This is a genomic window from Pseudomonas sp. MF6751, assembly GCF_016613265.1.
Classification (GTDB): Bacteria; Pseudomonadota; Gammaproteobacteria; order Pseudomonadales; family Pseudomonadaceae; genus Aquipseudomonas; species Aquipseudomonas fluorescens_BV.
Genome location: NZ_JAENSV010000006.1, coordinates 1 through 115343, shown reverse-complemented (window position 1 = coordinate 115343; position 115343 = coordinate 1). Strand labels below are relative to the sequence as shown.

The 115343-nt window shown below is 60.0% G+C and carries 97 protein-coding genes, 1 tRNA gene and 2 pseudogenes; 43 read left to right on the top strand and 57 right to left on the bottom strand.

The genetic code is table 11. The features are described 5' to 3' along the window. Positions 1 to 52 precede the first annotated feature (52 nt). The 6 genes from JJD66_RS07735 to etfB all read left to right on the top strand — a co-directional run bounded on the left by JJD66_RS07735 (position 53) and on the right by etfB (position 7834). Positions 53 to 1030, top strand: coding sequence for a dipeptidase (locus tag JJD66_RS07735; RefSeq protein WP_032879065.1), 978 nt, complete (start codon positions 53 to 55; stop codon positions 1028 to 1030). A 78-nt stretch (positions 1031 to 1108) separates the two neighbouring features. Continuing rightward, positions 1109 to 1639: a DUF5943 domain-containing protein gene (locus tag JJD66_RS07730; RefSeq protein ID WP_008033249.1), complete on the top strand. Its 531-nt coding sequence runs from the start codon at positions 1109 to 1111 to the stop codon at positions 1637 to 1639. A 15-nt stretch (positions 1640 to 1654) separates the two neighbouring features. After that, complete coding sequence (gene dgcA / locus JJD66_RS07725; RefSeq protein WP_003194876.1) at positions 1655 to 3715, top strand: dimethylglycine demethylation protein DgcA; 2061 nt, start codon at positions 1655 to 1657, stop codon at positions 3713 to 3715. Between the two features lie 174 nt (positions 3716 to 3889). Continuing rightward, on the top strand, positions 3890 to 5833 hold the full coding sequence (dgcB, locus tag JJD66_RS07720; RefSeq protein ID WP_200647906.1) for a dimethylglycine demethylation protein DgcB: 1944 nt from the start codon (positions 3890 to 3892) through the stop codon (positions 5831 to 5833). After that, on the top strand, positions 5833 to 7053 hold the full coding sequence (etfA, locus tag JJD66_RS07715) for an electron transfer flavoprotein subunit alpha (RefSeq protein WP_200647905.1): 1221 nt from the start codon (positions 5833 to 5835) through the stop codon (positions 7051 to 7053). The genes dgcB and etfA overlap by 1 nt, the downstream gene beginning before the upstream one ends. A gap of 4 nt (positions 7054 to 7057) precedes the next feature. Further along, positions 7058 to 7834, top strand: a complete 777-nt coding sequence (gene etfB, locus JJD66_RS07710) for an electron transfer flavoprotein subunit beta (protein WP_371920435.1) — start codon at positions 7058 to 7060, stop codon at positions 7832 to 7834. An 847-nt stretch (positions 7835 to 8681) separates the two neighbouring features. Here etfB and gbcA read toward each other — a convergent pair. After that, the gene (gene gbcA, locus JJD66_RS07705) at positions 8682 to 9977 is read right to left on the bottom strand and encodes a glycine-betaine demethylase subunit GbcA (RefSeq protein ID WP_032894948.1); all 1296 of its coding nucleotides are present in this window, start codon (positions 9975 to 9977) and stop codon (positions 8682 to 8684) included. A 282-nt stretch (positions 9978 to 10259) separates the two neighbouring features. Between gbcA and gbcB the strand changes: the two genes are divergently transcribed. Beyond that, positions 10260 to 11360 (top strand): glycine-betaine demethylase subunit GbcB, encoded by a 1101-nt coding sequence (gene gbcB, locus JJD66_RS07700; RefSeq protein WP_014720237.1) that lies wholly within the window; start codon positions 10260 to 10262, stop codon positions 11358 to 11360. Positions 11361 to 11363: 3 nt separating this feature from the next. On the opposite strand, the gene JJD66_RS07695 is transcribed toward gbcB, so the two are convergent. Both JJD66_RS07695 and JJD66_RS07690 read right to left on the bottom strand, forming a co-directional pair. Then, the gene (locus JJD66_RS07695; RefSeq protein WP_200647904.1) at positions 11364 to 12179 is read right to left on the bottom strand and encodes a nitrilase-related carbon-nitrogen hydrolase; all 816 of its coding nucleotides are present in this window, start codon (positions 12177 to 12179) and stop codon (positions 11364 to 11366) included. Beyond that, positions 12176 to 13618 carry a purine-cytosine permease family protein gene (locus JJD66_RS07690; RefSeq protein ID WP_105228789.1) on the bottom strand — a complete coding sequence of 481 codons (1443 nt, stop codon included), beginning with the start codon at positions 13616 to 13618 and terminating at the stop codon, positions 12176 to 12178. Before JJD66_RS07690 ends, JJD66_RS07695 begins: the two co-directional genes overlap by 4 nt. A gap of 277 nt (positions 13619 to 13895) precedes the next feature. Here JJD66_RS07690 and JJD66_RS07685 point away from each other — a divergent pair, with 277 nt between their 5' ends. Further along, positions 13896 to 15713 carry a flavin monoamine oxidase family protein gene (locus JJD66_RS07685; protein WP_105228788.1) on the top strand — a complete coding sequence of 606 codons (1818 nt, stop codon included), beginning with the start codon at positions 13896 to 13898 and terminating at the stop codon, positions 15711 to 15713. A gap of 73 nt (positions 15714 to 15786) precedes the next feature. Here JJD66_RS07685 and JJD66_RS07680 read toward each other — a convergent pair whose 3' ends face one another. Then, positions 15787 to 15987, bottom strand: coding sequence for a hypothetical protein (locus JJD66_RS07680; RefSeq protein WP_034129068.1), 201 nt, complete (start codon positions 15985 to 15987; stop codon positions 15787 to 15789). A gap of 193 nt (positions 15988 to 16180) precedes the next feature. Beyond that, positions 16181 to 17221: a threonine aldolase family protein gene (locus JJD66_RS07675; protein ID WP_003194862.1), complete on the bottom strand. Its 1041-nt coding sequence runs from the start codon at positions 17219 to 17221 to the stop codon at positions 16181 to 16183. A 90-nt stretch (positions 17222 to 17311) separates the two neighbouring features. Between JJD66_RS07675 and JJD66_RS07670 the strand changes: the two genes are divergently transcribed. From JJD66_RS07670 to fdhA, 8 genes are all read left to right on the top strand, one after another. Further along, positions 17312 to 18040: a TraX family protein gene (locus JJD66_RS07670; RefSeq protein WP_200647903.1), complete on the top strand. Its 729-nt coding sequence runs from the start codon at positions 17312 to 17314 to the stop codon at positions 18038 to 18040. Positions 18041 to 18298: 258 nt separating this feature from the next. Continuing rightward, positions 18299 to 19552: a serine hydroxymethyltransferase gene (locus tag JJD66_RS07665; protein WP_200647902.1), complete on the top strand. Its 1254-nt coding sequence runs from the start codon at positions 18299 to 18301 to the stop codon at positions 19550 to 19552. Positions 19553 to 19574: 22 nt separating this feature from the next. Further along, positions 19575 to 20825 carry a sarcosine oxidase subunit beta gene (locus JJD66_RS07660; protein ID WP_003176546.1) on the top strand — a complete coding sequence of 417 codons (1251 nt, stop codon included), beginning with the start codon at positions 19575 to 19577 and terminating at the stop codon, positions 20823 to 20825. A 15-nt stretch (positions 20826 to 20840) separates the two neighbouring features. Beyond that, positions 20841 to 21143, top strand: coding sequence for a sarcosine oxidase subunit delta (locus JJD66_RS07655; protein WP_003194855.1), 303 nt, complete (start codon positions 20841 to 20843; stop codon positions 21141 to 21143). Continuing rightward, positions 21140 to 24157, top strand: coding sequence for a sarcosine oxidase subunit alpha (locus JJD66_RS07650; RefSeq protein WP_200647901.1), 3018 nt, complete (start codon positions 21140 to 21142; stop codon positions 24155 to 24157). The genes JJD66_RS07655 and JJD66_RS07650 overlap by 4 nt, the downstream gene beginning before the upstream one ends. A gap of 123 nt (positions 24158 to 24280) precedes the next feature. After that, positions 24281 to 24913 carry a sarcosine oxidase subunit gamma gene (locus JJD66_RS07645; protein WP_003194852.1) on the top strand — a complete coding sequence of 211 codons (633 nt, stop codon included), beginning with the start codon at positions 24281 to 24283 and terminating at the stop codon, positions 24911 to 24913. A 10-nt stretch (positions 24914 to 24923) separates the two neighbouring features. Beyond that, positions 24924 to 25781, top strand: coding sequence for a formyltetrahydrofolate deformylase (gene purU, locus JJD66_RS07640; protein WP_005792124.1), 858 nt, complete (start codon positions 24924 to 24926; stop codon positions 25779 to 25781). A 181-nt stretch (positions 25782 to 25962) separates the two neighbouring features. Further along, positions 25963 to 27162, top strand: a complete 1200-nt coding sequence (fdhA, locus tag JJD66_RS07635) for a formaldehyde dehydrogenase, glutathione-independent (RefSeq protein WP_014720230.1) — start codon at positions 25963 to 25965, stop codon at positions 27160 to 27162. Positions 27163 to 27220: 58 nt separating this feature from the next. On the opposite strand, the gene JJD66_RS07630 is transcribed toward fdhA, so the two are convergent. From JJD66_RS07630 to JJD66_RS07600, 7 genes are all read right to left on the bottom strand, one after another. Continuing rightward, positions 27221 to 28441 (bottom strand): efflux RND transporter periplasmic adaptor subunit, encoded by a 1221-nt coding sequence (locus JJD66_RS07630; RefSeq protein WP_198714420.1) that lies wholly within the window; start codon positions 28439 to 28441, stop codon positions 27221 to 27223. A 37-nt stretch (positions 28442 to 28478) separates the two neighbouring features. Further along, the gene (locus tag JJD66_RS07625; RefSeq protein ID WP_236264077.1) at positions 28479 to 29885 is read right to left on the bottom strand and encodes a TolC family protein; all 1407 of its coding nucleotides are present in this window, start codon (positions 29883 to 29885) and stop codon (positions 28479 to 28481) included. A gap of 7 nt (positions 29886 to 29892) precedes the next feature. Then, on the bottom strand, positions 29893 to 31092 hold the full coding sequence (locus JJD66_RS07620; RefSeq protein ID WP_200647950.1) for an ABC transporter permease: 1200 nt from the start codon (positions 31090 to 31092) through the stop codon (positions 29893 to 29895). After that, the gene (locus JJD66_RS07615) at positions 31092 to 31802 is read right to left on the bottom strand and encodes an ABC transporter ATP-binding protein (RefSeq protein ID WP_198714419.1); all 711 of its coding nucleotides are present in this window, start codon (positions 31800 to 31802) and stop codon (positions 31092 to 31094) included. The genes JJD66_RS07620 and JJD66_RS07615 overlap by 1 nt, the downstream gene beginning before the upstream one ends. A gap of 163 nt (positions 31803 to 31965) precedes the next feature. Continuing rightward, a complete protein-coding gene (locus tag JJD66_RS07610; RefSeq protein ID WP_198714418.1) occupies positions 31966 to 32445 on the bottom strand; it encodes a hypothetical protein in 480 nt (159 codons plus the stop codon). 229 nt (positions 32446 to 32674) lie between these two features. Beyond that, entirely contained in the window at positions 32675 to 33037 is a 363-nt protein-coding gene (locus tag JJD66_RS07605; RefSeq protein ID WP_034128871.1) for a hypothetical protein, read from the bottom strand. A gap of 325 nt (positions 33038 to 33362) precedes the next feature. Then, positions 33363 to 33821 carry an anti-sigma factor domain-containing protein gene (locus JJD66_RS07600; RefSeq protein ID WP_034128870.1) on the bottom strand — a complete coding sequence of 153 codons (459 nt, stop codon included), beginning with the start codon at positions 33819 to 33821 and terminating at the stop codon, positions 33363 to 33365. Positions 33822 to 33957: 136 nt separating this feature from the next. On the opposite strand from JJD66_RS07600, the gene JJD66_RS07595 reads away from it, so the two are divergent. Next, positions 33958 to 34530 (top strand): DUF2780 domain-containing protein, encoded by a 573-nt coding sequence (locus JJD66_RS07595; protein WP_054920759.1) that lies wholly within the window; start codon positions 33958 to 33960, stop codon positions 34528 to 34530. On the opposite strand, the gene JJD66_RS07590 is transcribed toward JJD66_RS07595, so the two are convergent. After that, complete coding sequence (locus tag JJD66_RS07590) at positions 34527 to 35411, bottom strand: acyltransferase (RefSeq protein ID WP_105228780.1); 885 nt, start codon at positions 35409 to 35411, stop codon at positions 34527 to 34529. The genes JJD66_RS07595 and JJD66_RS07590 overlap by 4 nt on opposite strands. A gap of 171 nt (positions 35412 to 35582) precedes the next feature. Between JJD66_RS07590 and rloA2 the strand changes: the two genes are divergently transcribed. The 4 genes from rloA2 to creD are packed head-to-tail and all read left to right on the top strand — an operon-like array spanning position 35583 to position 39600. Beyond that, entirely contained in the window at positions 35583 to 36083 is a 501-nt protein-coding gene (rloA2, locus tag JJD66_RS07585; protein ID WP_014720226.1) for a retropepsin-like aspartic peptidase RloA2, read from the top strand. 8 nt (positions 36084 to 36091) lie between these two features. Continuing rightward, positions 36092 to 36760 (top strand): two-component system response regulator CreB, encoded by a 669-nt coding sequence (gene creB, locus JJD66_RS07580; RefSeq protein WP_200647900.1) that lies wholly within the window; start codon positions 36092 to 36094, stop codon positions 36758 to 36760. Further along, on the top strand, positions 36760 to 38199 hold the full coding sequence (gene creC, locus JJD66_RS07575) for a two-component system sensor histidine kinase CreC (protein WP_105228778.1): 1440 nt from the start codon (positions 36760 to 36762) through the stop codon (positions 38197 to 38199). Before creB ends, creC begins: the two co-directional genes overlap by 1 nt. Before the next feature lie 51 nt (positions 38200 to 38250). Continuing rightward, complete coding sequence (gene creD, locus JJD66_RS07570; protein WP_200647899.1) at positions 38251 to 39600, top strand: cell envelope integrity protein CreD; 1350 nt, start codon at positions 38251 to 38253, stop codon at positions 39598 to 39600. A 207-nt stretch (positions 39601 to 39807) separates the two neighbouring features. Here creD and JJD66_RS07565 read toward each other — a convergent pair whose 3' ends face one another. The 8 genes from JJD66_RS07565 to JJD66_RS07530 all read right to left on the bottom strand — a co-directional run bounded on the left by JJD66_RS07565 (position 39808) and on the right by JJD66_RS07530 (position 48838). Continuing rightward, entirely contained in the window at positions 39808 to 40437 is a 630-nt protein-coding gene (locus JJD66_RS07565; RefSeq protein ID WP_200647898.1) for a glutathione S-transferase family protein, read from the bottom strand. 162 nt (positions 40438 to 40599) lie between these two features. Continuing rightward, on the bottom strand, positions 40600 to 40782 hold the full coding sequence (locus tag JJD66_RS07560) for a hypothetical protein (protein WP_105228775.1): 183 nt from the start codon (positions 40780 to 40782) through the stop codon (positions 40600 to 40602). After that, positions 40779 to 41882 (bottom strand): PepSY-associated TM helix domain-containing protein, encoded by a 1104-nt coding sequence (locus JJD66_RS07555; protein ID WP_198714414.1) that lies wholly within the window; start codon positions 41880 to 41882, stop codon positions 40779 to 40781. Before JJD66_RS07555 ends, JJD66_RS07560 begins: the two co-directional genes overlap by 4 nt. A gap of 62 nt (positions 41883 to 41944) precedes the next feature. After that, positions 41945 to 44374, bottom strand: a complete 2430-nt coding sequence (locus JJD66_RS07550) for a TonB-dependent siderophore receptor (protein WP_200647897.1) — start codon at positions 44372 to 44374, stop codon at positions 41945 to 41947. A 206-nt stretch (positions 44375 to 44580) separates the two neighbouring features. Further along, the gene (locus JJD66_RS07545; protein ID WP_054920742.1) at positions 44581 to 45549 is read right to left on the bottom strand and encodes a FecR domain-containing protein; all 969 of its coding nucleotides are present in this window, start codon (positions 45547 to 45549) and stop codon (positions 44581 to 44583) included. Next, on the bottom strand, positions 45546 to 46064 hold the full coding sequence (locus tag JJD66_RS07540) for an RNA polymerase sigma factor (RefSeq protein WP_200647896.1): 519 nt from the start codon (positions 46062 to 46064) through the stop codon (positions 45546 to 45548). Before JJD66_RS07540 ends, JJD66_RS07545 begins: the two co-directional genes overlap by 4 nt. Positions 46065 to 46211: 147 nt before the next feature. Beyond that, positions 46212 to 46919: a 3'-5' exonuclease gene (locus JJD66_RS07535; RefSeq protein ID WP_200647895.1), complete on the bottom strand. Its 708-nt coding sequence runs from the start codon at positions 46917 to 46919 to the stop codon at positions 46212 to 46214. Next, on the bottom strand, positions 46916 to 48838 hold the full coding sequence (locus tag JJD66_RS07530; RefSeq protein WP_200647949.1) for a putative nucleotidyltransferase substrate binding domain-containing protein: 1923 nt from the start codon (positions 48836 to 48838) through the stop codon (positions 46916 to 46918). Before JJD66_RS07530 ends, JJD66_RS07535 begins: the two co-directional genes overlap by 4 nt. 247 nt (positions 48839 to 49085) lie before the next feature. Between JJD66_RS07530 and JJD66_RS07525 the strand changes: the two genes are divergently transcribed. Then, the gene (locus JJD66_RS07525; protein WP_019817416.1) at positions 49086 to 49532 is read left to right on the top strand and encodes a response regulator; all 447 of its coding nucleotides are present in this window, start codon (positions 49086 to 49088) and stop codon (positions 49530 to 49532) included. Between the two features lie 155 nt (positions 49533 to 49687). Here the strand turns inward: JJD66_RS07525 and JJD66_RS07520 are convergent, their stop codons facing one another. Continuing rightward, the gene (locus JJD66_RS07520; protein ID WP_200647894.1) at positions 49688 to 51865 is read right to left on the bottom strand and encodes a malate synthase G; all 2178 of its coding nucleotides are present in this window, start codon (positions 51863 to 51865) and stop codon (positions 49688 to 49690) included. A 320-nt stretch (positions 51866 to 52185) separates the two neighbouring features. On the opposite strand from JJD66_RS07520, the gene JJD66_RS07515 reads away from it, so the two are divergent. Further along, a complete protein-coding gene (locus JJD66_RS07515) occupies positions 52186 to 52698 on the top strand; it encodes a glycine cleavage system protein R (RefSeq protein ID WP_003194815.1) in 513 nt (170 codons plus the stop codon). A gap of 222 nt (positions 52699 to 52920) precedes the next feature. Here the strand turns inward: JJD66_RS07515 and rarD are convergent, their stop codons facing one another. The 5 genes from rarD to JJD66_RS07490 form a co-directional block, all read right to left on the bottom strand. Beyond that, positions 52921 to 53805, bottom strand: coding sequence for an EamA family transporter RarD (gene rarD, locus JJD66_RS07510; protein WP_034128856.1), 885 nt, complete (start codon positions 53803 to 53805; stop codon positions 52921 to 52923). Positions 53806 to 53966: 161 nt separating this feature from the next. After that, on the bottom strand, positions 53967 to 54941 hold the full coding sequence (locus tag JJD66_RS07505) for a serine/threonine protein kinase (protein ID WP_034128855.1): 975 nt from the start codon (positions 54939 to 54941) through the stop codon (positions 53967 to 53969). Between the two features lie 161 nt (positions 54942 to 55102). After that, the gene (locus JJD66_RS07500; RefSeq protein ID WP_105228767.1) at positions 55103 to 57001 is read right to left on the bottom strand and encodes a PhoX family protein; all 1899 of its coding nucleotides are present in this window, start codon (positions 56999 to 57001) and stop codon (positions 55103 to 55105) included. Positions 57002 to 57080: 79 nt separating this feature from the next. After that, a complete protein-coding gene (locus tag JJD66_RS07495) occupies positions 57081 to 57845 on the bottom strand; it encodes a TOBE domain-containing protein (RefSeq protein WP_198862356.1) in 765 nt (254 codons plus the stop codon). A 58-nt stretch (positions 57846 to 57903) separates the two neighbouring features. Beyond that, positions 57904 to 58641 (bottom strand): ComF family protein, encoded by a 738-nt coding sequence (locus tag JJD66_RS07490; protein WP_200647893.1) that lies wholly within the window; start codon positions 58639 to 58641, stop codon positions 57904 to 57906. A 92-nt stretch (positions 58642 to 58733) separates the two neighbouring features. Here JJD66_RS07490 and bioB point away from each other — a divergent pair, with 92 nt between their 5' ends. From bioB to JJD66_RS07440, 10 genes are all read left to right on the top strand, one after another. Next, positions 58734 to 59789 carry a biotin synthase BioB gene (gene bioB / locus JJD66_RS07485; RefSeq protein ID WP_014720209.1) on the top strand — a complete coding sequence of 352 codons (1056 nt, stop codon included), beginning with the start codon at positions 58734 to 58736 and terminating at the stop codon, positions 59787 to 59789. Between the two features lie 146 nt (positions 59790 to 59935). Then, on the top strand, positions 59936 to 61117 hold the full coding sequence (bioF, locus tag JJD66_RS07480; RefSeq protein ID WP_200647892.1) for an 8-amino-7-oxononanoate synthase: 1182 nt from the start codon (positions 59936 to 59938) through the stop codon (positions 61115 to 61117). Next, positions 61110 to 61841: an alpha/beta fold hydrolase gene (locus JJD66_RS07475; protein ID WP_014720207.1), complete on the top strand. Its 732-nt coding sequence runs from the start codon at positions 61110 to 61112 to the stop codon at positions 61839 to 61841. Before bioF ends, JJD66_RS07475 begins: the two co-directional genes overlap by 8 nt. Beyond that, positions 61834 to 62646 (top strand): malonyl-ACP O-methyltransferase BioC, encoded by an 813-nt coding sequence (bioC, locus tag JJD66_RS07470; protein WP_198714404.1) that lies wholly within the window; start codon positions 61834 to 61836, stop codon positions 62644 to 62646. The genes JJD66_RS07475 and bioC overlap by 8 nt, the downstream gene beginning before the upstream one ends. Further along, complete coding sequence (bioD, locus tag JJD66_RS07465; protein WP_034128848.1) at positions 62643 to 63323, top strand: dethiobiotin synthase; 681 nt, start codon at positions 62643 to 62645, stop codon at positions 63321 to 63323. Before bioC ends, bioD begins: the two co-directional genes overlap by 4 nt. A gap of 106 nt (positions 63324 to 63429) precedes the next feature. Further along, complete coding sequence (locus JJD66_RS07460) at positions 63430 to 63711, top strand: hypothetical protein (protein WP_054896780.1); 282 nt, start codon at positions 63430 to 63432, stop codon at positions 63709 to 63711. Positions 63712 to 64033: 322 nt separating this feature from the next. Then, the gene (locus JJD66_RS07455; protein ID WP_034128845.1) at positions 64034 to 65839 is read left to right on the top strand and encodes a phenylacyl-CoA dehydrogenase; all 1806 of its coding nucleotides are present in this window, start codon (positions 64034 to 64036) and stop codon (positions 65837 to 65839) included. A gap of 219 nt (positions 65840 to 66058) precedes the next feature. Then, positions 66059 to 67348: a GGDEF domain-containing protein gene (locus JJD66_RS07450; protein ID WP_198714402.1), complete on the top strand. Its 1290-nt coding sequence runs from the start codon at positions 66059 to 66061 to the stop codon at positions 67346 to 67348. A gap of 90 nt (positions 67349 to 67438) precedes the next feature. Continuing rightward, positions 67439 to 69208 carry an acyl-CoA dehydrogenase C-terminal domain-containing protein gene (locus JJD66_RS07445; protein ID WP_200647891.1) on the top strand — a complete coding sequence of 590 codons (1770 nt, stop codon included), beginning with the start codon at positions 67439 to 67441 and terminating at the stop codon, positions 69206 to 69208. A gap of 247 nt (positions 69209 to 69455) precedes the next feature. After that, on the top strand, positions 69456 to 71234 hold the full coding sequence (locus JJD66_RS07440; RefSeq protein ID WP_057976569.1) for an acyl-CoA dehydrogenase C-terminal domain-containing protein: 1779 nt from the start codon (positions 69456 to 69458) through the stop codon (positions 71232 to 71234). A 226-nt stretch (positions 71235 to 71460) separates the two neighbouring features. On the opposite strand, the gene JJD66_RS07435 is transcribed toward JJD66_RS07440, so the two are convergent. Continuing rightward, positions 71461 to 72360, bottom strand: a complete 900-nt coding sequence (locus JJD66_RS07435; protein WP_034128841.1) for a LysR family transcriptional regulator — start codon at positions 72358 to 72360, stop codon at positions 71461 to 71463. Between the two features lie 209 nt (positions 72361 to 72569). On the opposite strand from JJD66_RS07435, the gene JJD66_RS07430 reads away from it, so the two are divergent. The 4 genes from JJD66_RS07430 to JJD66_RS07415 all read left to right on the top strand — a co-directional run bounded on the left by JJD66_RS07430 (position 72570) and on the right by JJD66_RS07415 (position 74976). Further along, positions 72570 to 73832, top strand: coding sequence for an aspartate aminotransferase family protein (locus JJD66_RS07430; RefSeq protein ID WP_200647890.1), 1263 nt, complete (start codon positions 72570 to 72572; stop codon positions 73830 to 73832). A 225-nt stretch (positions 73833 to 74057) separates the two neighbouring features. Then, the gene (locus JJD66_RS07425; RefSeq protein ID WP_198714399.1) at positions 74058 to 74423 is read left to right on the top strand and encodes a type II toxin-antitoxin system RelE/ParE family toxin; all 366 of its coding nucleotides are present in this window, start codon (positions 74058 to 74060) and stop codon (positions 74421 to 74423) included. After that, positions 74407 to 74724 carry a helix-turn-helix domain-containing protein gene (locus JJD66_RS07420; protein WP_198714398.1) on the top strand — a complete coding sequence of 106 codons (318 nt, stop codon included), beginning with the start codon at positions 74407 to 74409 and terminating at the stop codon, positions 74722 to 74724. The genes JJD66_RS07425 and JJD66_RS07420 overlap by 17 nt, the downstream gene beginning before the upstream one ends. Positions 74725 to 74817: 93 nt before the next feature. Further along, complete coding sequence (locus tag JJD66_RS07415) at positions 74818 to 74976, top strand: YqaE/Pmp3 family membrane protein (protein WP_003194776.1); 159 nt, start codon at positions 74818 to 74820, stop codon at positions 74974 to 74976. A gap of 5 nt (positions 74977 to 74981) precedes the next feature. Here the strand turns inward: JJD66_RS07415 and pqqE are convergent, their stop codons facing one another. The 14 genes from pqqE to rpsU all read right to left on the bottom strand — a co-directional run bounded on the left by pqqE (position 74982) and on the right by rpsU (position 92515). Further along, positions 74982 to 76112 carry a pyrroloquinoline quinone biosynthesis protein PqqE gene (gene pqqE, locus JJD66_RS07410; RefSeq protein ID WP_052200001.1) on the bottom strand — a complete coding sequence of 377 codons (1131 nt, stop codon included), beginning with the start codon at positions 76110 to 76112 and terminating at the stop codon, positions 74982 to 74984. Next, the gene (gene pqqD / locus JJD66_RS07405) at positions 76105 to 76380 is read right to left on the bottom strand and encodes a pyrroloquinoline quinone biosynthesis peptide chaperone PqqD (RefSeq protein ID WP_003194772.1); all 276 of its coding nucleotides are present in this window, start codon (positions 76378 to 76380) and stop codon (positions 76105 to 76107) included. The genes pqqE and pqqD overlap by 8 nt, the downstream gene beginning before the upstream one ends. After that, positions 76377 to 77129 (bottom strand): pyrroloquinoline-quinone synthase PqqC, encoded by a 753-nt coding sequence (gene pqqC / locus JJD66_RS07400; RefSeq protein ID WP_003194770.1) that lies wholly within the window; start codon positions 77127 to 77129, stop codon positions 76377 to 76379. The genes pqqD and pqqC overlap by 4 nt, the downstream gene beginning before the upstream one ends. An 11-nt stretch (positions 77130 to 77140) precedes the next feature. Then, positions 77141 to 78052, bottom strand: a complete 912-nt coding sequence (pqqB, locus tag JJD66_RS07395; RefSeq protein WP_200647889.1) for a pyrroloquinoline quinone biosynthesis protein PqqB — start codon at positions 78050 to 78052, stop codon at positions 77141 to 77143. A gap of 71 nt (positions 78053 to 78123) precedes the next feature. Continuing rightward, complete coding sequence (gene pqqA / locus JJD66_RS07390; protein ID WP_003194766.1) at positions 78124 to 78198, bottom strand: pyrroloquinoline quinone precursor peptide PqqA; 75 nt, start codon at positions 78196 to 78198, stop codon at positions 78124 to 78126. Positions 78199 to 78356: 158 nt separating this feature from the next. Further along, positions 78357 to 80738, bottom strand: coding sequence for a pyrroloquinoline quinone biosynthesis protein PqqF (gene pqqF, locus JJD66_RS07385; protein ID WP_200647888.1), 2382 nt, complete (start codon positions 80736 to 80738; stop codon positions 78357 to 78359). A 48-nt stretch (positions 80739 to 80786) separates the two neighbouring features. Next, positions 80787 to 81581 (bottom strand): carbon-nitrogen hydrolase family protein, encoded by a 795-nt coding sequence (locus tag JJD66_RS07380; RefSeq protein WP_200647887.1) that lies wholly within the window; start codon positions 81579 to 81581, stop codon positions 80787 to 80789. 10 nt (positions 81582 to 81591) lie between these two features. Then, positions 81592 to 83295 carry a flavin monoamine oxidase family protein gene (locus JJD66_RS07375; protein ID WP_198714396.1) on the bottom strand — a complete coding sequence of 568 codons (1704 nt, stop codon included), beginning with the start codon at positions 83293 to 83295 and terminating at the stop codon, positions 81592 to 81594. 147 nt (positions 83296 to 83442) lie between these two features. Beyond that, the gene (locus JJD66_RS07370; RefSeq protein WP_003194755.1) at positions 83443 to 83889 is read right to left on the bottom strand and encodes an Lrp/AsnC family transcriptional regulator; all 447 of its coding nucleotides are present in this window, start codon (positions 83887 to 83889) and stop codon (positions 83443 to 83445) included. A 112-nt stretch (positions 83890 to 84001) separates the two neighbouring features. Beyond that, positions 84002 to 84078 (bottom strand) — tRNA-Ile (locus tag JJD66_RS07365). A 15-nt stretch (positions 84079 to 84093) separates the two neighbouring features. Further along, positions 84094 to 87837, bottom strand: a complete 3744-nt coding sequence (locus JJD66_RS07360; protein WP_200647886.1) for a bifunctional diguanylate cyclase/phosphodiesterase — start codon at positions 87835 to 87837, stop codon at positions 84094 to 84096. A 134-nt stretch (positions 87838 to 87971) separates the two neighbouring features. Next, on the bottom strand, positions 87972 to 89819 hold the full coding sequence (rpoD, locus tag JJD66_RS07355; protein ID WP_105228752.1) for an RNA polymerase sigma factor RpoD: 1848 nt from the start codon (positions 89817 to 89819) through the stop codon (positions 87972 to 87974). A gap of 67 nt (positions 89820 to 89886) precedes the next feature. Next, positions 89887 to 91857, bottom strand: coding sequence for a DNA primase (gene dnaG, locus JJD66_RS07350; RefSeq protein ID WP_105228751.1), 1971 nt, complete (start codon positions 91855 to 91857; stop codon positions 89887 to 89889). A gap of 442 nt (positions 91858 to 92299) precedes the next feature. Then, positions 92300 to 92515: a 30S ribosomal protein S21 gene (gene rpsU / locus JJD66_RS07345; RefSeq protein WP_002551877.1), complete on the bottom strand. Its 216-nt coding sequence runs from the start codon at positions 92513 to 92515 to the stop codon at positions 92300 to 92302. 203 nt (positions 92516 to 92718) lie between these two features. On the opposite strand from rpsU, the gene tsaD reads away from it, so the two are divergent. After that, positions 92719 to 93744 (top strand): tRNA (adenosine(37)-N6)-threonylcarbamoyltransferase complex transferase subunit TsaD, encoded by a 1026-nt coding sequence (gene tsaD / locus JJD66_RS07340; RefSeq protein WP_003194748.1) that lies wholly within the window; start codon positions 92719 to 92721, stop codon positions 93742 to 93744. 31 nt (positions 93745 to 93775) lie between these two features. On the opposite strand, the gene plsY is transcribed toward tsaD, so the two are convergent. Continuing rightward, complete coding sequence (gene plsY, locus JJD66_RS07335; RefSeq protein WP_105228750.1) at positions 93776 to 94345, bottom strand: glycerol-3-phosphate 1-O-acyltransferase PlsY; 570 nt, start codon at positions 94343 to 94345, stop codon at positions 93776 to 93778. A gap of 74 nt (positions 94346 to 94419) precedes the next feature. On the opposite strand from plsY, the gene folB reads away from it, so the two are divergent. After that, a complete protein-coding gene (gene folB / locus JJD66_RS07330; RefSeq protein ID WP_032895029.1) occupies positions 94420 to 94773 on the top strand; it encodes a dihydroneopterin aldolase in 354 nt (117 codons plus the stop codon). Further along, on the top strand, positions 94764 to 95282 hold the full coding sequence (folK, locus tag JJD66_RS07325) for a 2-amino-4-hydroxy-6-hydroxymethyldihydropteridine diphosphokinase (RefSeq protein WP_198714394.1): 519 nt from the start codon (positions 94764 to 94766) through the stop codon (positions 95280 to 95282). Before folB ends, folK begins: the two co-directional genes overlap by 10 nt. Before the next feature lie 134 nt (positions 95283 to 95416). Here the strand turns inward: folK and JJD66_RS07320 are convergent, their stop codons facing one another. The 13 genes from JJD66_RS07320 to JJD66_RS07260 all read right to left on the bottom strand — a co-directional run bounded on the left by JJD66_RS07320 (position 95417) and on the right by JJD66_RS07260 (position 112401). Next, on the bottom strand, positions 95417 to 96646 hold the full coding sequence (locus JJD66_RS07320; protein ID WP_200647885.1) for a multifunctional CCA addition/repair protein: 1230 nt from the start codon (positions 96644 to 96646) through the stop codon (positions 95417 to 95419). A gap of 63 nt (positions 96647 to 96709) precedes the next feature. Then, entirely contained in the window at positions 96710 to 98275 is a 1566-nt protein-coding gene (locus tag JJD66_RS07315; RefSeq protein WP_003194736.1) for a SpoVR family protein, read from the bottom strand. Beyond that, complete coding sequence (locus tag JJD66_RS07310) at positions 98272 to 99543, bottom strand: YeaH/YhbH family protein (RefSeq protein WP_200647884.1); 1272 nt, start codon at positions 99541 to 99543, stop codon at positions 98272 to 98274. The genes JJD66_RS07315 and JJD66_RS07310 overlap by 4 nt, the downstream gene beginning before the upstream one ends. 113 nt (positions 99544 to 99656) lie before the next feature. After that, positions 99657 to 101579 carry a PrkA family serine protein kinase gene (locus JJD66_RS07305; RefSeq protein WP_003194732.1) on the bottom strand — a complete coding sequence of 641 codons (1923 nt, stop codon included), beginning with the start codon at positions 101577 to 101579 and terminating at the stop codon, positions 99657 to 99659. A gap of 285 nt (positions 101580 to 101864) precedes the next feature. Then, positions 101865 to 102194 (bottom strand): thiosulfate sulfurtransferase GlpE, encoded by a 330-nt coding sequence (glpE, locus tag JJD66_RS07300; protein ID WP_200647883.1) that lies wholly within the window; start codon positions 102192 to 102194, stop codon positions 101865 to 101867. Between the two features lie 9 nt (positions 102195 to 102203). Beyond that, positions 102204 to 103055: a symmetrical bis(5'-nucleosyl)-tetraphosphatase gene (locus JJD66_RS07295; RefSeq protein WP_200647881.1), complete on the bottom strand. Its 852-nt coding sequence runs from the start codon at positions 103053 to 103055 to the stop codon at positions 102204 to 102206. Next, the gene (gene apaG, locus JJD66_RS07290) at positions 103055 to 103435 is read right to left on the bottom strand and encodes a Co2+/Mg2+ efflux protein ApaG (protein WP_003194726.1); all 381 of its coding nucleotides are present in this window, start codon (positions 103433 to 103435) and stop codon (positions 103055 to 103057) included. The genes JJD66_RS07295 and apaG overlap by 1 nt, the downstream gene beginning before the upstream one ends. 232 nt (positions 103436 to 103667) lie before the next feature. Further along, complete coding sequence (rsmA, locus tag JJD66_RS07285) at positions 103668 to 104480, bottom strand: 16S rRNA (adenine(1518)-N(6)/adenine(1519)-N(6))-dimethyltransferase RsmA (protein ID WP_105228743.1); 813 nt, start codon at positions 104478 to 104480, stop codon at positions 103668 to 103670. After that, positions 104477 to 105466 (bottom strand): 4-hydroxythreonine-4-phosphate dehydrogenase PdxA, encoded by a 990-nt coding sequence (gene pdxA, locus JJD66_RS07280; RefSeq protein ID WP_096144471.1) that lies wholly within the window; start codon positions 105464 to 105466, stop codon positions 104477 to 104479. The genes rsmA and pdxA overlap by 4 nt, the downstream gene beginning before the upstream one ends. Beyond that, complete coding sequence (locus JJD66_RS07275) at positions 105463 to 106797, bottom strand: peptidylprolyl isomerase (protein WP_136624693.1); 1335 nt, start codon at positions 106795 to 106797, stop codon at positions 105463 to 105465. Before JJD66_RS07275 ends, pdxA begins: the two co-directional genes overlap by 4 nt. Beyond that, the gene (locus JJD66_RS07270) at positions 106778 to 109552 is read right to left on the bottom strand and encodes an LPS-assembly protein LptD (protein ID WP_200647880.1); all 2775 of its coding nucleotides are present in this window, start codon (positions 109550 to 109552) and stop codon (positions 106778 to 106780) included. The genes JJD66_RS07275 and JJD66_RS07270 overlap by 20 nt, the downstream gene beginning before the upstream one ends. Positions 109553 to 109703: 151 nt before the next feature. Then, entirely contained in the window at positions 109704 to 111404 is a 1701-nt protein-coding gene (gene ltrA / locus JJD66_RS07265) for a group II intron reverse transcriptase/maturase (protein ID WP_193689893.1), read from the bottom strand. Between the two features lie 838 nt (positions 111405 to 112242). Further along, the gene (locus JJD66_RS07260; protein WP_193689892.1) at positions 112243 to 112401 is read right to left on the bottom strand and encodes a hypothetical protein; all 159 of its coding nucleotides are present in this window, start codon (positions 112399 to 112401) and stop codon (positions 112243 to 112245) included. A gap of 307 nt (positions 112402 to 112708) precedes the next feature. Between JJD66_RS07260 and JJD66_RS07255 the strand changes: the two are divergent. Further along, positions 112709 to 113422, top strand: a pseudogene (locus JJD66_RS07255) (aminoglycoside phosphotransferase family protein); the annotation flags it as partial. Between the two features lie 33 nt (positions 113423 to 113455). On the opposite strand, the pseudogene JJD66_RS28445 reads toward JJD66_RS07255, so the two are convergent. Further along, a pseudogene (locus JJD66_RS28445) lies at positions 113456 to 113548 on the bottom strand (hypothetical protein); the annotation flags it as partial. Between the two features lie 182 nt (positions 113549 to 113730). Between JJD66_RS28445 and murU the strand changes: the two are divergent. Together murU and JJD66_RS07245 are read left to right on the top strand one after the other, a co-directional pair. Then, the gene (gene murU / locus JJD66_RS07250) at positions 113731 to 114405 is read left to right on the top strand and encodes an N-acetylmuramate alpha-1-phosphate uridylyltransferase MurU (protein ID WP_200647879.1); all 675 of its coding nucleotides are present in this window, start codon (positions 113731 to 113733) and stop codon (positions 114403 to 114405) included. A gap of 1 nt (position 114406) precedes the next feature. After that, a complete protein-coding gene (locus JJD66_RS07245; protein ID WP_200647878.1) occupies positions 114407 to 115174 on the top strand; it encodes a TerB family tellurite resistance protein in 768 nt (255 codons plus the stop codon). The last annotated feature ends 169 nt before the right edge of the window (positions 115175 to 115343 follow it).

Below are 115343 nucleotides of genomic sequence, written 5' to 3'. Positions count from 1 at the left end.
CAAAGCGCCGGCAGACGATTCGGCGCATGAATCGCCAATAAGGGGACGCCTGATGAGCCCAGCCGAGTTGCACGCCGACAGCATCGTTATCGACGGTCTGATTATTGCCAAGTGGAACCGCGACCTGTTCGAAGACATGCGCAAAGGTGGCCTCACCGCCGCCAACTGCACGGTGTCGGTGTGGGAAGGCTTCCAGGCCACGATCAATAACATTGTCGCCAGCCAGACCCTGATCCGTGAGAACAGCGACCTGGTGATCCCGGTGAAAACCACCGCCGACATCCGTCGCGCCAAGGAGCAGGGCAAGACCGGCATCATCTTCGGCTTCCAGAATGCCCATGCCTTTGAGGACCAGCTCGGCTATGTCGAGATCTTCAAGCAGCTCGGCGTGGGGGTGGTGCAGATGTGCTACAACACCCAGAACCTGGTGGGCACCGGTTGCTACGAGCGTGATGGCGGCCTGTCGGGTTTCGGTCGCGAGATCGTCGCCGAGATGAACCGCGTCGGCATCATGTGCGACCTGTCCCACGTGGGCTCCAAGACCAGCGAAGAGGTCATCCTCGAATCGAAAAAGCCGGTGTGCTACTCCCACTGCCTGCCGTCCGGGCTTAAAGAGCACCCGCGCAACAAGTCTGATGAGGAGCTGAAGTTCATCGCCGACCACGGTGGGTTTGTCGGCGTGACCATGTTTGCGCCGTTCCTGGCCAAGGGCATCGACTCGACCATCGACGACTACGCCGAAGCCATCGAATACACCATGAACATCGTCGGCGAAGACGCGATCGGCATTGGCACCGACTTCACCCAGGGCCATGGCCAGGATTTCTTCGAAATGCTCACCCATGACAAGGGCTACGCCCGCCGCCTGACCAGCTTCGGCAAGATCATCAACCCGCTGGGCATCCGCACCGTGGGTGAGTTCCCCAACCTCACCGAGACCCTGCTCAAGCGCGGCCACAGCGAGCGCGTGGTGCGCAAGATCATGGGCGAGAACTGGGTCAACGTGCTCAAGGACGTCTGGGGCGAATAAGCCACTGCTCGCTTAATCCTTCACCCGCCGCCATCCGCGTGGCGGGCATCAAAACGAATTTTCTGGAGTTAAGTTTCCATGGCCAAGATCGCCCCGCAATTGCCAATTGAAGTCGACAGCGAAACCGGTGTCTGGACCTCCGACGCCCTGCCGATGCTGTACGTGCCACGCCATTTCTTCGTCAACAACCACATGGGTATCGAAGAAGTGCTGGGGGCCGACGCCTACGCCGAGATCCTCTACAAGGCTGGCTACAAGTCCGCCTGGCACTGGTGTGAAAAAGAAGCTGAATGCCACGGCCTGGAAGGCGTCGCGGTGTTCGAGCACTACATGAAGCGCCTGTCGCAACGCGGCTGGGGCCTGTTCAAGATCCAGGACATCGACCTGGACAAAGGCACCGCCAGCGTCAAGCTGGAACACTCGGCGTTCGTCTACGTGTACGGCAAGGTCGGCCGCAAGGTGGACTACATGTTCACCGGCTGGTTTGCCGGCGCCATGGACCAGATCCTTCAAGCGCGTGGCAGCAAGATTCGCACTGTCGCCGAACAAGTCTACGGAGGCTCCGAAGAGGGCCACGATGATGGTTTGTTCACCGTCAAACCGTTGTAAGCCGAGGACCGTGCCATGGCTTTCGAAGCAATGTTCCAGCCGATCCAGATCGGCAAACTGACCATCCGCAACCGGGTGCTCAGCACTGCGCATGCCGAGGTGTATGCCACCGACGGCGGCATGACCACCGACCGCTATGTGAAGTACTACGAAGAGAAAGCCAAGGGCGGTATTGGCCTGGCGATCTGCGGTGGCTCCTCCGTGGTGGCCATCGACAGCCCGCAGGAATGGTGGGCGTCGGTGAACCTGTCCACCGACCGCATCATCCCGCACTTCCAGAATCTGGCCGATGCCATGCACAAGCATGGCGCCAAGATCATGATCCAGATTACCCACATGGGCCGGCGCTCGCGTTGGGACGGCTTTAACTGGCCGACCCTGATGTCGCCGTCCGGCGTGCGTGAGCCGGTGCACCGTGCCACCTGCAAGACCATCGAGCCAGAAGAAATCTGGCGCGTGATCGGCAACTACGCCCAGGCTGCGCGTCGGGCCAAGGCCGGTGGCCTGGACGGGGTGGAATTGTCGGCCGTGCACCAGCACATGATCGACCAGTTCTGGAGCCCGCGGGTCAACAAGCGTACCGACGAGTGGGGCGGCAGCTTCGAGGGCCGCATGAAGTTCGGCCTGGAAGTGTTGAAGGCCGTGCGTGCCGAAGTGGGGGATGACTTCTGTGTGGGCATGCGCCTGTGCGGTGACGAGTTCCACCCGGACGGCTTGTCCCACGAGGACATGAAGCAAATCGCCAAGTACTACGATGACACCGGCATGCTCGATTTCATCGGCGTGGTGGGCTCGGGTTGCGACACCCACAACACCCTGGCCAACGTCATCCCGAACATGAGCTACCCACCGGAGCCGTTCCTGCACCTGGCGGCCGGCATCAAGGAAGTGGTCAAGGTTCCGGTGCTGCACGCGCAGAACATCAAGGACCCGAACCAGGCCACGCGTATTCTGGAAGGCGGCTATGTGGACATGGTCGGCATGACCCGTGCGCACATCGCCGACCCGCACCTTATCGCCAAGATCAAGATGGGCCAGATCGACCAGATCAAGCAGTGCGTGGGCGCCAACTACTGCATCGACCGCCAGTACCAAGGCCTGGATGTGCTGTGCATCCAGAACGCCGCGACCTCCCGTGAATACATGGGCGTGCCGCACATCATCGAGAAGTCCACCGGGCCCAAGCGCAAGGTGGTTGTAGTGGGGGCCGGCCCGGCCGGGATGGAAGCCGCGCGCGTGGCGGCTGAACGTGGCCACGACGTGACGCTGTTCGAGAAAAAAGAGTTTATCGGCGGGCAAATCACCACGGCATCGAAAGCGCCGCAGCGTGACCAGATCGCCGGTATCACCCGTTGGTATCAACTGGAACTGGCGCGTTTGAAAGTCGACCTGCGCCTGGGTGTTGCAGCCGATGCCGAGACCATCCTGGACGTGCGTCCGGACGTGGTGGTGCTGGCGGTGGGCGGGCATCCGTTCATCGAGCAGAACGAACACTGGGGCGCCGCCGAAGGCTTGGTGGTGAGCAGTTGGGACGTGCTCGACGGCAAGGTGCTGCCTGGCAAGAACGTGCTGGTGTACGACACCATCTGTGAATTCACCGGCATGTCGGTGGCCGACTTCCTGGCCGACAAAGGCAGCCAGGTGGAGATCGTCACCGACGACATCAAGCCGGGCGTGGCAATCGGCGGTACGTCGTTCCCCACGTACTACCGCAGCATGTACCCCAAGGAAGTGATCATGACCGGCGACATGATGCTGGAAAAGGTCTACCGCGAGGGCGACAAGCTGGTGGCCGTGCTGGAGAACGAATACACCGGCGCCAAAGAGGAGCGGGTGGTCGACCAGGTCGTGGTGGAGAACGGCGTGCGTCCGGACGAGGCGATTTACTACGGGCTCAAGGAAGGTTCGCGCAACAAGGGCCAGATCGACGTTGAAGCGCTGTTTGCGATCAAGCCGCAGCCATGCCTGAGCGAGGCGGGCGAGGGGTACTTGCTGTTCCGCATTGGTGACTGTGTGGCCCAGCGCAATACCCACGCTGCCATCTATGACGCCCTGCGCTTGTGCAAGGATTTCTAAGCCGAAAGTGGACCCGGTCTGAATGTGGGAGCTGACCAATGTGGGAGCCGGGCTTGCCCGCGATGCAGGCGACTCGGTCTTGAGTGAGACCGAGTCGATGCCATCGCAGGCAAGCCAGCTCCCACATTGATCCGGCCCCCATGCAAGACCTGTGTGGTCTGTGGGAGCTTCACCATGTTGAATACCTTGCTGCCTATTCTCTTGTTTGCCGCCCTGGGCCTCGCCGTCCTCGGCGCCTTGCGCCGGGTGAACATGTGGCGTCGTGGCCGCTCATCCAAAGTCGACCTGCTGGGTGGCCTCTTGGCCATGCCCAAGCGTTACATGGTCGACCTGCACCACGTAGTCGCCCGTGACAAATACATCGCCAATACCCACGTAGCGACGGCGCTGGGCTTTGTGCTGTCGGCGCTGCTGGCGATTGTGGTGCACGGTTTCGGCCTGCAGAGCCGCATTCTTGGTTATGCCCTGCTGCTGGCGTCGACATTGATGTTTGTCGGCGCGATCTTCATGTACCTGCGCCGCCGCAATCCGCCTGCCCGCCTGTCCAAAGGCCCGTGGATGCGCCTGCCGAAAAGCCTGATGGCCTTCTCGGTGAGCTTCTTCCTGGTGACCTTGCCGGTGGCCGGGATTCTGCCCGCCGATTTCGGCGGCTGGCTGCTTGCGGCATTGCTGAGCGTGGTCGTGTTGTGGGGCGTGTCCGAGATGTTCTTCGGCATGACTTGGGGCGGGCCGATGAAACACGCGTTTGCCGGAGCCCTGCACCTGGCCTGGCACCGTCGCGCCGAACGCTTTGGCGGCGGCCGCTCCACCGGTTTGAAACCCTTGGACCTGAGCGATAAAACCGCGCCGCTGGGCGTGGAAAAACCCAAGGACTTCACCTGGAACCAACTGCTCGGCTTCGACGCCTGCGTGCAGTGCGGCAAGTGCGAAGCGGCGTGCCCGGCGTTTGCCGCGGGCCAGCCACTGAACCCGAAAAAACTCATTCAGGACATGGTGGTCGGTTTGGCCGGTGGCACCGATGCCAAGTTTGCCGGCAGCCCGTACCCCGGCAAACCGGTGGGCGAACACGGCGGCAACCCGCACCAGCCGATCGTCAACGGCCTGGTGGACGCCGAGACCCTGTGGTCGTGCACCACCTGCCGCGCCTGCGTGGAAGAGTGCCCGATGATGATCGAGCACGTGGACGCCATTGTCGACATGCGTCGCCACCTCACCCTGGAGAAAGGCGCCACGCCGAACAAGGGCGCTGAAGTCCTGGAAAACCTGATCGCTACCGACAACCCCGGCGGGTTTGCCCCTGGTGGTCGTCTGAACTGGGCGGCAGACCTGAACCTGCCGTTGCTCAGCGACAAAGGCAGTTGCGATGTGCTGTTCTGGGTCGGCGATGGCGCCTTCGACATGCGTAACCAGCGTACCCTGCGCGCTTTCGTCAAAGTGCTCAAGGCCGCCAAGGTCGATTTCGCCGTGCTCGGCCTGGAAGAACGCGACAGCGGTGACGTGGCGCGGCGCCTCGGTGACGAAGCGACATTCCAGTTGCTGGCCACGCGCAATATCCAGACCCTGGCCAAGTACAGCTTCAAGCGCATAGTCACCTGCGATCCGCACAGCTTCCATGTGCTGAAAAACGAATACGGCGCCTTCAACGGCAACTACCGCGTGCAGCACCACAGCACCTTCATGGCCGAGCTGATCGGCGAGGGCGCGCTGAATCTGGGCCAGCACAAAGGCAACAGCGTGACCTACCATGACCCTTGCTACCTGGGCCGCTACAACGGTGAATACGAGGCGCCGCGCCAAGTGCTAAAGGCGTTGGGTATCGAGGTCAAGGAAATGCAACGCTCGGGCTTCCGTTCACGCTGCTGCGGTGGCGGTGGCGGTGCGCCGATCACCGACATCCCCGGCAAGCAACGTATCCCCGATATGCGCATGGACGACATCCGCGAGACCGGCGCCGAACTGGTGGCCGTGGGTTGCCCACAATGCACGGCGATGCTTGAAGGCGTGGTCGAACCGCGCCCGTTGATCAAGGACATCGCCGAACTGGTAGCCGACGCGTTGCTTGAAGACGCCGCGCCGGCCAAAGCCCCCGTCAAGCGTGAACCTGCGGAGGTGCACTAATGAGCGATATTATCCGCCGCGACCCCCGGGCCGAATGGATCGCCCGTAACCGCCTGCACCCGTTGCACGCGGCGATGCAGCCGGTGCAACACAGCTGGATGGGGCCCAACGGCATCATTCGCAAAAACGTGCATGGTGTCGGTTTTATCGGGCCCAACGGCATCAAGCGTATCGACCGCAGCGGTGCCCAGCAGGGCGGCGCGGCCAAGCGCACCGCGGCAGTGGAAGTGCAATTGCCGCTGCATCAAGTGCCGACCCCGGCGTTCTACATCAACGTGGTGCCGGACATGGTCGGTGGCCGCCTGAGCAGCCACGACCGTGACCTGCTTGGCCTGGCGCGCCAACTGGCCGGCGATGACGGCGCGGTGTTGGCGGTGGTATTCGGTGAACACAAGGAAAGCGCGTTTGCCACGGCCGGCGTCGACCGTCTGCTGGTGCTGGAGGGGCATGAGTTCGAGGGTTATGCACCGGAGCAACGCGTGCAGGGCCTGCGCGCTGTGGATAACCAATTCAGCCCGCGCCACTGGTTGCTGCCAGACAGCCGCAGCGGTGGTGGTGAGCTGGGGCGACGCTTTGCCGCCAGCCTCAAGGAACGCCCGGCGACGCGGGTGTGGCAGATCAAGGGCGAGGAATGCATCGGCCGTGCCGGTGCCGGCCAGGAAGACCTGGCGCGGCCGTTGCCCCGTCTGATCCTCGCTGCCGCCGAATGTGCCGATCCGGTCAGCGAGACCCGCCACGAAGTCTTGCCCGTGGAGTTATCCACAAGCCTGGCGCGCAGTTTGCCTCGTATCGAAGACCTCGGCGCGGTGGCGGTCGACCCGGCAGCGATTCCGATGGCCGAGGCAGAGTTCATTTTCTCCGGTGGCAACGGCGTGAAGGATTGGGCGCTGTTCCACCAGACCGCCGCGGCCCTGGGCGCTACCGAAGGCGCCTCGCGGGTGGCAGTGGATGATGGCTTCATGGCGCGTGATCGCCAGGTCGGCGCCAGCGGAACCTGGGTCACTGCGCGGGTGTACGTGGCGGTGGGCATTTCCGGGGCGATCCAGCACCTGCAAGGCATCGGTGCCTGCGACAAGGTGGTGGCGATCAACCTCGACCCAGGGTGCGACATGATCAAGCGTGCCGACCTGTCGGTGATCGGCGAAAGCGCCGCGATACTGCACGCCTTGATCGCGGCGGTCGAAACCTACCGCAACGGCGCCAAGCGCGATGCAGCCTGAGGATATGACCATGACGAACACTGTATTCAGCCTGGTGTCCATCGGCGCTCACCCCACTTCCGGACGACCCCGCCGCGCCGAGCAGGACGCGCGCGCGGTTGAGCTGGGGCTGCAACTGGCTGGGGATAAGTTGCAGGTGCTGCACGCTGGTGATGTCAGCGAGCCGACCCTGCGCAGCTACCTGGGCATGGGCCTGCCGCAACTGCAGGTATTGGAGCAGCCGGCCGGCTCCGATGCCTTGCCGGTGCTCTGTGAGTATCTGCGCGACGCCGGTGCTCAAGTGGTACTGACCGGGAGCCAGGCAGAAACCGGCGAAGGCTCGGGAATGCTGCCGTTCCTCTTGGCCGAGCAACTGGGCTGGCCGCTGATTGTGGGGCTGGCCCAGGTGGAGTCCATCGACGCCGGCGTAGCCCTGGTGCTGCAGGCGCTGCCTCGCGGCCAGCGACGGCGCTTGAAGGTGCGCCTGCCGTTTCTCGCCACTGTGGATAACGCCGCGCCCAAGCCTCGGCAAAGCGCGTACGGCCCGGCGCAACGGGGTGAGCTGGCAGCCCATGACGTCGAGATTGAACACGACGAGTTATTCACAGGCGCACTGCTGCAGCCGGCCAAGCCACGGCCAAAGCGCCTCAAGGTGATCAAGGCCAAGAGTGGTGCTGACCGTATGAAAGCCGCAACGGCCAAGGCCAGTGGCGGCGGTGGGCAGGTGCTCAAGGGCGTGAGCGCTGAAGAGGGCGCGCAAGCGATTCTCAAGCTTCTGGTAGAAGAGGGCGTCGTACGCTGAACCCTGACCACCACCAAACCTTTTGGGAGCTGGCTTGCCTGCGATAGCGGTGGGTCAGCAACCCATGCAGCCGTTGACGTATTGCAATCGCGGGCAAGCCCGCTCCCACATTTCCCTGCTTTATGTTGGGCTTACCCACAATGCCTGTTGATCCGCCTGTGGATAACCTGTTCGCGGGTGTCCACAAGCCCGGCATATCAAGCTCTGCAGCCCTCTGTACGAAAAACAACCAACCTAACTTGCGGTTTTTGCTCGGGTTTTAACCGGGTTAAGGCCTCGACTTGCCCCCAAAGTCTGTTGGCGCTTTTGTGGATAAGATGTTCGCTATCCGCTACAGGCCTTGTAAAGCGTGGTCTTCGAGGGATTGGTCAATAATTGATCAGATCTCACTTATTCGCCGTTTAAACGGCTGGATATCCCCGATTCATGAGGGTTTAAAGGGCTTTTCCACAACCCGGAAAAAGTTGCCCCCAAAGTCTGTTGGTGCATCTGTGGATAAGGTGTTCGCTTACCGCTGCAAGCCACGCTAATCAAGGCTCTTGGAGGATTGATCAATAAATGAGCTGCTCAAGATAAAACCTGCAAGTTTGAATAAGTCACGGATTTTCTTGATTTAATTTGCGTGTGCGGCCACTTGCCCACAATTGCTGTGGGTGGCTTTGTGGATAAGTTGTTGGGGAAAGGCTGGAGGGCAGGGTGGTAAAGGGCTGTATCGGAGCTGATCGAATTTTGAACAGTTAATCTGTCCAAATGTGGGAGCTGGCTTGCCTGCGATAGCGGTCTATCAGCCCATACAGACTTTGACAGACACCATGCCATCGCGGGCAAGCCCGTTCCTACACAAGCGTTATTCGTGAGCAGCTACGCCTTTGAGATAAGGCGCTGGCGCCGCACCCAGGTTGCTCAACATCCGCTCGCTGTACCAATCAACAAAATTCACCACGCCAAACTCATAGGTCTTGGAGTAAGGGCCTGGCTGGTAGGCGGTGGAGTTGATGCCGCGCTGGTTTTCTTCGGCCAGGCGGCGGTCCTGGTCGTTGGTGGCATCCCACACCTGGCGCATGCGCTCCACGTCGTAGTCCACGCCTTCCACGGCGTCCTTGTGCACGATCCACTTGGTGGTGACCATGGTTTCCTGGGCGCTGATGGGCCACACGGTGAACACAATGATGTGGTCGCCCATGCAGTGGTTCCAGGAGTGCGGCAGGTGCAGGATGCGCATCGAGCCCAGGTCCGGGTTCTTGATGCGGCCCATCAGTTTGGCGCAGCCCTGCTTGCCGTCCAGGGTCATCGACACAGTGCCCTTGAGCAGTGGCATGCGCACGATGCGGTTACGCAGGCCGAAGCTGGCGTGGGCGTAAGGGATCTTCTCGGCGTCCCAGGCGGCAGCAGAAGCAGCCACGTGATCCTTGAACGCCTGGTCGGCGCGCGGGTCGGTAACGTCGTCCCATTCCAGCAGGGTTTTCAGCAGTTCCGGGTGCGAGGCGTTGCAGTGGTAGCACTCGCGGTTGTTTTCCAGCACCAGCTTCCAGTTGGCTTTTTCGAACAAGGTGGTCTGGATCGCCACCTTGGTGTTCTCCATGTCGTAGGGCTCCATGTAATGGCTGAGCGTCGACAGGAAGTCATCAATGGCCGGTGGGTTTTCGGCCAGGCTGATAAAGATGTAGCCGCCAGCAGTCTTCACGTTCACCGGCTTGAGGCCGTACTGCTTCATGTCGAAATCGGCGCCCATCTCGGTGCCGGCGAACAGCAGGCGGCCGTCCAGCTCATAGGTCCACTGGTGGTAGTGGCATACCAATTTGGCGACCTTGCCCTTGTCGCTGGTGCACAAGCGCGAGCCACGGTGGCGGCAGACGTTGTGGAACGCATGCACCACGCCGTCGGCACCCCGGATTACGATGATTGGGTTCTTGCCCACTTGCAGGGTCAGGTAGTTGCCCTTGGTGGGGATTTCGCAGGTCATGCCGGCGATCAACCACTCTTTCTGGAAGATCTCCTGCATGTCGATATCAAACAACCGCTCATCAGAGTAGAACGGCTGCGGCAGCGAAAAAGTGCGCTCGCGCTCTTGCAGCATTTGCGCGGTGGCCTTGCGTGCGGGTTCCAGCGGATCGCCCAAGCTTAAGGTTGCGGTGACGTCCATCGTGTGTGTCCTCATGGCCATTCTGTGTGGCCGGCGAATAGTGGCTACGGTTGGTGCTGTGCAAGGCGTAAAGAACGCGTCTTTGTTGGGAGCGAGTGTGGGCCCGGCGTAACGTCGAACCTTATCCATGGGCGACATGGCCCAATCTGATCCCGACGCGCAAGCCCCTGTCTTTGGGGGCTGGTCGCCGTAAGTATGTGAATGTCGCAGATAGGTAAATGGGTGGTTCTCGCGTTACGCAGAATCGCCACCATAAGGCCGACGTCGGCGGTGGAGAACAACATGTCCAATAATTTCCTGAATCCGGTAACCACCCAGACCTGGGCCAATGGTCGGCACATCGTCCGCTGCGTCAAAGTCATCCAGGAAACCTGGGATGTGCGCACCTTCTGCTTCATGGCCGACCAGCCGATCCTGTTCTTTTTCAAGCCGGGGCAATTCGTCACCTTAGAGCTGGAAATCGAAGGCCAGCCGATCATGCGCTCGTACACGATTTCCAGCTCACCGTCAGTGCCTTACAGCTTTTCGGTGACCATCAAGCGTGTGCCGGGCGGCCGGGTTTCCAATTGGCTGCACGACACTTTGCACGAAGGCCAGGAGCTGGCGGTGCACGGGCCGGTCGGGCTGTTCAATGCCATCGACTTCCCGAGCCCGAAAGTGCTTTACCTCAGCGGCGGCGTTGGGATCACGCCGGTGATGTCCATGGCGCGCTGGTTCTACGACACCAACGCGAACGTCGACATGACCTTTATCCACAGCGCCCGCTCGCCCAAGGACATCATCTATCACCGCGAGCTGGAGCACATGGCGTCGCGGATCGACAACTTCAGCCTGCACCTGATTTGCGAAAAACACGGCCTGGGCGAGCCTTGGGCAGGGTATCGCGGCTATCTGAACCACAAGATGCTGGAACTGATGGTGCCGGACTTCCTGGAGCGCGAAGTGTTCTGCTGCGGCCCTACGCCGTACATGAATGCGGTTAAGCGTTTGCTGGAAGTTGCCGGTTTCGACATGACGCGTTATCACGAAGAATCCTTTGGCGCGACACCGCCCGAAGCCCGTGCCGATGCGGTGGAGCAGGCCGAGCAAGCGGCGGATGCGCCGGAGATCGACCTGGCAGACCTGCATCAAGTGGAGTTTATCGCGTCCGGCAAGAGCATCCGCGTGGCGCCGGGGGAAACGGTGCACGCCGCGGCCGCCAAGCTCGGCCTGCTGATCCCCAAGGCCTGCGGCATGGGCATCTGCGGTACGTGCAAGGTCATGAAGCTGGGCGGCGAAGTGGAGATGGAGCACAACGGCGGGATTACCGAAGAGGACGAAGCCGAAGGCTATATCCTGTCGTGCTGCAGTGTGCCGAAGGGTGATGTGCGGATTGAGTTCTGAGGGTCAGTACAAGTCCGGTCGGCGGTCCTGGTGAACGTGATTGTAGTCGCTGATAGACTTGTGCCTGGCCTGGGCCACTGGCAGGTCAGCGACTAACTGCTGTTCCTGCGGGTGGTAGGCTGCTCCGGCCAGCGGGTAGCCATCGGCATCGACGATGACTGAACCGCCTACCCAATTGACGCCACGTTCTTCGCCATAGCGGTCGCACGCAGCGATGAACATGCGGTTGACTGCGGCGTTCGCCTGGACTCGTACGATCTCTGCCGGCCGCTCACCTACGGGACGCGGGCCGTCGGGCCAGTTCACCGGCGCGCAGAGCAGGTCGGCCTGCGCCAGCGCTGCCAGGCGAACCCACTCGGGCAACTCCAGGTCGTAGCAGACCATCACGCCGATGCGCCCGACGGTAGTGTCGACCACTGGAGGTGGCGCCTCACCGGGGGTGAATATCAATTTTTCGCGGTCCCACAGGTGGGCCTTGCGATACACCGTCATCCGCCCCGAAGGCTCGATCAGTGCGGCACTGTTGGCAACCCGGCCCGCGCTCAGACGCTCGCAGAAGCCTGCGACGATAATGATCCCCAGCTCACGTCCCAGGTTTTTCCACAGGGCCAAGGTCGGGCCGTCGAGAGTCTCGGAGACGCTGTGGGCTTCCTCCCGGTCCGTGAACGTATAGCCGCTCTGGACCAGTTCCGGCAGCACGATTACCTGGGCGTCTCGGTCGGCTGCGGCGCGAATCGCGTGCTCGGTCAGCGCCCTGTTATAGCGGGTATCGCCGATACGCGGCGCCAATTGATGACAAACGACGCGTAGCGGTGTCATGGCAAGGCCTCTTCCAACGCTCGTTCACTGGCTTGTACGGCGCGCGCTTCGGTGGCGTGGTCGAGGTGGCGACTCATTGTGCAGTACACCCCCGCCGCAATCGCCAGGCCGACGATGAACGCAATATCGGCGCCGCCCAGTATCACGCTGATCGGCCCCTGATAGAAACCCAGCGACATGAACGGAACCATCGCCGCCAGGCCGAGGAAATATGCAATAAGCCCTGCGCTCGACCAGCGACCATAGATTCCGGCCGGGTTGAAAATGTCGCTGATTGCGTAGCGCCCTTTTCGTACCGCGTAGAAATCCGCCAGGTTCACTGCTGTCCAAGGCACAAGGAAATACAGCATCAAGAGGACGAAGGTGTTGAAGCTGCTCAGGTAACTTTCGGGGATGCTCAGGGCGATCACAAAAATGACTGCGGCCACCAGGCTTATCCCGACGATTCGGCTCTTGATCCGTGGTTTGATCGGCACAAAGCCGTCAATGGCACTGATCCCGGTGAGCATCGCGCCATAGCAGTTGACCGCCATGATACCCACCAGCGCGGGGACTGCGATCAACACGGTAAAGGTGCCAAACCCCGGAAGCAGTTGGTTGCCCACCGCCTGCACGCTACTGATGGCATCCGGCGAGGGTAGTGCAGAGGCGAGAAAGGCGCCCAGCGACATCAGCCACAGCGCCGAGCCGGCAGCGCCCAGGTAGGTCCAGGCAATGACACTGCGTGACGGCGTGTTATGGGGCAGGTAGCGCGAGTAGTCCGAAACGTAGACGGCGTAGCTGATCTGGTAACCGGCAGCGGCCGAAAGCTGGATCAGGAAGGCCGACCAGGAAAAATGTGCGTCGGCCACCGCCGTGTCGGCCTGCAGGGTCATTACGGCAGCGACCGTGAGGACCGCGAACACGCTGATCATCAGGTAGGTCAGCCAGCGTTGCACGGTGTGCAACAGGTCATGGCCGATCACCGCGATCACCACTGCCAGGATAATCATCAAGGCATACCACGGTGCCCGGTTGCCGGGCAGCACGGTATTGATGGCGTCGGTCGCCAGAATCACGTTGAACACGTTAAAACCGATGTACACGAAGACCACCGCGATAAAGGGGACGATGGCTCCGCGCAGGCCGAATTGCGCCCGCGACTGGATCATCTGTGGCAAGCCCATGCGCGGTCCCTGGTTGGCGTGGAAGGCCATGGCGAACGTGCCAAGGCATACGCCGATAACAATCGCCAGGACTGCGTATACCAGGCTCAGCCCCAATGCGGCGCCGGTAAAACCGGTAACCATGGTGGTGAGTACGAAGTTGCCGGTGAACCAGAACGGCGCCTGATGCCAGACCTTGCCGTGGCGTTCGTTGCGCGGCACATAGTCGATGGAACGGGTTTCTATTTTCAGCGCGGGACGGGGAGCTGCCGCTTGGTCGCAAGGCAAGTTCATAGGCTTCACGGTCTGTTTATTATTGAGTGATCGCTGAAGAGTCTTACAAGCAAACGTACGATTGAATCTGTAATTGCAAATAATCACTTCAGGAATCTCTGAACTGACTGTGCAAAACCTTGCGGAGGTGAGGTTTGACTGACAATAGGCTTTGTTATTTCCAAGTGGTATAGAGCCAATTCCTACAATCTTCTACGCTGATGGTCGAACGCGTCGTTGTCGCCCTTCGTAATAGAGCAGTAGGTGGACGTCCTTTTTTCAGCCAAGGATGCTCGACATGTCTGCTATACCTTCCCGTACCAAAAGCGCTGCGCGCTTACTGAGCAATGATGTCACCGCGCTTATCCCCGATTTCCCTTTTCACTACGCCCGTTTCCTCAACCAGGCGGCCAGCAACGGGACGGCACTGGCGCAGGTTTCCAGCAGTGCCCACGGCAGTAAGGTATTGATCGTGGGGGCTGGCGTCGCCGGCCTTGTCGCGGCTTATGAAGCCCTGCGCATGGGTTTGCATCCCGTGGTTGTGGAGGCCAGTCATCGCATGGGTGGGCGACTCTATTCCCAGGTGGTGGGCGACCCACAAGACCCGGCCAACAGTGTCATCTGTGAAATGGGGGCCATGCGTTTCCCCGTTTCCGGCAAGGCGCTGATGCACTATTTCGACAAGGTCGGCATGACCGCCAACTCGGCGGACTTTCCCAACCCTGGCTCGGCTGCAACCCCCAGTACGGTAGTCGACTATCAACAAAAACAGGTCTATTACGAAGGCAAGAATTTGCCCGATGAATATCTGGAAATCGAGCGTAAGTTGTTTGAGGTTTTTCTGGAGCAGGCCCCGATCCATTTCACTGAGATGGAAGCTGCAATGTCCGAGGGCAGCCTTGACCAGGCGAAGATCAAGACGTTGTGGAATGCGATACTGGATGCCGGTTGGGACAATCTCAGCTTTTTTGCCGCCATGGTGGAGCAGGCCGGTTGGAGTCGTGAGGACATTGATTTGTTTGGCCAGATCGGTTTTGGTACAGGAGGGTGGAATACCGACTATCCAAACTGCTTTCTAGAGGTGTTACGGGTGCTGTACACCGGCCTGGATACCAACCATAAGTTGATGTACGACGGCTCCACTGAACTGCCTCGTCGGCTATGGGCGCGTAGCCCGGATGCGATGGGCGACAGCGTGGCCCACTGGCCTTCGGGTACGACCGTCGAAAGCTTGAGCGCTCAAGTCATTCCCCAGGTTTTCGGGCAGGAAGTGCGGCAGATCATAAGACGGCAAGACGGCGAATTCGACGTGTACATCTTTGATCATAACCAGGGGAGCGAATACCAATACACCTTTCCTGCCGTGATCTACACGCCCCACAAGCGGATTCTGGACAAGTTTCGCTATATGAGCGGCGACGATCATTTCAACGCCATGAATAGCCTGCTGTCTGTCAAAGAATGGGAGGCGGTGATGTACACCCATTACATGCAGTCGGCCAAGATTTTTGCCCGGACTAAGCGGCCTTTCTGGACTGATGTCGGGGTGGACTATCAATACAAGATGAGTGTGACCTTATCGGACCGGATTACCCGTGGCACTTATCTGTTGGATTACGCTGCGAGTCAAGGCGCCTACAAGGGCAGCGGAATGTTTTTGTCTTATACCTGGAACGACGACAGCCTCAAGTTTCTGGGGGATCGGGCTGCGCCTTTGCCTTCCCATGTTGCGCTATGTTCGACCTTGTTGGACTCGGTGTATGCCCACCATCAGTTGGACCTTGCGGCGGAGTTCGGCATGACCGATCCCTTTGTCGAAATCAACTGGGAAGAACAGCCGTTTTTTCTCGGAGCTTTCAAGATGAACTTGCCTGGGCAGTACGAATACCAGCGCCTATTGTTTTCGCAGTTCATGAACGGTGTGTCTGCTAAAACACCCGATGGGTTCATTCTGGCGGGGGACGATGTGTCCTTTACTGGCGGCTGGGCGGAAGGCGCAGTGACCACTGCCTTGAATGCAGTTAATAAGCTGGCGGTGATATTTGATGGCGGCACCTTTGACGGTAACAGTGGCCCCATTGATGAATGGATGGAGCTCCAGCCGAAGGCTTTGTAGGTAACAGGTAACCCAGCTTTTTCGGACCGCGCCGCAGGTCATGAGGCTGCGGCGCGGCCTGCGGTGTTAACAGTTATTGGGCATAGATATGGACAACGAAGTGCTGGCCTGAGTTTGTCAATTCGTAGGCTTTGTCGTAGATGGTCAGCGTCCTTGATGACTCCTGAATGGTGTCCCCGACCTTGGCGTGTTTCCTGAACTCATCCCAGTCAATGACCGTGGTGCTAGTGCTGCCGCCGCTTTGCAGTGTGTTGCCATTGCTTTGATATTCCATGATAAAGCTCTCCATTGATGTGCCTTTGCTGCCGATTATTCGGCTGGCGGTGAAACCCGAAAGGTGGCAGTTACCGCTGCGTTTTCCTTGCGGGTAACGAGAGGCTAGACAATGAAAACGAGCTGCGTGGCCCTCAGAAATATCAAAAAACAGTCTCGGCAATCGGCCAGTACCAACTGGCCGAATTCGTACGTTAAGCGTTCATCACTTCCCGAATATCGGCAGCCAATTCCCTTACACGCTCTTCCTCGGTATCCCACGCACACATGAAGCGCGCACCGCCTTTGCCGATGAAGGTGTAGAAACGCCAGCCCTTGGCAGTCAGCGCTGCAATCGCGGGCTCGGAGAGTTGCAGGAACACGCCGTTGGCCTGTACCGGGAACATCAATTCCACGCCGGGAATATCCGCCACCAAGCTGCTTAGCAATTGCGCGCAATGGTTGGCGTGGCGTGCATGCTTGAGCCAGGCGTCATTTTCCAGCAGGCCCACCCATGGCGCAGAAAGAAAGCGCATTTTCGACGCCAACTGACCGGCCTGTTTGCAGCGATAGTCGAAGTCTTCAGCCAGTTTGTGATTGAAGAACAGGATGGCTTCACCTACCGCCATGCCGTTTTTGGTGCCGCCAAAGCACAGCACGTCGACGCCGGCTTTCCAGGTCAGGTCGGCCGGTGAGCAACCCAGGAATGCACAGGCATTGGCGAAGCGTGCGCCGTCCATGTGCAGGTTCAGGCCCAGTTCCTTGCAGGTGGCGCTGATGGCGCGGATTTCTTCCGGGGTGTACACGCTGCCGACTTCGGTGGCTTGGGTCAGGGTGACTACGCGGGGTTTGGGGTAGTGAATGTCCTGGCGCTTGAGGGCGATCTCACGGATCGACTCCGGGGTCAGCTTGCCGTTTTCGGTGCGGGCAACCAACAATTTGGAGCCGTTGGAGAAAAACTCCGGCGCGCCGCATTCGTCGGTCTCGACGTGGGCAGTTTCCGAGCAAATCACGCTATGGTAGCTCTGGCACAACGATGACAGCGCCAGGGAGTTGGCAGCTGTACCGTTGAAGGCGAAGAACACCTCGCAGTCGGTCTCGAACAGATTGCGGAAACCGTCGGCGGCGCGGTGGGTCCATTCATCATCGCCGTAGGCACGTTGATGGCCCTGGTTGGCTTGTTCCATGGCGGCCCAGGCTTCCGGGCAGATGCCGGAATAGTTGTCGCTGGCAAATTGTTGGCTCTTGTCGGTCATGGCCCGTTCCTGTGGTCGATGTTGGTGCGCACTTTACCCAAGATTGCCGGGGGCACGCACGCACTGTAAATGCAAAGTCGTTGGGGAATTATGCACGGTACTGAAACCTTGCCTGTCGGACCTGTCCGAGATGGCGCTTTGGATCTGCTCAAGTGGCTGGCGCTGTTGAGTATGGTGCTCGATCATTTGCGCTATGTGGGGCTGAGCCTGGATGGGCTATATGTGCCGGGGCGCCTGGCGTTTCCATGGTTTTGCCTGGCGATTGCGGCCAATTTGCACCGTGTCCGTTACGCCCCAGTGACGGGCCATTGGCGCTACCTGGGTTGGTTGCTGCTGTTCAGCGTGATCAGCGAAGTGCCTTATCGGATGTTCATCGAAGATGCCGATACCTTGAACGTGTTGCCGACCCTGGCGCTGGGCATGCTGGTTGCCCGAGGTTGGCAGCAAAAGGCGTTGGTTGATCGAGGATTGGCGCTGATCGCCGTCACAATGGCGGCCGTGTTTTCACACCAGTTGATGTTCGGTTTCTTTGGTGTATTGCTGCCACTGGCGTTATTGCTGGTGTTTCGCCGGCCCTGGTATTTCAGCGTGCTGCCGGGTTTAGTCTGCGTCGCCGCCAATCAGTGGCAGATTCTGCTCAATAGCGGCACGCTTGTGGCGCTGTTGGGTTTGGCTGCATGTCTGATTGCGCCGCTGGCAGGATTGGTCTTATTGCGACATGGCAAAAACGCCAAACCCCCCGCCATGCGCCGCTGGGCCTATGCCCTGTATCCCATGCATTTTCTTCTGTTGCTACTCGTTCGCAAGCTCATTGCCTAGCCCTTGTAGGAGCGAGCTTGCTCGCGAAAAACGTCAACAATAACGCGGGCTGCCTGATTGAACGCGGCGCCCTCAGGTTTTTCGCGAGCAAGCTCGCTCCTACAGTTTGTAGGCACCCAGTTAGCATTTGCTCAGGCCATGTCGTAAACGCACCTTTGCGTGGCGTGCGCAGGCATTTGGCCCGCACGCGCCAGCCCTACCATCGCATCAAAGGGCCCTGCGAGGGCCTCAACAATACGAAAGGCTGGGAGAGACGCGATGTTCAGCAAACAAGACCAGATCCAGGGATATGACGACGCACTGCTGGCGGCGATGAATGCCGAGGAGCAGCGCCAGGAAGATCATATCGAGCTGATCGCGTCGGAGAACTACACCAGCAAGCGCGTAATGGAAGCTCAAGGCAGTGGCCTTACCAACAAATACGCCGAAGGCTACCCGGGTAAGCGCTACTACGGCGGCTGCGAGCATGTGGACAAGGTCGAAGCCCTGGCCATCGAGCGCGCCAAGCGGCTGTTCGGTGCCGATTACGCCAACGTGCAACCGCACTCCGGTTCCTCCGCCAACGGCGCCGTGTACCTGGCGCTGATCAATGCCGGCGACACCATTCTGGGCATGAGCCTGGCCCACGGCGGTCACCTGACCCACGGCGCCAAAGTGTCGTCCTCGGGCAAGCTGTATAACGCGGTGCAGTACGGCATCAACACCGACACCGGCCTGATCGACTACGACGAAGTCGAGCGCCTGGCAGTCGAGCACAAGCCGAAGATGGTGGTGGCAGGTTTCTCGGCCTACTCCAAGACTCTGGATTTTCCACGCTTTCGTCAGATCGCCGACAAGGTAGGCGCGCTGCTGTTCGTCGACATGGCCCACGTCGCCGGCCTGGTTGCCGCCGGCCTGTACCCGAACCCGCTGCCTTACGCCGACGTGGTCACCACCACCACCCACAAGACCCTGCGCGGTCCACGGGGCGGTTTGATCCTGGCCAAGGCCAACGAAGAAATCGAAAAGAAACTCAACGCTGCGGTATTTCCCGGCGCCCAGGGCGGCCCACTGATGCACGTGATCGCCGGCAAGGCCGTGTGTTTCAAGGAAGCGCTGGAGCCTGGCTTCAAGGCTTACCAGCAACAAGTGATCGATAACGCCCAGGCCATGGCCGAAGTGTTCATCAAGCGTGGCTACGATGTGGTCTCCGGCGGCACCGACAACCACCTGTTCCTGGTCAGCCTGATCCGCCAGGGCCTCACCGGCAAAGAGGCGGACGCCGCCTTGGGTCGCGCCCACATCACCGTCAACAAGAACGCGGTGCCGAATGACCCGCAGTCGCCGTTCGTGACCTCGGGCCTGCGCATCGGTACCCCGGCGGTGACCACCCGTGGCTTCAAAGTGCCGCAGTGCGTCGAGCTGGCCGGCTGGATCTGCGACATCCTCGACAACCTCGGCGACGCCGACGTCGAGGCCAACGTGGCCAAGCACGTGTCTGCCCTGTGCGCTGATTTCCCGGTTTATCGCTGAGCGCGGTTTTGGAGTAATGACTATGCAACGCTACTCAGGCTTCGGCCTCTTCAAGCACTCCCTCAGCCATCACGAAAACTGGCAGAAGATGTGGCGCACGCCGACCCCTAAAAAGGTCTACGACGTGGTCATCGTCGGCGGCGGCGGGCATGGTCTGGCGACCGCCTACTACCTGGCCAAGGAACACGGCATCACCAACGTGGCGGTGGTCGAGAAAGGCTGGCTGGGCGGCGGTAACACCGCGCGCAACACCACCATCGTGCGTTCCAACTACCTGTGGGACGAGTCGGCGCACCTGTACGAACACGCCATGAAACTCTGGGAAGGTTTGTCCCAGGACCTGAACTACAACGTGATGTTCTCCCAGCGTGGCGTGTACAACCTGTGCCACACCCTGCAGGACATCCGTGATTCCGAGCGCCGAGTGAGCGCCAACCGCCTCAACGGTGTGGACGGCGAGCTGCTGAATGCCCAGCAAGTGGCCGACGAGATTCCGTATCTGGATTGCTCCAAGAACACCCGCTACCCGGTGCTCGGCGCCACCGTGCAACGCCGCGGCGGCGTAGCCCGTCACGATGCCGTGGCCTGGGGCTTTGCCCGTGCTGCCGATGCCTTGGGCGTGGACCTGATCCAGCAGACCGAAGTGATCGGGTTCCGCAAGGAAAACGGCGTATGCATCGGTGTGGAAACCAACAAGGGCTTTATCGGCGCCAAGCGCGTCGGTGTGGTGACTGCCGGTAACTCCGGGCACATGGCTTCGCTGGCGGGCTTCCGCCTGCCGATCGAATCCCACCCGCTGCAAGCCCTGGTGTCGGAGCCGATCAAGCCGATTATCGACAGCGTGATCATGTCCAACGCCGTGCACGGTTACATCAGCCAATCCGACAAGGGCGACCTGGTGATCGGCGCCGGTATCGACGGCTACAACGGTTACGGCCAGCGCGGTTCGTACCCGGTGATCGAGCACACCATCCAGGCTATCGTCGAGATGTTCCCGGTGCTGTCGCGGGTGCGCATGAACCGCCAGTGGGGCGGCATCGTCGACACCACGCCGGATGCCTGCCCGATCATCTCTAAGACCCCGGTACCGAACATGTTCTTCAACTGCGGTTGGGGTACGGGCGGCTTCAAGGCCACCCCAGGCTCAGGCAACGTATTTGCCGCCAGCCTGGCCAAGGGTGAAATGCACCCGCTGGCCGCACCTTTTTCCATCGACCGTTTCCACAACGGTGCGCTGATCGACGAACACGGCGCTGCGGCCGTCGCCCACTAACAGGAGAAATTCCCTATGTTGCATATCTTCTGTCCTCACTGTGGCGAACTGCGCTCCGAAGAGGAATTCCACGCGTCCGGCCAAGCGCACATCCCGCGCCCGCTGGACCCGAATGCCTGCACCGACGAGCAGTGGGGCGACTACATGTTCTTTCGCGATAACCCGCGCGGCCTGCACCACGAACTGTGGATCCACGCCGCCGGTTGCCGTCAGTATTTCAACGCCACCCGCGACACTGTGACCTACGAAATTCTTGAAACCTACAAGATCGGTGAGAAGCCTCAGTTCACCGCCAAGGCCTCTGGAGAGAAGGTATGAGCCAGATCAATCGCCTGTCCAACGGTGGCCGCATCGACCGTAATAAGGTCCTGACGTTTACGTTCAACGGTCAGAGCTACAAAGGCTTTGAAGGCGACACCCTGGCCGCAGCCCTGCTGGCCAACGGCGTCGACATCATTGGTCGCAGCTTCAAATATTCGCGCCCACGGGGCATCTTCGCCGCGGGCGCCGAAGAGCCGAACGCGGTGCTGCAGATCGGCGCCACCGAAGCCACGCAGATCCCCAACGTGCGCGCCACCCAACAGGCGCTGTACCAAGGCTTGGTTGCTACCAGCACCAACGGCTGGCCGAGCGTGAACAACGACATGATGGGGATTCTCGGCAAGGTCGGCGGCAAGCTGATGCCGCCGGGTTTCTACTACAAAACCTTCATGTACCCGCAATCGTTCTGGATGACCTACGAGAAGTACATCCGCAAGGCGGCGGGCCTTGGCCGTTCGCCCACCGAGAACGACCCGGACACCTACGACAACTTCAACCGTCATTGCGACGTGCTGGTCGTGGGCGCGGGCCCCGCTGGTCTCGCCGCAGCATTGGCCGCTGCGCGCAGCGGTGCTCGGGTGATCATCGCCGACGAGCAGGAAGAATTTGGTGGTTCGCTGCTCGATTCCCGTGAAAGCCTCGATGGCAAGCCGGCCACTGAATGGGTTGCCAGCGTCATTGCCGAATTGAAAGCCCTGCCAGACGTGGTGCTGCTGCCCCGCGCCACCGTCAACGGTTACCACGACCATAACTTTCTGACCATTCACGAGCGTCTCACCGACCATCTCGGTGACCGTGCGCCGATTGGCGTGGTGCGTCAGCGCATCCACCGCGTACGTGCCAAGCGTGTGGTGTTGGCCACCGGTGCGTGCGAGCGTCCGCTGGTGTATGGGAACAACGATGTGCCGGGCAATATGCTCGCGGGTGCGGTGTCTACCTACGTGCGTCGCTACGGCGTGGCACCGGGTAAAAAGCTGCTGCTGTCGACCAACAACGATCATGCCTACCGCGTTGCGCTGGATTGGTTCGATGCGGGCCTCACCGTTGTTGCGGTGGCCGATGCGCGCCACAACCCACGCGGGGCTCTGGTTGAAGAAGCTCGCGCCAAAGGTATTCGCATCCTCACCGGCAGCGCCGTGATCGAGGCCCGTGGCAGTAAGCACGTAACCGGCGCCCGCGTGGCTGCCATCGACGTCAAGGCGCATAAAGTGACCAGCCCCGGCGAATGGCTGGACTGCGACCTGGTCGCCAGCTCCGGCGGTTACAGCCCGGTGGTGCACCTGGCTTCGCACCTGGGCGGCAAGCCGACCTGGCGTGAAGATATTCTCGGGTTTGTACCCGGTGAAGCACCGCAAAAACGCGTGTGCGTGGGCGGTATCAACGGTGTCTACGGCCTTGGCGATTCCCTCGCTGATGGCTTTGAAGGCGGCGTGCGTGCGGCCAGCGAAGCCGGTTTTGCCCCGGTTGAAGGCACGCTGCCAAAAGCCTTGAGCCGTCTTGAAGAACCCACCCTGGCGCTGTTCCAGGTGCCCCACGAAAAAGCTACCGCACGGGCGCCAAAGCAGTTTGTCGACCTGCAAAACGACGTGACCGCCGCCGCCATCGAACTGGCCACCCGCGAAGGTTTCGAGTCGGTGGAGCACGTCAAACGCTACACCGCGCTGGGCTTCGGCACTGACCAGGGCAAGCTGGGTAACGTCAACGGCCTGGCCATCGCCGCCCGTTCGTTGAACGTGACCATCCCGCAGATGGGCACCACCATGTTCCGTCCCAACTACACGCCGGTGACGTTCGGCGCCGTAGCGGGCCGTCACTGTGGGCATATCTTCGAGCCGGTACGCTACACCGCGCTGCAGGCCTGGCACGTGAAGAACGGCGCCGAGTTTGAAGACGTCGGCCAGTGGAAACGCCCGTGGTATTTCCCGCGTAACGGTGAAGACCTGCACGCCGCAGTGAAGCGCGAATGCCTGGCCGTGCGTGATAGCGTCGGCCTGCTGGACGCGTCCACCCTCGGCAAGATCGACATTCAGGGCCCGGATGCCCGCGAGTTCCTCAACCGCATCTACACCAACGCCTGGACCAAGCTCGACGTGGGCAAGGCGCGCTACGGCCTGATGTGCAAGGAAGATGGCATGGTCTTCGACGACGGCGTGACGGCCTGTCTGGCCGACAACCACTTCCTGATGACCACCACCACCGGCGGCGCCGCCCGCGTGCTGCAATGGCTGGAAATCTATCAGCAGACCGAATGGCCGGACCTCAAGGTGTACTTCACCTCGGTCACCGACCATTGGGCAACCATGACCCTGTCGGGCCCCAACAGCCGCAAGCTGCTCAGTGAAGTCACCGACATCGACCTGGACAAGGACGGTTTCCCGTTCATGACCTGGAAGGAAGGCCTGGTGGGCGGCGTGCCGGCGCGGGTGTTCCGTATCTCGTTTACCGGTGAGCTGTCGTACGAAGTCAACGTGCAGGCCGACTACGCCATGGGCGTGCTGGAAAAGATCGTCGAGGCCGGCAAAAAGTACAACCTGACCCCGTACGGCACCGAGACCATGCACGTACTGCGGGCCGAGAAGGGCTTCATCATCGTCGGGCAAGACACCGACGGCTCTATGACCCCGGACGACCTGAACATGGGCTGGTGCGTTGGCCGTACCAAGCCGTTCTCGTGGATCGGCTGGCGCGGGATGAACCGTGAAGACTGCGTGCGTGAAGAGCGCAAGCAGTTGGTGGGGCTCAAGCCGATCGACCCGAACGTGTGGCTGCCGGAAGGCGCGCAGTTGGTGTTCGATCCGAAGCAGACGATTCCGATGAAGATGGTGGGTCACGTTACCTCAAGTTATGCGCATAACTCCCTGGGCTATTCGTTTGCCATGGGTGTGGTGAAGGGCGGCTTGAAGCGCATCTGTCAGCGGGTGTTCTCGCCGCAAGCGGATGGCAGCGTGATCGAGGCCGAGATTGTGTCTTCGGTGTTCTTTGATCCCAAAGGTGATCGGCAGAACATCTGATAGACCGAGGCGCCTGCATCGCAGGCAAGCCAGCTCCCACACGTGGAATGCATTCCCCTGTGGGAGTCGGGCTTGCCCGCGATGAGGCCAGAACAGTCACCACAGAATTGAGACAGGTGCTCTATGACAGCAGCCAATGTTTACCAACAACGCCCCACCACCGGCGCCAAGGCCGAGTCGTCGCTGCACCATGCCGACCTTGCCAGCCTGGTCGGCAAGGGCCGCAAGAATGCCGGCGTGACCGTGCGTGAAAAGAAACTCCTCGGCCACCTCACTATCCGTGGCGATGGCCACGACGCCGCCTTCGCCGCCGGCGTACACAAGGCCGTCGGTATCGAACTGCCCGGCCCGCTGAGTGTGGTCTTCAAAGGTGAAACCAGCCTTCAGTGGCTCGGCCCGGATGAGTGGCTGTTGATCGTGCCGAGCGGTGAAGAGTTTGCCGCCGAGCAAAACCTGCGCGCCGCCTTGGGCGACTTGCATATCCAGATCGTCAACGTCAGCGGCGGCCAGCAGATTCTTGAACTGAGCGGCCCGAATGTGCGCGATGTGCTGATGAAGTCCACCAGCTACGACGTACACCCCAACAACTTTCCGGTCGGCAAAGCCGTGGGTACGGTGTTCGCCAAGTCGCAACTGGTGATCCGTCATACGGCTGAAGACACCTGGGAACTGCTGATCCGTCGCAGCTTCTCGGATTACTGGTGGTTGTGGTTGCAGGATGCCTCGGCCGAATTCGGTTTGAGCGTTCAAGCCTGAGGAATCGCCCATGAGCCGCGCACCCGATACATGGATTTTGACCGCCGACTGCCCCAGCGTGCTCGGCACGGTGGACGCGGTCACCCGCTACCTGTTTGAGCAAGGCTGCTACGTCACCGAGCACCATTCGTTTGATGACCGCCTCTCGGGACGGTTTTTCATTCGTGTTGAGTTCCGTCAGCCTGACGGCTTTGACGAGCAGGCGTTCCGCGATGGCTTGGCCACCCGTGGTGAAGCCTTTGGCATGATCTTCGAACTGACGGCGCCGAACTACCGGCCCAAAGTGGTGATCATGGTCTCCAAGGCCGATCACTGCCTCAACGACCTGCTGTATCGCCAGCGCATCGGCCAGTTGTCGATGGATGTAGTCGCGGTGGTTTCCAACCATCCCGATCTGAAACCCTTGGCCGACTGGCACCAGATTCCCTACTACCATTTCCCGCTCGACCCCAACGACAAACCGTCCCAGGAGCGCCAGGTGTGGCAAGTGGTGGAAGACACCGGCGCCGAACTGGTGATCCTTGCGCGCTACATGCAGGTGCTGTCACCGGAGCTGTGTCGCAAGCTCGATGGCAAGGCCATCAATATTCATCACTCGTTGCTGCCGGGGTTTAAAGGCGCCAAGCCGTATCACCAGGCGTACAACAAGGGCGTGAAACTGGTGGGCGCCACGGCGCATTACATCAACAACGATCTGGATGAAGGGCCGATCATCGCCCAGGGCGTGGAAGTGGTGGATCACAGCCACTATCCCGAAGATTTGATTGCCAAGGGGCGGGATATCGAAGGGCTCACATTGGCGCGGGCGGTGGGGTATCACATCGAGCGGCGGGTGTTCTTGAACGCCAATCGCACCGTCGTTCTTTAGATCACTATCGCAGGCAAGCCAGCTCCCATTCCTGGATGTGTGAACCCGATCCACTGTGGGAGCTGGCTTGCCTGCGATGAGGCCCTTACAAGCAACACAAGAAACAGCATCTGTACCCGAGCACTTAACGCGCTGCCCCAAGGGCAACGCAGTTCCATAAAAACAACAGCGAGGTGAAAGCATGTCTGGTAATCGTGGTGTCGTGTATCTCGGCAACGGCAAGGTCGAAGTACAGAAAATCGACTATCCCAAAATGCAGGACCCCCGTGGCAGGAAGATTGAGCACGGCGTCATCCTGCGCGTGGTCTCCACCAACATCTGCGGCTCCGACCAACACATGGTGCGCGGCCGTACCACGGCCCAGACCGGCCTGGTGCTGGGGCATGAAATCACCGGTGAAGTGATCGAGAAGGGCAGCGACGTCGAGAACCTGAAAATCGGCGACCTGGTGTCCGTGCCCTTCAACGTCGCCTGTGGCCGCTGCCGCTCGTGCAAAGAGCAACACACCGGCGTATGCCTGACCGTCAACCCTGCCCGTGCCGGCGGCGCCTACGGCTACGTGGACATGGGCGACTGGACTGGCGGCCAGGCCGAGTACGTGTTGGTGCCGTATGCCGACTTCAACCTGCTGAAACTGCCGGACCGTGACAAGGCCATGGAGAAGATCCGTGACCTGACCTGCCTTTCCGACATCCTGCCCACTGGCTACCACGGCGCTGTTACTGCCGGCGTCGGCCCAGGCAGCACTGTCTACATCGCCGGTGCCGGCCCGGTGGGTCTGGCGGCTGCCGCCTCCGCTCGCTTGCTGGGTGCCGCGGTGGTGATCATCGGCGACGTCAACTCGATCCGTCTGGCCCACGCCAAGGCCCAGGGTTTTGAAGTGGTCGACCTGTCCACCGACACCCCGCTGCACGAACAGATCGCCGCGCTATTGGGCGAGCCCGAAGTGGACTGCGCCGTTGACTGCGTGGGCTTCGAAGCACGCGGCCACGGCCACGACGGCGTCAAGGCCGAAGCCCCGGCCACCGTGCTCAACTCGCTGATGGGCGTGGTACGTGTGGCAGGCAAGATCGGTATCCCAGGCCTGTATGTGACCGAAGATCCAGGTGCTGTCGATGCCGCCGCGAAAATGGGCAGCCTGAGCATTCGTTTTGGTCTGGGCTGGGCCAAATCCCACAGCTTCCACACCGGGCAGACGCCAGTGATGAAGTACAACCGCCAACTGATGCAGGCGATCATGTGGGACCGTATCAACATCGCTGAGATCGTCGGCGTGCAGGTGATCAGCCTGGATGATGCGCCACGTGGCTATGGCGAGTTCGATGCGGGTGTGCCGAAGAAGTTTGTGATTGACCCGCATAAGTTGTTCAGTGCGGCGTAAAGGCAAAGCAAACAAAAGGGCGACCCGCGGGTCGCCCTTTGTTTAACAAAGACGCGCATCATTTTCGCGATGAGCTGCCAAGGCTCACCTGTCCGGGTGCAAGACCAAAAACTTCTACGCCCTCGGCGTTGGCATGGCCCACCTCTACGATCCGGCGTTCAATCGGCTGGCCCTCGCCTTTACGGTAAATCACGACCATTTCACTGCCTTCCTGGCTTATCGCTTCGGGCGCCACGATGATGGCCTGTTCATTGTGGTAGGTCGTGATGTTCAGGCGTGCGCTCATACCGGGACGGATACGCTTGGCCTGTCCAGGCGTCAATGCCGCCACGCTCAGTGTGACGGGAAACAGTGCACTGTCGCCGGGGTCATCGCTGGGCAAGGCCAGGTTGCCGACCGCTTGCACATGGCCAAGCAGCGGCTCGCCGAGAAATCCATCACCCAGGATTTCAACGCGCTGTCCCGGTTGCAGCTGGTTGATATCCAGCTCGGATGCCGTAGTGACGATCTTCAGTGTTTCGGTATTGGCCAAACCCAGCAGAGCCTGATTCTGACTGACCCTTGAGCCGGTCTGTACGAGAGGCGTTACTCCGGCCCCTTGTGCGGCATTTACAGGAACAATAACGCCGGTGAACGGTGCTACCACGACTTGTTTGGCAATCAACTGTTGCAGCTGTTCGTACCTCACCGTGGCATTGGTCAGCTCCATTTCGGCAATCTGCCGAGCCTGGCCTTTCCCTTCGTCTAATAACGCGTTCAGCTCGTTTTGAGCGCTGCTGCGTTCAAGTCGTTGCAACTTCGTTTGCTGCTCCAGTTCGTCAAGTTCGTTGCGCGCAATAATGCCGCGTTCGAACAGATGGCGGTTTTCTCGTAGCCTGCCTTCCAGGTTGCTCAGTGAGATGTCGGCGGTGCGTAACGCACGACGCGCTCGTGTGACTTGAGTGCCGTTTTCCCAATTGTTCAACTCGTGCACGGTTCGTTGGGCTTTGAGTTGCCCGGACAGGGCTTCGCGTAACTGCAGCTCGATCAGCGTAGGGTCCATGCTCAGAAGCGCTTGGCCTTTCTGTACCCACTGGCCCTGTTCGGCTTCGAGGGACTGGATAACGCCTTCGAATGGTGCGTTGAGCACGATGGTTTGGATAGGCTCGAATTTTCCGACCAGGCCGATATGTTGCGTCATTGGCTTGGTTTGCACGCCCACCCATTGCGGTGCGGGGGGCGGCGCAATCGCAACTTTTTTCACGATCAATGCAGCGCCAATCAACGCTATCAGCGTCATCGAACCTATGCGCCAATAGTGCGAGTGACAGGCCTTTTCAGTGTGGGCCTTCAAGTGCAATCTCCCATTTTTCCAAAGTCATGCCGAGGGTTTCGTCCAATTGCGTCTGGGCGTTCAGATAAGCGATGAGTGCGTTGATACGTGCATTTTCCGCATCGCGCAGATCGTTTTCGAAACTGATGATTTGAAAATTGCTGGAGCGCCCGACGCTGAGTTTTTCGCGCTCGATGTCCAGCTTGCGCGTTGACAGTTCGTTGGCACGCAGGGCGATTTCATATTGACGCCAGCGGGTGCCAAGTTCGCGCACTACGTTGCTGACGTTGCGTTCCAATTCTTGACGGGCGTCGGCGATTAGCAACTGCTGTTGTTCTACATTGATACGCGCACGTGTCTGCGCTTGGCGGGTGCTGATGTCGCCAATGGGGATTTCCAACTGAAGGCCGGTATAGCTTTCCCAGCGCCGAGCAGAGCCGGTGCCTGGGTGCTCACGCACCTGACTGGCACCCGCCACCAGAGAGAGGTCCCAGCGAGCGGCATCCTTGGCGAGGATCATGTCCAACGCGGCCTGCTGGCCATTGAGCAATGTGGAGAGGTACTGAGGTTGCTGAGCTTGCGCCAGGTGTATGGCTTGTGGCAGATCGACCTCCAGTGGAGTTGCCTGTAAGGCCTCGGTGGCCTGAATGTTCGTGGACAAATCCAGTGCCAGCAGGCGCAGCAGGGCGAGGCGTTGAATATCCAGCTGGTTTTGCGCTTCTTCGACACTCAGTTCCTGGACGGCGATGTCAGCTTCGGTCTGCACGATTTCAAATTGAGCCATGCGCCCGGCGTTGATCAGTGCTTTGTTTACCGTCAACAAGGCCCGCGCCCTTTGAAGCGACGCCTGGACGATGCCCAGTTGCTCCTGAGCCCTGATCAGCTCCCGATAGGTTGTGATGATGGTGGAGACCGTTTGAGAAATATTCGCCTTGAGGTTCAGGCGGTTGGCTTGCTCTGACAGTCTTGCGAGCCGCAGGGGGGCGGTGGTGACATCCGGGCCGGATCCGCGCAATAACGGTTGGATTATTTCCAGGTTTATCCCGTCGCTGCGCAGGTGGCCCACCTGCTCGGAATGGTTGAGCTGCTGGGTCCATCCCACGTTCAAGCGCGTGCCGTACCGTCCGAGCAACGTAGCCGTGGGGGTAAGTGCGAGTTGACGAGCTTGGTCTTCGCTGCTTCTGATGTTTGTGTATTCACTCTTGAGCAAGAGTTTTGGCTTGAACGCGTCCTCAGCCACGCGCAGGTCGAATTTTTGGCCCTCCCTTTGCAAGTAAGCGCTGCGTATTTCACGGTTGTTGCGCAGGCCAAGGTAAAGGGCATCCGCCAGACTCATGCCGATAGTCTGCTCGCTTAACAGCGAGGAGGCTTTGGCATTCTGGACACACAAGAAAAACGCTGCGGTCAGCACCAGGTATCTACTCGTCTTCACGCAGCGCTTCCACAGGTTGTAGCCGCGAGGCGGAAAGGGCGGGGTAAAGCCCAAAAAACATACCGACTACTATCGCGCTGCCAATGCCCAATGGCACCGACATTGGCGACAGCGCGAAGCTCCATCCCGATACACGGGCATAAATGAGGGCCAAGCCGACGCCCAGGATGGCTCCGGTCAGTGCTCCCAAGGTGGTCAAGGTCAGTGCTTCGATCATGAACAGGTTGCGGATATCGCGGGGACGAGCGCCCATGGCCATGCGCAAACCGATTTCTCGACGCCGTTGCGCGATGCTCATCAGCATGACGTTCATCACCCCGACACCACTGGTGATAAGCGAAATGCCAGCGAGGGCGGCTAGCAGATAGGTGAAGGTTCGATTCTGTCGGGACAGGCCGTCGATGATCTGCTGGGGGACCAGAACGTCGATGTCCTGGCCGGGAAATAGCTGTCTTAATCCGTGTTTGAAGTCGGACGCCACGCTACCAATAGGACGCGCGCCCGGAGCACGTGCGAAAACGTGGGTGACTGGCGCCCAAGCTTGTAGTCGGCTGACACCTTGCAGTGGAATAAACATGGAGGTGTTGGGGTCGAACGGAGCAATCGCCGACGCAAACCGTGGATGCAGAACGCCTATGACTTGGAACAGTGCATGTTGCACTCGTAGTGTGTCGCCTATGCGCACCGGCGTGCCAGCGCTGGAGAGTTCATCGGCGAGCTGGCGGCCTATCACTGCATGAGTGGCTTGGTCATCGAATTCGCTCAGAAAACGCCCTTCATGCACTTCCAAGCCCAACGCCTGTTTCAGTGGGGGCGTTGAGCCGATCAGTTGGATAGAAATGTCGCGCCCCTTGAACGTCACTGAGTTGCCCATCAGGGCAACGGGTGCAATGTTCACTAAATCAGGGACTTTATTGCGCAGTTGAGTAATGCCTGCGGGCAGCGGCGAGGTTTGCCTCGTATCTGCGGCATTTGAAACCTGTGCAACTAGTGTATCGACACCCATTCCCTGGAAGATTGCAGCGGCTTCTTCGGCGGCGTTGTGACCGATATTGATGAGGGCGACCACCGAGCAGCTCCCCATGACGACGCCGAGAAGGGTGAGCACTGCGCGTTTGCCCAAGGTCCGCAGGTTTGTTCTGACGTCATGTATCAGGTCGCGAAAAGTTTGGCTCCCGCCGCTCATCAGTTCTGACACGGTTCGTGCTCACGCAGGGTGCGGTCCTGAACGAAAATTTGTCTGTCCAGGCGCGCGGCGATGTCTAAATCATGGGTGACGACAATCAGCGTGACGCGGTGCTCACGATTGATTGCCAGCAACAATTCCAGAATGTCGTTTGCCGTGCGGCTGTCCAGATTGCCAGTGGGCTCGTCCGCGAGAATCAGGGAAGGCTCCCCCACGAGAGCTCGCGCAATTGCGACTCGCTGTCGTTGGCCGCCAGACAGATCGGCGGGGAGGTGATGTGCCCGGTGGCTGAGGCCGACCTGGTCGAGTCTGTGCATGGCACGCTGCAGGGCTACTCGCCGGCCAAGGCCACGGTAGGAGAGAGGCAAGGCGACGTTGTCCAGTGCGCTGAGGCGTGGCATCAGGTTGAAGTTCTGGTAGATGAAGCCTAGGTGTCGGTTGCGTAACACGGCCAGTTGATCCGGTGTCGCCTTGGATGTGTCGTGTCCGTAAAACTCATACCGCCCTTCATCAGCCCGGTCCAAGAGGCCGAGTATGTTAAGTAATGTGCTCTTACCTGAGCCCGAAGTGCCAAGCACGGCACAGTGGTCACCTGCGTTTATCTGCAAGTTTATGTTCTCAAGAATTGAGATGGGCTGTTTGGTAAGTTGATAATGCTTGCACACGCCCTGCAGCGAGAGGGCGAGCGGGGGGGCAGGGATCACGAGCATTTGAAGTTCAGGATGTTCGATAAAGGAGGCGGGATGGCGACAAGGTATTTGACTGTTCGCATGCAAACAAAAAACCGTGTGCGAGTTGTCTTTTCATTTGGCTAGGTGCCTGACGCCGGTGCTTTTGTAAATGCAAGAGCACCAGCGGCGAACAATCAGCGGCTTAGATCGAGATAAAGCATCTAGGGTCGGACCCGGACTTATCAAATATCATCTCAATTTCCGCACTTCGCAAACCGAAGTTATAGTTGGCCATTTTCAAATCATGCCATTGCCTATCCTGCTTCATGGCATCTGCTGACTTTGTCACGCGGGTTCCATTTCGGCTGACGGTCTTGATATTGACATTGGCTTTGCTTCTGTCGGTGTGCCCGTCGGTTTTCACAATTCGGTACCTGTCTACGCGCACGTAATGTATGGTACTTCCGCTACCGGCAATAACGCCTTGAACGTAGCCGACAAACTTCCCAGTGCTGCATGAATGAGAAAATGCTGATTCAGTGACAGCTTGATTTGAGAAAGAGTTTCCAATCGGATTAGTGATGTTGCCGATAACGCTCGCTAACCCGCTCGCACTTGCAACGGCCGGAAGGCCGAACAGCGCAATTGCAAGTAGTCCGGGTTTTAAGAAGGGTTTAAACATGTCGTTCTCCGAAAAATTCATTGCTGTTTTCGGCACTTCGTGAGGGGCCTGGCCCGTGGCTTGGTTGTTTTTAGAACGGGTTGGCTGCAGTCTGATAGTTTTCTATTGTTAGTTAAGTAGGACTTGTCTGAGGTTTGCTATTTCCAGCAAACCCGCTTCTACAGGTTCTTTGGAAACTGCCAGTTGATGCGCAAGCAAACAAAGGGCGACCTTCGAGTCGCCCTTTGCATCACTTAAGCGCCGTCAACCGCAAATAGGGATCGGCCACCTCACCGTTTTTTATCAAACGTTTTCCACCGTAATCACAGTGCACCTTACCGTCGCGCACGTTGATGGCTTCTGCCTGCAGTGCGTATTCCGGGTCCAGAAAATCATCGTTGGTCCCGGCGGTTTGCCCCGTCCATGTTTTGCCTTGGGTTTGGGCTGAATACTGATAGCCCTCGCCATAGGGCGGCGGCAGGTCGGGGTCTGTGTAGGGTTTTGAATGGATGTCGCTGACGGCAGGGCATTGGCCCGTGTCGACGGCCGCGTTGCGGGCTGGCAGGTTGTAGGCGGTGACTAGGGAAAAGAGATTAGGTACCCATCCGATCATCGTTATAACTCCTTGTCCACGAGGTAGTCCTCCCTGCTCTGCGTTGGGAGGCCGATCTGGGTGGGGCGTTACACGGGTTAGGTTCCTTGGAAGCTGCTACAGCAGGTTACGGGACATGCAACGGGTCGGCCGGTGAGTCTGCAAATGAGACCATCTCTGGGAGCAGGCTCGCCCGCGAAGGCGATGTGTCAGTCACTGCATTATCGCTTTCGCAGGCAAGCCAGCTCCCACATTTGATCTTTGTTGCTTTGAACATTGCGTTCGCTTGACGGGTCGGCATCAGGGCAAGCCTACTCCCACCTTTGAATCGAATGTCAGCCGGTGATTAGCGAGTGGCCAGGGCACCCTGGTAGACCGTCGGCCCTGTCGGTTGCTTGCTCACCGAGCCACCCTTGGTTTCCGAACTCACCATCAACTCTACCGGCTTGCTGATGCTTTCCTGCTGGCGCGGATTCAGGCCGATGATGCCTTTGCCATCCTCCGGCAGCAGGCCAAGGGACACCGGTGTGCCGTCTTTGGGAATCGCCCAGAGTTCAAGGCTTTGGTCCGGTGCCGGCGCCGTGGAGGCAATCGGCTGCACTTCCAGGTAATCCTTGTGGGCCATGATTTGTGCGGCTGGCTGCTGGGTCGTGGTCACCAATGTCGCCGCGGATTTGACGCTGTCCTGGGTGTAGAGCGCGCCGCCGATACCGGCAACCACTACCACGCAGGCGCCGATGAACAGGCGAGGGCGGCTCCAGAACGCAGGCTTGTGCTCAATCACTGGGGGTTGGATCGCAGTCATAAGTCTCTTCTCGACAAATTTTGTAGTCAGTTCATGGACCCGCTTATCCCCGATGGGTTCCTCAGGGGCTCCGGAACAACCGACGGGATACCCAGTCCAACGCCTGCGTTTACCCCTATACCCAGAGGTTGTTTCGATGAAGATTTCACGCGGTTTTGCCCTGTCCTGCCTGTTGACCGTGGCCGCCGGCCCGGTGTTCGCCGCAGGTTTCAGCCTTGGCGATGCAGCCAATGCCATTTCCGGCATGCAGGGTGGCAACAACAAGGCTGCTGCCGCCGCGCCTACGTCAGAGACGGCTGACTTGTTGACGGCCCTGACCTCGCAACTGAACATCACCCCCGAGCAAGCAGTGGGCGGCACGGGCGCCATGCTGGGCCTGGCCAAGAACAAACTGAGCGGCAATGACTTCTCGCAGCTGAGTAACAGTGTGCCGGGCCTCGACAAGCTGTCGGGTGATAACGCATTGGGCAGCCTCGGTGCCTTGAGCGGGATGCTCGGCCAAACCGGTGGCAGCAAGACCAGCGGCCTGGACGGCCTGTTGGGCAACGTGAAAAGCACCAATGACTTGAACACCGCCTTCAGCGCATTGGGCATGGACAGCGGCATGGTCGGCCAGTTTGCCCCGGTGATCCTGAAATACCTGGGCGGCGAGGGGGCCAGCAGTTCCGTGCTGGGCAAATTGGCTCAGGCCTGGGGTACCGGCAGCTAAGGCTCTTGGCGCAGTTGTTCGATGCGCGCATCCTTTTCCATCCAGAGCTGGTTGACCCAGTTCTGGACGGTCTGGCGAAACGCCGGATCGTTCTCGTAATCTCCTTGCCACAACGCCGGGTCCAGTTCGCGGGTACGGATATCCACGATCACCTTCGGCACTGCGCCGCTGATCAAGTCCCAGAACCCCGGAATCTTTTGCTGCGGATATACCACGGTCACGTCGAGGATCGCGTCCAGTTGTTCGCCCATCGCCGCCAGCACAAAGGCCACGCCGCCCGCCTTGGGCTTGAGCAATCGGGTAAACGGTGAAGCCTGCTGCTTGCGCTTGGCCTCGTTGAACCGCGTGCCCTCCAGGTAATTGACCACCGTGACCGGCTGGCGCTTGAACAGCTCGCAGGCCTCTTTGGTGATCTTCAAATCCTGCCCCGCCAGCTCCGGGTGCTTGGCCAGGAACGCCTTGGTGTAGCGTTTCATGAAGGGGTAATCCAGCGCCCACCAGGCCAGGCCGAGGAAGGGCACCCAGATCAGTTCTTTTTTCAGGAAGAACTTGAAGAACGGCGTGCGCCGGTTCAATGCCTGGATCAGCGCGGGAATATCGACCCAGGATTGGTGGTTGCTGATCACCAGGTAAGAGGTATCGCCGCGCAGGTCTTCGCCACCGCGAATATCCCATTGGGTGGGGATGCACGCGGCGAAGATCAGCTTGTCGATCTCGGCCCAGGTTTCGGCGATCCACATCACCGCCCATGAGGCATAGTCACGCGAGCGCCCTGGCGCCACCAGCTTGAGCAGGGCGAAGACCATCAAGGGGCCGATCAGGATCAGCGTGTTGACTAACAGCAGCAGTGTAACCAGACAGCCGGTGAGCAGGCGGCGCATAAGCAACTCTTGGAGTTCTGTGGGCGGGCCATGATAAGCAAGGTGAGTCTAGAGGCCAAATCGCAAATTGCCCGACGAATGTTTCACACTATGCGCGATATGCTCGGTCATCCAACTAAGTGCTGTGTTTGCGGTCTAGACTCCGCCCACTTCTTTCGAGGAAATCCTGCCGTGAAATTGCTCCTTGCCGCGTTCGCCCTGGTTGCTGTGCCTGTCATGGCCGCCGAACCGACCCTTTACGGTCGCTACGAATACATCCAGTTGCCGGAGATCGGCCAGACGTTCAAGGCAAAGATGGACACCGGCGCGCTGACCGCCTCGCTGTCGGCGCGCGACATCGAAACCTTTCAGCGCGACGGCGATGACTGGGTGCGCTTCCGCCTCGGCGGTGAAGACGCGGGTAATAAGGTCTATGAGCACAAGGTGTCGCGCATCAGCAAGATCAAGAGCCGCGCCGACGAAGATGATGACAAGGACGAAGCCAGTGTGGCCAAGCGCCCGGTGATCGATCTGGAGATGTGCCTGGGCGACGTCAAGCGCACCGTCGAGGTCAACCTCACCGACCGCAGCAGCTTCAACTACCCGCTGCTGATCGGCGCCAAGGCCCTGCGTGAATTTGGCGCTGCGGTAAACCCGGCACGTCGCTACACTGCCGACAAACCGGACTGCTGATTGAACCCATGCCGCACATCCTGATTGTCGAAGACGAAGCGGCGATAGCCGACACGCTGATCTTTGCCCTGCAAGGCGAAGGCTTCACCACCACCTGGCTGACGCTTGGCCAGGCGGCGCTGGAGCATCAGCGCCAGACCCCGGCCGACCTGGTCATCCTCGACATCGGCCTGCCGGACATCACCGGCTTTGAAACCTGCAAGCAATTGCGCCGCTTCAGCGAAGTGCCGGTGATGTTCCTCAGTGCCCGGGATGCGGAGATCGACCGGGTGGTAGGGCTGGAGATCGGTGCCGACGATTATGTGGTCAAGCCTTTCAGCCCGCGGGAAGTGGCGGCGAGGGTCAGGGCGATTCTCAAGCGGGTCGGCCCGGGTGTGGCACCAACCCTGTTCCAAGTGGATCTGGAACGCATGCAGATTCTTTATCGCGGCCAACCCTTGAGCCTCACGCGGCATGAGTTCCGCCTGCTGCAAAGTCTGCTGGACCAACCCGAGCGCGTGTTCAGCCGCGAGCAACTGCTGGACGCGGTGGGCGTACCCGTTGATGCCGGTTACGAGCGCAATATCGACAGCCATATCAAGAGTGTGCGCAGCAAGCTCAGGAGTGTGGCGGCGGATGCCGAGCCGATCCAGACCCATCGTGGCCTCGGTTATAGCTACAGCCCGAGCCATAGCTGATGCGCCTTGGACTGCGGATTTTCCTGGTGTATGCGCTGTTTATCGGCCTGACCGGCTACTTCGTGCTCAACACCGTGATGAAGGAAATCCGCCCCGGCGTGCGCCAGTCCACCGAAGAAACATTGGTGGACACCGCCAACCTGCTGGCTGAAATCCTGCGTGCAGACGTTAAAAACGGCACCCTCGGCCAGAGTCATTGGCCAGAGCTGCTCAAGGCCTATGGCAACCGTCAGCCGGGTGCGGTGATCTGGGGACTGCCGAAAAACCAGGTCAACCATCGCATCTACGTGACCGACGCCAAGGGCAGGGTATTGCTCGACTCCAGCGGTGAAGCGGTGGGCCAGGACTATTCGAAATGGAACGACGTGTACCTGACCCTGCGTGGCGAATACGGTGCGCGCTCCACCCGCAGCGATGCAGACGACCCCACCTCATCGGTGATGCACGTGGGGGCGCCGATTCGCGACAACGGGCAGATCATCGGCGTGGTCACCGTGGCCAAGCCCAACAGCTCGTTGCAACCCTACGTGGATCGTACCGAGCGGCGCCTGCTGTGGTACGGCGCCGGGCTGGTCACCCTGGGGCTGCTGCTGGGCGCGCTATTGTCGTGGTGGCTGACGGCGGCTCTCAGACGCCTTACCGCCTATGCCGAAGCCGTGAGCGAGGGCCGCCGCGCCGAGTTGCCGCATTATCGCGGCGGTGAGCTCAAGCAGTTATCCACCGCCGTGGAACACATGCGCACGCAGCTGGAAGGCAAGGCTTACGTAGAGCGCTACGTGCATACATTGACCCATGAATTGAAGAGCCCGCTGGCGGCGATTCGCGGTGCGGCGGAGCTGTTGCAGGGAGACATGAGCCGTGAGCAGCAGCAGCGGTTTGTCGGCAATATCGACAGCGAAAGCGCGCGCCTGCAACAGTTGATCGAACGCCTGTTGAACCTGGCCCAGGTGGAGCAGCGCCAGGGTCTGGAAGAGCAGTCGAGCATTCCTTTGGCCGCCCTGGTTGAGGATGTGCTCAAGGCTCAATGTGCACGGACCGAAGGCGCCGGCTTGCACGTCGAGCAGGCCATCGCCGCCGATGTGCGGGTGTTTGGCGAACCCTTCCTGCTACGCCAGGCCCTGGGTAACCTGCTCGACAATGCTCTGGATTTCACCCCACCCGGCGGCACGCTGAGGTTCAGCGCGCAGGTGCGGCATAACGAGGTGCAGGTCAGCCTGTTCAACCAGGCGGAGGCGATTCCCGATTACGCCTTGCCGCGCCTGAGCGAGCGTTTCTACTCGCTGCCGCGCCCGGCCAGCGGGCGCAAAAGTACGGGCCTGGGGCTCAACTTTGTCGAGGAGGTGATGAAGCTGCACGGCGGCTCGTTGCAGATCGGCAACGTACCGGGCGGCGTGCAAGCGGTGCTGCATCTCCACACAGTCTCCACATTGCCCACATAAAACCCCCATACCGACTGGGCAGACTCTCCCCATCAAAACAGGGAGAGACCCATGAACCGCAACCTGCTTTTCAAATTGGGCGCGATTGCGCTGCTGATCCTGCTGTTGCTGATTCCATTGTTGATGATCAACGGCATCATCAGCGACCGTCAGCAACTGCGCGACGGCGTACTGATGGACATTGCCCGCAGCTCAAGCTTTGCCCAGCGCCTCACCGGGCCGGTAATGGTGGTGCCGTTTCGCAAGACCGTGCGCGAGTGGAAGCTCAATGAAAAGCTCAACAAGCGCTACGAAGAAACCCGTGAAGAACGCGGCCGTCTGTATTTCCTGCCGGACCGGTTTGAGCTCGACGGCAAGGTGCAAACCGAACTGCGCTCACGGGGCATCTATCAGGCGCGGTTGTTCCACGCCGACAACCGTATCAGCGGGCGTTTCGACTTGCCTGCGCAGTTGGGGATCACCGAAGACTTCGCCGACTACCGCTTTGAACCAGCTTTTTTGGCGGTGGGCATCAGTGATATTCGGGGTATTGAAAACGCGCTGAAACTGGAGCTGGGTGACCAGCGGCTGGAGTTCTCGCCAGGCTCCCAAGTCGACTGGCTGGGTGAGGGCGTGCATGTGACGCTGCCGGCGCAGGACGGCAAGAAACCCGCCGTGCTGGAGTTCGCCTTCGACCTGCGCCTGCAAGGCACCGAGCAACTGCAAGTAGTGCCGGTGGGCAAGACCAGCCAGGTATCACTGGCGTCCAACTGGCCGCACCCGAGCTTTGTCGGCAACTTCCTGCCGGCTCAACGAGAGGTGAACGACCAGGGCTTCAGCGCCAATTGGCAGACGACATTCTTCTCCACCAACCTCGAACAAGCCCTGCAGAACTGCCTGGACGGGCAAGGCTGTGAAGACTTCAGCAACCGCAGCTTTGGGGTGAACTTCATCGACCCGGTAGACCAGTACCTCAAGAGCGATCGGGCGATCAAATATGCGCTGTTGTTTATCGCCCTGACCTTTGCCGGCTTCTTCCTCTTCGAGGTGCTCAAGAGTTTGGCGGTGCACCCGATCCAGTACGCCCTGGTGGGCGTGGCGCTGGCGTTCTTCTACCTGCTGCTGTTGTCGTTGTCCGAGCATCTGGGCTTTGCCCTGGCCTACCTGATATCCGCCAGCGCCTGTGTGGTGTTGATCGGCTTCTACGTATGCCATGTGCTGCGTAGCGTCGCCCACGGCGTGGGGTTTTCGGCCGGGCTGGCGGCGTTGTATGGCTTGCTGTACGGGTTGCTCAGTGCCGAGGATTACGCGCTGTTGATGGGCTCGTTGTTGCTGTTTGGCCTGCTGGGTACGGTGATGGTGCTGACGCGCAAACTGGATTGGTACGGGGTGGGTAAACGCAAGGTGGAGCAAGGGCAATGATCGGATTGCGCGAAGATCAGCAGATGAAAGCGAGGATGGTCGACTTCCTCACCAGCGCCACCTTTCACTGTAGGAGCGAGCTTGTTGTGGCGAGCAAGCTTGCTTGCGCTGGGGTGCGAAGCGCCCCTGATAAAGCCGGCTCCAGCTGCGCTGTCGAGCGGGAGCAAGCTCCCTCGCCACAACAAGCTCGCTCCTACAGGGGGCTGGTCAAACCGGGGGTTGGGTCTGCTGCATCGAAGACCGCTGGCTGACCTCGGCATACCACGCGGCGAGCTTGGGGTTATCTATGCGCCATTGCAGATCCGGATGGCGAAAGTCTATGTAGCCCAGGGCACAGGCCACGCTGATGGCGGCGATGTCGAAGTGGCTGGCCAGTTCGGCAATGGCGTCCCGCTCCAGCTCGGCGAGGGCGCGGCGGATTTTGTTGCGCTGTTCTTCCAGCCAGGGGGCCCAGTGTTTTTCTGGCGGGCGCATGGCGGTCTCGTAACGCACCAGCACGGCGGCATCCATGATGCCGTCAGCCATCGAGGCCAGGGTCAGGCGCCGCCAGCGGGCCGAGCCGTCGCGGGGGATCAGCGGGCTGCCGACATGCTGGTGGTCGAGATAGTCGAGAATCACCCGGCTGTCGTGCAATACCGAACTGTCGGCCAGACGCAGGGCCGGGATCTTGCCCACGGGGTTGCCTTGCAGCACTTCGGCATCCGGGTTGACCGGCGTGGGCAGGCACGCGTGCAGGGCCACACGATCCTGCTGGCCGGTCTCGATCAGCAGCACGCGCACTTTGCGCACGAAGGGCGAAGCGGGGTTGTGGAACAAGGTCATGCTGGGGGCGGACATGGGCATTCCTCGAGGTGAAGTGTGGCTAGCCTAGAGGGTTGTGCGGCGCCTGGCGAGGGGGCCGCGTTGTTTTTGCGGGCCTCATCGCAGGCAAGCCAGCTCCCACATTGGACTGTGTTCACAGGTCAAAATGTGGGAGCTGGCTTGCCTGCGATAGCGACCTCAAGCGCGCCGCTTAACCAACCCCCATACACCCATCATTGCCGGTATCCCGAGCCCGATCCAACTCAACGAATCCCACCACCCATCGCCCAGCAACGCCGCAAACAACCCGGCGGCACTGAGCAGGCCAATCCCCAGCGGTATGGCAAAGACCTTCCAGAAATTCGACTGCCGCGGCTTCATACCTTGGCCGCCTTGCGCCGTACGATCCATAAGTAAATGCCGCTCACCAGCACGATGATGGTCAGCACATCCAGCGCCGCCCACAAAATCTTCATCGGCATGCCGCCGTAATCACCGAAATGCAGGGGCTGGGACATGCCCATGGCGTCCATGTACCAAGGCCGTTCGGCGATGGCGGTGACGGCCAGGGTGCTGGCGTCGATCAGTACCGGTGTCAGCAAATGGGAGGTCAGGTGGGTGCTGCCCTTCATGAACACGGCGTAGTGATGTTCGCTGGAAAAACGCGTGCCGGGGAAGGCGATAAAGTCCGGTTCCATACCGGGCGCGGCCTTGGCCGCAATGCTCAACAGCTCCGTGGCGGGCGCGCGCTGGGTCAGCGGCGGGGCGTTCTTGTAGGGTTCGATCATGGCGCTGAGGCTGTCCTCGCGCCACGCCGCGATGATCAGGTCGGCGCAGGCGCTGATCACGCCGGTTACACCCACTACCAGCGCCCAGGTCAAAGTGACCACGCCGATCAGGTTGTGCAGGTCGAGCCAGCGCAGGCGAGTGGACTTGTCCTGGCGCACCGTGGCGAACTTCAAGCGACGCATGAATGGCAGGTACAAAACCGTGCCCGAGATAATCGCCAGCACAAACAGAAGGCCCATGAACGCCAGCAACAACTTGCCGGGCAGACCGGCAAACATATCCACATGCAGGCGCAGCAGGAACAGAGTGAAGCCCCCATTGGCAGACGGCATTTCGACGGTTTCGCCAGTGCGTGCATCGAGCATGAAGGTGTGCGACGAGTTCGGCTCAGTACCGGCTGTGGCCGCCATGATCGCGATCACGCCGTTGTTGTCGTCTTCGTCCCAGGCAAGGTACTGCATGGCCTCGCCGGGGCGATGGGCCTGGGCTTTGGCTACAAGCTGCTCAAGGTTGAGCCGGGGCGTATCGGCAGGCATCTGCGCCAGTTCGGGCTCATTGCCCAGCAGGTGGTCGATCTCGTGGTGAAACACCAACGGCAGGCCGGTGAGGGCGAGCAGCAGCAGGAATACGGTGCAGATCAGGCTGGTCCAGGTGTGGATGAAGGACCAGCGGCGGATGGTTTTGCTTTTCATTGTCTAGCCTTCAGATGCACCAAAGCCGCCTTGTTGGGCGGCCTGGTGGTTAGCTCAGCTGATTACCACTGGTAGGTGGCGCTGGCGACAACGCTGCGTTGGTCGCCGAGGTAGCAATAGGAGCCATCACAGGTGGAAATGTAGTCTTTGTTGAACAGGTTGGTCGCGTTCACTTTCACCGACGCGCCCTTGAGACTGTTGTCCAGGCGACCGAGGTCGTAATGCACGGCGCCGTCGAACACGGTGTAGGCGTTGGCCTTGCCGGCCCAGGTATTGGCTTGGTCGCCATAGGTATTGCCTGTGTAGCGTGCGCCGAAGCCGATGCCGAAACCGTCGAGGGCGCCGGTGTGCCAGGTGTAGTCGGTCCACAAGGACGCTTGTTGGTTAGGCATCAGTTGCAGGCGGTTGCCCTTGAAGTCGCCTTTTTGCACTTCGGATTTTGCCAGGGTATACGCCGCGATTACCTTGAGGTTTTCGGTGACGTCAGAGATGGCTTCCAGCTCCAGGCCTTTGACTTTCACTTCGCCGGTCTGGTCGGTGACAGATACTCCACCAGACTGGAAACTGCTGACCAGAACGTTCTTCTGGGTCAGGTCATACACCGCGGCACTGAGCAACGTATTCGAGCCCGGCGGTTGGTATTTGATCCCCAATTCCCACTGCTTGCCCACGGTGGGTTTATAGGACTCTGTAGGGGAGGCGCTGGCGTTGCTCGCCGGCTGGAAAGATTCGGCGTAGGAGATATACGGTACGAAGCCTGAGTCGAACACATAGCTCAGTGCCGCGTTCCCGCTGAAATTCTTGCTGCGGTCAGTATTGGTCGCGTCGTTTTTGTTGAAGTACGTGGTGCCCTGGTGCACCCAGTCTTCACGGCCCCCCAGGGTCAGGCGCCAGTTATCAAGAGCCATCTGGTCCTGGACGTAGAGACCGGTCTGGATGGTTTTCTGGTTGTAGTCGTAGAAAGCGCTGGAACGGGCCGGGCGTTCAACTGGCGTGGTGTTGACCGGGTTGAAGATGTTGACTCGTCCGGCCAGCCCGTAAATCGACAAGTACGAGGTATCGGTACGCTGGTGGTCAAGTCCGAGCAGAAGGGTATGGGTGACGTCACCGGTGGCGAAGTCGGCCTGAAAGTTGTTATCTACCGCCAATTGTCCGATGTTCTCGTCCACGTTGGTCGAAGAGCGGTCGATATTGCCCTCGGCATCGACCGGTGCCCAGCCGTAGGCGCCCACGGTCAATTGTTGGAACGACAATTCTGATTTGGTGTAACGCAGATTCTGTTTGAACTGCCAGGTATCGTTGAAGCGGTGCTCGAATGCGTAGCCGAGTGCGTAATAGGTACGGTCGTAGAACTCGTAGTCCGGATCGCCCAGGTTCTTATGATGTGAAACGTCACCCAGTGGCGACTTGATTTTGGTGCCGACTATCGGCAGGAACTGGCTGGTAGCCCCGGTATCGTCACGGGTGAACTGCGACAGCAAGGTCAGCCTGGTATCGGTATCGATGTTCCAGGTCAGGCTGGGCGCGATGTTGTAGCGCTTGTTGTCGATATGGTCGACCTGCGTACCGGCATCACGTACCACGCCGCTGAGGCCATAGAGAAACTGGCCTTCGTCATCGATCTTGCCGGTGCTGGCGAAGTTGATCTGGCGATAGTTGTCGCTGCCGTATTGCACCTGGATCGCGCTGCTCTGTTCGGCGCTGGGGCGGCGGCTGACCATATCCAGCAGGCCGCCCGGAGGGGTCTGGCCATAGACTGACGAGGCCGGACCGCGCAGCAAAGCGAGGCGATCCAGGTTCCAGGTTTCAGCTTTCGGGTTGGCATACACCCCGCGTGGCAGTGGCAGGCCATCGAGAAATTGCGTCGGCTCGAAGCCGCGTACCCGCATCCAGTCGTAACGGGTGTCGCTGCCGTAGCTGGCAGACACGATACCGGGCATGTATTTGACCGCATCGTCGAGGTTCTGCACGTTACGGTCCTGCATCTGCTCGCGGGTGGCTACCGAGATCGAGCGTGGTGCCTCGACCAGCGCGGTATCGGTTTTGGTGCCGGCGGCAGTACGCTTTGCTACATATCCCTCCACCGGCCCCCAGGCGCTTTCATAGCTGCCTTGGCCGGTGATGTTGGTGGTCGGCAAGGCAACGACGCCCTCCGGAACCGGCATCAGGGTGTAAGTGCCCACACTGCTTTGTTCCAACTGCAAGCCAGTACCGCGCAAGGCCTCACGCAACGCGCCCTGCGCATCGAACTGGCCCTTGACCGGCGCCGAGGTCTTGCCGGCGGCGAGTGCGGGGTTGAGGGTCAGCGCCAGGCCGGCCTGGCTGGCGATCTGGTTCAGGGTGGTGGCCAGGGGCGCAGCCGGCAGGTTATAGGCGCGCACGCTGGAGGCTTGTTCGGCGGCGATCAGCGGGGTGCTGGCGAGCGGGGCGCTGAGGGCGATCGCCATGGCTAACAGGCTGGGGCGCAACAAGGTGTCTAGCGTGCGGGACATAAGGGCGGCTCCTGAATGGAAATATTTCTCAATTGCCTAGGTGCCGAGCGAGAATCGAAAAGTGATAGGGGTGAGTGAAAATATTTTTCGCAGGTGTGCTTGAGGGCCTCATCGCAGGCAGCCAGCTCCCACAGTTGAAGGTGTTCGCAATTCAAAATGTGGGAGCTGGCTTGCCTGCGATAGCAATCGCCCAGGCGCTGCAGGACCTAAGGCTTACCCTTGACGGTCACCCACCACGGCGTGTGCTGCTCGATCTGCACCGGCAAGGTCGGCAACAGCGCATTCAATGCCAACGTGGTGTCGCGCAGCGGGAAACTGCCGGTGATGCGCAGGTCGGCCACGTTCTTATCCACCCCCAGGTAGCCGGTGCGATAGCGCGCCAATTCCTCGATCACATCCCCCAGCCGAGCGTTGTCCACTACCAGCATGCCGCGCGTCCAGGCATCGGTAGCCGGCGTGACGGCCAACAGTGGCCCGAGCCCGTCGCCGCGCATCAGCACTTGCTGGCCCGCCTTGAACACTTGTTCCTGGTGCAGCGCCTCGGGCTGGGCGGCCACGGCTGACTGCAACACACTCAGTCGCGTAGCGTCGTCTTCGCGCTTGACGATAAACCGGGTACCCAGCGCCCGCAGGCTGCCGTCGCGGGTTTGCACGTAGAAAGGGCGCGAATCGTCGTGGCCGGTTTCGACGAGGATTTCGCCTGCCTGCAACACGATCAAGCGGCGTGTTTCGTCGAAGCGCACATCAATGGCGCTGTGGGTGTTGAGGTTTATCCGCGTGCCGTCCGCCAGCTTCAGCGTGCGCTGTTCACCGGTGGCGGTGCGCTGGTCGGCCAGCCAATAGTGAATAGGCACGTAACGCTCACCGGCAAACAGCGCCAGGCCGCACACCAGCACGATACTGGCCAGGCCCCGGCCCAGCTTGCGCACGCGCTGGCGAATGCCGTGGCGCGACTGCAGCAGCGCCGCCCGAGCCGGGCCTGAGGCCACGCTGAAACGCTGGTCGAGCATGCCCAACTGGCGCCAGGCGCGAGCGTGTTCCTCATCACTGGCCAGCCACTTGCTGAACTCTTCCTGTTCCACCGCGCTGCCGTCGCCCGAGTCGAGGGACAGTTGCCAGGCAATCGCGGCATCCAGCACGCGCGACGACACCGGTTTGGAGCCGATCGCGGTCACGACGGCTCGCCATACAGTGCGATGTAGCACTGGCGAATGCCCTGGGCCAGGTATTGGCGCACGCGGGGCACCGACACCCCCAGGCGCTGGGCGATTTCGGCATGGCCCAGGCCGTCGAGGCGGTTATAGAGGAACGCGGCGCGGGCCTTGCTCGACAATTTGCCGAGCAGGCGGTCGATGGCCTTGAGGTCTTCGAGGATCAGTTGCTGGGCTTCCGGCGAAGGCTGTTCGTTTTCCGGCATCAGCATCAATTCAGTGAGGTAGGCCTGTTCCAGGGCCGCACGACGGAAATAGTCAAACAGCAAACCCTTGGCGATGGCCACCAGGAACGCCCGCGGTTCGCGGGGCTCGCGCAACTCATCACGGCCCAGCAGGCGCATGAAGGTGTCCTGGCTCAGGTCTTCGGCGCGGCTTGGGCACCCCACGTTACGTCGCAGCCACGCCAACAGCCAGCCACGGTGGTCGCGATACAACGCACCAACAAGCTCACTGCGTGGGGTATGGACCGACGACAAGGCATCACCGAATAAGGTTTAAACTAACGAGAATTATTCGCGATTGTGTCAGAGGCGTGGGGTGGGCGCAATTGGCGTCTGTCGGGTGATCGTTCCCGCGCTCTGCGTAGGAATGATCCCGCGATGCTCCGCGTCGGGCGCGAAGCGTTAAAGGGAAGGGGACTGTTTGCGTCGTTTCCATTGGGCCAAACGCTCATTCAGCGCCTGGGGCGTATCGATCTGTTGCTGCCGCGCCCGGCTGAACAGGATCAACATCAGCTCCGCCGTCGCCAGTGCATCGGCGCTGGCATGGTGGCGTTCGCCGGCCTGTAGCCTGAAGTGGTTGAGCCAGTCGTCCAGCCCGGCTTCGCGGATATGCGCCTCTGGGCATAACAGCGGGGCCAGGTCTGCTACATCCATGAACGGATGGGCCAGGCGATAACCCAGGCTGTCCTTGAGCGCCCGGCACAGCATGTGTTGATCAAACGGCGCATGGAAGGCCAGCAGCGGACTATCGCCCACGAACGCCATGAAATCCAGCAACGCCTCGGCCGGGTCGCTGCCGGCGGCAATTGCACTGGGCCCCAGCCCGTGGATCAGCACACTGGGGCTGAGCTTGGTGTCGGTGCGCTGCAGGGTGCGTTCGAACAGTTGGGAGAAATCCACCGCACCGTCTTCGATGACCACGGCGCCGATGGACAGCACCTGGTCGCGGTGAAGGTTCAGGCCGCTGGTTTCCAGGTCCACCACTACCCAGCGCTGGCTGCGCAATGGGCCGTTGCCCAGTTCGGCGGGCTTGGGTAACTGTTCCAGGCGCTGCTGTTGCGCAGCGCTGAGCCCAGGTTTTTTGGCGCGCAACCAGCCAAACAAACTCACAGTTGATACCGCAAGCTCAGGCTGCTTTGCAGGCGTTGGGCCTGGCGCAGGGACTCACGCAGAATGCGCCGGTCCAGGTGGTTGAGGCTGTCGGGATCGACGCGGTTGGAATAGGGCAGGTTCTCGCGGGTCTGCAATTGATGCTGCTGCATGCGGGTCTGCTGGATAAAGTGGTAGGCCTCTTCATAGGCCGCGCCATCCAGGGGTTCGATCACGGCCTTGTCCACCAACTGGCGCAGGCGTTCCAGGGTGTTGTTGGCGTGGATGCCATTGGCCAGGGCCAACAGGCGCGCGCCATCTACAAAAGGTGTAAGGCCTTGCACCTTGAGGTCGAGGGTGGCCTTTTCGCCATGTTTGCGGGTCAGCACGAACTCGCGGAAACGCCCCACCGGCGGGCGCCGCAGTAGTGCATTTTCGGCCAGCATCCGTTGGAACAAGCGGTTATCCGCCACCTGATCGAGAATGCCCTGGCGCAGCTGCTCGCAACCGCGCTCTTCGCCCCACACCACGCGCAAGTCAAAATAGATGCTTGAGCCCAGCAGGTTTTCCGGCGTCGCCTCACGAATGAACGCGCCGAAGCGCCGCGCCCACTCCACGCGGGACAAGCACAGCTCGGGGTTGCCGGCCATGATATTGCCCTTGCACAGGCTGAAGCCGCACAGCGCCAGGCTTTGGTTAATGTGCTGCGCCAGCGGTAGCAAGCGCTCACGCCTTTCGGCGGCTTCGACGGCGTCCTTGGCCTCGAACAGGATGCCGTTGTCCTGGTCGGTGTACAGCGTTTGTTCGCGGCGGCCTTCGCTGCCAAAACACAGCCAACTGAAGGGCACACCGGGGTCGCCTTTCTCCGCGAGGGTCAGCTCGATCACCCGGCACACGGTGTGGTCGTTGAGCAGCGTAATGATGTGGGTGATCTGGGTGGATGAGGCGCCATGGGCGAGCATGCGTTCCACCAACTGGCCGATTTCACCGCGAATCGCCACCAGGTTTTCCACCCGGGGCGCGTTGCGGATGGTGCGGGCCAGGTGCACCAGGTCCACACGCTGCAAGGAAAACAAGTCACGCTCGGAGACCACGCCACACAGGCGCTGGTCTTGCACCAGGCACACATGGGCGATATGCCGCTCGGTCATGGCGATGGCTGCGTCGAAAGCGCTGTGCTCCGGGCTCAAGTAAAACGGCGCCTGGGTCATATGCCCGGCAATGCTCTGGCTGAAGTCGCTGGTGCCATCGGCGACCACCTGGCGCAGATCGCGCAGGGTGAAGATGCCCAGGGGTGCCTTGTGTTCGTTGACGATCACAATGCTGCCGACCTGCTGTTCGTGCATCAAAGTCACCGCTTCGCGCAACGGTGTGTGCGGGCTGCAGGTGACCGGGTGGCGCATGGCCAATTCACCCAGGCGGGTATTCAAGGAGTATTGGGTGCCGAGGGTTTCCACGGCTTTTTGCTGTACCTGCTGGTTGACCTGGTCGAGCAGGCTGCTGACCCCGCGCAAGGCGAAATCACGAAACGGGCTGGACAGCGCGAACAGCTTGATAAAGGCCGGTTTGTTCAATTGCAGGCAGAAGGTGTCTTCAGCGGCTTTGTGTTCTGTACGGGTCGCGCGTTCACCCAGCAAGGCGGCGAGGGGGAAGCATTCGCCGGTGGCGATTTCAAAGGTGGTGTCCGCCGAGTCTGGACGCTCACCCACGACCCGGCCCTGCTTGACGATATAAAAGTGCTCGACCGGGCCGCCCGACGGTTTGAGGATGCTGTCGCCGGGGCCGTAGAAACGCAGTTGGCACTGTTCCACCAGGAAAGCCAGGTGCGCCTGTTCCATCTGGTTGAACGGCGGGAAGCGTTGCAGGAATTGCAGGGTGCCGTGGATGTTCTGCAACACAGCGGTTTTACCCGCCTGTGCGAATGCATCAGCTTTACTCATAACAGTGACCGCAGTGTTTTTGTCGTTATCGTGCTGCATGGTCGACTCCTGCGCGGTGGGTGCCCATTGGACGTAAGTCTAGGTCGAGGAATACCGCACAAAACTAGGGAAAAACCTTACATGGCAATCGTGCAAAACCCGTAGAACGCCCACTAGGCAAACTTTCCGACGAAGTGCACATTGTTCGCCCTTCCGCAGATGTCTGACGAGTGTGCTGGGAGATTGAATTAGAACTGCTGAGAAACGTATGTCCGACCACGATATTTTGAGTGATGCCGAGCGCGAGGCGCTGAGCGCCGTGATGCTGGAGCCCGATTTGCCCCCCCAACGCGTTTTGATCGTGGACGACGACAAGGACGCGCGTGAATTGTTGGCGGAAATCCTTGGGCTCGATGGTATTCGCTGCATGACTGCCGAAAGTGGCGAGGCTGCGTGGGATTTGTTGAAGACGAGCAGTTCCATCGGTTTGCTGATCACCGACCTGCGCATGGCGCCCAGCAATGGCCTGGAATTGATCCGCCAGGTGCGTGAGTCCACCCGTGCGGCGTTGCCGATCATCATCATGTCTGGAGACGCGGAGGCGCCGGATGTGATTGATGCGATGCATTTGAGCGTGGTGGATTTCTTGCTCAAGCCGATTGATAGCGTGAAGTTGGCGAAGTTGGTGAAGCGGGAGTTGGGGATGGTGCCCTGAGTGTGGGGTGACTGGCCTGGCCTCTTAGCGGGCAAGCCCGGCTCCCACATTTGAAATGCACTCCCTGTGGGAGCTGGCTTGCCTGCGATTCAGGCAACGCGGTCTAACTGACACTGATAAAAAAGCCCCGATCTTTCGATCAGGGCTTTTTTCCATTACAGGCCGTTCTTGGCCTTGAACTCCCGACGCCTGCGGTGCAACACCGGCTCGGTATAGCCATTAGGCTGCTTGGTCCCTTCAATCACCAACTCCACCGCTGCCTGGAATGCGATGTTGCTGTCGAAGTCCGGAGCCAGTGGGCGGTACAACGCATCCCCGGCATTCTGGCGGTCCACCACGGGCGCCATGCGCTTGAGGCTTTCCATCACCTGGTCTTCGTTGACAATGCCGTGGCGCAGCCAGTTGGCGATGTGCTGGCTGGAAATACGCAGGGTGGCGCGGTCTTCCATCAGGCCGACATCGTTGATGTCCGGCACCTTTGAGCAGCCCACACCCTGGTCGATCCAACGCACCACATAGCCGAGGATGCCCTGGGCGTTGTTGTCCAGTTCGTTGCGGATTTCTTCCTCGGACCAATCTGTGTTGCTGGCCAGAGGAATGGTGAGGATATCGTCCACCGAAGCGCGCTCGCGCTTGGCCAGCTCGGCCTGGCGGGCGAACACATCAACCTTGTGGTAGTGCAACGCATGCAGGGCCGCGGCGGTCGGCGACGGTACCCAGGCGGTGTTGGCACCGGCCAACGGGTGGGCGATTTTCTGCTCAAGCATCGCCGCCATCAGGTCGGGCATGGCCCACATGCCTTTACCGATCTGTGCACGACCTTGCAAGCCGGTGCTCAGGCCGATATCGACGTTCCAGTTCTCATAGGCGCCGATCCATTTTTCTGCCTTCATGGCCGCCTTGCGCACCATCGCGCCGGCTTCCATGGAGGTGTGGATTTCATCGCCAGTGCGGTCGAGGAAACCGGTGTTGATAAACACCACGCGCTCACTGGCCGCCTTGATGCAGGCCTTGAGGTTGACCGTGGTGCGGCGCTCCTCGTCCATGATCCCGACCTTGAGGGTGTTGCGCGCCAGGTTCAGCACCTCTTCGATGCGACCGAACAGTTCGTTGGTGAACGCGGCTTCTTCCGGGCCGTGCATCTTCGGTTTCACGATGTATACGGAACCGGTGCGGCTGTTCTTGCGGGTGTTGTTGCCGTTGAGGCTGTGGATCGCCGCCAGGCTGGTGATCAGGCCGTCGAGGATGCCTTCGGGTACTTCGTTGCCGTCTTTATCGAGGATCGCGTCGATGGTCATCAAGTGGCCAACGTTGCGCACGAACAACAGCGAACGGCCATGCAGGGTCACGTCGCTGCCATCCACGCCGGTGTAGACGCGGTCAGGGTTCATGGTGCGGGTGAAGGTCTGGCCGCCCTTGGCCACTTCTTCGGCCAGGTCGCCCTTCATCAGGCCGAGCCAGTTGCGGTAGATCACCACTTTGTCATCGGCATCCACGGCGGCGACGGAGTCTTCGCAGTCCATGATGGTGGTCAGCGCGGCTTCCATCAGCACGTCTTTGAAGCCGGCAGCGTCGGTCTGGCCGACTGGGGTGCTGGCGTCGATCTGGATTTCGAAGTGCAGGCCATTGTGCTTGAGCAGGATCGCAATTGGCTCGGCCGCAGGGCCCTGGAAACCGATCAACTGGGCATCGTCACGCAGGCCGCTGTTGCTGCCGCCTTTGAGGCTGACGATCAGCTTGCCATCGACGATTTTATAGGCGGTGGAATCGACATGGCTGCCGGCGCTCAGCGGTGCGGCTTCGTCGAGGAAGGCGCGGGCGAAGGCAATGACCTTGTCACCACGCACTTTGTTATAGCCCTTGCCCTTCTCGGCGCCGTTGGCTTCGCTGATGGCGTCGGTGCCATACAGCGCGTCGTACAGCGAGCCCCAGCGCGCATTCGAGGCATTGAGGGCGAAGCGGGCGTTCATCACCGGCACCACCAGCTGTGGGCCGGCCATGCGGGCAATCTCGTCATCGACGTTTTGGGTCGAGGCCTGGAAGTCTGCGGCTTCTGGTAACAGGTAGCCGATGTCTTGCAGGAAGGCTTTGTAGGCCACCGGGTCGTGGGCCTGGCCGGCGTGGGTCTGGTGCCAGGTATCGATCCGCGCCTGGAAGTCGTCGCGTTTGGCGAGTAGGGCTTTGTTCTTCGGGGCCAGGTCATGGATGACCTTGTCGGCACCGGCCCAGAACTGGTCGGCAGTGATGCCGGTACCGGGAATGGCTTCGTTGTTCACGAAGTCGAACAGGACTTTGGCGACCTGCAGGCCACCGACTTGAACGTGTTCAGTCATTGCTTGCCTCACTCTGCGGAGCTTATGCGCTTTTTCAGATTTTCATTATGTAGTGCACGGTTGGGCATACTACATGATGACTTGCGGTTGTGAAAATTAGACTAAATACGTCGTTTAGCGACCCACTTTGGTCGTACGGTCACAGCGGAGAACCGGATGTTCTCAAAAAACTATTGGATTGTTCCAGATAAATATCAAAATGGTACACGATTTGTCTGTGAGAGCTGGCTTGCCTGGGATGGACGTTAACGATCACGCGTACCTTCTGGATATACGCGGCATGTCTATAATCGAGGATCAACCAACCGAGGGACTGCGCCATGGACCATCTTGTACTCACTATTATCGCCGCCGACAAACCCGGCCTGGTTGAACGCATCGCGCAGAACATTGCCAGTCATGGCGGTAACTGGCTGGAAAGCCGCATGGCGCATATGGCCGGGCAGTTTGCCGGGATCCTGCGGGTGAGCGTGCCGAGCGAGCAGCGCCAGGCATTGGTGGGGGCATTGGAGGATTTATCCACCCATGGCATTCGCGTGTTGGTGGGTGAGGGCAGCAGCGGGCAGGCATCGGCGTCCAAGCCGATCCTGATGACCCTGGTGGGCAATGATCGCTCGGGCATCGTGCGTGAGATCACCGCGCTGCTGAGCCAGCAGGGCGTCAACCTGGAACGCCTGAGCACCGATGTGCGCCCGGCGCCCATGAGCGGTGATCCGCTGTTCAACGCCGAGGCGTTGTTGCAAGTGCCGGCCACGCTGTCGCTGGAAACCCTGCAAGAGGCCTTGGAAACCTTGGCCGATGACTTGATGGTGGAGTTGCGTCAGGAGGAATAACGATCCACAAGGTTATGCAGGGAAATCTTGCATGGGCCTGTGGATAACCTGTAGAGACCCGACGCCAGGCCACGCCCGCCGGCCTTCTGCGCAAGTTGAGCAAAAAACGAGCAGTTTCAAGGGCTTGTGCACAAATGGCGGGGATCAGGGTGTGGATAACCTTTGGGTGGAACGCTGCAAGCCACGAAAGTCGTGGCTTGCAGAGATTTGTACGTTATTTGATCAGCGTTTGCGCACAGTCAGCCAGGCATCCAGGCTGTACACCACCAACCCGGCCCAGATAAAGGCGAAGGCGATCAGGGTGCTCGGCGCCAGGTGTTCACCGAACAACAGCACGGCTTCGAGCAACACCAGCGTTGGCGCCACATACTGCAAAAAGCCCAGGGCGGTGTAGGGCAAGTGCCGTGCAGCGGCGTTGAAGCACACCAGGGGAATCAGCGTCACCGGGCCTGCGGCCACCAGCCACCAGGCTTCGGAGGTGCTCCAGAACGCCAGTTGCGCGCTGTGGGCGGTCGGGTTGAACAGCAACCAGGCGACGGCAATGGGTACCAGCATCCAGGTTTCCACCACCAGGCCTGGCAGCGCCTTGACCGGCGCCTGCTTGCGGATCAAACCGTAGAAGCCGAACGTCAGCGCCAGCGCCAGCGACACCCACGGCAGGCTACCGACTTGCCACACCTGCTGCGCCACACCTACCGCTGCCAACCCCACGGCTACCCATTGCAAACGGCGCAGGCGCTCGCCGAGGATCAGCATGCCCAGCAGCACATTCACCAGCGGGTTGATGTAGTAACCCAGGCTCGCTTCAAGCATGCGCCCGGTGTTCACCGACCACACATAGGTCAGCCAATTAGCGGCGATCAACGAACCGCTGAGGGCCAGGATCGCCAGGCGCTTGGGGTTGTCGCGCAGTTCGCGAAACCAGCCGGGATGTTTCCACACCATCAGCAACAGCCCACCGAACAGTGCCGACCACAATACGCGGTGCACAATGATCTCGGCGGCGGGCACGCTGGCGATGGCTTTGAAGTAGAGCGGGAATAGACCCCAGATGACATAGGCGCTCAGGCCCAGGATGTACCCCTTGCGGGGGTTGGCGGCTTGCATTGCAGAATCCTTGCTCAGGCAGCTAACAAAGCGCAATTGTAAGGATATTTGTCAGACAATGGGCGCCGCTTTTTGGTGGGAGCTGGCTTGCCTGCGATAGCAATAGTGAATTCACCGCCGCCATCGCAGGCAAGCCAGCTCCCACAGGAGGCAGGGCCAGGTCAGAAGAGTTTTAGCGGTTCTTCATTGAGCGCCGACAGTTGCTCACGCAACGCCAGCACCTGGTCGCCCCAATACCGCTCGCTGCCAAACCACGGAAAGCTATGGGGAAACGCCGGGTCGTCCCAGCGTCGTGCGAGCCAGGCACTGTAGTGCATCAGGCGCAGGGCGCGCAGCGGCTCGATCAGCGCCAGTTCGCGCGGGTCGAAGTCGTGGAATTCCTGATAGCCGTCCATCAGTTCCGAGAGCTGGCCGAGGCATTCCTGGCGGTCGCCAGCCAGCATCATCCACAGGTCTTGCACCGCCGGGCCCATGCGGCAGTCATCCAGGTCGACGATATGGAACATCTCGTCGCGGCACATCATGTTGCCGGGGTGGCAGTCACCGTGCATACGGATGTTCTTGTGCGGCGTGGCCTTGTAAACCTCTTCCACACGCTTGAGCAGGTCGCGGGCCACGGACTCGTAGGCCGGCAACAGGCTTTTGGGAATGAAGTTGCCTTCAAGCAAGGTGGTGAGGGAGTCGTGACCGAAATTCTTCACCCCCAGGGCTTCGCGGTGTTCGAACGGGCGGGTGGAGCCCACCGCGTGCAAACGCCCGAGCAGTTGCCCAAGTCGGTAAAGCTGATCGAGGTTGCCCGGCTCCGGCGCGCGGCCGCCACGGCGGGGAAACAGGGTGAAGCGGAAACCTGCGTGTTCGAACAGGCTCTCGCCGTTGTGGATCAATGGGGCGACCACCGGTACATCGCACTCGGCCAGTTCGAAGGTGAAGCGGTGTTCTTCCAGGATCGCCTCGTTGGTCCAGCGCTGGGGGCGATAGAACTTGGCGATCAGCGGTTCGGCGTCTTCGATGCCCACTTGGTACACGCGGTTTTCGTAGCTGTTGAGCGCCAGAACCCGCGCGTCGCTGAGGAAACCGATGCTTTCGACGGCGTCGAGCACCAGGTCTGGGGTGAGTGTTTCAAACGGGTGGGCCATGCGAACTCCTGCGCGCAGCAGGGCGCCGCGTCCGGCCGGGTATGGTAACAGCATAGATAGGCGGTGGCTGTGCGGACGCCTTCGCAGGCAAGCCAGCTCCCACACTGGCATGTATTTACACATCGAGATGTGGGAGCTGGCTTGCCTGCGATAGCGGTCTATCAGGCGCCTACGATCCCGCCATCATCCCGCCGAATCGCCATCACCGAAGACCGCGGTTTGCCATTGGGCAGGTGTTCCGGCCAGGTCGAGCCACCGGTTTCCCCTGGGTGCTGAATGCCCACGAACAACGTTTTCTGGTCCGGCGAAAAGCTGATCCCCGTCACTTCACACGCCACCGGCCCCACCATGAAGCGACGGATTTCACCCGTGCTCGGGTCGGCACACAGCATCTGGTTATTACCCATGCCCGCAAAGTCGCCGGCGTTGCTGTAGTCGCCATCGGTCAGGATCCACAGGCGCCCGGCTTTGTCGAAGCCCAGGCCGTCGGGGCTGTTGAACATGTTTTGCGGGTTGATGTTGGACGAGCCGCCCTTGGGGTTGCCGGCATGTACGCCGGGGTTGCCGGCCACCACGAACAGGTCCCAGGTGAAGTCCGTGGCACCGTGGTTATCGGCGTCGGCTTTCCAGCGCAGGATCTGGCCGTATACGTTCTTCTCCCGTGGGTTGGGGCCGCCTACCGGCTGGCCCTCTTCGCCGCGCTTGGCGTTGTTGGTCAGGGTGCAGTAGACCTGGCCGTCGGTGGGGCTGACCACGATCCATTCCGGGCGGTCCATGCGAGTGGCTTTCACCACGCTGGCGGCCAGGCGGGCATGAATCAGCACCTCGGCCTGGTTGGCGAAACCGCTGCTGGCGTCGATGCCGTTTTTGCCATGGGTGAGTTCAACCCACTGGCCTTTGCCCTTGGGATGGTCGGCGTTGCCGTCGCCCGCGTCGAAGATCGCCACGTACAAGGTGCCGTGGTCGAGCAGGTCTTTGTTGGCCTTCGGGTTGTTGTGGTTGATCTGATCGCGGCTGATGAACTTGTAGATGAATTCACCGCGTTCATCGTCGCCCATGTACACCACGGCGCGACCGTCACGGGTTTCGGCGAGGGCCGCGTTTTCGTGTTTGAAGCGCCCCAGCGCCGTGCGTTTGACTGGCGTGGATTGCGGATCGAACGGGTCGATTTCCACCACCCAACCATGGCGATTGAGTTCGTTGGGGTTCTTGGCCATATCAAAGCGCGGGTCGTGCTGATGCCAGTTGATGTCTTTGCTGGCGGCCACCACGCCGTAGCGCTTCTGCCCTGCGTCGAAGGTTTGCTGCGGGTTGCTGCTGCCGAAGCAGTCGGTGAAGTTTTCTTCGCAGGTCAGGTAGGTGCCCCACGGCGTCTTGCCGTTGGCGCAGTTCTGGAACGTGCCGAGGACTTTTTTGCCGCTCTTGTCGGCGCCGGTTTTCAGCCAGTCATGGCCGGCGGCAGGGCCACTCAAACGGATCGGTGAATTGCCGTGGATACGCCGGTTGTAGCGCGAATCCTGGACGAACTGCCAGGTGTCACCCTTGCGGCGCACTTCGATCACCGACACGCCTTCGCTGGCCAGGGCCTTGCGCACGTCTTCGGCAGATTGTGGCGCGCCGCCGTGGGCGTAGAGGTAGCGATAGTTGGTGTATTCATTGTTGATCGCCATCAGCGCGCGGTTGTCGTCACCGGGGAATGGAAACAGGCTCATGCCGTCGTTGTTGTCGCCGAACTGTTGTTCCTGAGCCTTGGCGGTGCCATGGCCGGACGGGTCGAAAGCCGGGGCGTTCTTGTGCAGGGGCTGGCCCCAACTGATCAACACCGAAGCACTGTAGCCCGGTGGCAGGGTGATGGTGTCGCTGGTGGCGGCGGCGATGCTGGTGAACCCCAGCAACGGGCTGGCGGTAGCGGCATTCACGGCCAGGGCGCTGCGGCTCAGCAGGTTACCGCCGAGAAACATCGCGGCGCCGCACAGGGCGCCTGCGCCGATAAAGCGACGGCGGGTCAGGCCCACCATCTGTTCAAGGTCGGTGGCTTGGTTTTCTTCTAATAGGCTCATCACAGGCTCCTTAAGGTTTTTGCAGACACCTTAAGCAGCGCTTGTGACCGAATTGTTGCAGCTTGAAGACGCGCGCCCGTTACACCGGGGTGCCAAGCAATACATGGCTGGGTGCAAACTGCACGCGGATCGGCTGGCCCTGCGCTGCATCAATGGCCTTGAGTGCGACGGGCGGCGCCAGCGCGCACAACACTTGGCCGTTGGGCAGGGCAATACGCACCTCGCTGGGGCCGTCTTCGGCGGCGAGAATGGTCTCGATCCTGCCTTCCAGGCAATTGTGTCCAAGTGTTTCAGCTTGCCCGTCCGCCAGTAATTCAAGCCACCCGGCCTTGATCAGGGCCACTACTTCCACACCGGTCTGCAGTTCCAGGCGCAGGGTGCTGTCGTGGGTGATCTGTGCGTCGAGGTGCAGGCCGCCGGCCAATTGCAGGCGGATCATGTCGTTGTGGCCATGGCTCTCTATGGTGCTGACCTGGCCGTGCAATTGGTTGCGCGCGCTGGTGCGCAGCATCAAGCGGCCCAGCAGGTTGAAGTCGCTGGCCGCTTCGTCCGAGCCAAGGATCTCGGCCTGAAGCAGTTGTAGGCGTTGATAGAGGCGCAGCACCCGTTCGCCTTCCTGAGTCAGTTTGGCGCCGCCACCGCCCTTGCCACCGACGCTGCGTTGCACCAGCGGTTTTTGCGCCAGGTTGTTCAGTTCATCAATGGCGTCCCAGGCGGCCTTGTAACTCAACCCGGCACTCTTGGCCGCACGGGTGATGGAGCCCTGCTCGGCGATATGCCCCAGCAAGGCAATACGCTGGGGGCGGCGGATGATGTGTTGGCTGAGAGGGCTGGGCACAGACATGGCAGATACGCTTGGGTGAGATGCGCCGACGTTGCCGCGCTGGCGCAGGGGAGTCAAGTCAGCTGCCGGGTTTGGGCGTACGGGCCAGGCAATACACATCCACCTGGCGCGCGCCGGCGTTTATCAACAAGCGCGCCAGGCTGTGGGCCGTGGCGCCGGTGGTGAGGACGTCGTCTACCAGCGCCAGATGTTGCCCGGTAACCCGGATGCCGGGGGCCAGTGCGAAGGCGTTGAGCAGGTTGCGTTTGCGGGTCTTGGCATCGAGGTCTTGCTGCGCCACGGTTTCATGGGGGCGTAAGAGCGCGTGGTCATCAAAGGGAATGTCGAGGGCGTGATTGAGCCAGCGGGCCAGCATCAACGCTTGATTAAAGCCGCGTTCGCGCAGGCGTTTGCGCGCCATGGGCACCGGTAGCAGGCAGTCGGGGCGCTCCAGTTCGGCGTTATCGAAGCGATGCTGCAAGTGCTGCCCCAGCAGACGCGCCAGCAAGTGCCCCAGCGGCCAACGCGCCTGATGCTTGAAGCGGCTGATCAGGGTGTCCACGGGAAAACTGTAGGTCCATGGCGCGACCACCTGGTGAAAGGCCGGTGGCTGTTTTTGGCACTGGCCGCAGAGCAGTCCGTCCATGGGTAAGGGCAGTGCGCAGCGTTCGCACTGTTCCATCAGCCATGGCAATTCTGTTTCGCAGGCGCTGCACAGGGGCTCGTCTGATTCGATGCACTCATCGCAGATCAAACAAGGCTGTATGCTTTTTGACCAGATGTAAACTTGGTGTTTGTGCTCAGGTTGACAGTGCATGAATCTTCCTTAAATATGCCGAGCATCCGTGTCGTGCCTGTGGGTATTGCCTTTCCCGCAGCGCTTGCCAAAGCATAATCAAGGAATCGCCCATGAGCGCCAGCACCTCTGCCACCCTGCGTCACGATTGGTCTTTAGCTGAAGTCAAAGCCCTGTTCGTGCAGCCCTTCAACGACCTGTTGTTCCAGGCGCAGACCGTGCACCGCGCGCATTTCGACGCCAACCGCGTGCAAGTGTCGACGCTGCTGTCGATCAAGACCGGCGCCTGCCCGGAAGATTGCAAATATTGTCCGCAGTCGGGCCACTACAACACTGGCCTGGAAAAAGAGAAGCTGATGGAGGTGCAGAAGGTCCTCGAAGAGGCCGCACGTGCCAAGGCCATCGGTTCGACGCGTTTCTGCATGGGCGCGGCATGGAAACATCCGTCGGCCAAAGACATGCCCTATGTGCTGGAAATGGTCAAAGGCGTGAAGGCCATGGGCCTGGAAACCTGCATGACTCTCGGTCGCCTTGACCAGGACCAGACCGAAGCCCTGGCCCAGGCCGGCCTGGACTACTACAACCACAACCTCGACACCTCGCCGGAGTTCTACGGCTCGATCATCACCACCCGCACCTACAGCGAGCGCCTGCAAACCCTGGCGTACGTGCGTGACTCGGGGATGAAGATCTGTTCGGGCGGCATCCTTGGCATGGGCGAGTCTCTCGACGACCGCGCCAACTTGCTGATCCAGTTGGCCAACCTGCCGGAGCATCCGGAGTCGGTGCCGATCAACATGCTGGTGAAAGTGGCGGGCACACCGTTGGAAAACGCCGATGACATCGACCCCTTCGATTTCATCCGCATGCTGGCGGTGGCGCGCATCCTGATGCCGCAGTCCCACGTGCGCCTGTCGGCTGGCCGCGAAGCCATGAATGAGCAGATGCAGGCCCTGGCCTTTTTTGCCGGCGCCAACTCGATCTTCTACGGCGACAAACTGCTGACCACCGCCAACCCCCAGGCGGACAAGGATATGCAACTGTTCGCACGCCTGGGCATCCTGCCCGAAGCCCGTGAAGAGCATGCCGATGAAGTGCATCAGGCGGCGATCGAGCAGGCGTTGGTGGAGCAAAAGAGCAGCGAGCAGTTCTACAACGCTGTGGTGTAACCATCTTTGGAATGCATTCCAGTGTGGGAGCTGGCTTGCCTGCGATGGCGGCGGCACTTTCAGTATTGAAGTGTCAGAAGGACCGCTATCGCAGGCAAGCCAGCTCCCCCATTAGATTGAGTTGAATCTGTTAAATCGAGGCCAGCATGTCTTTCGATCTCGCCGCGCGCCTCGCTGCCCGCCGTGCCGACCATCTTTACCGCCAGCGCCCCTTGCTGCAGAGCCCCCAAGGCCCGCACGTGGTGGTGGACGGGCAACCGTTGTTGGCCTTCTGCAATAACGATTACCTCGGCCTGGCCAATCACCCGCAAGTGATCGAAGCCTGGCGCGCCGGTGCGTCCCGCTGGGGCGTGGGCGGTGGCGCTTCGCACTTGGTGGTGGGCCACGCCACACCGCACCATGAGCTGGAAGAAGCCCTGGCTGACTTGACCGGTCGCCCGCGTGCCTTGCTGTTCACCACTGGCTACATGGCCAACCTCGGCGCGGTCACGGCGCTGGTGGGGCAGGGCGATACGGTACTGGAAGACCGGCTTAACCACGCGTCCTTGCTGGATGCCGGTTTGCTGTCCGGTGCGCGTTTCAACCGTTATCTGCATAACGACGCGGGCAGCCTGGCCAAGCGCCTGGAGAAAGCCACCGGCAATACCTTGGTGGTCACCGACGGTGTGTTCAGCATGGACGGCGACCTCGCCGACCTGCCCGCGCTGGCCCGTGAAACCAAGGCCAAAGGTGCCTGGCTGATGGTGGATGACGCCCATGGCTTCGGTCCGTTGGGCGCCAATGGCGGCGGCATCGTCGAACATTTCGGCTTGAGCCAGGAGGACGTGCCCGTGCTGGTTGGCACCTTGGGCAAAGCGTTCGGCACCGCCGGGGCCTTTGTGGCCGGCAGTGAGGACTTGATCGAGAGCCTGATCCAATTCGCACGCCCGTATATCTACACCACCAGCCAACCACCGGCACTGGCCTGCGCCACCCTCAAAAGCCTGGAACTGCTGCGCAGCGAACATTGGCGACGCGAGCACCTCAACGCGTTGATCCGCCAGTTCCGTCGCGGCGCCGAGCAGATAGGCCTGGCGTTGATGGACAGCTTTACGCCGATCCAACCGATCCTGATTGGCGACAGCGCCCGGGCACTGCGCCTCTCGCAGATGCTGCGCGAGCGTGGCTTGATGGTGACTGCCATTCGACCACCGACCGTGCCCGCCGGCAGTGCCCGTCTACGGGTGACATTGACGGCGGCCCACAGCGAAGCGCAGGTGCAGCTATTGTTAGACGGGTTGCAAGTGTGTTTTCGCTTGTTAGACGCCTCGGAGCCCGGCTATGCGTAATCGACTGATCCTGCTACCGGGCTGGGGCCTGGGTGTGTCACCGCTGGAACCGTTGGCCGCTGCGCTGCACGGCCTGAACGAGCATTTACAGGTACAGATCGAACCCTTGCCGGCGCTGCAGGCCAGCGAACTCGGTGAATGGCTCGATGAGCTCGATGCGACGCTGCCGGACAATGCCTGGCTCGGGGGCTGGTCGCTGGGCGGCATGCTCGCGTCCGAGTTGGCGGCACGCCGTGGCGAGCGGTGCTGTGGCTTGCTGACTCTGGCGAGCAACCCGTGTTTCGTCGCCCATGACGGCTGGCCCCATGGGATGCCTGCGGAAACCTTCGACGCATTTCTGGCCGGCTGCCACGCCGACTCCCAGGTCACGCTCAAGCGCTTTGGGCTGTTGTGCGCCAAGGGTGCCGAAGACCCGCGCGGCTTGTCGCGCTTGTTGGTCAGCGGTGCGCCGAATACCTCCCCCAGCGTCTTGATGCCCGGCCTGGAACTGTTGGCCCAACTGGATACGCGGGCGGCCTTGCAGGCGTTTCGTGGGCCGCAGTTGCACCTGTTTGCCGGCCTGGATGGGCTGGTGCCTGCCGAAGCCGCCAGTGACCTGCTGGCCTTGCTCCCCGATGTAGAAATCGGCCTGATTGAACAGGCCGGTCACGCGTTTCTTCTGGAAGACCCTCACGGAGTTGCCGGGGCCATCCAGGCTTTTTTGCATGAGTGTGTCGATGACTGACCTATCCCACCCGCCCTTGCCAGGGGGCTTGCCGGACAAGCGCCAGGTCGCGGCCTCGTTCTCCCGTGCGGCGGCCAGTTACGACAGCGTGGCCGAGTTGCAGCGTGCGGTCGGGCATGAACTGCTCAGCCGTTTGCCTCACGGCCTGGCGCCACAGCGTTGGCTGGACATGGGCTGCGGCACGGGCTACTTCAGCCGCGTACTGGGCGAGCGTTTGCCCGGTAGCCAAGGTGTGGCGCTGGACATTGCCGAGGGCATGCTCAACCACGCGCGTCCGCTGGGCGGCGCCGCGCACTTTATAGCCGGTGATGCAGAACGCTTGCCGCTTACAGCTGACAGCGTTGAGCTGCTCTTCTCCAGCCTCGCGGTACAGTGGTGTGCCCATTTTGATGCGGTGCTCAGCGAAGCCCGGCGTGTGCTGCGACCAGGTGGCGTGCTGGCCTTTGCCAGCCTGTGCGTAGGCACCCTGGATGAGTTGCGCGAGAGTTGGCGGGCGGCGGACGGCCTGGTCCACGTCAATCGCTTCCGCACCTTCGAGGTCTATCAGCAACGGTGTGCGGCCAGTGGCTTGCGCGTGATCAGACTGGAGCGACAGCCCCACGTATTGCATTACCCGGATGTGCGCAGCCTGACCCATGAGCTCAAGGCATTGGGCGCCCACAACCTCAACCCAGGCCGCCCGGGAGGGTTGACGGGCCGTGCGCGGATTGTCGCGTTGGTAGAGGCCTACGAGCAGTTCCGCCAGGCCCAGGGCCTGCCCGCCACGTACCAAGTGGTGTATGCCGTACTGGAGAAACCGTTATGAGCGCCGCTTACTTCATCACCGGTACAGACACCGATGTTGGCAAGACCACCATCGCCGCCGGCCTGTTGCATGCGGCCAGGCTTTCCGGCAAAAGCACGGCCGCCGGAAAGCCGGTGGCGTCGGGCTGCCAACTGACGGCCCAGGGCCTGCGCAATGCCGATGCCTTGGCGTTGCTGGCCGAGTGTTCAGTGCCGCTCAGTTATGCCGAGGTCAACCCGGTGGCCTTCGAGCCAGCTATCGCGCCGCATCTGGCGGCACGCGAGGCGGGCGTCGGGCTCACGGTGCAATCGCTGCTCAAGCCGATGCAGCAGATCCTGGCACGAGGCGCGGACTTCACCTTGATCGAAGGGGCAGGCGGTTGGCGCGTGCCCTTGGCCGACCAGGCCAACCTGTCGGACCTGGCCATGGCGCTCAAACTGCCGGTGATCCTGGTGGTAGGCGTGCGCCTTGGGTGCATCAGCCACGCGTTGCTCACCGCCGAAGCCATCGCACGGGATGGCTTGCCGTTGGCGGGCTGGGTGGCAAATATCATCGACCCCAAGACCTCTCGTCTGGAAGAAAACCTCGCCACCCTGGCTGAGCGCCTGCCCGCGCCTTGCCTGGGGCGAGTGCCGAAACTCAAGCACGCCGGGGCTGGCGCGGTGGCCGAGTACTTGGAACTGGACCTGCTTGACTGATTTTGGCTATCGCTAAGGCAATATGCCATTAGTGTTTTTGACGGGCCTTTTGCCAGGATGTCTGGTTCAATCGGGCTTCACGATTCTCTAAAGGCAGGCTTACGCCATGGAAATCTCTGGAAGCAGCGCGTTTTATTCGGGCCTGAGCAGCATTCAGACCGGGCAGAACCGTGTCGACCAGGCGGCCGGCAAGATTGCCAGCGCCGCGACCACCCAGCCATCGGCCGCGCAAAGCGACCGTCTGCAAGCCAATGACCGCGCCCAAGCGTCCAATTCGGCGAGCAACATGGTGGAAATGGCCCAGGGCAAGTTTCAAATCGAGCTGGGGGCGAAAGTCGCCAAGGCTTCGGACGAAATGCTCGGTACGTTGATCGATACCTACGCTTAACTTCTCTATCGCACGCCCGCTTCTCTCTGTGGGAGCTGGCTTGCCTGCGATAGCATCAACGCGTACTGCCTGATACACCATGGCGCCTGCATCGCAGGCAAGCCAGCTCCCACAGTCGTACTGCGACATTCTGCTCTTCCTTAAATCCATGAGGCATCCTGCCAGGCCTCGCCGTGCCTGGCTGACCCGCGTCAAGACAAACGGCATCTGGCCGACGCTTGACAACCCTGGGTCGTAAACGTATGTTTCAAACACCTGTTTGACCGCCATAAAAAATCCATGCGGTTGTTCATCCCAGTTACATCAGCAGAGGTTTATCGCTATGCCTGACTACAAGGCCCCCTTGCGTGATATTCGCTTCGTTCGTGACGAACTGCTCGGTTATGAAGCGCACTATCAGAGCCTGCCGGCTTGCCAGGACGCTACCCCGGACATGGTCGACGCCATCCTCGAAGAAGGCGCCAAGTTCTGTGAGCAAGTACTGGCACCGTTGAACCGCGTGGGCGACATCGAAGGGTGTACCTGGAGTGAGTCAGGCGTTAAGACCCCAGCGGGCTTCAAAGAAGCCTACAAACAATTCGTCGAAGGCGGCTGGCCAAGCCTGGCCCACGACGTGGAGCACGGTGGCCAAGGCCTGCCGGAATCCCTGGGCCTGGCCGTGAGCGAAATGGTCGGCGAAGCCAACTGGTCATGGGGCATGTACCCGGGCCTGTCCCATGGCGCGATGAACACTATTTCCGAACACGGCACCCCCGAGCAGCAAGAGGCTTACCTGACCAAACTGGTGTCGGGCGAATGGACCGGCACCATGTGCCTGACCGAGCCACACTGCGGCACCGACCTGGGCATGCTGCGCACCAAGGCCGAGCCTCAGGCTGACGGCTCCTACAAAGTCTCCGGTACCAAGATCTTCATCTCGGCCGGCGAACACGACATGGCCGACAACATCGTCCACATCGTACTGGCCCGCCTGCCGGATGCACCGGCCGGCACCAAAGGCATCTCGCTGTTTATCGTGCCCAAGTTCCTGCCTAACGCCGATGGCTCGGTGGGCGAGCGCAACGCGGTCACCTGTGGTTCCCTGGAACACAAAATGGGTATCCACGGCAACGCCACCTGCGTGATGAACTTCGACGCGGCCACCGGTTTCCTGATCGGCCCGGCGAACAAAGGCCTGAACTGCATGTTCACCTTCATGAACACCGCTCGCCTGGGCACCGCGCTGCAAGGCCTGGCTCACGCCGAGATCGGTTTCCAGGGCGGCTTGAAATATGCGCGTGATCGCCTGCAAATGCGCTCCCTGACCGGCCCGAAAGCCCCGGACAAAGCCGCTGACCCGATCATCGTGCACCCTGACGTACGCCGCATGTTGCTGACCATGAAAGCCTTCGCCGAAGGTAACCGTGCGATGGTGTACTTCACCGCCAAGCAAGTGGACATCGTCAAGTACGGCACCGACGACGAAGCCAAGAAACAGGCAGATGCCCTGCTGGCCTTCATGACCCCGATCGCCAAGGCATTCATGACTGAAGTCGGTTTTGAATCGGCCAACCACGGCGTGCAGATCTACGGTGGCCACGGCTTTATCGCTGAGTGGGGCATGGAGCAGAACGTTCGCGACAGCCGCATTTCTATGCTGTACGAAGGCACCACCGGCATCCAGGCGCTGGACCTGCTCGGCCGTAAAGTGCTGATGACCCAAGGCGAAGCGCTCAAGGGCTTCACCAAGATCGTGCACAAGTTCTGCCAGGCCAACGAAGGTAACGACGCGGTTAAAGAGTTCGTTGCACCGCTGGCGGCACTGAACAAAGAGTGGGGCGAGTTGACCATGAAGGTCGGCATGGCCGCGATGAAAGACCGTGAAGAAGTCGGTGCTGCCTCGGTGGACTACCTGATGTACTCCGGCTACGCCTGCCTGGCTTACTTCTGGGCCGACATGGCACGCCTGGCTGCCGAGAAACTGGCCGCCGGCACCAGCGAAGAGGCGTTTTACACCGCCAAGCTGCAGACTGCACGCTTCTACTTCCAGCGCATCCTGCCGCGTACCCGCACCCACGTGGCAACCATGCTGTCGGGCGCCAACAACCTGATGGACATGAAAGAAGAAGATTTCGGCCTGGCTTACTAAGCCTTACCAGGTTCTTCTAGAAACCGCCGCCTCCCTCGGGATGCGGCGGTTTTTTGCATTTGTGTGGGAGCGCGTCTAAAAAACCGCAGTCCTGCACTCAGGGATTATGATGAGCTGCCGTTACAGTGATGGCAATGTGATACATGGTCGGTCGGTTGTGCTTAACTGATCGCTTAGAGGCACAGTGCCATTATTTGTTAGCGGGTCGGAGCTTTACCCTTGTCACGCGTGTCCGCTGTACGTTTCAGCCATTTTCTCCCTTCGCTGCTGCTGTTGCTGGCCGGGCTCTCGGCTGCGTACGTCAAGGACCTCAGCGTCTTCTTCACCTCGCTGTTCAACGTGCTGCCCACCCTGGTGCTGTTGCTCGGCGGCGCCTACTGCGCGGTGTATCGACGCCAGCGTGAACTGTTCTTGATGGTCACGGTTTACGTCACCTATTTCCTGCTGGATACCCAGACCGACTTCTACCGGGACAATGGCCGCGTGCGTGAAGACGCTGCCGTGGTGTTCCACCTGTGCTGCCTGCTGTTGCCCTTGCTGTTCAGCATTTATGCGCTGTGGCAGGAAAAGACCCATCTGTTCCGCGACTTCGTCGCCCGCTGCGCGGTGCTGCTGGCGGTGGGCAGTGTGGCGCTGGCCCTGGAGCAGAGTTTTCCCCAGGCTTTGCTGGGCTGGTTGGCGGAGATCCGTTGGCCGATACTGCATGGCGCCTGGATGAGCCTGATCCAACTTTCCTACCCGATGTTCCTGATCGGCTTTCTCACCCTGGCCGCCCAATACTGGTACCAGCCGCGCCCGCTGCACGCCGCACAACTGGTGGGGTTGCTGGGCATGTTCTGGATGTTGCCGCAAACCTTCATCCTACCGTTCACCCTCAACATCATGTGCAGCCAGGTGATGCTGATGATCGCTGCGGGGGTGGCGCACGAGGCGTATCAAATGGCGTTTCGTGATGAGCTCACCGGCTTGCCGGGGCGACGTGCCCTCAACGAGCGCATGCAGCGGCTAGGTCGCAACTATGTGCTGGCGATGAGCGACGTCGATCACTTCAAGCGTTTCAATGACACCCACGGCCACGATGTGGGCGACCAGGTGCTGCGCTTGGTGGCGAGCAAGCTGTCCAAGGTCAACGGCGGCGGGCGGGCCTACCGTTACGGCGGTGAAGAGTTTGCCGTGGTGTTTGCCGGCAAGACCCTGGATGAGTGCATGCCGCACCTGGAGGAGATCCGCGAGATCATCGCCAGCTACGACATCAAGTTGCGCAACCCGGACCGCCCCCAGGACGACCATCAAGGCCGCCAGCGCCGTGCGGGCAGCGGCGCGTCCAGTGTGTCGGTGACGGTAAGCATCGGCGTGGCCGAGCGCCAGGCCGAGCAACGCAGCCCCGATGAGGTGCTCAAATCCGCCGACCAGGCGCTTTACACCGCCAAGGGGGCGGGGCGTAACTGTGTGGTCGCAGCCGGGCAAACCCGCCGTGGCGCGGTGCGCATGGAGAGCGCTGCCGGTTGAGTAATGGCGGTGTATTCAGCAGCGCTACAGTGATTGTCCACGGCCATGGCCGGCAGTAGGTTAACCCTATCTGCTGCCGGAGACATTGCCATGCCTGAGTACAAAGCTCCCCTGCGCGACATGCGCTTTCTGATCGACACCGTATTCGATTTCCACGGCCACTACGCGGCCCTGGGCGCCACGGATGCCAGCCCGGACATGGTCAATGCGATCCTCGAAGAAGGCGCCAGGTTCTGCGAAAACGTACTCGCGCCGCTCAATCGCAGCGGCGATGAAGAGGGCTGCCATTTCGATAATGGCGTGGTGACCACTCCCAAAGGCTTCAAGCAAGCCTTTGCCCAGTATGTGGAAGGCGGCTGGCACGGCGTGGCGGCAGACCCGGCCTACGGTGGCCAGGGCCTGCCCCATTCCCTGGGCCTGGTGCTGAGCGAGATGATCGGCTCCAGCAACACCTCCTGGGGCATGTACCCAGGCCTGACCCACGGTGCGATGTCGGCCATCCACGCCCACGGCACCGACGAACAGAAAGCCACCTACCTGAGCAAGCTCACCGCAGGCGAATGGACCGGCACCATGTGCCTGACCGAAGCCCACTGCGGCACCGACCTGGGCTTGATTAAGACCCGCGCCGTGCCTCAGGCGGACGGCAGCTACGCGGTCACCGGCAGCAAGATCTTCATCTCGGCCGGTGAGCACGACATGAGCGCCAATATCATCCACTTGGTGCTGGCCAAGCTGCCGGACGCGCCGGCGGGTACCAAGGGCATCTCGTTGTTTATCGTGCCCAAGTTCCATGCCGACTCCGGCGAGCGCAATGCGGTGCACTGCGGCTCCATCGAACACAAGATGGGCATCAAGGCCTCGGCCACCTGCGTGTTGAACTTCGATGGCGCCAAAGGCTATTTGATTGGCGAGGCGAACAAGGGGCTGAACTGCATGTTCACGATGATGAACCACGCCCGCCTGGGCACGGGAATGCAGGGCCTGTGCAACGGTGAAGCGAGCTTCCAGGGCGCGATCAAGTACGCCAACGACCGCTTGCAGATGCGCTCGCTGACCGGTGCCAAGGCCCCGGAGAAAGCCGCCGACCCGATCATCGTGCACGCCGATGTACGCCGCATGCTGCTGACCATGAAGGCTTTCAACGAGGGCAACCGCGCGTTGACCTATTTCACCGCGCAACTGCTCGATACCGCGCACCTTGGCAGCGACGCTGGCCAACGCCAGGAAGCCGAGGACCTGTTGGCCTTCCTCACGCCGATCTGTAAAGCCTTCATGACCGAAACCGGCCTGGAGGTGACCAACCACGGCATGCAGGTATTCGGCGGCCATGGCTATATTCGCGAGTGGGGCATGGAGCAACTGGCCCGTGACGCACGGATTGCGCCGATCTATGAAGGCACCAATGGCATCCAGGCCCTGGACCTGCTCGGGCGCAAGGTGCTGGGCAGCCAGGGCAAGTTGCTGCGTGGGTTTACCAAAATTGTGCATAAGTTCTGCGCGGCCAATGGCGAGCATGTGCAACTCAAGGCCCATGTGGCGCAACTCAATGAACTGAACCAGCAATGGGGCGAACTGACCTTGAAGGTCGGCACGGCGGCGATGAAAAACCCTGATGAAGTGGGCGCGGCGGCCATGGATTACCTGATGTACAGCGGTTACATCATCCTCGCCTACCTGTGGTTGCGCATGGCGATCGCGGCGCACGGCCAGGACGACCAAGGGTTTGCCCAGGCGAAGCTTGCGACCTGCGACTTTTATTTCAAGCGCTTGTTGCCGCGTACGGCCATGCACCGTGCTGCGGTAGAGGCAGGGAGCGAATGCCTGATGAAATTACCAGCGCAGGCCTTCGCACTGTAGAGGTCACTGATTGCTCGGGTCAAAATGTGGGAGCGGGCTTGCCCGCGAATGCGCTGATCCAGTCAAAGATGTACCGACTGACACCCCGCATTCGCGAGCAAGCCCGCTCCCACAATCGGTTTGTGTGACTTATAAATACTTAACGGTCACGAACGGACCCTATGTGTCTTAAAAGTTGTTCGGGTACACTCGGCGTCTATAAAACCGATCCTATCGAATCACTTTTCACGTTCTCACGAGGTTTGCCATGGCTGATTACAAAGCGCCGTTGCGTGATATGCGCTTCGTCCTCAACGAAGTGTTTGAGGTCGCTAATACTTGGGCCCAGTTACCGGCATTGGCAGACAGCGTTGACGCCGAAACCGTCGAAGCGATCCTGGAAGAGGCCGGCAAAGTCACCGCCAAATCCATTGCCCCCCTCAGCCGCGGCGGCGATGAGCAAGGCTGCCACTGGGCGGACGGCGCCGTGACGACTCCCGACGGTTTTCCCCAGGCCTACAGCACCTACGCCGAAGGCGGCTGGGTAGGCGTGGGCGGCGACCCGACCTACGGCGGCATGGGCATGCCCAAGGCGGTGTCGGCGCAGGTTGAAGAGATGATCAACTCGTCGAGCCTGGCTTTCGGCCTGTACCCGATGTTGACCTCCGGTGCCTGTGTATCGATCAACACCCACGCCAGTGAAGAACTCAAGGCCACCTACCTGCCGAAGATGTATTCCGGTGAGTGGGCCGGTTCCATGTGCCTGACGGAAGCCCATGCCGGTACCGACCTGGGGATGATCCGCACCAAGGCCGAGCCCCAGGCGGACGGCTCCTACAAGGTCAGCGGCACCAAGATCTTCATCACCGGTGGCGAGCATGACCTCACTGAAAATATCATCCACCTGGTGCTGGCCAAACTGCCGGACGCACCGGCCGGGCCCAAGGGCATCTCGCTGTTCCTGGTACCGAAGTTCCTGGTAAATGCCGATGGTAGCCTGGGCGCGCGTAACCCGGTGAACTGCGGCTCCATTGAACACAAGATGGGCATCCAGGCCTCCGCCACCTGTGTGATGAACTTCGACGAAGCCGTGGGTTACCTGGTCGGTGAGCCCAACCGTGGCTTGGCTGCGATGTTCACCATGATGAACTATGAGCGCCTGGGCGTCGGTATCCAGGGCTTGGCTTCTGGCGAGCGGTCCTATCAGAACGCGATTGAATATGCCCGCGACCGTCTGCAGAGCCGTTCCCCGCTAGGCGCACAGGCCAAGGACAAGCCGGCAGACCCGATCATCGTGCATCCGGATGTCCGTCGTATGTTGCTGACCATGAAGGCGGCGAACGAAGGCGGCCGGGCGTTTTCCACCTACGTGGCGACGCAGTTGGACATCGCCAAGTTCAGCGACGATGCGCAGGCGCGCGAGCGTGCCGATAACCTGGTGGCGTTGTTGACGCCAGTTGCCAAGGCGTTCCTCACCGACCTGGGCCTGGAAACCACCGTACTCGGCCAGCAGGTGTTTGGTGGTCACGGTTACATCCGCGAGTGGGGACAGGAGCAATTGGTGCGTGACGTGCGCATCACCCAGATCTACGAAGGTACCAACGGCATTCAGGCTCTGGATCTGATGGGGCGCAAGATCGTCGGCAGCGGCGGTGCGTTCTATACCTTGTTCGCCGATGAGATCCGCCAGTTCATCGCCGCATCGGGCCCTGAGTTGGCCGAGTTCACCAAGCCGCTGGGTGTGGCAGTAGGTAACCTGGATGAGCTGACGGCCTGGGTGCTGGACCGCGCTAAGAGCAATCCTAATGAAATCGGCGCAGCCTCGGTGGAATACCTGCATGCCTTCGGCTACATGGCCTATGCCTATATGTGGGCACGCATGGCCAAGGCGGCGTTGGGCAAGGAAGGCGAAGAGGATTTCTACGCCAGCAAACTGGGGACTGCGCGTTTCTACTTTGCCCGTCTGTTGCCGCGTATCCACTCGTTGAGTGCGTCGGTAAAAGCCGGTAGCGAATCACTGTTCCTGATGGATGAAGCCCTGTTTTAAGGGGGAGGAGGGCGTGTAAGCATTCTCTTACATGACGTGCTGCTAATCGTCCTCTATCGCCATATTGGATCCACGGCTAATCTACTTCACATGGACGTCGCGCAGGAAGCGCAAAGCAACAACACGGACACGTAGGATTCTGCCAGGACGGCGGAGTGAAATGGATGTCAGGGAAACAGTCTGCAAAGCCCCGCTTCGGCGGGGTTTTCTTTTGCCCGCGAAAAAGTCAGGCGGTTGCCGGCGGGGCATTCATCACGTCTTCCAGCAGGGTGCGCAGCAACGCCACCGTCGCCTGCTGGCGTTGCACATCGCGGCATACCAACCCTACTTTCAGCGGTACCCTGGGCTCGCTCAAGGGTTTCCACAGCAGTGCCTTGCTGTTGTGTTCGTCCTGGGAGCGCCCAGGCAGCACCGTCGCCAAGCGGGTGTGAGGCAGGCTGTCGAGAATGCCCACCATGGTATTGAGCTCCGCCTGCACTTGCGGGCGCCGCCCGAGGTTGGACAGTTGGCCTTGCCAGATCTGCCGAACCTGAAACTCTTCCCCCAGCAGCAACATCGGTAATTCGGCGGCTTGTTTGAGCGAGACTTTCTTGAACTCGCGCAACGGATGATCTTCGGGTATCACCACCTTCAACTCGTCTTCATACAGCAGCACGCCGTGCAGGCCCGGCTGACGGGGTGGCAGGTAGCTGATGCCAATATCGAGTGAGCCATTGAGCAACCGCCGCTCAATCTCAAGCCCGGTCAATTCGTAGATCTGTACCACCAGATGGGGCTGGGCCTTGCGCACGCGCTCAAGCATCTGCGGCACCAGGCTGGTGTGCACGGTTTGCAGCACGCCGATGGCCAGGCTGCGCATGGCCTGGCCCTTGAAGTTGCGCAGTGCCTCGACGGCTTGCTGCATACCATCAATGAGCGGTAATGCGTGGTTGTATAAGGTGTGGGCCGCCAGGGTCGGCAACAGGCGCTTGCTGCTGCGTTCGAACAGGCTGACGTCGAGGTTCTGTTCCAGTTGGCGAACCTGTTGCGACAGCGCTGGCTGGGAGATCGACAGACGCTCCGCGGCGCGACCTACGTGGCCTTCCTCATACACCGCGACGAAATAACGCAGTTGCTTGAAATCCATAAGGTTTGCTTATCGAAAAAGCTGGAAAATCGAAATGGCCGCTGGCCCCCAGGGCGCCTAGTCTAGCGCCTATTCGCAGGGCTTACAGGGCCGGATCGGACAATGAACAGCGTTTTTGTTGATAGCGTTTACATAGGCAAGGCAAAAAATCTGAAGGCCTCATTGGCAGGTGGCATCGACCAAGGTCAGGTTGCCAGCGGGGGTGAAGTGTGAACTTGTTCCGTCGCTGCGCGCCGAGTCTGGATGACCTGGTTGTGCATGCCCCGCGTGCAGATGTTTCCAGCCAGTGCCTGATGCCCACTGTGGCGCGCCCGCCCCAGGTGTTTGTGCAGGGGCAGGGTTCCTGGCTGTCGGACGCTGACGACCGCGTTTATCTGGATTTCAGTCAAGGCGGCGGCGCCAACAGCCTGGGTCACAGTCCCCAGGCCGTACGCGACGCCATTGCCGAACAGATGCACACCGTGATCAACCCTGGCCTGGGTTTGCACAACCGCGCGCAACTGGATCTTGTCGATCGTCTGTGCCACCACACCTGCAGCGACCAGGCCTATTTGCTCAACAGCGGTGCCGAAGCCTGTGAAGCGGCCATCAAGTTGGCACGCAAGTGGGGCCAACTGCATCGCGGTGGCGCTTACCACATCATCACCGTAAACAATGGCTGTCATGGGCGGAGCCTGGGGGCGATGTCGGCGTCGGCTGTGGCCTGCGAAAACCGATTCGAACCGCAGTTGCCAGGTTTCAGCCAAGTGCCGTTTAACGATCTGCCGGCCCTGCATGCAGCGGTCGATGCGCAGACCGTCGCCATCATGCTGGAGCCGATACAAAGCGGCGGCGGTGTCCTCCCTGCGACAGAACATTACCTCAAGGGCGTCGAACGCCTGTGTCGTGAGCTGGGGATCCTGCTGATCTTCGACGAAGTGCAAACCGGTATCGGCCGCTGCGGCAGCTTGCTCGCCGAACAGCAATACGGCGTGCGCGCCGATATCATTGCCCTGGGAAAAGGCCTGGGCGGCGGTGTGCCCCTGGCGGCGCTGCTGGCGCGTGGCACTGCCTGTTGCTTCGAACCGGGCGAGCTGGACGGTACACATCATGGCAATGCACTGATGGCATCTGCGGGTATCGCCGTACTCGACGCTCTATTGGAGAACGGCTTTCTCGAGCACCTACGTGAATCGGGCTTGTACCTGGCAGAAGGCCTTGCCCGCCTGGCCTACCGTTACGGCCATGGCCCCCTGCGCGGCAACGGGCTGCTTTGGGGCCTGACACTGTCGGACGATTGCGCCGCTGCAGTGGTCAAAGCCGCGCAGCACGAAGGCTTGATTCTCACTGCCGCGCAACCTGACTGCCTGCGCTTTACCCCTGCGCTGAACATCAGCAAACCCCATATCGACGAAATGCTTCTTCGGCTTGCCCGCGCCTTTTCTCGGGTGCGTACCGCTCAAGTGCAATGCCGCAAGGGCATCGCCGTTTGACCCCAGTTTCCTGAACCGTCTCGCGGCATACGCGGCGCCTCCAGCTTGACTCTTTTGGCTGGGGGCGTTTTTTTGTCTGGGTAATTTCTAGTGTGAAAACGTTGATTGAGCCTCTCTGGGAACAGTGGTTTCTTAGCGGGCGTCGGCAAGGACCATCGATGGGGCACAACGTGCTCGACTTTCAATCCATACCACTGGGTGGTATGTTTTTGGGAAGGGATTTCCATGAAGCTCAGGTTGTTCAAAACACGGCGATTTGCCGAGGCGGCCAACAAAGCCTGGATCTGCGATTCGGAGTTGAAGGAGGCGTTTGGCGAAATGCTGAGGGGGCAGGCCGATAATCTGGGCGGTGGTGTCTGGAAAAAACGCCTCAACCAAAATCGACATCGTTCAATCATATTGGCCAAGGGTAGGCACTATTGGGTTTATCAGTTGCTGTTCGCGAAGAAGGATCAAAGCAACATTACGCAGAGCGAACTTGTTTGGTTTCGATCACTGGCCAAAAATTATGAAAAGTTAAACGAAGCACAGATTCGGCAAATGCTGGATCTCAAGGAGTTTGTGGAGATACATCATGACCAAGAAGTATAAAAGCGAGGCGTTTGAGTCCATTCACCAGTCAGCCATAGCGCTTCATGCTGTCGGAGCCATCAGCAAAACCACTCTGCGAGAATATGATGAGGCATGTTTATCCATGCCAGATCAAATCCCTGCCGAACAGATCAAGCAACTACGTGAAAGCAGCCATGTCAGCCAACCTGTGTTCGCCCGCTACCTGAACACCAGCGCCTCCACGGTCAAAAAATGGGAGTCGGGAGAGAAGCGGCCCAGTGGCATGGCGCTCAAGTTATTGAGTATCGTGCAAAAACATGGCCTGGAGATTCTGGCCTGAGATGGCCCAATGCCAGAATCCACTGAACCCTCACGAACCGCCAAGGTCGATTAGCTACACGGCTCACACGAGCCGATTTTCTGGAGCTGACCCATGGACATCATTCGTATCATCATCGCCATTCTGCTGCCGCCATTGGGTGTGTTCCTGCAAGTAGGTTTCGGCGGTGCATTCTGGCTGAATATCCTGCTGACCCTGTGCGGTTACTTCCCTGGCATCATCCACGCGGTGTACATCATCGCCAAGCGTTGAGGCGCTCAGCCTTTTGCAATGAGCCTTGAGTTGCGCTCATTGCGAAAGGCCAGTTGCTCGATGGTCTGGGTGGCATGTTCGGCCTCTTCCCGCGCTTGCAGGATGATGCCGTGCTGCTCGGATTTGCTGCATACAGGGTCGGCATTACTGGCGTCACCAGTGAGCATGAAGGCCTGGCAACGGCAGCCGCCGAAGTCCTTTTCTTTTTCGTCGCATGAACGGCATGGCTCAGGCATCCAGTCGTAGCCACGAAAGCGATTGAAGCCAAACGAGTCGTACCAGATGTGCTGCATGCTGTGGTCGCGCACATTGGGAAACTGCACGGGCATCTGCCTCGCGCCGTGGCAGGGCAGGGCGGTGCCGTCGGGTGTGACTGTCAGGAAGATGCTACCCCAGCCATTCATGCACGCTTTGGGGCGCTCCTCGTAATAATCTGGTGTCACGAAGATCAGCTTGCAGGGGTGGCCTTCGGCTTCCAGTTTGGCGCGGTATTCATTGGTGATGCGTTCGGCGCGCACCAACTGCTCGCGGGTGGGCAGTAAGCCCACGCGATTGAGCTGTGCCCAGCCGTAGAACTGGCAGGTGGCGAGTTCGACGAAATCTGCTTCCAGCGCAATGCACAGCTCGATGATGCGGTCGATCTTGTCGATATTGTGGCGATGGGTGACGAAGTTCAGCACCATCGGGTAGCCGTGGGCTTTCACCGCTCGGGCCATTTCCAGTTTTTGCGCGAAGGCTTTTTTGGAGCCGGCCAGCAGGTTGTTCACCTGTTCGTCACTGGCCTGGAAGCTGATCTGGATATGGTCCAGGCCGGCTTTCTTGAAGTCGCTGATTTTTTGTTCGGTGAGGCCGATGCCAGAGGTGATCAGGTTTGTGTAGAAACCCAGCTTGCGGGCCTCGCCGATCAGCTCGGCCAAGTCCTGGCGCACCAGCGGCTCACCGCCGGAAAACCCCAACTGCGCAGCACCCATTTCACGGGCTTCGCGAAATACCTTGATCCATTGTTCGGTGCTCAGCTCTTTGCCCTGCTCGGCGAAATCCAGCGGGTTGGAGCAATACGGGCACTGCAGCGGGCAGCGATAGGTCAGCTCGGCCAGCAGCCACAGCGGCAGGCCGATGGCTGGCTTTTCAGGCAAGGGTGATCCAGTGCTCAGCACGGGCGACCTCCATGAATTGCTCGATGTCGTCACCCAGCTCCGGGACGCCGGGGAATTGCTTGTCCAGCTCGGCAATGATTGCCGCAACGTCGCGCTCGCCGTCGATCAGGCCACCGATCAATGCGGCGCTATCGTTGAGCTTGATCATGCCTTCGGGGTAGAGCAACACGTGGCCTTTCTGTGCAGGCTCGTACTGGTAGCGATAGCCCTGGCGCCAGGTCGGTTTTTTGCTGCGATCAAAGCTCATAGGGTGATCCCTTTATGCCATACCCGCTGTTCGGTCACGCTGTGATACGGCGGGCGTTTGAGTTCATAGGCCATGCTCATGGCGTCCAGCATGCTCCAGAGGATGTCCAGTTTGAACTGGAGAATTTCCAGCATGCGCTCCTGCCCCTCGCGGGTGGTGTAGTGCTGCAGGGTGATCGCCAAGCCGTGTTCCACATCGCGACGGGCCTGGCCCAGGCGTGTGCGGAAGTACTCGTAACCGGCCGGGTCGATCCACGGGTAATGCTGGGGCCAACTGTCGAGGCGCGACTGGTGGATTTGCGGCGCGAACAGCTCGGTCAACGAGCTGCTGGCGGCTTCTTGCCAGCTGGCGCGGCGGGCGAAGTTGACATAGGCGTCCACGGCGAAGCGTACGCCTGGCAGCACCAACTCCTGGGAGCGCAGTTGGTCGGGGTCCAGGCCCACGGCCTGGCCCAGGCGCAGCCAGGCTTCGATACCGCCGTCTTCACCGGGCGCGCCGTCATGGTCGAGCAGGCGCTGAATCCATTCGCGACGGATTTCACGGTCAGGGCAGTTGGCCAGGATCGCCGCGTCTTTCAGCGGGATATTCACCTGATAGTAGAAGCGATTGGCGACCCAGCCCTGGATCTGCTCACGGCTGGCGCGGCCTTCGTACATCGCCACATGGTAAGGGTGATGGATATGGTAGAAGGCGCCCTTGGCGCGCAGGGCCGCTTCGAACTCAGCCTTGCTCAACGGTGTGTCGGTCATTTCGATCGCTCCTACAATTCAATACTCATGCCGTCGTAAGCCACTTCGACATTGCGCCGCACCAGCTCTGCTCGCTCAGGGGAGTCTTCATCGAGGATAGGGTTGGTGTTGTTGATGTGGATAAGCACTTTGCGCTGTTTGGGCAGTTGCTCCAGCACTTCAAGCATGCCACCGGGGCCGTTCTGTGCCAGGTGGCCCATTTCACGCCCGGTGCGTGTGCCGACGCCACGGCGCTGCATTTCATCGTCGTCCCACATCGTGCCGTCGACCAGCAGGCAGTCACTGCCGGCCATGATGTCCAGCAGCGGTGCGTCGACCTTGCCCAGGCCCGGTGCGTAGAACAATTTGCCGTTGGTGCGCAGGTCTTCGACGATCAGACCGATGTTGTCACCGGGGTGCGGGTCGAAGCGGTGCGGCGAATAGGGTGGTGCGGCGCTGCGCAGCGGCAGCGGGGTGAAGCGCAGGTTGGGGCAGGCCGGGATGGTGAAGCTGGCGTCCAGTTCGATGCGGTTCCAGGCCAGGCCACCGTTCCAGTGGGTCAGCATGGTGAACAACGGGAAACCGGTGCTCAGGTCTTCGTGGACCATGTCGGTGCACCACACCTGGTGCGGGCAGCCTTCGCGCAGGCTCAGCAGGCCAGTGGTATGGTCGATCTGGCTGTCCATGAGGATGATTGCGCTGATGCCGGTATCGCGCAGGGCGCGGCACGGTTGCATGGGCGCAAAACCCTGGAGTTGCGCGCGGATATCCGGCGAGGCATTGCAGAGCACCCAATTCACGCCATCGTCGGAGATCGCGATGGATGACTGGGTACGCGCCTGGGCCCGCAGGCTGCCATCGCGAAAGCCTGCGCAGTTCACGCAGTTGCAGTTCCACTGCGGGAAGCCACCGCCGGCGGCGGAACCTAAAATCTGGACAAACATGATCGCTCCATCAAGCACAGCTCAAAACAAAAACGCCCCGGGCGAACCGAGGCGTTGTGTCACTCAGCCAATTAACGGCTGGCGAAGTACATGGTGACTTCGAAACCAATACGCAGATCAGTGTAAGCAGGTTTGGACCAGGTCATATTCTTACTCCTATCAAGGGATGGGACGTTCACTACCAAGTAATACATATAGTCCACCTCCCATTGGAGATGTTCAGATATTGCTGCGCAATGTTACTCAATTTTATTCAAGTTAGCGCTGTCTCGGTGGAGAAAGCCTGTTGCAGGGTTGGCAATGATCACGGCGCTGCTTGCCAGTCGTCGCTGATACGCGGCCCGTTGGCCACGCATTGCCAGCCGCCTGCGGCGTCATTGAGTCGTTGCGCGGCGCGCTGCATATCCTCGCGTGTGCACGCTTGGATCAACTGTTGAAGCTGTTCCAGATAACCCGACGAATGGCCTGCCAGGTGCGCATGCCAGAGCAAGTCGGCAGCTTCATTGATGGGCTGCGTCTGGGCCGCGAACTGCTGCGCGAGGGCCTGGTTACCCAAGTCGGGACTGCGCTCGATCAACGACGGCAGTTGCCCCAGGAAGGCCTGCAACTGTTGGACGATGCCGTCTAGGGAGAGGGTGGGCGACTGCACCCCAAACAACAGGCCGGTTTGGCCGTTGATCTGTCGGATGCCGCTGAAGACGGCATAGCCGATTTGCAGTTCGACTCTCAAGCGCTGGTAGAACGGCCCCTGGAGCACGTGCCCGAGCAACCGCCAGTTGGCTTCATCGGCGAGGGATTGAGTTGGCGTTGGGCAAAATAACAGTAGCGCTGCTTCGCTGGATTCGGTGCTGACTGCGTGCCAGTGCTTTTGTCCGTCAAGGACGTGAGGTGTATAAGGCAGGCTTGCCGGTTGCCCAGGCAGCCGGGCCGCTGCGGCTTTGATCGCGGCTTCACAGGCGGGGGGCAGGCCAGCGCCCAGCGCCTGCCAGCGCGCGGTAGCCCATGATGCTGTCGTCTCCTGAGGCTGGGGCTGGGGCTGAACACCCGCGCAGCAAGCGGGCAACGCCTTGAGCAGTTCCCGGATGGCGATCATCGGCACGGGAGCGGTCGGTGGCAAAGGTTCATCCGAGTCACTCAGACACCGCGCCAACGCTTCAAGCACCGCCGGCATGGGCTCGTGGAGGCCGTGCATCTTCACCTGCCAGTCAGTGGCGATCGTTTCGCAAGACAACTCGACGCCCGCCTGCCGTGCCTGTTCGCGCAACGGCCGCAACAGGCTTTCCAGCCCGGTGGGTACCGCCGAGTCAAACCGCCAGTGCAGGTACAGCGCGCCTTCGCCAGTGTCATCCGCCAACGCCTGGCTGAAGGTCAACGCTGACAGCTCCCGTCGGCCCCGTGAGCGATCCTGGGCAAAGGTACGCAAGCCACGGTGGGCGCTGGTTTGGCCGCGAATCAGGCCAGCGCGTTCTTCCTTGGCGGGAGCACGAAGCAAGGGGTTATTGGGCGGCAGTTGCCAAGGGCGGCGGGAGGTAGGCAGGTGCAGTGAGTCGAGCATGGCCTTGAGGGCTACGACGCCTTGTTCCGACAGGTCTTGGGCATCGTTGCGCGCCAACGCCAGGGCGCCTTGAACCTGTTGCTGGCGAGCATTGAGCAAGGCGAACTCTTCGCGTAACGCTGTCCAGTCGCTGTGTGCGAAGAAACTCAGCCAGTCGTGCAGCAACTCTTCGATCGGCGTGGTCGGTTCGCGCTCGCTGCCGAGAGTAAAGTGGATATCCAGCACGGCTTGATCCGCGAATTGGTACAGCACGGACGCCTGCAGCGCGGTGGCCAGTCGTCGTGCTTGCAGTTCGGCGAGCAACCCGCCGGGGGCCGAGGCGTTGAGCCAGGTGCAGAGAAACGCCAGCGCTTCCCGTGGCACGTTACAGGTAATGACCTGATGCAGGTGTTGGCCGGCGACGTGCTGATAACGGCGTGCCGGGCCATGCATCAAGGCCGGTGGAGCGGCCTGCGGGTGCAATGGGCCGGGCGTCAGTTGGTCACTGAACTGCTGGGCCAAGGCCTGCAGGTCGGCCAGCGATTGTGGACCGGCGAGGCTCAAGGTCATCTGCCCGCTTTGATAAAAGCGTGCGTGGAACCCTCGCAAGGCATGCTGAAAGTCGTCGCTTTCCACCGGCAGGCTGTCGCGGTTGCCGGCATGAAAACCGCGCAGGGGATGATCCGCCGCCAAGCCTTGCAGCAGCGCCACTTGCTGTTGAGCCTTGGCATCCCGGGACCAGGCGATGAACTCCGCCTCCAGCACTTCGCGTTCACGTTGTTGATCGTCGAGGGCCAGGCGCGGGTGAGCCAGCATATCCGCCAAACGCGCCAGCCCGTCTGCAAAAACCGGCACCGGCAGTTCAAAGAAGAACTCGGTGGTGCGCTCACGGGTGCTGGCGTTGACCTGCCCACCGTGGCGCTGCACGTAGGCCATCAGCCCTTCGCCGGCCGGAAAACGTTCGGTACCGAGAAACAACAAGTGCTCAAGAAAATGCGCCAGCCCAGGCCAGGCCAATGGCACGTCATGGCTGCCGGCAGCCACGTGTAAAACGGCGGCGCAGCGTTTCAAGCGTGGCGCATGGCGCAGGCAAACCCGCAGGCCATTGGCGAGGGTCAGGTGAAGGGGATGAGGGTGAACCGGCGCAGGCATGGGCACTTCCGAGGCGTGGGAAGTGCCTATGCTAGCAAACCCAATGGGTCAGGGCTTGTGCAGTGCGCCGTAGAGTTCGGCGCGACGGTCTTGCAAGTAGTGGTTGGCGGCGCGGGCGTCGACAATAGATTGGTGATTCAGGGTGCCGACGATCAAGGCTTCATCCAGGCCGGCCTGGGCAATTCGCTGACCGTCCGGCGCGGCAATGCTGCTTTGCCCGCAGTAGTGAATCTCGCCTTCGTGCCCGCAGTAGTTGGCATAGGCCACAAAACACTGGTTTTCAAAGGCTCGCGCCCGCACGGTGACGTCGGCAACAAAGTCGAACGGCACCATATTGGCGGTGGGCACCAGAATCAGTTCGGCACCGGCGAGGGCCAGGCGCCGGGTGTTTTCCGGAAACTCCAGGTCGTAGCAAATCAGCATGCCTACCTTCCAACCGTTCAATTCCACCACCGGAAAATCATCGGGGCCGGCGCTGAACATCGAGTGGTCAAGATCGCCAAACAAGTGGGTCTTGCGGTAATTGCACAGGCGCGTGCCCTGGGCATCGATCAACTGCACGGCGTTGTAGACCTGGCCGTCTTCGGCCCGTTCCGGGTAGCCATACAGGATCGCCAGCCCGGCACTTTGCGCCAGTTCGGCAATCGCCTGCGCCGATGGCCCATCCTGTGCCTCGGCCAGTGCGCCAACGGCTTCGGCGCCAATGTTATAGCCGGTGAGGAACATCTCTGGCAGCACCAGCACATCGGCGCCGTGTGCCTCATGGGCCAGTTGATGCAGGCGCTGCAGGTTGGCGGCCACATCCAGCGGCAGCGGCGGGCATTGGTACAGGGCGACACGCATGCTCAACTCCTTATTCTGCCAGGGCGATTGGCCCTATTTCATCGAACACATCGCCTGGGCCTGGGTTCTCCGGGTGGGTGCTGCCACCGAAGTGGTTCATGATGCCCCATACCGCGTTGAGCGAGGTTTGTACCGCGCCTTCGACCCAGGCAGGCGTCCACGATACATCATCACCCGCGATGAAGATCCCGCGTTGTTCGGCAGGCATATCCTTCTGCATGAAGTGCGCATACATCCGTTGGTTGTAACGATAGTGACCGGGCAAGGCACCTTTGAAGGCCCCGAGGAAATGCGGGTCGGCCTCCCAGGACACGGTGATCGGGTCGCCGATGATGCGCGCCTTGATGTCGACCTTGGGGTAGATCTTCTTCAGTGCATCGAGGGCCAGTTTCACCCGCTTGTCGATAGGCTGGGGCAGCATCTTCAGTGCGTCGCTCATCCACGAGTAGGACAGGCAGATCACCCCCGGCTTGTCGTCACCGTTATCGAACAGGTAGGTGCCACGGGTCAGGCGGTCGGTGAGGGTCATGCTCATCAGGTCGCGCCCGGTTTGCGGGTCTTTGTCTTTCCAGAATGGGCGATCAACCATCACGAAGGTTTTCGAGGACTGCATGTAGCGAGTGCGGTCCAGGGCCATCCACATTTTTTGCGAGAACAGGGTTTCGTCGCATTCGATCTGGGTGGTCAGCAGCCAGCTTTGGCATGTGGTCAGCACCGCCGCGTATTCGCGGGTGTCGCCATAGTTGTCGGTAACGGCGAAACGGCCATCGGTGGCGTGGGCAATGCGCTTCACGCCGGCCCGTGGTGCTCCTCTATGCAACGAGCTCAGGCTGGTGCCGGCCGGCCAGTGGGCGCAGCGTTCCGGCACATGGCGCCAGATGCCCATGGGCACTTGTGCCACGCCGCCGACGATCAAGTGTTGATGATCATCGCAGTTGGTCATCACCACGCGGAAGATTTCCAGCATGGAGTTGGGGAAGTCCGAGTCCCAGCCGCCGGTGCCGAAACCGACCTGGCCAAACACCTCGCGGTGGTGGAACGACAATTTGGCGAAGGCTTTGGAGGTGGCGACGAAGTCGTAGAAGGTACGGTCATCCCACAGCGGCACGAGCTTGTTCCACAGTTCCTTGAGCCGTGGCACGTCGCGGTCGCGGATTGCCTGCTGGATATCGCCGAACTGCGAACCGGCCTCCAGGGCGTCGGCCCAGGCATCGGCGACTTCCTGGAACAGTGCCGGTAAATCGGAGAGTTTTTGCGCGTAGTGAGTCTGGCCTTCGAGATCGATCACAGTGCTGCCAGACGCCGGCGTCAGCGGGTTGGGAAAGGGCTTGGTTTCCAGTCCCAGCTTGTCCACGTAATGGTAGAACGCCGTGGACGACACCGGGAACCGCATGCCGCCCAGCTCGGCGATGATGCCTTCGGCGCCTTCAAAGGCCTGCGAGCGCAAGCGGCCACCCATCTTCGAGGCTTCATACACCACGGGCTTGAGCCCGAGTTTCATCAGCTCGTAGGCCGCCACCAGGCCCGCGATCCCGGCGCCGACGATCGCCACTTCGGCGCCGTGATTAGCCTCAGGAATACTGCCCAGCCCGGCGGGGTGTTCGATCCAGTCATCAAAGGCAAACGGGAAATCCGGGCCGAAGATGGTGATGGGTTTCTTGCCATCGCCCGGGTGGCGATTGGGCTTGCTGAGGGTGCTGGACGGAATGCTCATGGCTGACCTTACTGACGGCTCGGCGGGAGGAGGGCCCGTTGAGTATAGGAAAAGATGGCAGCCAGTTTAGGGAACGTTGCGCGCGTTAATAAGGCGCAATATGTCGTCGAATTGCGCTAGTTTTAGTCAATGTGACGAGTTAAGCGGTCAGATTGGTTGTCCGCGATCCAATTTGTTACTGAGGATGATCGAGGTGGTGGTTTTCTCCACGCCGTCGACACTGCCGATCTGGTCCAGCAATTGGTCCAGTTGCTCCGGCGAATCGGTGCGCAGCCAAGCCACGTAATCGAACTCCCCACTCACCGCGCACAACTGCTGCACTTGCGCCATGGCGCTCAGCCTGCGCAACACCTCTTTGCCGGAGCGTGGTTGCACGGTAATCCCCACATAAGCCTGCAACCCGCCGTCCGCAACGCGCTGGCCCAGGCGCACGCCGTAACCCGTGATGACCTGGGTTTTCTCCAGGCGTGCCAGACGCGACGTGACGGTGGTGCGGGCGATGCCCAACTGCCGGGCGAGCATGGCCACGCTTTCACGGGCGTTGAGCTGCAGGGCGGCGATCAGTTGGCGGTCGATTTCGTCTAGGGCGGGCAAGGGTAGAGCTCCAGTGCGGGAGGGCAGTGAGCAGGCATGTTACAGGCTTGGCCCTGCGGACAAAATCACTCGGCCAGATACGCAAAAGCCGCGCAATGCGCGGCTTTGAGTATGGTGGGCCCAGTAGGACTCGAACCTACGACCAAGGGATTATGAGTCCCCTGCTCTAACCAACTGAGCTATAGGCCCTCAGTAGGTCGCGGATTATAACGATGGTTTGTTCACTGTGCCATCCGAAAAATCCTCCAGCTTCGTGCGAAGGAAGCTGGCAGCAAAAAGCTCCGGCGGCAGGGGCAGGCTGACGATGTAGCCTTGCATCTGTTCACACCCCTCGCTTGCGAGGAATGCTTGTTGTGCCGGGGTCTCCACGCCTTCGGCGATGATGGTGAATTGCATGCTGTGGCCCAGGGCGATGATGGCGCGCACGATGGCTGCATCGTGAGGGTCGTCGGGCAAGCCGCGGACGAAAGATTGATCGATCTTGAGGAAGTCCAGGGGCAGGCGTTTGAGGTAGCTGAGGGACGAGTAGCCGGTGCCGAAATCATCGATCGCCAGCTGTACGCCCAGGCGCTTGAGTTGGTGCAACACCGCCAGTGCTTCTTCGGCTTGGCTCATGATGAAGTTTTCGGTGATCTCCAACTGCAGGCAGCCAGGTTCGAGGCGGTAATCGCGCAGCAGTTGTTCGATGCGTGACAGCAGGTTGGGGTGACGCAGTTGCGCGCCTGCGAGGTTGACCGACAGGGGGCCGAAATCCTCGAAAGCCGCTTGCCAGGCGTGCAGCTGCCGGCACGCCTGTTCCAGTACCCAGTCGCCGATTTGCAGGATCATGCCGTTCTCTTCGGCCAGGGCAATAAAGTGTTCGGGCGGGACCTCGCCCAAGGTCGGGTGGTGCCAGCGGATCAAGGCTTCGGCACCGATCAGTTGTTGGGTGACCAGGCTGCGTTTGGGTTGGTAATACAGGTTCAATTCTTCACGTTCGATGGCGCGGCGCAGTTCGTGCTCCAGCGCTACGCGTTCATTGGCCTGGGCGGTCAGGTCGCTGGTGTAGCGCTCGACCCGGTTGCGCCCCTTGGCTTTGGAGCGATACATCGCGGCGTCGGCATTTTTGACCAGGGTGGCGACGTCGGTACCGTCTTGCGGATACAGACTGGTACCGATACTGGCGCTGATAAAGAACTCATGCTCGCCGGCCTGGAATGGCGGGGTAAAACAGTCGAGCAGTTTGTTCGCCAAGTGCTGGGCGTCGCTGGCCTGTTGCAAGCCGGGCAGCAGGATGATGAATTCATCGCCGCCCAGGCGAGCAACGGTGTCCACGTCCCGCAACTGCTCCTTGAGGCGTACGGCGATGTCTTTGAGCAGCAGGTCGCCGACCGGGTGGCCGAGGCTGTCGTTGATGTGCTTGAAGCGGTCGAGGTCGAGAAACAGCACCGCGCCCTGTTTACCACTTTCCTGCTGGCCGTTGAGGGCGGCCTGCAGCCGGTTTTCAAACAGGGTGCGGTTGGGCAGGCCAGTCAATGGGTCGTGGTGGGCCTGATAATCCAGGCGGGCCTGGGCCAGCTTGAGGCTGGAGATGTCGGCAAACACAGCAACGAAGTGCGTGACCAATTGCTCGCGGTTACGCACAGCGCTGATGGTCAGCCAGCTCGGATACACCTCGCCGTTCTTGCGGCGGTTGGAGATCTCTCCTTGCCAGTGGCCATGGGTCGTCAACTGGTGCCACATTGCCGCATAGAACGCGCTGTCGTGCAGGCCGGAGGCGAGCAAGCGCGGGGTATGGCCAAGGGCTTCAACCTCGCTGTAGCCGGTTATCTCCGTGAAGGCGCGGTTGACGGCGCTGATGTTCTGCCGTGTGTCGGTGATCAAGACGCCTTCGGCGGTGCTTTCGAACACCGTGGCGGCCTGCTGCAGTTTTTCCTGCATCAACTGGCGTTCGGTGATGTCCCGGGCGATGGTCAGCATGCAGTCTTCGTCGCCAATCGGCAGTGGGCGGCTGGACACTTCGCACAGGCGAATCTGGCCGTCGGCACGACGGATATGGCAGATGAAATCGCGGACAAAACCGTCGCGCTGCATCAATTCCAGCATGTGCTTGCGTTCGTTGAGGTCGACCCAGATGCCCAGGTCCAAGGCTGATTGGTCGAGTGAAGAGGCGCTGGTGAAGCCGGTCAGGTGGCTGAAACCCTCGTTAACTTCGATCAGCAGGCCGTCGCTCTGGCGGCTTAGCAGTAAGCCATCTGGGGAGGCATGGAAGGCTTTGGCAAACTTTTCTTCGGAGGTTTGCAGTCGCTGTTGGGTTTCCTTCAGCTGAGTGATGTCCCGCACCACCACCACCAAGGCTTCGGTGGTGTCGAGTTGGAATGGCTCGGCTGAGATCAGCCCGGTAAAGGCCTGGCCATTGCTGCGCAGAAAGGACATTTCCAGGTTACGGATACTGGTGGTCTGTACCCGCTGCAGCAAATCCGGACCGACGCCCTGAATGCCCCATATATTCAGATCTGAGGCGGTTTTGCCCACGACCTCATCAAAGCTCAGGCCAATCTGGTCCTCGAATGCCTTGTTGACCTCCAGCAAACAACCATCAGACAACCGAGCAATCACCAGGATGTCCGGACACTGCTGAAACACCGAGGCAAATTTCTGCTCGGACAGTTGCAGGGCTTCCTCGGTGCGCTTGGCTTCGCTGATGTCGATCATCAGGCCGCGCAGCACTGGCTCGTGGCCGTGTTCGATCAGGCTGACAATGTCACGTACCCACAGGCAGCGGCCATCGGCGGTGATGACCCGGTAATCAATACTGTGATCACGGTTGGCACGAGTTTCCCGATAGCAATAGGCCTCGGCGCGGGTCAGGTCAGCGGGATGGATGATGTTGCGCCAGAAGCCTGGAATCAGCCAATGGGCGCGGGGATAGCCGAGCAGGTCTTCGGCATGGGGCGACACATAGCTGTAGGTGAAATCGCTGATGCTTGCTTCCCAGGCAATGGCGGACAAGCTCTCCACCAAGCCTCGATAGTGGTACTCGCTGCTTCGCAGTTCTTGCTCAAGGGCGACCCGACGGGAAATTTCCGAGCTGAGCCGGCGATTGATCCGAATGACGATCGCCAGCACCGTACTCAACAACAGCACCGCTGGCAGGCCGTACGTGAGCAGGTCAGCCCAGAAGGTGCGGTGATCGGTGAAGCTGCCGACCCAGTGTTGCTGGATCGCATCAGTTTCGGCTGAACTGAGATCGGCGAGGACTTTGTCCAGGATGCCCACCAGGATTTTCTCATCCCGCGGCACGCCCATCGCCAGTTGGTAGCGGTAGGGCGTTTCGCCGCTGACGTACAGGCCGTCGAGCTTGAGTTGGCGCAGGCTCCAGACGCTGGAGGCGAGGTCGCCGACGACAGCATCCACTTCATCGGTGGCCAGGGCTTGCAGCGTCGAACTGACGTTGGGTAGGGCGACCAGATTCAGGTCCGGATGGTGGGTACGCAGCAGTTCATGGGGTGCGTAGTTCTCCACCACGGCAATTTTCAGCCCATACAAATCCTTGAGGCTGCGTGGTTTCGCGCCGCCTTCATGGGCCAGGATGACGATGGGAAAGTCGAGATAAGGGCGTGTGAAGGCCAGGAAGTTTTGGCGCTCGGGGGTGGACATGATGCCCGGCAGCAGGTCGAGCTGATTATTGCGGGCTTGTTCAAGCACCGCGGTCCAGTTAACTGGTTCGATCAGTTTGATTCGCACACCCAGGCGGTCCTGGAGCAGGCGTACGTAATCGGCTGCCAAGCCCTGATATCGTCCATTTTCATCGCGATATTCAAAAGGTGGCCAAGACGCATCCACGCCTAGGCGCAGCTCCTGATGGTCCGCCAACCAGCTACGCTCATCATCCGTAAGAGTCAACGCGCCAGCCGTTGCGGTCCAGGTCAGCAGCGACAGCAGTATCACGGTCGGCAATCTGGGCATAACGGTCTCGTTATGGCACGGGGAATGTCTCGAGTGTAGACGGGCATTGCGAGGGTGGGGTGGTGCGGGGCAGTTAATCTGTCAAAGCAATCGGTAGAAAGCAAAACCCCCGGCCTGGGCCGGGGGGTCTGGTATCACTCGTCGAGGAAGGAGCGCAGATGCTCGCTTCGCGTCGGGTGGCGCAACTTGCGCAGCGCCTTGGCTTCGATCTGACGGATCCGCTCACGGGTCACGTCAAACTGCTTACCGACTTCCTCAAGGGTGTGGTCGGTATTCATGTCGATGCCGAAACGCATGCGCAGTACCTTGGCTTCACGGGCAGTGAGGCCGGACAGTACGTCGCGAGTCGCTTCTTTCAAGCTCTCAACAGTGGCTACATCGATTGGCGACTGCATGGTCGAGTCTTCGATGAAGTCGCCCAAATGGGAGTCTTCGTCATCACCAATCGGCGTTTCCATGGAGATCGGCTCTTTGGCGATCTTCAGTACCTTGCGGATTTTATCCTCAGGCATTTCCATGCGTTCGCCCAGCTCTTCCGGGGTCGGTTCGCGACCCATTTCCTGCAACATCTGCCGGGAAATGCGGTTGAGCTTGTTGATGGTCTCGATCATGTGCACCGGGATACGGATGGTGCGGGCCTGGTCGGCGATCGAGCGAGTGATCGCCTGACGGATCCACCAGGTGGCATAAGTCGAGAACTTGTAGCCGCGACGGTATTCGAACTTGTCCACCGCCTTCATCAAACCGATGTTGCCTTCCTGGATCAGATCAAGGAATTGCAGGCCACGGTTGGTGTACTTCTTGGCGATGGAGATCACCAGACGCAAGTTCGCTTCAACCATCTCTTTTTTCGCGCGGCGGGCCTTGGCCTCACCGATCGACATGCGACGGTTGATGTCTTTGATTTCTGCAATCGTCAGGCCGGTTTCGGTCTCAAGCGCGGTCAGTTTCTGCTGGCAACGGATGATATCGGGCTGCAGGCGACCGATGGCTTCGGCGTATTTCGCCTTGCCCTTGGCCAGTGCGTCGCTCCAGCTTTCGTCAACTTCGTTGCCCGGGAACTGGCGCAGGAAATCGGTACGCGGCATGCGCGCATCACGCACACAGAGCTGCATGATCGCACGCTCTTGGGCACGCAGACGCTCAAGAGCACTGCGAACACGCTCAACCAGGCCTTCGAATTGCTTGGGCACCAGCTTGATCGGCATGAACAGCTCAGCCAGGGCCACCAGCTCGGCAATTGCCTGCTTGTTGCCGCGACCGTGCTTCTTCAGGGCCTTGCGGGTGATTTCCATTTGATCGGAAACCGCACCGAAGCGTTGGGCCGCGATGACCGGGTCTGGACCGCTTTCGGCTTCTTCTTCGTCGTCGCTGCTTTCAGCTTCGTCGTCGTCGGAGTCGTCGTCCGCTTTTGCGGCTTTCGCATCAACAGGCGGCGGTACTTCGGCGGCAGGCGGCGCAATGCCGTCGTCCGGGTCGATATAACCGCTCAGGACGTCGGACAGGCGGCCACCTTCGGTGGTGACGCGGGTGTACTCGGCGAGAATGTGGTCAACCGTGCCAGGGAAGTGCGCAATGGCGCCCATCACTTCACGGATACCCTCTTCGATACGCTTGGCGATTTCGATCTCGCCTTCGCGTGTCAGCAGCTCGACGGTACCCATTTCGCGCATGTACATGCGCACAGGGTCTGTCGTGCGACCGATATCGGTCTCCACCGCAGCCAACGCGGCGGCAGCTTCTTCAGCGGCGGCTTCGTCGGTATCGGCGTCGGCCAGCATAAGGGAATCCTTATCTGGCGCAGTTTCGAATACGTTGATCCCCATGTCGTTAATCATGCGGATGATGTCTTCCACCTGCTCAGGATCTGAAATATCCTCAGGCAGGTGGTCGTTGACCTCCGCGTAAGTCAGGTAACCCTGCTCACGACCGAGAAGTATCAACTCTTTGATACGAGACTGCTGTTGCGCTTTTCCGGACATAACACCCTATCCACTGAAGGTCTTGGCGGGCAAAAAACAAGCCGAGGATTATACCCGAGCTATGACCTCACACGCCAGCTGAGGTCGGGTTTGATGCGTAAACATTCTGTTTTAAGAGGTCGCGCATCTGTTTTGCTATCTGAATCTGCTCTTCAGCCGATAATCCCGGCTGCCTTGCTCTCTTGATAAGTTCATCGAGGGTCTGAGTGTGTTGACCCGCGGATAACCTATTAATGGTGTCTAAAAACTGTTGTTCAAGGTTGTCGCCGTCAATTAGCCACTCCTTTTCCGCCAGTGCCCGCAATAAACGGCCCTGTTCCGTGCCATGCCAGCGAGCCATCAACTGGATTGAGTTTAGCTTAGGGTTTTTCTGCACGGCTTCGATCAGTGCGATAAGCACCTGAGCATAGGTATTGCTCTCGTTGGCAAAGTGGTCGGCACTTTCAACCTTGCCGGCCAATTGCGGGTGGTGAATCAGTGTGCGCAGTGCAATCAATGTGGGGGCTTCCACCGCTACGGGCGTGCGTGGTGCGTAGGCTTCATCGCGATCACCGCGTTTGCCGTTTTTGCTCCAGGGCTTTTTGTCCCACTTCTTGCCGCCGGCGCCGGGCTTCTTCGGCGTCCATTCCTGTTGGGGGGCGAAGGCCTCCTGAGGTTGGTGGAAGTCGGCATAGTCCGGCATGGCGTCGTAATCCATGCCGGGGTCGTAGACTGGCGGTGCATCCTGCGGGGCGCTGTGCACCAGCTGGCTTACGGCTTCACCGCTTAAACCGGTGATCTCCAGCAGGCGCTGACGCATCAGCGTGCGCAAATTAGCGCCCGGGACTTTGTCGATCAGCGGCGCCGCGAGGGTGGCCATATGGGCCTTGCCCTCGAGGGAGCGCGGGTCGGCTTCTTCGGTCAGTTGCTGGAAAAAATAATCCGCCAGCGGCTGCGCATGTTGATTGATACGTGCACGGAACGCGTCGGTACCTTCCGAACGCACCAGGGTGTCTGGGTCTTCGCCTTCGGGCAGGAACAGGAAGCGTGCGCGGCGCCCATCCTGCAGGCTCGACAGCGTGGCTTCGAGCGCGCGCCAGGCGGCGTTGCGGCCCGCCTGGTCGCCGTCGAAGCAAAACAGCACGCTGGGCACGACGCGGAACAGGCGCTTCAAATGTTCTTCGCTGGTGGCGGTGCCGAGGGTCGCGACCGCGTTGCGCAAGCCTTGTTGGGCCAGGGCGATCACGTCCATATAGCCTTCAACCACGATGATCTCGTCGAGGTTGCGGTTGTTCTTGCGCGCCTCGAACAGGCCGTAGAGTTCCTGGCCCTTGTGGAACACCGGGGTCTCCGGAGAGTTCAGGTACTTGGGCTTGTCGTCCCCGAGTACACGGCCGCCGAAGGCGATGATGCGGCCACGGCTGTCGCGGATCGGGAACATCACCCGGTCGCGGAAGCGGTCATAGCGCTTGCCGGTCTCGGCGTTTTCCACCAGCAGGCCGGCATCGATCATGGCCTTTTGCTGGAGGGTGTCGCTGCTCAGGTGTTTATACAGATTGTCCCAGCCCGGCGGAGCGAAGCCGAGGCCGAAGTCCCGAGCGATTTCGCCGGTGAGGCCGCGCCCTTTAAGGTAATCGACAGCGGCCTTGCGCTGCGGATGGCTCTTGAGTGCCTGGCGGTAAAAGTCGGCAGCAGCGGTGAGCAGCGGATACAGCGGCGAATCGGTGGGTTGCCGCGGTTTGTGCGGCCGGCCACTTTCTTCGCGGGGCACTTCCATGCCGGCGGCTTTCGCCAGGTCCTCGACAGCCTGGGGAAAGTCCAGGTTGTCGTGGTCCATCAGGAAGCCGAGGGCATTCCCGCCCGCCCCGCAACCGAAGCAGTAATAGAACTGCTTGTCGGGGCTGACGCTGAAGGATGGGGTTTTTTCTTTATGGAACGGGCAGCAGGCGGTGTAGTTTTTGCCGGCTTTTTTCAGTTGTACGCGTGAGCTGACAACATCGACGATGTCGGTGCGGTTCAGAAGGTCGTCAATAAAGCTCTGGGGAATCAGCCCGGCCATGGCGTTCTCGTCATCACTGCGTGTAAATGAGGACCCGTGAGGTGTTCAAGCGCACGTATAGGGGGCTCGATCATCATCGTCTGCATGGGTCATCAGGAAGTGTATCTGCCGAATATTCACTGAGGGTAGTTTCTGATCAGTCTTCGGCATGGAAATGTTGCCCGGGCGTCCGGTCTTGGCCAATGGCAGCCTCGGAAACGCATCGATGGGCACAGCCGATACAGTTGATCGTCTGTTTGAAGAATAGGTGTGCTCGTCAGTAGCCTTGTTAGGCTCGTCAGAAGAGACGTGCACCGCTGGCAAAAGAGCCAGCCCTGACGTGTGAAGCAGTGTCTCGGTCGCATGTGCGGCGTCGACGGTGAAGCATCAAGCGATATCCGCAAATGCCAACAGCCCGGCTGAGGGCCGGGCTTGGCAGAAGCTTGCTACGAACGTCTGTGTATTAGTACAGACGAACGGCGCGGCGCTGTTCGCGCTGAACTTTCTTAGCGTGACGCTTAACAGCGGCTGCTGCTTTGCGCTTACGCTCAGAAGTTGGCTTCTCATAAAATTCGCGGCTACGAACTTCAGCCAGAACACCGGCTTTTTCGCAGGAGCGCTTGAAACGACGCAGAGCTACGTCGAAGGGTTCGTTCTCTTTTACTTTGACGGCTGGCATCCAGAGCTACCTTCTTTCATTACCGGGAATCAACGTTCTCGTCGCAAAAAATTCGCGGCTGAGGTCGTCGGTTTTTAAGGGTTGCGGATGTTAACCCCTCATTGCCCGGAATGCAAAGCCTCTGATCGAAAACCGCTAGTCGGGAGGGGGAGTGGCGACTATTATGCGCGCCTTCGAATTCAGCCTCTACAAGGCGCAAACCCATGCTAGTACTGGGACTTGAAACCTCCTGCGACGAAACCGGAGTCGCACTATACGACAGTGAACGCGGGCTTTTGGCCGATGCACTGTTCAGTCAGATCGACCTGCATCGCGCCTATGGTGGCGTGGTGCCGGAGCTTGCCAGCCGCGATCACGTCAAGCGCATGCTGCCGCTGATCCGCCAGGTGCTGGATGAGGCCGGCTGTGTGGCAACCGAGATCGATGCCATCGCTTACACCGCCGGCCCCGGATTGGTCGGAGCCCTGCTGGTTGGGGCCTCTTGTGCCCAGGCGTTGGCGTTTGCCTGGGGCATTCCTGCCCTTGGTGTGCACCATATGGAAGGCCATTTATTGGCGCCCATGCTGGAAAAAACACCGCCGGAGTTCCCGTTCGTCGCTTTGTTGGTTTCGGGGGGGCATACGCAGCTGGTTCAGGTGGACGGGATCGGCCAATACACACTGTTGGGCGAGTCGCTGGACGATGCCGCCGGTGAAGCGTTCGACAAAACCGCGAAGATGATGGGACTTAATTATCCGGGGGGGCCGGAAATCGCCCGCCTTGCCGAGAACGGCGTTGCCGGTCGCTACACCTTCCCGCGGCCGATGTGTGATCGTCCTGGCCTGATGTTCAGTTTCAGCGGCTTGAAAACCTCTGCCTTGAACACCTGGCAGCAGAGCGTGAGCGCCGGGGACGACGGCCAGCAAGCCCGTTGCGACATCGCGCTGGCGTTCCAGCAGGCTGTGGTGGAGACTTTGACCATCAAGTGCAAGCGCGCCCTGAAACAGGCGGGCATGAAGCGGCTGGTGATCGCAGGCGGCGTCAGCGCCAACAAGGCGTTGCGCAGTTCCCTGGAAAAAATGCTCGGCGACATGAATGGCAATGTGTTCTACGCACGCCCTGAGTTCTGCACTGACAACGGCGCAATGATCGCCTATGCCGGTTGCCAGCGCTTGCAGGCCGGACAGCACGAAAGCCTGGCGATCAGCGTGCAGGCGCGCTGGCCGATGGAACAATTGCCGCCGTTGTAAGGTTCAAGGGCGCCGAGTCCAGGCGGGATATTTAAAAATGCCGTTCGCGCCCGGCAAACAGGTCGCGTAGATTGCCGCGGTGGCGCCAGACGATCAGCAGTGTCAGCACGCTCATTGGTAACAGCGCTTGCGGTTCCTGCCAGGCCAGCAGCGGCAGGGTCAGCGGCGTAGCAATCAGCGCGGCCAGCGAGCTGGTGCGGGTCAGGTAGAACGTCAGCAGCCAGGCGAGCATGGCCAGTAACGCCGCAGGCAGGTAAATGCCCAGCAGCATGCCGGCCGCTGTGGCGACGCCCTTGCCGCCGCGAAAACGGAAGTACAACGGGAACAGGTGGCCCAGGACGGCACATAGGCCCACCCAGGCTTGCTGCTGCAAGCCAAGGCCGACGAGGCTGGCGATCAGCACGGGCAGCAGGCCCTTGCAAACGTCGCCCAGCAAGGTCAGGACGGCGAGTTTCTTGCCGGCCAGGCGCAACATATTGGTGGCGCCGGCATTGCCTGAGCCACTCATTCGCGGATCGGGATTTCCCGTCAAGCGGCTGAGCAAAATGGCGAAGGACAGCGAGCCGAGCAGGTAGGCGAAAATCGCCAGTGACCAAAACATGCTAACTATTCCGGGCGAGGACGCCCTGATTCTAACGGGGCATCGTGCCCTTGTCGTGCTGCGGAGAAAAGTGCTTGGACAGAGTGTTTATCGAAGGCCTGGAAGTCGACACCGTGATTGGGGCTTACGACTGGGAGCGCGGAATCCGGCAATGCCTGCGCCTGGACCTGAGTTTCGCCTGGGATAATCGCCCAGCTGCGGCCGGTGATGACCTGACCCTGGCACTGGATTACGCCAGGGTGTCTGCGCGTATCCAGGCCTTTGCCGAGCAGTCCCAGTACCAACTGGTGGAAACCTTTGCCGAGCGTCTGGCCGAAGTGCTGATGAGTGAATTCCAGATTCCCTGGCTGCACCTCAAGTTGACCAAGCCCGGCGCGGTACCGGCTGCCAAGGGCGTGGGCGTGGAGATCGAGCGCGGATGTCGTTGACTCAGGTTTACCTCGGGCTTGGCAGCAATATCGACCGCGAGGCTCGTCTATGTGCCGGCTTGGATGCGTTGGCGGGTTTCTTGACGGATATGCGCTGTTCGGCGGTGTTCGAAAGCCAGCCGGTGGGGATCAAAAGTGGGCCGTTTTTCAATCTGGTGGTGTCGGCTTATACCGACCTGCCGCTGATGGAGTTGGATCGCCGCTTGAAATCCATCGAGGCTGACAATGGCCGCTACGCGCCAGACCGCAAAGGCCTGCCGCTGGATATCGATGTGTTGTTGTATGGCGATCTGGTGGGCAATTTCGATGGATTGATCTTGCCGCGAGCCGAAATCCTGAAAAACGCCTTTGTGTTGTGGCCGCTGTCGATGATGGCGCCGGACCGTATGCACCCTGAGGCGGGCAAGACAATGGCCGAATTATGGCGCGACGCGCAGATTGATCAGGTATTGGCACCTGTTGCGTTCGAATGGCAGGGTCAGCCACTCACGCCACGAACTCTTTTGTAGGCGCCGAGCTTGTTGTGGCGAGGGAGCTTGCTCCCGCTGGGCTGCGCAGCAGCCCCACTATCTTGGGAGCGCTTCGCACTGGAGCGCCAGCCCGGTCCCGCGGGAGCAAGCTCCCTCGCCACAACGGCCATCGCCTAAGGAGAGGGGTTTTCCTTGTAGGCTTTCAATGCGCTTAACCGTTCGCGCTTGAGCGCCTCGCCCAGTTCGGGGCCTTTGAAACCCTTTTCTAGCAGCGGCGCGACCGGCACTTCGCGTGCAGCCTTTGCCGCTGCGCGCAAATAATCGGCCTGTGGATAACTGCGCTGTTCAAAACCCTTGCGGCCACGAGCGTCCATTTCGCAGGCCACCACGAACTCTTCAAAGCGTTGTGGCCGACGGTACACGTCGAAGCTTTGCAACAACTCCAGCAATGTCGAGGCCTTGAGCTCAAGCGCACGATGACCGTGAGTATGATATTGCCCCACCAGCAAGGCCAACTCCTGGCAATCCCTCGGCACCTTGAAACGCTCGTTCACCGCTTTGATCAGCTTCAGGCCGCGTTGCTCGTGTGCAATATGCTGCGGCAACTTATCCACAGGTGTCAGGCCTTTGCCCAGGTCGTGCAGCAGGCAGGCCCAGCGCACGCTCAGCGGTTGCTTGTGCAGGGCAGCTTGTTCCAGCACGCTCAAGGTGTGCACGCCGGTGTCAATTTCCGGGTGGTGAGCTGCGGGCTGCGGCACGCCGAACAGCGCATCCACCTCCGGCATCAAGGTTTTCAGCGCGTCGCAGTCACGCAGTACTTGGATAAATACCTGGGGTTGATCTTCCATCAGCGCCCGTGAGATTTCCTTCCAACTGCGCTCGGGGGTAAGCGCCTCCAACTCGCCGGACTCACTGAGTTGGTGCATTAACTCCAGAGTCTCAGGGGCGACTGTGAAACCAAGAGGCGCATAGCGCGCGGCGAAACGCGCAACGCGCAATACGCGGAGGGGATCTTCGGCGAACGCGGGGGAAACATGCCGTAAAATACGCGCTTCAAGGTCGCGTTGGCCCTGATAAGGATCGGTCAGGTTACCCTCGTCGTCCTCCGCCATGGCATTGATGGTCAGGTCACGCCGGATCAGGTCTTCTTCCAGCGTAACGTCGGGGCTCGCATGGAATATAAAGCCGCCGTAACCCCGGCCATTCTTGCGTTCGGTGCGAGCGAGGGCGTATTCGTCACCGTTTTTCGGATCGAGAAATACCGGGAAATCGGCGCCCACCGGTTTATAACCCTTGGCGAGCATCTCTTCGGCCGTCGCGCCAACGACGACGCGGTCTATATCGGTGACCTTGATGCCCAGTAGGCGATCACGCACGGCGCCGCCGACTTTGTAGATTTTCATGAAAAAGCCTCCATTAGCGGCACAGGATAACGCCTGAGCTTGGCCAATGGAGGCTTTGCTGTTTCAGAGATGAACGACAGCCATGTCGAGGCGGCCGTAGTCGTTGTCGTTATGATCGCTGCGCGGTGGCACATGATGGGTTTTCATCACTTGGTCGCCCTGCAGGGTTTCCAGATGAATATCAAAGCCCCAGAGCCGATGCAGATGCTTGAGCACTTCCTCAGTGGATTCGCCCAAGGGTTTGCGGTCGTGCTGCTGGTGACGCAAGGTCAGCGAACGGTCGCCACGCACATCGATGCTGTAGATCTGCACGTTAGGTTCGCGGTTACCGAGGTTGTATTGCGCGGCCAGGGTTTCGCGAATGATGCGGTAGCCGGGTTCGTCGTGGATGGCGGGTACGACCAGATCGTCCTTGAGGTCGTCGTCCAGGATACTGAACAGCTTGAGGTCGCGGATCACCTGGGGCGACAGGTACTGCAGGATGAAACTCTCATCCTTGAAGCTGCTCATGGCGAACTTGATGGTCGATAGCCAGTCGCTGCCGGCGATTTCCGGGAACCAGCGGCGGTCTTCCTCGGTGGGGTGCTCGCACATGCGGCGGATATCGCGGTACATGGCAAAACCCAGTGCATAGGGGTTGATGCCGTTGTAGTACGGGCTGTCGAAGCCTGGCTGGAAGACCACGCTGGTATGGGACGTGAGGAACTCCATCATGAAGCCGTCAGTGACCAGGCCCTCGTCGTACAGGTCGTTCATCAGGGTGTAATGCCAGAAGGTTGCCCAGCCCTCGTTCATCACCTGGGTTTGACGCTGTGGATAAAAATATTGCGCGATCTTGCGTACGATCCGCACGATTTCACGCTGCCAGGGCTCCAGCAGCGGTGCGTGTTTTTCCAGGAAATACAGGATGTTTTCCTGAGGTTCGGCGGGGAAGCGTGCATTGTCTTTGTCGCTGTTCTTGTCGGCGCGCTTGGGGATGGTGCGCCACAGGTCGTTGATCTGTTTCTGCAGGTGCTCCTCGCGTTCCTTCTGGCGCAGGCGCTCCTCTTCGGCGGAAATCGGATAGGGACGTTTATAGCGGTCAACACCGTAATTCATCAGCGCATGGCAGGAGTCCAACAGGTCTTCTACCGCATCGATACCGTGGCGCTCCTCGCACTGCATGATGTATTGCTTGGCGAACACCAGGTAATCAATGATCGAACTGGCATCGGTCCAGGTTCGAAACAGGTAGTTGCCCTTGAAGAAACTGTTATGCCCATAGCAGGCATGGGCCACTACCAGCGCCTGCATGCAGATGGTGTTTTCTTCCATCAGGTACGCGATGCACGGGTCGGAGTTGATCACGATCTCGTAGGCCAGGCCCATCTGGCCGCGTGTGTAGGACTTCTCGGTACTGAGGAAGTGTTTCCCGTAGGACCAATGGTGATAGCCCAGGGGCATGCCCACCGAGGCATAGGCATCCATCATCTGTTCAGCGGTGATGACTTCTATCTGGTTGGGATAAGTGTCCAGGGCATAACCCGCCGCGATACGGCTGATTTCCCGGTCATAGGCCTGGATCAGTTCGAAGGTCCACTCGGAGCCAGTGGAAATGGGTTGGCGCTTGTTCTCTTTTTTGGCGGTCATGTCACTAACCTGCGCTGGAAGAGTTCACGGAAGACCGGGTAGATATCGCCGGCCGAGACCAGTTGCTGCTGGGCGAACGTGTCGGCAAAGGCTTCTCCGATGCGCTCGTATTCGAACCACAGGGCCTGGTGCTCACGGGGGGTGATTTCGACGTAAGTGTAGTACTGCACGAACGGCATGATCTGGTTGATCAAAATGTCCCGGCAGATCGGCGAGTCGTCGTTCCAGTTATCGCCGTCGGAAGCTTGGGCGGCGTAGATGTTCCAATCGTTGGCGGGGTAGCGCTCGGCCATGATCTCCTGCATCAGCTTCAGTGCGCTGGAAACAATGGTGCCGCCAGTTTCCCGCGAGTAGAAAAACTCCTCTTCGTCCACTTCCCGGGCACTGGTGTGATGGCGGATGAACACTACGTCAATCTTGTCGTAGTTCCGTTTCAGGAACAGGTACAGCAGGATAAAGAAGCGCTTGGCGATGTCCTTGGTGGCCTGGGTCATGGAGCCGGAAACGTCCATCAGGCAGAACATCACAGCCTTGGAGCTGGGGTTGGGTTGCTTGACCAGCAGGTTGTATTTCAAGTCAAAGGTATCGAGGAACGGCACGCGGTGGATGCGCGCGCTGAGTTTTTCGATTTCCGCCTCTATTTCCTGGATATCGCCGAAGTTGTCCGGTTCTTCGCGCTTCAAGCGTGCCAACTCTTCCTTGGCCAGCTTGAGTTTGGCGCGGCTGCTGCCGGACAGGGCGATACGCCGTGCATGGGCTGAGCGCAGGGTGCGGATGATGTTGATGCGCGACGGGTTGCCCTCGTTGCTGATCCCTGCACGTACGGTCTTGAAGGTATCGGTGCCGGTCAGGTTGCGTTTGACCAGGTTGGGCAGTTCGAGGTCTTCGAACATGAATTCCAGGAATTCTTCCTGAGTGATCTGGAATACGAATTCATCCATGCCTTCGCCAGAGTTGCCGGCTTTGCCCGGGCCTTTGCCGCCGCCACCGCCTTGTGGGCGCTGGATATGTTCGCCGGTGGTGAATTCCTTGTTGCCGGGGTGCACCACGGTCTGTTTGCCGCCGCGGCCATGGTGAAGCACCGGTTCGTCGATGTCCCGTCCGGGAATGCTGATTTGTTCGCCATGCTCCATATCGGTGATGGAGCGGCGGCCGACGGCCTCTTCTACCGCCTTTTTGATGTGGTCACGGTAACGCCGCAGGAAACGCTGACGGTTTACCGTGCTCTTGTTCTTGCCATTGAGGCGTCGGTCGATCACATAGCTCATGGGGAGCCCTCCGGGCAGCTTCACGTTACAAGCTTCAAGCCGCGGGCTGGAAGCTTAGAGACAAGCGGTCAACTGCCAGGCCGGATGCCTGGCAGTGCGCGCTTGCCGCTGCCTTACTGCGATTTGCGAACCCGCAGGTACCACTCGGAGAGCAGTCGTACCTGTTTGTCGGTGTAGCCTCGCTCGACCATGCGTGTGACGAAGTCGTTGTGTTTTTGCTGATCCTCCTTGCTGGCCTTGGCGTTGAAGCTGATGACGGGCAGCAGGTCCTCGGTGTTGGAGAACATTTTCTTCTCGATGACCACCCGCAGCTTCTCGTAGCTGAGCCAAGTGGGGTTCTTGCCGTTGTTGTTGGCACGGGCGCGCAGTACGAAGTTGACGATTTCGTTGCGGAAATCCTTCGGATTGCTGATGCCGGCGGGTTTCTCGATTTTTTCCAGCTCTTCGTTGAGGGCCACGCGATTGAGGATTTCGCCGGTTTCCGGGTCGCGGTATTCCTGATCCTGGATCCAGAAATCGGCGTACAGGACGTAGCGGTCGAAGATGTTCTGGCCGTATTCGCTGTAGGACTCCAGGTAGGCGGTCTGGATTTCCTTGCCGATGAACTCAATGTAGCGCGGCGCCAGGTATTCCTTGAGGAAGCGCAGGTAGCGCTCACGGGTTTCGGCCTGGAACTGCTCTTGTTCAATCTGCTGTTCCAGCACGTAGAGCAAGTGCACCGGGTTGGCGGCAATCTCGTGGGGGTCGAAGTTGAAAACCTTGGACAAGATCTTGAACGCAAAGCGCGTCGACAGGCCATTCATGCCTTCGTCTACACCCGCCGTGTCACGGTATTCCTGGATCGACTTGGCCTTGGGATCGGTGTCCTTGAGGTTCTCGCCGTCATACACGCGCATTTTTGAGTAGATGTTCGAGTTCTCCGGCTCCTTGAGGCGCGACAGCACGGTGAACTGGGCAAGCATCTTCAGAGTGTCGGGCGCGCAATGGGCCTTGGCCAGGGAGCTGTTGAACAGCAGTTTGTCGTAGATTTTGATTTCGTCGCTGACCCGCAGGCAGTACGGCACCTTGACGATATAGATCCGGTCGATGAAGGCTTCGTTGTTCTTGTTGTTGCGGAAGGTATGCCATTCCGATTCGTTGGAGTGAGCCAGCAGGATCCCGGTGAACGGAATCGCCCCCAGGCCTTCGGTACTGTTGTAGTTACCTTCCTGGGTGGCGGTGAGCAGTGGGTGCAACACCTTGATCGGTGCCTTGAACATCTCCACGAATTCCATCAGGCCTTGGTTGGCCCGGCACAATGCGCCCGAATAGCTGTAGGCATCGGCGTCGTTCTGCGGGAATTCTTCCAGCTTGCGGATATCGACTTTGCCCACCAGTGCCGAAATGTCCTGGTTGTTTTCATCGCCGGGTTCGGTCTTGGCCACGCCGATCTGGTTGAGGATCGACGGGTAGAGTTTCACCACGCGGAACTGGCTGATATCACCGCCGAACTCGGCCAGGCGCTTGGTGGCCCAGGGCGACATGATGGTGTTGAGGTAGCGCCGCGGGATACCGAAGTCTTCCTCGAGGATCGCGCCATCTTCCGTGGCGTTGAACAGGCCCAGGGGCGACTCGAAGACGGGCGAGCCCTTGATCGCATAGAAGGGCACCTTCTCGATCAATTGCTTGAGTTTTTCCGCCAGGGACGACTTGCCGCCGCCGACCGGGCCGAGCAGATAGAGGATCTGCTTCTTCTCTTCCAGGCCTTGGGCGGCATGGCGGAAGTAGGAAACGATCTGGTCGATGCATTCTTCCATCCCATGGAAGTCTTCAAAGGCCGGATAGCGGCGGATCACCTTGTTGGAAAATATCCGCGACAGGCGCGAATTATTGGCGGTTTCCACCAGTTCTGGCTCGCCAATCGCCAGTAGCAGGCGTTCGGCGGCAGAGGCGTAGGTGCTGCGGTCCTGTTTGCACAGCTCGAGATACTCCTGAAGCGTGAGTTCTTCCTGCTGTGTGGACGCAAAGCGTTGTTGGAAGTGGCTAAAGATACTCATGACGTCGTCACCTCGCTCGATACGTGGAGCCGACGCCGGATCAATCAGTCGATGCTGGCAGTCATTGGCGCACGCCAATGGCTGTTTTCCCCCCAGAACACCCTGAAACGCTACCGATGACCCGTACGCCGGTGTACCGGCTCTCCCCTGATTCGGATGGCCTGCGCTTAAGGATAGTTCGGAATCCGGGAGGTCAAGGCGCGATGCGCAATTAGTTTGGCTGCGCCGTTCGTCAGAAACGGCGCAAGCCCAAGCGTCACGCGGGGTAGCGGGGTGTGAAAAAAATTATTGCAAATCGCCTGAAGAAATTTCCGCAGGATAGGTCGTACGCCACAGCTCAAACCCGCCGTCCAGGCTATAGACGTCAGAGAAACCCTGGCTGATCAAGTACGCGGCTGCGCTCTGGCTGGAATTGCCGTGGTAGCAGGCGACGATCAACGGCGCATCGAGGTCGGCGGCGCGTATGAAGTCGGCGATGTTGACGTTGTCCAGATGCTGCGCGCCGCTGATGTGGGCGGCGGCGTAAGTAGGCTGGTCGCGGATGTCGACGACTACAGCACCTTGCTCGCGCAGGGCCTGGGCTTGTTCGGGGGGGATACGTTTGAATTCGGTCATGGCGGGCTCCTATGGCTTGGTGGCGGCCGGCTGGGTAATGGAAAGGGGGGATTCGCACTGGCAGTCGAGGCGCTCGCCCGTGTCGATGTTCATCAGGGTCATGGCGCCGCCCCACACGCAACCGGTGTCGAGGGCGAACACGCCGGGCTCATCGCACTTGCCTTCCAGCGCGGCCCAATGACCAAAGATGATCTTCGTGTCACGGGTCTTGCGTTCCTTGTAGGCGAACCAGGGCTTGTAGCCGGGGAGGGCGCTGTCGGCGCCTTCCTTGCTCTTGAGGTCCAGTTTGCCTTCGGCCGTGCAGAAGCGCATGCGTGTGAAATAGTTGGTGATCACTCGCAGGCGGGCGACGCCGGTGAGCTCGTTGTCCCACTTCACCGGGTCGTTGCCGTACATGCCGTCGAGGTAAGCGGTGTACAGGTTGTCATCGGCCAATGCACTTTCAACTTCGGCGGCGCACTTGAGGGCTTTTTTCAGCGTCCACTGCGGCGGGATACCGGCATGCACCAAGGCCATGTTGCGGTCCTCGTCGTAGTGCATGAGCTTTTGCCGGCGCAGCCAGTCGAGCAGTTGAGCGCGGTCCGGGGCTTCGAGGATTTCCCGCAGGGTGTCGCCTTTTTTGAGGCGCTCGATGTTGTTGCCGGCCGCAAGCAAGTGCAGGTCATGGTTGCCCAGCACGCATACCAGAGAATCACGCAGGCTATAGAGGTAGCGCAGGGTTTCCAGGGACTGGGGGCCGCGGTTGACCAGGTCGCCCACCAACCACAAGCGATCATTTGCGGGGTCGAAGGCTACGCGCTCCAGCAGGCGCTTGAGAGGGTCCAGGCAGCCTTGCAGGTCGCCGACAGCGTACGTCGCCATCAGTGCAGGGCTCCTGGCACGGCCAGGCGGAATGGCTTGATGATTGCGTCGAACAGTTGGCCGTCAGTGGCCTTCATTTGATACGAGCCTTGCATGGTGCCGACCTTGGAGGTCATCACCGTGCCGCTGCTATAAGTGTGGCTGGCGCCGCTGTCGATCAACGGTTGCTGGCCGACAACGCCTGCCCCGCGCACTTCCTCGACCTGGCCGTCGCCATCGGTGATGACCCAGTGGCGCGACAGCAGCTTGGCCGGCACCAGCCCGTTGTTCTTCACTGTAATGGTGTAGGCAAAGGCGAAGCGGTTATGTTCGGGTTGCGATTGGTCCGCCAGGAAGCGGGTGACGACGCTGACGTCTATCTGATAGCGAGGATCGGACATGCAAGAGGCCTTAAAAGCGAAGGACAGCAGATGCGGGTCAGTCTAGGCCAAGAGGAGGGCGCTAGGCCAGACATGTGTCGGGCAGCCGGCAAGCGTTATCGGTATAACGCGGAGCAAATGTGGGAGCGGGCTTGCTCGCGAAGGCGGTGCATCAGTTACACATTTGGTGACTGATACTGCGCATTCGCGAGCAAGCCCGCTCCCACATTGGATTGCATCGAGTTCTTACGGCCTATTCCACTACGGATGCAGGCTGGATGGCAAGCTGGTCAGCCAGGCGTACGAACGCGGCCAGGTCCAGTTGCTCGGGGCGCAGGCTTCCATCAACGCCGGCAGCTTCGATTTCGGCATTGCTCAGCAGGGCCTTGAGGGTGTTACGCAAGGTCTTGCGGCGCTGGTTGAACGCCTCCCGCACGACGCGTTCCAGCAGTTTGTGGTCCTTGGCCGGGTGCGGCAGCACGGCATGCGGCACCAAGCGTACGATGGCCGAATCGACCTTCGGCGGCGGGTTGAACGCGCCCGGACCGACGTTGAACAGGTGCTCCACGCGGCAGTGATACTGGACCATGATCGACAAACGACCCCAATCACCACCGCCAGGGCCTGCGGCCAGGCGCTCCACCACTTCCTTTTGCAGCATGAAGTGCATGTCGCGGATGATTCCGGCGTTGTTCAGCAGGTGGAAAATCAGCGGCGTGGAAATGTTGTACGGCAGGTTACCCACCACCCGCAGGCTGTTGGGCGCAGCGCCAAGGCTGTTGAAGTCGAACTTCAGCGCGTCGCCCTGGTGCAGGTTGAAGTTGGATTTGCCGGCGAACTGCTGGTTGAGGATCGGGATCAGGTCCTTGTCCAGTTCCACAACGTCCAGTTGCCCGCCGCTGGCCAGCAGGCCCTGGGTCAGCGCGCCCTGGCCTGGGCCGATTTCCAGCAGGCGGTCTTCTGGCTTGGCGTGGATGGAGCGCAGGATGCGATCGATCACGCCAGCGTCGTGCAGGAAGTTCTGCCCGAAGCGCTTGCGCGCCCGGTGTTGGTAATGCTCAGTCATATACGGGTCTCGGCCATCTGATAGGCGGTTTCCAGGGCCACGTGCAGGCTGCCGGTATCGATCTTGCCGCTGCCTGCGAGGTCCAGGGCGGTGCCATGGTCGACGGAGGTGCGGATGATCGGCAGGCCCAGTGTCACGTTGACTGCGGCGCCGAAGCCTTTGTATTTCAGCACGGGCAGCCCCTGGTCGTGGTACATCGCCAGCACTGCATCGCAGTGCTCCAGATATTTGGGGGTGAACAGAGTGTCTGCAGGCAATGGGCCGCGTAGGTCCATGCCTTCTTGGCGCAGGCGCTCTAGTGTTGGTTCAATGATGTCGATTTCTTCATGGCCCAAGTGGCCGCCTTCACCGGCGTGGGGGTTGAGCCCGCAGACCAGGATGCGCGGTTGGGCAATGCCGAATTTGTGTTGCAGGTCGCTGTGCAGGATGCGCGTGACACGCTCCACACGCTCGGCAGTGATGGCATCGGCGATTTCACGCAGCGGCAAGTGGGTGGTCACCAGCGCCACACGCAGGCCACGGGTGGCGAGCATCATCACCACTTGAGCGGTATGGGTCAGTTCCGCGAGGAATTCGGTATGGCCGGAAAAGGCGATGCCGGATTCGTTGATCACGCCTTTGTGCACCGGTGCGGTGATCATGCCGGCAAAGTCGCCGTCGATGCAGCCCTGGCCCGCACGGGTCAACGTTTGCAGCACAAATGCCGCGTTGGCCGTGTTCAACTGCCCGGCAACCACCTTGGCCTGTAGCGGGGTGTCCCACACATATAGGCTGTCGGCGGGGGCCGGCAGGTCGGGCCAGTTGCCTGGCGCCACGTCCAGCAGGTTGACGGCCACACCCAGCTGCGCGGCCCGCTCAAGGAGCAGGTCGCGGCTGGTAATGGCAATCAGGGGGTGTGGCTGGGGTTGCGAGGCGAGCAGCAGGCACAGGTCTGGACCAATGCCGGCCGGCTCGCCGGGTGTCACTGCGAAACGCTGGGGTTTCACTGGGTTGCCTGGTCGGTGCCTGTTTGCTCGGCGCCTGGCAGCTTGTTCTCTACATAAGCTTCGTCACGGATCTGACGCAGCCAGGTTTGCAGCTCTTCGTCGTATTTGCGGTTACGCAGTACGGTCAGGGCTTGCTGCTCGCGAGCCTGGGTGGTGTTGTCCGTGGCGCGACGGCCAAGGACTTCCAGGACATGCCAACCGTATTGGGTCTTGAACGGCTTGGACAATACGCCTTGTGGCGTGTCGGCCATGACCTGCTGGAACTCGGGCACCAGTGCCCTCGGGTCGATCCAGTTCAGGTCGCCGCCGTTAAGGGCAGAGCCTGGGTCTTCCGAGAAGCTTTTAGCCAGGGTGGCGAAGTCTTCACCGCTTTCAATGCGGTCATAGATCTTCTGGGCCAGTTCCTTGGTTTGTGCTTCGGTGCGGATTTCGCTCGGTTTGACCAGGATGTGACGAACATGAACTTCGTCTTTCAACGAGGTTTCGCCGCCGCGACGTTCCAGTAGCTTGAGGATGATGAAACCACCCGGGGTGCGGGCTGGCTGGGTGATGCCGCCGACTTCCATGGCGCTCAATTCGCGATCAAACGGAGGCGGCAATTGAGCGGCTTTACGCCAGCCCATGTCACCGCCTTCGAGGGCGTTATCGCTGCCGGACTGAGCAATGGCCATCTGGGCAAAATCTGCACCCGCTTTCAGGCGCTCGTAGATCGCCTGGGTTTTAGCGGCGGCGGCATTGAGCTGCTCCGAGTTGGCTCCGTCCGGGGTTGGAATCAGGATATTGGCCAAGTGCAACTCTTCGGAGAGCTGCATCTTGCCCAGGTCCGAAGCCAGGAAGTTCTTCACTTCCTGCTCGGACACCTGAACCCGTTCGGCCACACGGCGCTGGCGCACACGGCTAATGATCATTTCGCGCTTGATCTGGTCACGGGCGTCCTCATAGGACAGGCCATCGTGGGCCAGGGCGGCGCGGAACTGATCAATGCTCATGTTGTTGCGTTGAGCAATGGTGCCAACAGCCTGGTTCAGTTCTTCGTCCGAAATACGAATGCCGGAACGTTCGCCAATCTGCAGTTGCAGGTTTTCGACGATCAGGCGTTCCAGTACCTGAGATTCCAGGACGCTGGTCGGTGGCACCCCACCGCCACGTTTGGCGATGGTCTGCTGAACTTCCTTGACCCGCTGGTCCAGCTGGCTCTGCATGATCACGTCGTTGTCGACGATGGCCGCTACTTTATCCAGCTGTTGAACTGCGGCGTGTGCCGAAACAGTACCCAGAAACAGCGCGCCCAGCACTAGCGGGCGCAAACACTCAGAAAGCTTTGTCTTCACGTTCACGATAACCTTCAATGCCTTTGTCGAGGAAGCTCTCTACCTTGGCGCCGGTCAGGCCGCCGAGTCCTTTGAGGACGATCTGGAAGAAGAGCCCGTGGTCACCCTTTTCGTTAAGCGGGGCGATCTGGGTATATTCGTCGTTGGAAACCCAGTAACGATTGATGACGCGCAGTTTCCAGCAGCAGTTGTCGTACTCGAAACCGCCGAAGGCTTCCAGGGTGCGGTTGCGGGCATAGTCGTACTGCCAGCGGGTGATCAGGTTCCACTGTGGAATGATCGGCCACATCATCGAGAAGTCATGTTGTTGGATTTTGTAGTAATCCTTCACATAGTTCTCTTGGCCTGGCGTGCCGTAGTCTCCACCGAACTGCCATTTGCCGGTCAGTTGGTTGTAGACGACTTGGTCGTTACGGTAGCGATAGCCGAGGTTGACCACCTTGTTCGGGTTGTCCTCAGGCTGGTAGTGGAACATCGCGCTGCCGGAACGTGGGGCGTGGCTTTCGGTGTCCCAGTTGTAGTCAGCTGTGGCGCGCCAGTCGCGGTTGAAGCGGAATTCATATTCCAGTGCTATAGGCGACACATCCGTGCGTGCGTCGTCGCGATCAGCGGCTAATACACCTGGCAGTTGAACTTCGCGATCCTTGAAATACAGTGCCTGGCCGACGGATACACGCTGGCGTTCGAAGCCGTTCTCTTCAATCCAGCGACTGGTTACGCCCAAGGACAGTTTGTTCTCGTCCCCAATACGGTCCGAGCCCGCGAAGCGGTTATCACGGAACAAGGATCCGTAACTAAACGAGTACTCACTGGTGTCGAAGGCAGGAATATCACTCTGATCTTTATTTGGTACGTAGAGATAGTACGCACGGGGTTCAAGAGTCTGATTGTAGTTTTTACCAAACCAATTGGTTTGGCGGTCGAAATACAGGCCGCTGTCAATACTAGCGATGGGTATCGCGCGGTCTTGGGAGCTTTTGAATTTATCTCCCGCAGCCAGTGTGTTCTTACCGAGGGTGTCGAGGTCAAGATCGTATTTGGTGTAAACGTACTTGAGCTTCGGTGTCAGGAAACCGTAACTCCAGTTCATCGGGTATTCTACGGCTGGTGCAACGTTGAGGCGGGTGCCGTTTGCACGGGTCAGGCCTCTGACATATGTATCCAGACGAGGCGACACCAAGCCGTTCTCATCAGTAAAAGTACCGTTTTCCAGATTCCGATCAAAGCGTACTGCCTCAGTCTCATAGCTGAAGTTCAAGCCGCCAGGATGGAATGGCAATTGACCATTGAGGGTGAGCTGCGGCAGCCGGTCATACGGTGTGATCTGAGAAATTGTCGCCAGCTGGTACGCTTGAACATTCAACCTGGCCTGATAGGAGTCCCCCCGGTACGTCAGAGAGCCCTGCTGGTTCAGGAAGTCCTGACTTTCAACCCCTTCCTCATACGACTTCAAATCCTGGAAGTAGTAAGGATCGCTGATCCGGGTGTAATCCACCTGCGACGTCAGACGTGAATCCAACCCACCCTTATGCTGCCAATTGAGCATATAGCGAGTCTTTTCGTAATCAGTCTGGTTCTTCCGCTCGTCGTTATCGTCGTTGAGATACGCCCCACCAAACTGCCCTTCACTCGACTTGGTCAGATAGCGGAATTCGCCCTCCATCAACAAGCCGCGCTTGGTCATGTACTGCGGGTACAACGTGGCATCGTAGTTCGGCGCCAGGTTGAAGTAGTACGGCGTTACCAGCGTAAAGCCAGTTTCCCCACCGGTGCTGAAGCTCGGCGGCAGGAAGCCGGATTGACGACGGTCATCGATCGGGAAGTAGATGTACGGGGTGTACAGGATCGGGATGTTCTTGACCCGCAACGTCGCGTTGGTCGCGGTACCGAAACCGGTGGCCGGGTTCAACGTGATGTTGTTGCCCTTGAGCTGCCAGGCGTTGCTGTCCGGCTCGCAGGTGGTGTACGTACCGTCCTTGAGACGGATGATCGCGTTTTCTGCACGCTTGGCGTACAGCGCGTTACCGCGGATGCGTGACTTATGCATCACGTATTCGGCGTTGTCGATCTGGGCGGCACCGGTGTCGAGCTGGACCTGGGCATGGTCACCCACGATCAGGGCGCCGTTGTCGCGCAGGCGCACCTTGCCGTTCAGCTCGCCACGGTTCTCGGCCTGGTACAGGCTGGCTTCGTCCGACTCCAGCTGCATGCTGCCCTGGCGCATGACCACGTCACCGGCCAGGGTAGCGACCTGCTGCTCCTGCTCGTAACGAGAGGCCTTGGCGCCGATGAAGGTCGGCGCATCGCTCTTGTTCGTCTTGTCGTTCATGCCAGGACGAGTCGGCTCGATGTAGGCGCCGCCGCAGTAAGGGCCGGTTTCGGCCAACTGTGCTGCGGTCAGCTTGTCGCGAGGTACCCAGTCCAGGTGGCTGTAGTCGGCACTGCGCGAACGCAGGCCACGGCCCTTGGCTTCGGTGACCAGCATGGTCTTGGGCTCGGCGTCGACGCTGCCGCCAGCTTTGCCTTGCGGCGTGCTGTTGGCCGAGCTGACGGCAGCACCGTCATGCACCGGGCGCGGTGGCAATGGGGCGGCGGCGGTCTTCGGCGCGCAATCCCAGGCACCCGAAGCAGAGACTGAGCAGTCATACTGTTCCGCGGCGACCACGAATGAGGTGGCGAAAGGTTGCAAGGCCAGCAGACTGCCGGTTACCAGCAACGGAAATTTTCTACGAAACGCGGGGGATTTCAATGCCATCTTATTAGTCCGGGCTTCCTGCGTGCCATCTGCCCGCGGTTTGGGCCGCACGCCTCTCGATGGTCTGAAAGTTGGGTAGGAACAGACCATTTCTGGTCTGCTCCCCCCTAAAAACCGTACGTGCGCCTTTCAGCGCATACGGCTCAAGTCTTTACGAAGCCCCCCTTGGGGGAGCCGGTTTGTACACTGTTAGTCCACGAGCGTGAAGCTGCTGGTGGCAAATGGGATGCAATAGTACCCGGTTGTCCAGCGAGTCACCACCGCCTTGTGAGCGATAAATGATGTGGTGGTCGTGCCACCCAGTCTCTCTAGATATTGGGCTTTTGCATAGTACGCACAGTCCATTTTGGGATTGAAACAGATGAAGAATTTGTTTGCGGTACCTCAGTTTCCCGAGCATCCGGGACATCCGCAATGCCTCTCCCATTTCTTCCATAGAGGTATCAAACGGGTTGAAATCCCCGCTGATCTTCCTGTGCCTCTCAATCGGCGTTGCCTCTAGGGCGAATAACCGAATTGCTTCTTTGCCTCCAGACTCCGTTATGACCGTGGTGGCAAACACCCAGCTTCGATTTTCGTGGGTTTGGAAATACTTCTCCCTTACCCAATCGAGACTTTTGTTTGGGTGTCGCCTTTTCGCCCAACGCCAAAGCGCCTGGAATATTTGGTGGTCCATACGGCTGTACGCCTTCTTGGCGACCACAGGCTGGTGATATAACGCCCAGCCTCGCAATATCGGATTAAGCAGACGGATCAAATCCTCCTGTTTCACCGCTTTGTTAGTGCTGATGACCTCTTTTACCTTCCGGTAGAACGCTTTCACGTTCTTTTTGGCAGGTTTGATCAGGAGCTTCCCGCCGTATTTGCGGAAATTCCAACCAAGGAAGTCGAAACCGTCATCTATGTGGACGACATGGGTTTTCTCGAGCGACAACTGCAATCCTCGAACCGCGAGAAACTGCTCAACCCAAGGCTTGATTTCATTTTCGAGCATTTCTTTCGAGCTGCCTGTAATCACAAAATCATCCGCATATCGCACTACGTTGATTTTTAGCTTCTTCGCCTTCGTCACGCCCAGATGTTGCTTGAGCTGTGATTCCAGTCCATCCAGCACCAAGTTTGCCAAGGTGGGCGAGATAATCCCGCCCTGTGGCGTACCGGCATCCGTTGCCTGTAGCTGGCCTTTATGAATCACTCCAGCCTTCAACCATTTCCGGAGAATTTCTTTGTCCGTTAGGACATTTTCGATCAGCCAGTCATGGTTGATGTGGTCAAAGCAGCCTTTGATGTCCGCTTCCAATACCCATTGGGCCGAGGCCTTCTTGGATAGACAAACGAACAGCTGTCCCATCGCATCAGCCGTGGAGCGCTCGATCCGAAAGCCGTAGCTGTTTGGATCGCCGGTGGTTTCAGCAACAGGCGCCAGGGCTAGCAGGTATAGCGCCTGCATGGCTCTGTCCGTCATGGTTGGAATGCCCAGAGGGCGCTCCTTTCCATTCGACTTCGGGATAAACACACGCCGTAATGGCCGTGGTTTATACCCGTGGCGCTTCAACCCATTTGCCGCTTTCCATTTGGCATCAGGGGTATCCCAAAGCACGCGGTCGACTCCCGCCGTGCGCTTGCCCTGGTTTTCAGTGACTCGCCGTATGGCCAAGTATCTGGCCGAACGAGAGCGGGTTAGCATCCGTTGCAGGGCTTTCACCCTGCGCCAGTTGCCTTCCCTACAAGCCTTCGCAATCCGAATCTGCATCGCCCGTACGTTCTGCTGCACACGACACCAATCGATGTCATGCCAATGCTGCGGAACGCCGGAAGGCGCAGACCCGGCCAGTTGGCTAGGTACTATCATGCTGCCTTCCTCTCAAGTTTCCCCAAGCAGAAGACGTACGCATCCCCTGACGGGAATGGACGCTCCCGTCAGGAGTTGATAACAAAGAAGCCCATTACTGCTGGACTTCGAAGATGATTGAGACAGGTCTACTCAGCGTTCATGCGATAAAAGACCACGCAGAAGTCTGCCCGGTTTCCCGTGGGGGAATGTTCCACCCCCTATCCGCGCCATTACAGCCCGGCGTTCGCTTTTTCTGCGATCCCATACCCGCACAGCCAACAGATCCCCTTGCGGTTCACCTGCCCGAAGGCAGCCATACGGGCTTACCACGTTCCCTGTCTATCACACGATTGGTTTAGGGTCTGCCTTTTCACCGGAGGCCTTGTAGCGACGTATTCCCACATCCCACAGGAATAACTGGCCTCATACCTTTTGGTCCATGCCTGACAGCAGTTTTGGCATGTTTATCATTACGGCGTTTATCAGCAGTTCACTTACGTTACCCATGCCAACCAGCCTAGCGTCTCGACCCGGTACTGCTCCGAGCGTCTGTACTTTGCCTCACGGCAAAAGCACACCCTGATGGGGACTACATTGTCGGAAAAGCTTCACACCCCACCGTTACCAGTGACGCATGTTTTCCTAGGCTATCGTTGGTCGCACAACGAGTCCGCTGCTATCTCAGAGCAAGATAGTTGGACAATGACAGACAGAGTTTTCGCTCGTGTCTCCGATTTGATGTGAGCGAGGGACTGCAAGGCAGACGCTCAAAGAGTATTTCCTCCTGTTTAAGGCAGGAGGAATCCCTGCGGGGATTCTTCCCGCATGGGTAGGTCATGAGACCTATGTGAATGCACTATCTGATTAGGAACATGGCAGTAACCATGACGATGGTTGACACCAGCGTCATCAAACCAAAGTTCCAGGTCATTCTGTTCAGGGTATCTGAAATGAGTTTCCGCATTTCTACCTGAGCTGCAGATACGCCTGCTTTTTGAGCCAGACGTTTATGCATAACGACTTCATCAGTAGTGAAGTAGGCACTCCCAGTCCGAAATTCGGACCATAGCCGCGCTTCTGAGTGCTAAACGGCTTTGAGGTTCGCTATTGTCGCCGCAGCGACAACGAGTCCTTCTAAGCATTGGGACCCCTGGGCTGTTTTGTTTCCCGGATTGGCTGCCGAGCTATTGGTTTTCTTTACGGAAAAACCTTTGACGATGACGTCTCACCGCCAACCTGGAGGCACGCTACGCGTGTCGCACAAGATGCGTGATAATAAAGCATGCCCCGCTTGACGGCTAGCGCCGTCGGAGACCCTTGTAATGCCCGAGCAAGATCTACGTTTACAACAGCTGGAAGTCTGGCTGGATGAGCAGTTGCCGATCCTCTTCAACGCTCAGGACTGGGGCCCCGTGCCCCCGGCCACATTGACCGCGGCCAGCAGCGACGCGAGTTTCAGGCGTTATTTCCGATGGGAGGGCGGTGCCCATACGTTCGTCGTCATGGACGCGCCACCCCCCCAGGAAAACTGCAAACCTTTCGTCGATATTGCGCATTTGCTGGCGAAATCTGGAATAAATGTGCCAAAAATTTATGCAGAAGATTTGCCCCGTGGCTTTCTTTTGCTCAATGACCTGGGCAGAAAAACCTATCTGGACGTGATTGACGGTGAAAATGCCGATCAATTATTTGCCGATGCCATCGACGCGCTGCTGGCTTTCCAGCAATTGCCGATGGATGCGCCGTTGCCCAGCTATGACGTGGCCTTATTGCGTCGCGAGCTGGAACTGTTCCCGGAATGGTACGTGCGTCGTCACCTGGGCATCGACCTCGACCCTGAGCAACAAGCCCTCTGGCAACGTGCCAGCCAGCAGTTGATCGACAGCGCCCTGGCCCAGCCCAAGGTATTGGTGCACCGCGACTACATGCCGCGCAACCTGATGATCAGTGAGCCAAGCCCAGGCGTGCTGGATTTCCAGGACGCGGTCTACGGCCCGGTGACCTATGACATTACCTGCCTGTTCAAGGATGCCTTCCTCAGTTGGCCCCAGGCCCGCGTTCGTGAATGGCAGCGCGGCTATTGGCAGCGCGCCGGGCAACTGGGGATTCCCGTACAGGACGACTTTGAAGAGTTCCTGCGTGCCAGCGACCTGATGGGCGTGCAGCGTCACCTCAAGGTTATCGGCATTTTTTCGCGTATCTGCCACCGCGACGGCAAGCCACGCTACCTGGCCGACGTGCCGCGTTTCTTCGCTTATATAGAAGCGGTGCTGGCCGACAGACCTGAGTTGAGTGACCTGGGCGAATTGCTCGCCAGCCTGCGCGAACCTGCCGAGGCCAGCGTATGAAGGCGATGATCCTGGCGGCGGGCAAGGGCGAGCGCATGCGCCCGCTCACCCTGCATACGCCCAAACCGCTCGTGCAAGCCGGCGGCAAGCGGCTGATCGAGTATCACCTTGAAGCCTTGGCGAAGGCCGGCTTTACCGAGATCGTGATCAACCACGCCTGGCTCGGCGAGCAGATCGAAAGCTACCTAAGAGACGGTGCCCAGTTCGGTCTGCGCATCCGCTACTCCCCGGAGGGTGAGCCGCTGGAAACGGGAGGCGGCATATTCCAGGCGTTGCCGCTGTTGGGCGACGAACCATTTCTGGTGGTCAATGGCGATATCTGGACTGACTACGATTTCACCCAGCTCAAGCAGCCGATCCGGGGCCTGGCGCACTTGGTGATGGTCGACAACCCTGCGCACCACCCGTCGGGTGGGGATTTCTACCTGGATCACGGTGTGCTTCATGATGCCGCGCCCGGTGCCGATAACCTGACCTTCAGTGGCATTTCAGTGCTCGACCCCAAGTTGTTCGCGGGTTGCAGCGCCGGTGCCTTCAAGCTGGCCCCGCTGTTGCGCGAGGCCATGGCCAAAGGTTTGGTAACGGGGGAGCGCATGGCGGGACGCTGGGTGGACGTGGGGACGCTGGAGCGGCTGGCGCAGGTCGAAACCTTGCTGGCAAAGGGACGCTAGGATGTTGTGGCCAGGGACGCTGATCGGCGCCGGGGCTGGCTTTGCCATTGCCAGTATTCCGGGGGCTTTGTTGGGGGCATTGCTGGGGCAGGCCTTGGATCGTCGCTTGCAATTGCACAGTTGGGCGCAGTTACGTGAACGCCTGGGTGGGCGTCCGGCCTTGCGCAACGACGAACTGTTGTTCGTGCTGCTGGGACGCCTGGCCAAGAGTAATGGCCGGGTTGTCGATGGGCATATCCAGCACGCGCGCCAGGAAATGCGCGCACTGGATATGAATGAGCCGGCCCAGCGCCGTGCGATCAGTGCCTTCAACCGGGGTAAATCCGGCAGCGACCGGGTGCGCAGTTATCTGCGGGTGCTCAAGACGCAGCCCCATGCGGCGGAAGGCGTGCTGCGCGCCTGCTGGCGCATGGCGTGGGCGGACGGTCGGGCGGATGCTGCCGAGCGCGACCTGATCGACCAGTGGGGCAAGTGGCTGGGCTGGACGGCGCAGCAGCTGCAGGCGTTGGCGACCGATTACGCGCCGGAGCGCAAGCCAGTGGCCAATCGTGGGGGGGCCTACCAGGAGGCGTTGCGTATCTTGGGGGTGACGGCAACCACTGAGCCTTCGGTGATCAAGCGCGCCTACCGCCGCCTGCTCAGCCGTCACCACCCGGACAAGATCGCCGGCACGGGTGCCAGCCCCGCGCAAGTGCGGGAGGCGACCGAACGAACCCGTGAGTTGCATAACGCCTATGCGTTGATTCGTGAGCGGCGCGATTTTCGCTGAGGCTATCGCCACTCAACTCTATGTGGCAGTGGCAAGCCATAATTGTAATTAGATGGACTCGCCCAAGCCGAGGCGTCTATGCGCCACGGTGGCATTCTTATAGAAGCCAACGACAGCGAGGGCGAGCCCATGAAAAAGCATACGACGATCAATCAGTCTTTGTCAGCCG

What these genes read in the sequence shown, in the direction of transcription:
- JJD66_RS07440 (WP_057976569.1), top strand. Translation starts at nt 69,456, where the DNA reads ATGGCTGATTACAAAGCGCCGTTGCGTGATATGCGCTTCGTCCTCAAC.
- JJD66_RS07730 (WP_008033249.1), top strand. Translation starts at nt 1,109, where the DNA reads ATGGCCAAGATCGCCCCGCAATTGCCAATTGAAGTCGACAGCGAAACC.
- JJD66_RS07565 (WP_200647898.1), bottom strand. Translation starts at nt 40,437, where the DNA reads ATGTCCGCCCCCAGCATGACCTTGTTCCACAACCCCGCTTCGCCCTTC.
- JJD66_RS07495 (WP_198862356.1), bottom strand. Translation starts at nt 57,845, where the DNA reads ATGTCTGTGCCCAGCCCTCTCAGCCAACACATCATCCGCCGCCCCCAG.
- bioF (WP_200647892.1), top strand. Translation starts at nt 59,936, where the DNA reads ATGTCTTTCGATCTCGCCGCGCGCCTCGCTGCCCGCCGTGCCGACCAT.
- glpE (WP_200647883.1), bottom strand. Translation starts at nt 102,194, where the DNA reads ATGACCGAATTCAAACGTATCCCCCCCGAACAAGCCCAGGCCCTGCGC.
- JJD66_RS07320 (WP_200647885.1), bottom strand. Translation starts at nt 96,646, where the DNA reads ATGAAAATCTACAAAGTCGGCGGCGCCGTGCGTGATCGCCTACTGGGC.
- JJD66_RS07530 (WP_200647949.1), bottom strand. Translation starts at nt 48,838, where the DNA reads ATGAGTAAAGCTGATGCATTCGCACAGGCGGGTAAAACCGCTGTGTTG.
- rarD (WP_034128856.1), bottom strand. Translation starts at nt 53,805, where the DNA reads ATGCAAGCCGCCAACCCCCGCAAGGGGTACATCCTGGGCCTGAGCGCC.
- plsY (WP_105228750.1), bottom strand. Translation starts at nt 94,345, where the DNA reads ATGTTTTGGTCACTGGCGATTTTCGCCTACCTGCTCGGCTCGCTGTCC.
- bioD (WP_034128848.1), top strand. Translation starts at nt 62,643, where the DNA reads ATGAGCGCCGCTTACTTCATCACCGGTACAGACACCGATGTTGGCAAG.
- JJD66_RS07435 (WP_034128841.1), bottom strand. Translation starts at nt 72,360, where the DNA reads ATGGATTTCAAGCAACTGCGTTATTTCGTCGCGGTGTATGAGGAAGGC.
- JJD66_RS07595 (WP_054920759.1), top strand. Translation starts at nt 33,958, where the DNA reads ATGAAGATTTCACGCGGTTTTGCCCTGTCCTGCCTGTTGACCGTGGCC.
- JJD66_RS07375 (WP_198714396.1), bottom strand. Translation starts at nt 83,295, where the DNA reads ATGAGCATTCCGTCCAGCACCCTCAGCAAGCCCAATCGCCACCCGGGC.
- JJD66_RS07550 (WP_200647897.1), bottom strand. Translation starts at nt 44,374, where the DNA reads ATGTCCCGCACGCTAGACACCTTGTTGCGCCCCAGCCTGTTAGCCATG.
- JJD66_RS07620 (WP_200647950.1), bottom strand. Translation starts at nt 31,092, where the DNA reads ATGAGCGGCGGGAGCCAAACTTTTCGCGACCTGATACATGACGTCAGA.
- JJD66_RS07525 (WP_019817416.1), top strand. Translation starts at nt 49,086, where the DNA reads ATGTCCGACCACGATATTTTGAGTGATGCCGAGCGCGAGGCGCTGAGC.
- JJD66_RS07675 (WP_003194862.1), bottom strand. Translation starts at nt 17,221, where the DNA reads ATGACCGACAAGAGCCAACAATTTGCCAGCGACAACTATTCCGGCATC.
- purU (WP_005792124.1), top strand. Translation starts at nt 24,924, where the DNA reads ATGAGCCGCGCACCCGATACATGGATTTTGACCGCCGACTGCCCCAGC.
- JJD66_RS07590 (WP_105228780.1), bottom strand. Translation starts at nt 35,411, where the DNA reads ATGCGCCGCCTGCTCACCGGCTGTCTGGTTACACTGCTGCTGTTAGTC.
- JJD66_RS07415 (WP_003194776.1), top strand. Translation starts at nt 74,818, where the DNA reads ATGGACATCATTCGTATCATCATCGCCATTCTGCTGCCGCCATTGGGT.
- dgcB (WP_200647906.1), top strand. Translation starts at nt 3,890, where the DNA reads ATGTTGAATACCTTGCTGCCTATTCTCTTGTTTGCCGCCCTGGGCCTC.
- JJD66_RS07665 (WP_200647902.1), top strand. Translation starts at nt 18,299, where the DNA reads ATGTTCAGCAAACAAGACCAGATCCAGGGATATGACGACGCACTGCTG.
- fdhA (WP_014720230.1), top strand. Translation starts at nt 25,963, where the DNA reads ATGTCTGGTAATCGTGGTGTCGTGTATCTCGGCAACGGCAAGGTCGAA.
- JJD66_RS07670 (WP_200647903.1), top strand. Translation starts at nt 17,312, where the DNA reads ATGCACGGTACTGAAACCTTGCCTGTCGGACCTGTCCGAGATGGCGCT.
- etfA (WP_200647905.1), top strand. Translation starts at nt 5,833, where the DNA reads ATGAGCGATATTATCCGCCGCGACCCCCGGGCCGAATGGATCGCCCGT.
- JJD66_RS07490 (WP_200647893.1), bottom strand. Translation starts at nt 58,641, where the DNA reads ATGCACTGTCAACCTGAGCACAAACACCAAGTTTACATCTGGTCAAAA.
- JJD66_RS07615 (WP_198714419.1), bottom strand. Translation starts at nt 31,802, where the DNA reads ATGCTCGTGATCCCTGCCCCCCCGCTCGCCCTCTCGCTGCAGGGCGTG.
- JJD66_RS07610 (WP_198714418.1), bottom strand. Translation starts at nt 32,445, where the DNA reads ATGTTTAAACCCTTCTTAAAACCCGGACTACTTGCAATTGCGCTGTTC.
- gbcB (WP_014720237.1), top strand. Translation starts at nt 10,260, where the DNA reads ATGTCCAATAATTTCCTGAATCCGGTAACCACCCAGACCTGGGCCAAT.
- creC (WP_105228778.1), top strand. Translation starts at nt 36,760, where the DNA reads ATGCGCCTTGGACTGCGGATTTTCCTGGTGTATGCGCTGTTTATCGGC.
- JJD66_RS07630 (WP_198714420.1), bottom strand. Translation starts at nt 28,441, where the DNA reads ATGACGCTGATAGCGTTGATTGGCGCTGCATTGATCGTGAAAAAAGTT.
- JJD66_RS07500 (WP_105228767.1), bottom strand. Translation starts at nt 57,001, where the DNA reads ATGAGCCTATTAGAAGAAAACCAAGCCACCGACCTTGAACAGATGGTG.
- pqqF (WP_200647888.1), bottom strand. Translation starts at nt 80,738, where the DNA reads ATGCCTGCGCCGGTTCACCCTCATCCCCTTCACCTGACCCTCGCCAAT.
- JJD66_RS07270 (WP_200647880.1), bottom strand. Translation starts at nt 109,552, where the DNA reads ATGGCATTGAAATCCCCCGCGTTTCGTAGAAAATTTCCGTTGCTGGTA.
- JJD66_RS07680 (WP_034129068.1), bottom strand. Translation starts at nt 15,987, where the DNA reads ATGGAATATCAAAGCAATGGCAACACACTGCAAAGCGGCGGCAGCACT.
- creB (WP_200647900.1), top strand. Translation starts at nt 36,092, where the DNA reads ATGCCGCACATCCTGATTGTCGAAGACGAAGCGGCGATAGCCGACACG.
- JJD66_RS07655 (WP_003194855.1), top strand. Translation starts at nt 20,841, where the DNA reads ATGTTGCATATCTTCTGTCCTCACTGTGGCGAACTGCGCTCCGAAGAG.
- rpsU (WP_002551877.1), bottom strand. Translation starts at nt 92,515, where the DNA reads ATGCCAGCCGTCAAAGTAAAAGAGAACGAACCCTTCGACGTAGCTCTG.
- JJD66_RS07695 (WP_200647904.1), bottom strand. Translation starts at nt 12,179, where the DNA reads ATGACACCGCTACGCGTCGTTTGTCATCAATTGGCGCCGCGTATCGGC.
- JJD66_RS07315 (WP_003194736.1), bottom strand. Translation starts at nt 98,275, where the DNA reads ATGACCGCCAAAAAAGAGAACAAGCGCCAACCCATTTCCACTGGCTCC.
- etfB (WP_371920435.1), top strand. Translation starts at nt 7,058, where the DNA reads ATGACCATGACGAACACTGTATTCAGCCTGGTGTCCATCGGCGCTCAC.
- dgcA (WP_003194876.1), top strand. Translation starts at nt 1,655, where the DNA reads ATGGCTTTCGAAGCAATGTTCCAGCCGATCCAGATCGGCAAACTGACC.
- JJD66_RS07245 (WP_200647878.1), top strand. Translation starts at nt 114,407, where the DNA reads ATGTTGTGGCCAGGGACGCTGATCGGCGCCGGGGCTGGCTTTGCCATT.
- JJD66_RS07295 (WP_200647881.1), bottom strand. Translation starts at nt 103,055, where the DNA reads ATGGCGACGTACGCTGTCGGCGACCTGCAAGGCTGCCTGGACCCTCTC.
- bioB (WP_014720209.1), top strand. Translation starts at nt 58,734, where the DNA reads ATGAGCGCCAGCACCTCTGCCACCCTGCGTCACGATTGGTCTTTAGCT.
- JJD66_RS07455 (WP_034128845.1), top strand. Translation starts at nt 64,034, where the DNA reads ATGCCTGACTACAAGGCCCCCTTGCGTGATATTCGCTTCGTTCGTGAC.
- JJD66_RS07360 (WP_200647886.1), bottom strand. Translation starts at nt 87,837, where the DNA reads ATGCCCAGATTGCCGACCGTGATACTGCTGTCGCTGCTGACCTGGACC.
- pqqC (WP_003194770.1), bottom strand. Translation starts at nt 77,129, where the DNA reads ATGACCGACACACCGTTGAGCAAGGCTGAGTTCGAAGCGGCCCTGCGC.
- JJD66_RS07600 (WP_034128870.1), bottom strand. Translation starts at nt 33,821, where the DNA reads ATGACTGCGATCCAACCCCCAGTGATTGAGCACAAGCCTGCGTTCTGG.
- JJD66_RS07380 (WP_200647887.1), bottom strand. Translation starts at nt 81,581, where the DNA reads ATGCGTGTCGCCCTGTACCAATGCCCGCCGCTGCCGCTGGATGTGGCC.
- rsmA (WP_105228743.1), bottom strand. Translation starts at nt 104,480, where the DNA reads ATGACTGAGCATTACCAACACCGGGCGCGCAAGCGCTTCGGGCAGAAC.
- JJD66_RS07555 (WP_198714414.1), bottom strand. Translation starts at nt 41,882, where the DNA reads ATGAAAAGCAAAACCATCCGCCGCTGGTCCTTCATCCACACCTGGACC.
- bioC (WP_198714404.1), top strand. Translation starts at nt 61,834, where the DNA reads ATGACTGACCTATCCCACCCGCCCTTGCCAGGGGGCTTGCCGGACAAG.
- JJD66_RS07685 (WP_105228788.1), top strand. Translation starts at nt 13,896, where the DNA reads ATGTCTGCTATACCTTCCCGTACCAAAAGCGCTGCGCGCTTACTGAGC.
- dnaG (WP_105228751.1), bottom strand. Translation starts at nt 91,857, where the DNA reads ATGGCCGGGCTGATTCCCCAGAGCTTTATTGACGACCTTCTGAACCGC.
- JJD66_RS07505 (WP_034128855.1), bottom strand. Translation starts at nt 54,941, where the DNA reads ATGGCCCACCCGTTTGAAACACTCACCCCAGACCTGGTGCTCGACGCC.
- tsaD (WP_003194748.1), top strand. Translation starts at nt 92,719, where the DNA reads ATGCTAGTACTGGGACTTGAAACCTCCTGCGACGAAACCGGAGTCGCA.
- pqqD (WP_003194772.1), bottom strand. Translation starts at nt 76,380, where the DNA reads ATGAGCTTTGATCGCAGCAAAAAACCGACCTGGCGCCAGGGCTATCGC.
- murU (WP_200647879.1), top strand. Translation starts at nt 113,731, where the DNA reads ATGAAGGCGATGATCCTGGCGGCGGGCAAGGGCGAGCGCATGCGCCCG.
- JJD66_RS07445 (WP_200647891.1), top strand. Translation starts at nt 67,439, where the DNA reads ATGCCTGAGTACAAAGCTCCCCTGCGCGACATGCGCTTTCTGATCGAC.
- JJD66_RS07420 (WP_198714398.1), top strand. Translation starts at nt 74,407, where the DNA reads ATGACCAAGAAGTATAAAAGCGAGGCGTTTGAGTCCATTCACCAGTCA.
- JJD66_RS07560 (WP_105228775.1), bottom strand. Translation starts at nt 40,782, where the DNA reads ATGAAGCCGCGGCAGTCGAATTTCTGGAAGGTCTTTGCCATACCGCTG.
- JJD66_RS07605 (WP_034128871.1), bottom strand. Translation starts at nt 33,037, where the DNA reads ATGATCGGATGGGTACCTAATCTCTTTTCCCTAGTCACCGCCTACAAC.
- JJD66_RS07520 (WP_200647894.1), bottom strand. Translation starts at nt 51,865, where the DNA reads ATGACTGAACACGTTCAAGTCGGTGGCCTGCAGGTCGCCAAAGTCCTG.
- JJD66_RS07645 (WP_003194852.1), top strand. Translation starts at nt 24,281, where the DNA reads ATGACAGCAGCCAATGTTTACCAACAACGCCCCACCACCGGCGCCAAG.
- JJD66_RS07260 (WP_193689892.1), bottom strand. Translation starts at nt 112,401, where the DNA reads ATGCATAAACGTCTGGCTCAAAAAGCAGGCGTATCTGCAGCTCAGGTA.
- JJD66_RS07650 (WP_200647901.1), top strand. Translation starts at nt 21,140, where the DNA reads ATGAGCCAGATCAATCGCCTGTCCAACGGTGGCCGCATCGACCGTAAT.
- apaG (WP_003194726.1), bottom strand. Translation starts at nt 103,435, where the DNA reads ATGTCCGATCCTCGCTATCAGATAGACGTCAGCGTCGTCACCCGCTTC.
- ltrA (WP_193689893.1), bottom strand. Translation starts at nt 111,404, where the DNA reads ATGATAGTACCTAGCCAACTGGCCGGGTCTGCGCCTTCCGGCGTTCCG.
- creD (WP_200647899.1), top strand. Translation starts at nt 38,251, where the DNA reads ATGAACCGCAACCTGCTTTTCAAATTGGGCGCGATTGCGCTGCTGATC.
- JJD66_RS07690 (WP_105228789.1), bottom strand. Translation starts at nt 13,618, where the DNA reads ATGAACTTGCCTTGCGACCAAGCGGCAGCTCCCCGTCCCGCGCTGAAA.
- JJD66_RS07305 (WP_003194732.1), bottom strand. Translation starts at nt 101,579, where the DNA reads ATGAGTATCTTTAGCCACTTCCAACAACGCTTTGCGTCCACACAGCAG.
- JJD66_RS07735 (WP_032879065.1), top strand. Translation starts at nt 53, where the DNA reads ATGAGCCCAGCCGAGTTGCACGCCGACAGCATCGTTATCGACGGTCTG.
- JJD66_RS07475 (WP_014720207.1), top strand. Translation starts at nt 61,110, where the DNA reads ATGCGTAATCGACTGATCCTGCTACCGGGCTGGGGCCTGGGTGTGTCA.
- JJD66_RS07515 (WP_003194815.1), top strand. Translation starts at nt 52,186, where the DNA reads ATGGACCATCTTGTACTCACTATTATCGCCGCCGACAAACCCGGCCTG.
- pqqB (WP_200647889.1), bottom strand. Translation starts at nt 78,052, where the DNA reads ATGTTTGTCCAGATTTTAGGTTCCGCCGCCGGCGGTGGCTTCCCGCAG.
- gbcA (WP_032894948.1), bottom strand. Translation starts at nt 9,977, where the DNA reads ATGGACGTCACCGCAACCTTAAGCTTGGGCGATCCGCTGGAACCCGCA.
- JJD66_RS07310 (WP_200647884.1), bottom strand. Translation starts at nt 99,543, where the DNA reads ATGAGCTATGTGATCGACCGACGCCTCAATGGCAAGAACAAGAGCACG.
- folK (WP_198714394.1), top strand. Translation starts at nt 94,764, where the DNA reads ATGTCGTTGACTCAGGTTTACCTCGGGCTTGGCAGCAATATCGACCGC.
- JJD66_RS07425 (WP_198714399.1), top strand. Translation starts at nt 74,058, where the DNA reads ATGAAGCTCAGGTTGTTCAAAACACGGCGATTTGCCGAGGCGGCCAAC.
- JJD66_RS07460 (WP_054896780.1), top strand. Translation starts at nt 63,430, where the DNA reads ATGGAAATCTCTGGAAGCAGCGCGTTTTATTCGGGCCTGAGCAGCATT.
- JJD66_RS07660 (WP_003176546.1), top strand. Translation starts at nt 19,575, where the DNA reads ATGCAACGCTACTCAGGCTTCGGCCTCTTCAAGCACTCCCTCAGCCAT.
- rpoD (WP_105228752.1), bottom strand. Translation starts at nt 89,819, where the DNA reads ATGTCCGGAAAAGCGCAACAGCAGTCTCGTATCAAAGAGTTGATACTT.